This is a genomic window from Curtobacterium sp. MCLR17_054, from assembly GCF_003234335.2.
In the GTDB taxonomy this organism is placed as follows: Bacteria; Actinomycetota; Actinomycetes; order Actinomycetales; family Microbacteriaceae; genus Curtobacterium; species Curtobacterium flaccumfaciens.
The window spans coordinates 2731170-2839272 of record NZ_CP126263.1 but is presented as its reverse complement, the minus strand read 5'-3'; the positions used below and the strand labels follow the sequence as shown (position 1 = coordinate 2839272).

Sequence of the window (108103 nt, the reverse complement as noted above, 5' to 3'; positions counted from 1 at the left end):
CCAGGTGCTGGAAGGCGCCTTCGGCAGCACTGTTCCGGTGCTGTTCCTGCCCCGCGGCGTGACCGACGACCCGGTCGCCCACGCGGAAGCGCTCGACGTCCGGGCCGATCGCGACGACCGTGCCGGCGACGTCCGACCCGAGGACCGCGGGGAACCGCAGCTTCGGGAACACCAGGTGCCGGAAGAGCCCGCCGACGGCGTCGACCGGGTTGACGGCGACCGCCTCGGCGCGGACGACGAGTTCGCCGGGGCCGGGCTGGGGGACCGGTGCGGGCCCGACGGTGAACCGCCCGGTCGACGTGGTCCAGAGTGCTGCGTTGCCCGATGGCGACATGGTGTCCCGATCTCTTGCTCGAAGTGGGTCATGACACGACGTGTCATCGCCCAGTCAACCATGACACGACGTGTCATCACCACTACTGTGGACACATGCGTTGGTCTCCGGATGCCCGAGGGCGACTCGAGCGTGCGGCGTTCGAGCTCTTCGCCGAGCAGGGCTACCAGGCGACGACCGTGCCGCAGATCACCGCACGGGCCGGCCTGACGACCCGCACCTTCTTCCGGTACTTCGCCGACAAGCGCGAGGTGATCTTCGCCGGTGACGAGATCCCCGACCTCGCCCGGGCTGCCATCGAGGGCGCGCCGGCCGGGATCGACCCGCTCGACATCGTCGTGCACGGCCTCCGCACCGTCGCCGACGAGCGGTTCGAGGGGCGGCACGGCGAGGTCGGCTCGGTGCGGCGGCTGGTGCTGTCCGAGTCCTCGCTCCGGGAGCGCGACGCCCGGAAGCGTGCCGACCTGACGGACGCGGTGCGCGAGGCCTTCGTCCACCGCGGGCTCGATCCGTCCGAGGCGGCGGTGATCGCCGAGACGACCGTGATGCTGTTCCACCTGGCCCTCGAGGCCTGGCTCACCGGACCGTCCGAGCGCCGGATGGCCGACGTGGTCGACGAGCAGCTCAGTGCACTCCGTGGGGTGCTCGATCGGCGGCCCGCAGCGTCATGAACACGTCGACGCCGTCCTCGGTGTCGAGCACGAAGCCGTGTCGTTCGTAGAGTCGGCGAGCCGGGCTGCCCACCAGCACGTTGAGCCGCGTCGGGCCGTCGTGGGGCTCGTCGAGGACGGCGCGCAGCACGGTCGACCCGACTCCACGCCCCTGGACGTCGGGCGCGAGGTAGAAGTGTTCGACCCAGCGGACGTCGTCCTCGACCCGCACGGTGATCGACCCGACGTCGCGACCGTCGACCACGACGATGCGGGTCAGCTGCGGCTGGAACGCGTCGCGGAGGCGCTGTCGGACGCGCGTCTCGTTGAACACCCCGAGGCGCATCAGGTCGTCGCGCAGCACCACGGCCCGGAGCTCGACGAGCCACTCGAGGTCCTCGGTGGTGCTGTCCCGCAGTGCGACGTCCATCCGCTCAGCCTACGAACTCCGGTGCACCGTCATCGACCTCGTACGCTTGCCCGATGGACCGCGACGGCGTCATCGACCTTGTCGCGTCCCGCCGCGCCTCGGCCCGTGCACCGATCGTCGTCGGTGTCTCCGGCTACTGCGGATCCGGCAAGTCGACGCTGACGCGCACCCTCGTCGAGGGGCTCCCCGGCGCGGTCCGCATCCGCGGCGACGACTTCCTCGACCCCGTTCGGTCCCATCAGCGGTCGGCCGACTGGGACGGCGTCGATCGTCCCCGTCTGGTGTCGTCGGTGCTCGAACCGCACAGAGCCGGTCGGGCGAGCACGTTCCAGCGGTTCGACTGGTCGGTGCGAGCCCTCGGCCCGGCCGAGCCGCTGCCGCGGACGGACGTCCTGGTCGTCGACCTGATCGGACTCTTCCACCCCGAGGCGCTCCCGCACCTCGACGTCAGCATCTGGTGTGACGTCGACCTCGACACGGCGGTGCGTCGGGGCACGGCTCGTGATCGTGCGCTCGGGCGCAGGCACGATGCGCTCTGGCGAGATGTGTGGGGCCCCAACGAGCGTGACTTCGAGGATCGGTACGCACCGAAGGACGCCGCTTTGGCGCGCTACGCGCCCTGACGCCGCAGCGACGTCACCATGCTCCGCAGGATCTGACGGGCCTCGGTCTGCTGGTCCGCGCTCAGATCGGCGAGCATCCGCTGCTCAACCCCGCGGATCGCCGCACTCGCCTGCGCCAGGCTCCGTCGCCCGCTGTCGGTCAGCTGCGTGGGGAGTGCCTTGCCGACCGACGGTTCGGTGGCACGGGTGACGAAGCCGTCGCGCTCCAGGGTCTGCAGCAACACGTTCATCGACTGCCGGGTGACGAACGTGCCACGCGCGAGTTCGGAGTTCGACAGTCCGGGGCGCTGTGCGAGTAGTTCGAGGCAGGAGTAGTGCGTCACCGTCATGCCGAGCGGACGCAGCACGGCCTCCATCGACGCGCGGAGGGCGCTCGCAGTCTCCTTGAGCAGGTAGCCGATCGATGTCTCGAGGTGGATGCCGGTGTCGTCTTGACGCATGTCAGTAGTCTGACATAGCTTGTTCCGTGTCAGAAGACTGACACAAACCCGAGGAGCACTCCATGCCCGTCACCGGCCCCGACTTCATCTCCCTGCAGACCCGCGACCTCGATGCCTCGCAGGCGTTCTACGAGCGCTACCTCGGCCTCGTCCGCTCGCAGGCCGGTCCGCCGCACGCCGTCGTGTTCGAGACCACGCCGATCGCCTTCGCCCTGCGCGACCTGGTGCCCGGCACGGACCTCGACGCGGTGGCGCAGCCCGGCGTCGGCGCCGCGGTCTGGCTGCACGCAACGGACGTGCAGGCGATCCACGACGCGCTGGTCGCCGACGGCCACCGCATCGTCTCGGCGCCGATCGACGGTCCCTTCGGTCGGACGTTCACGTTCGCCGACCCCGACGGCTACCACGTCACGCTCCACGACCGCGCCTGAGCCCTGGAGCCGGCCACGCGCCCGGCGCGGGTGACGTGACGGACGCGGGGCGGGCCTCCAGGCCGGTGCCGGAGCCGACCGTCACGCTTCGTCACGATCCGTGACGGTCGCAGGTGTCCGACGTAGCGTCTCGACCCGTGACCACCAGCAGCGAGCACCGGCAGATCCGCTTCAACGCGTTCGACATGAACTGCGTCGCGCACCAGTCCTCCGGACTGTGGCGGCACCCCCGCGACCGGTCGCGGGACTACCGCGACCTGACCTACTGGACGGACCTGGCGAAGACGCTCGAGCGCGGCGCGTTCGACGGCATCTTCATCGCCGACGTCCTGGGCACCTACGACGTGTACGGCGGGTCGAACGAGGCCGCGCTCCGCACCGGGTCGCAGGTGCCGGTGAACGACCCGATCCTGCTCGTGTCGGCGATGGCGTCGGTGACCGAGCACCTGGGCTTCGGCATCACGGCCGGCACCGCGTACGAGCACCCGTACCCGTTCGCCCGACGCATGTCGACGCTCGACCACCTGACCAAGGGCCGGGTCGGCTGGAACGTCGTCACCGGGTACCTGCCGAGCGCCGCCCGGAACATGGGCCAGACCGACCAGCTGTCGCACGACGACCGGTACGACGTGGCGGACGAGTACCTCGAGGTCCTCTACAAGCTCTGGGAGGGCTCGTGGGAGGACGACGCCGTCGTCGCCGACCGCGAAGCCGGGGTCTTCACGGACCCGGCGAAGGTGCACCCGATCGAGCACCACGGCACGCACTTCGACGTGCCGGGCATCCACCTGTCCGAACCGTCCGTGCAGCGCACGCCCGTCATCTACCAGGCGGGCGCGTCGCCGCGCGGCATCCGCTTCGCCGCGGAGAACGCGGAAGCGGTCTTCGTGGGCGCACCGACCGTCGAGCAGCTCGCGTCGACCGTCGCGAAGGTCCGGGACGCCCTGGAGGCAGCTGGTCGCGACCGGTACGCCGCCCGCGTCTACACGTTGCTCACCGTGATCACGGACGCCACCGACGAGCTGGCCCAGGCGAAGTACGAGGACTACCTGTCGTACGCGTCGGAGCTCGGCGCGCTGGTGCTCAACTCCGGCTGGATGGGCGTCGACCTGTCGCAGTGGGACCCGGACCAGCCCCTCGGTGACGTCGAGTCGAACGCGATCCAGTCGGCGGCGGCGAACATCGCGGCGGCGACGGGGGAGGACGGATCGAAGTGGACGATCCGCGACCTGGCGCGGCAGACGGCGATCGGTGGACTCGGCCCGGTGGCGGTCGGCGGGGGAGCGACGATCGCCGACCGGCTGCAGGAGATCCAGGAGCTCACCGACATCGACGGCTTCAACCTGGCGTACGCGGTGACCCCGGGCACGTGGGAGGACGTCATCGAGTTCGTGATCCCGGAGCTCCGTGCCCGTGGGGCCTACCCGGAGGAGTACGAGCCGGGGTCGCTCCGCCAGAAGCTGCACGGCCGCGGAGACCGGCTGCCCGACGAGCACCGTGGGGCGTCGTTCAGGATCGGGAGCCGGGCGGTCGTAGGCTGATCGGGTGATCGAGTCGTCCGTGGTCGTGCGTCCTGCGACCCCGGACGAGACCGACACCTGCATCGACCTCTGGGCCGCGGCCGTGGCTGCCCGTGACGGTGCCGCAGAGGACCCGGCGGTGCGGGAGCGCGCGCGGCAGAAGTTCGCGGCGGAGCACGTCGCCTGGTTGGTGGCCCCCGGCCCCGACGGTGCGGTCGACGGCTTCGTGCTCGTGACGGCACCGGGCACCGGTCGGTCGACGGACCCGGCGGACGCCGCCTACCTGTCGTTGCTCGCGGTGCGCCCCGGGGTGCAGGCCCGCGGGGTCGGACGGTCGCTGCTGTCCGAGGCGGTGCACGACGCCCGGGCTGCCGGACACCCCCGCGTCGTGCTGCACGTGCTCGGCGACAACGACCGGGCGGTGCGGCTGTACGAGGCGGGCTGCTTCGTGGCGACGGGCGACGAGTTCGCGCACGCGCTGAGCGGGGTCACCACCCGCGTGTACGTCGCGGGCTGACCCGGCCGACGCTGGCTCCGCGGGCTGACGCTGGTTACGCGTCCTGACCGCGCACCGGCATCCACGTCGGGTAGGTCGCCGAGCGCCCGTCGCCCGACGACGTGCGGGTGATCCGGCGCTGCACCCACGGCAGGACGTACTCGCGGTAGTAGCGGAGTTCCTCGCCCAGGCGGGTCCGGGCGGCACCGGCGTCCGCGGGCTCGACCGGCGCGGGGCCGTCCAGGACCGCGTGCAGCGCCAGGTCCGCGACGCGCTGGTGCCCGGTGGCGTTCATGTGCAGCCGGTCGTCCGACCAGAACTCCGCACGGCGCAGGTGCGGGTCGCGGGAGACGTCGACGAACGGCAGACCACGGCGTCGGGCGAGGGTGCCGAGCGCCTCGGCCCAGGCGTCACCGCGGCGATTGATCAGGGACCCGAGGGGCAGGCGGGCGCTCGGGTCGGCCGGGCTGAGGAGCGCCAGGCGCGCCCCGGTGGCCTCGACGCGGTCGGCGGCGGCCTCGACCTGCCCGATCAGCGCGTCCACCTCGAAGCGCGGGCGCAGCAGGTCGTTGCCGCCGGCGCAGAAGGTGATGAGGGTCGGCGCCGGGTCGAGCGCGAGGGCGGCCTCGAGCTGGCCGTCGAGGACCCCGGCGAGCAGCCGGCCGCGCACCGCGAGGTTCGCGTACGAGACGTGGGCGTCCGAGGCTCCCGCCATCGCGCTCGCGAGTCGTCCGGTCCAGCCGGGGAACGGAGCGGGTCCGGCGTCGCCGATGCCCTCCGAGAAGCTGTCGCCGATCGCGACGTAGCGGATGGTGTCGTGCATGCGCCCATCATCGTGCACACGCCTGTGCAGGTTCCCGGCACGACCGTCGTACCGGGAACCCGCGTCAGCGAACCCTCACAGCACCGCCTTCGGCACCCGGTGCAGGGTGACCGCACCGACGGCGGCGAAGGGGTGCAAGGGGTCCGGGGCGGTGGAGCCGGTCGGCCCGCCGAGCTTCGAGTCACCGACCGCGCTGAGCACCGCGTAGGCGTCCTCGGGGGTCCAGCCGTGCTCGTCGACGAGGAACGCGAAGGCATCCTCGTACCCGCGCCGGACGCTCTCCTGCACGGGGTCGCCGAGGCCGACGAACAGCCAGTCGTCGGCGGTCTCGATGCGGGGCGCGCGGAGCACCGGGCCGCCCTTGACCAGGTCGACGGAGACGATCGCGGTGCCCTGGGCCTCGATGGCGACGAACGACGACTCGCCCTCGGCCATGAGCGCGTGGATGTCGCCGATCGACAGCAGCGCACCGGGGACCCGGACGGGCAGGGACACCGTCGAGCCGGGGCGGGCCTCGGTGACGTCCATGTTGCCGCCCTCCGGGTAGGCCGGCATGATCGTCGAGTTCTCGCCCTCGGCCGGGGCCGTCCCGATGCACCCGATCATCGGCCGGACGGGGAACCGGTGCCGGTCGGACACCTGCACCATGTCGTCCGAGATCGGGCAGCGGCGGGCGAAGACCCGGTCGCCCATCACGTGCTGCAGGGCCCCGGAGCCGGGCAGGGACACCGACCAGCCGTGCGTGGTCAGCTCGATGGCGTGGATGGTCACCACGAGGGTGTCGCCGGGTTCCGCACCCTCGACGAACACCGGGCCGGTCACCGGGTTGATCGGTGCCTGCAGCTGCGCCATGTCGTGGTGCTGGTCGAGTTCGGCGTAGACGGCGTCGGTGGTCTCGAAGCCGATGGTCTCGCCGGTGCCGGGACGGACCCGCAGCACGGGCTCCCGGTCGGCGGAGAACCCGGGGCGGCCGAGGGTGTTCGGCAGGAAGTGGTCCGGGGTCATCGGGCGTCCTCCGTCGTCGGTTCTGCTTCGGAGCCCACCTCGGTGGAACGGCCGGTGCGTCGGTAGTACAGGAACACGGCCGCGCCGACGATCAGCCAGATGATCCCGCCGACCTTCGCCTCGACCGCGGCGTTGAGCAGGACGTACCCGATGATCAGGAACCCGACCAGCGGCACGACCAGGTGCAGCAGCCAGTTGCGCGACTTGCCCTTCACGACGTGGTGCACGAAGACGGACACGTGCAGGAGCATGAAGCCGAACAGGGCGCCGAAGTTCACGAGCGACGAGATCGTGTCGATCTGCCCGACGAAGAACAGCACCAGGATCGCGGAGAGCACCGAGACGACGATGATCGCGTTCTGCGGCACCTGGCGCCCGTTGAGCTTGTGCAGGAACGCGGGCAGCTGACGGTCGCGGCTCATCGAGAAGAGCAGGCGGCTCGTCGCGGCCTGTGCGGCCATGGCGTTCGCGATGCCGACGGCGAGCACGTTGACGGCGAAGAACGCGGTCGCCCACCCGCTCGACGAAGCCTGCTCGACGATGGTGAAGAAGGCGTTGCCGGCCTCGCTGTCCGAGAACGAGTCCCGCCCCGCGGCCAGAGCGGATGCGAGCCAGGTCTGCAGGATGAACAGGAACGCCACGATCACGAGCGCCAGGATCATCGCCGTGCCGGCTCCGCCACGACGGCCGGTGGACTCCTCGGACAGCGTCGAGATGCCGTCGAAGCCCAGGAAGCTCAGCACCGCGATCGACAGGGCCGAGGCGATGAGCGGCGCCGACACCTTGGCCGGGTCCCAGATCTGCTCGGTGCCGAAGGACGCGTCGGGGATCGTGCCACCGGTCAGCGCGACGATGGCGATGACGACGAAGATCGCGACGAAGACGAGCTCGATGAGCAGGAAGATGCGGTTCGCGAGCTTGAGCGAGGACACCCCGGCCAGGTTGATGACGGTGTTGATCGCGACGAACACGAGTGCCCACAGCCAGCGGGGCGTGCCCGGGAAGATGCCGACCATGCTCTCCGCGGCGAACACGTAGAGCAGCGTCGGGACGAGCAGGTAGTCGAGCAGGATCGCCCAGCCGGCGAAGAACCCGGCGGTGGGGTGGATGCCGCGGCCGACGTAGGAGAACACGCTGCCGGCGAGGGGGATCGACTTCGCCATCTGCGCGTAGGCCAGGGCGGTGAAGATCATCGCGACGAGGCCGACGAGGTACACCAGCGGCACCATGCCGCTGGAGGCGTTGTAGACGGTCCCGAAGATCGCCCAGGGGGCGATCGGGACCATGAAGACCAGGCCGTAGATGAGCAGGTCGGTGGTGGAGACGGAGCGCTTGAGCTCCTGCTTGTAGCCGTAGGCCTCGAGCTGCTGCTGTGCGGAGAGCTCGCTGTGCTGCTGCGACATGTCGGGTTCCGTTTCGGGTGGAGGGAGGGACGGGTGCGGCGGTGGGGGTGGGGACTGCTTGCCTGGAGGCGCGGGGCGGGCCCGTCCCGCGCCTCCAGACCGAAGGTGGCCGGGTCAGGCGTGGTCGTGCGCGGCCAGGAAGGCCGCGACGACCCGGCGGAACTCCGCCGGCTGCTCCAGGTGCGAGCAGTGGCTCGCACCGGGGAAGACGTGCTGCTGGACGTCTGCGATCCGCTCGATGAACGGCGCCCACGTGGCGGGCGTGGCCTCGTCGTGCTCGCCGGCGACGACGAGCGTCGGCACGGCGACGCGGTCGAGCCGGTCGACGATGGTCCAGTCACGCATCGTGCCGATGACGTGGAACTCGTTCGGGCCGTTCATCGTGTGGTAGACCGTCGGCTCGCGCTCCATCTGCTCCTCGGAGTCGACGAAGTCCTGCGGCATCGGGACCACGCGGCAGACGTGCCGCTCGTAGAAGACCTGCGTCGCCGCCAGGTACTCGGAGTCGTCGACGGTACCGGCCGTCTCGTGCCGGGTCAGGGCGTCCTGCACGTCGGAGGGCAGCTGCGCGCGGAGCTCGGCGGCGCCGTCGACCCAGAGCTGCATCGACGCGGGGGAGTTGCAGATCGCCAGCGACCGGAGCCCCGCGGGCTGCTGCACCGCGATCTCGGCGCCGAGCATGCCGCCCCACGACTGCCCGAGCACGTGGTGGTCGCCGAGCCCGAGGTGCTCGACCAGGGCGGCGTACTCGTCGACGAACAGCTGCGGCTGCCAGGTGTCGACCGGCGCGTCCGGGCGGTGGCTGCTCCGGCCGCAGCCGAACTGGTCGTGGTGGACGACGGTCCGGCCGGTCTCGTCGGCCAGGGCCGCGAGGTTCCGGAGGTAGTCGTGGGCCATGCCGGGCCCGCCGTGCAGGACGACGAGGGGCAGCGCGCCCGCGACCGGGGTGTCGGGCGTGGTGACCCGGTACCAGGTCTCGCCGTCGCGGAACGGCATCGTGGATTCGGTGATGCTGGACATGGGGGTCAGCATGGAGCGGAAAAAGGTCCCACGCAATACCTTTTCTGCTGCCTTAACGTGGTCGTAACACCGCGAAGGGGGTCCGTGTGTCCGATCGTGCGACCGAGACGCGCGTCGACGAGGTCGAGGACCGCCTCGTGACCGCCGTCGCCGTGGGTGAGTACCTGCCCGGCGCGAACCTGCCGCCGGAACGCGAACTGGCCGGCCTGCTCGGCGTCGCCCGGGTCACCGTGCGCGGTGCGATCGCGCGGCTCGTCGAACGGGGGCTGCTCGAGACCCGTCGAGGCCGGGGCGGCGGCACGTTCGTCCGCACCGAGTGGCCGGACAGCTCATCGGACGCCGTCGGACGGGTGCTGCTCGCCCGGTGGGAGGCGATCCAGGACACCGCCGACGCCATCGCGCTGCTGCACGGGGCGCTCGCGACGGCCGCCGCGGAACGGGTCACCCCGGACGACGCCGCCCTGATCCGTGCACGGCTCGAGGTGTTCCGCGACGCCACCTCGGGGCTCGAGAAGCAGCAGGCCGACGCCGTGCTGCACCGGACGATCATCGACGCCGCGCGGAACGACGCCCTGCGGACGGTGCTCGCCGGGTTGGAGGCGCAGATCTCCATCGCCGCTCCGGCGCACCTGTGGGGCACGGCCGAGGGCATGGCGGAGATGGAGACCCGCGCGCTCCACGAGCACGAACTGCTGGTGGACGCGGTGTGTTCGGGGCGGGCGCCCGAGGCGGGCGTGGTCGCCCGGCAGCACGTCGGGATCGACGTCGAACTGCTCGAACGGGCCGTACGGCGGACGGGGCAGGTGCCCCGCCACTGAGAGGACGGTCTGTCGGTCGGTGTGTTGGTCGGTCGGTGCGGCGAACGGTCGTCAGTGCACGGCGGGCGCCGGCACCGGGTAGACGTCGTCGGGCATCGGCCACGGCGCCCACTTCGGCCGCGGCGCGTACACCAGGTACGGCTGCGGCGTCGGGTAGCTGACGAGCTCGAGCGTCGACCCCCACGGCGTGCGCGTGTAGACGAACCGGTTGCCGGCCCCCGCCTCGTCACCACGCAGGTCGCGCGGGTCGGAGTTCCGGGTGCCGCCGGCCGCCTCGACCCGGGCGAGCGTCTCGTCCAGGTCGTCGGCGTACATCGCCAGGTGCTGCCACCCCAGGTCGGACGGGTGTGCGGCGTTCCGCTGCTCGGGCCCCAGGTACTCGAACAGCTCGAGCCCCGGCCCCTCCGGCAGCGCGAGCATCCGCATGGCCCCCTGCGCCATGGTGCTCGGGATGCCGAGGTAGCCGTGCGCCTCGGAACTGCTGTTCGGCGTCTCGTCACGACGCCGCATGTCGTACAGGACGACGGCGTCGAACGCCGCCTCGAAGAACTGCGTGGCTGCGTCGATGTCCGGCACCGTGACGCCCACGTGGTCGATCCTGATTCCCCTGCTCATGGTCGATTCGTACCACCGGCGGTCCCCGCGGCTCGGGTCGGGGCGGGGTCCGTGCGGGGTCGGTGCCCATCGATGCGGCAAGCCGCACCGCGGCTCCTGGCGCGGTCGGCGCCGGTCTCGGCGACCGTCCCGGAACGGTCGTTCCAGGACGGGGTGCGGGACACACGACCGTTACACGAGGGAAACGGCGGGGGCGAAGTCGCTCCGTAGCTTCGTGCTCAAGCACGCACCGCCCCGCTTCCCACTCCCTCGGAGGACGCCATGGCTACCGACATCGCGACACCAGTCGCCGCGCCCCACGCCCCCACCACGACCGCCGCTCCCGCCCCAGCGGGTGCCGGTGTCGTCAAGCCCGGGTACGACCCGGCGCTCACGAACGAGGACCTCGCCCCGCTGCGCGAGCAGCGCTGGACGAGCTACAACTTCTTCGCCTTCTGGATGTCCGACGTGCACTCGGTCGGCGGCTACGTCACCGCCGGGTCGCTCTTCGCCCTCGGCATCGCGAGCTGGCAGGTGCTCATCGCCCTGGTGGTCGGCATCCTCATCGTGCAGGTCTTCGCCAACCTGGTCGCGAAGCCGTCGCAGCGCACCGGCGTGCCGTACCCGGTGATCAACCGCGCGGTGTTCGGGGTGCTCGGCGCGAACGTCCCCGCCATCATCCGCGGCCTCATCGCGATGGCCTGGTACGGCGTGCAGACCTTCCTCGCCGCCCAGTCGCTGAACATCATCTTCCTCAAGTTCATCCCGGCGTCGGCGGGGCTGCTCGACCACTCGTTCCTCGGGCTGTCGGCCCTGGGCTGGATCTCGTACGCGATCCTCTGGGTGGCACAGGGCGCGCTGTTCTGGATGGGCATGGAGGCGATCAAGCGGTTCATCGACTGGGCCGGACCGGCGGTCTACGTGGTGATGATCGTGCTCGCGGTCTACCTGGTCAGCCAGGCGGGCATCGGCAACATCTCGTTCACCCTGTCCGTCGGCGAGCCGCTGTCGTTCGGGGCGTCGATCCCGGTGATGCTGTCCGCGGTCGCCCTGGTGGTCAGCTACTTCTCCGGCCCGATGCTGAACTTCGGTGACTTCTCGCGCTACGGCCGGTCGTTCCGTGCGGTCAAGCGCGGCAACTTCTGGGGTCTGCCGATCAACTTCCTGTTCTTCTCGGTCCTGACGGTCCTCTGCGCCAGCGCGACGGTGCCGGTGTTCGGCAAGCTCATCACCGACCCGATCGAGACCGTGCAGGCCATCGGAGCACCCTTCGCGATCCTGCTCGGCGGCCTGACCTTCGTCACCGCGACCGTCGGCATCAACATCGTGGCGAACTTCATCAGCCCCGCGTTCGACTTCTCGAACGTGGCACCCCGGAAGATCTCGTGGCGGGCCGGGGGCATGATCGCCGCGGTCGGCTCCGTGCTCCTCACCCCGTGGAACTGGTACGGCAACGACCAGGCGATCCTGTACACGCTCGGGGTGCTCGGTGCGCTGATCGGCCCGCTGTTCGGCATCCTCATCGCGGGCTACTACATCGTCGGCAAGCAGCGCATCGCGATCGACGACATGTACTCCACGAGCCGCACCGCCCGGTACTGGTACCGCGGCGGGTTCAACCCGAACGCCATCTGGACCCTCGTGGTCACCGGCGCGATCTCGGTGGCGAGCGCGGTCCTGCCCCCGGCACTCGGCGTGCTGCCGTGGCTGGCGAGCTACAGCTGGTTCATCGGGTGCGGCCTGGGCCTCGTCGTCTTCTGGGCGCTCGAGCGTGCCCGGCCGAGCATGCCCGTGCTCGACGCGGACGACCCCTCGGTCGACGACGGCGCAGCCGTCGGTCGCGCCTGACCCCCGGCGTCGCGGCCCGTCCTCCACAGGGCGGGTCGCGGCGCTCGGTCGTCCACAGATCCACACCACGGCCGGGAGGCCCGCCCCGCCCCCGCCACGATGGTCACCACCCAGCACCACCGGTTCCACCGCTCCACTCGCTCCACCGGAAGGACCCCGATGCGCATCCGCGTCGTCAACCCCAACACCACCGCGTCGATGACACGGGCGATCGGCGTCGCGGCCCAGGCCGCCGCCGCTCCCGGCACGCTGGTCGAAGCGGTCGAACCCTCGATGGGGCCGGCATCGATCGAGAGCCACTACGAAGAGGCCCTGGCCGTGCCCGGGTTGCTCGAGCAGATCGCCCGCGGGGAGCAGGACGGGGTGGACGCCTTCGTCGTCGCCTGCTTCGGGGACCCGGGGCTCGACGCCGCGCGGGAGCTCGCGACGGTGCCGGTGATCGGGATCGCCGAGGCCGGGTTCCACGCCGCCGCGCTGCTCGGCCGGCGGTTCGGCGTCGTCACCACCCTGGCGCGGACGACCGGCCGCGCCCACGAGCTCGCCCAGCGCTACGGCTTCGCCCCGCTCGTCACCGAGATCCGGGCGTGCGAGGTCCCGGTGCTCGAGCTCGACGACCCCGAGTCCGGTGCACGGGCGCTCGTGATCGAGGAGTGCCGAGCGGTCATCGACGGGGGAGCCGACGCCGTCGTGCTCGGGTGCGCGGGCATGGCCGACTTCTGCGCCGAGGTCTCGCAGGCCATCGGAGCGCCGGTCGTCGACGGCGTCGCGGCGGCCACGGTCCTGGCGGAGTCGCTCGTCCGGCTCGGGTTGTCCACGGGCAAGCGCGGCGAGTACGCCCTGCCGCCGGTGAAGGCGATGTCGGGGCTGCTGGCGGGCTTCGAACGCCACCCCGCGGCGGTCGCGACGGCCGGGGCGGGCGCGTGACGGGCCTCCCGGCGGGCGACACGGCAGACCTGGTCGTCCGCGCGCAGCGAGCCTGGGTCGACGGGGCGTTCCGCCCGGCTGCGGTCGTCGTCCACGACGGCCGGGTCACCGGCGTCCTGCCCGTCGACGCGGTCGTCGACGCCGTGCAGGACCACACCGTGCCGGACGGGCAGGTGCTGCTCCCCGGACTCGTCGACACGCACGTGCACGTCAACGAGCCCGGCCGCACCGAGTGGGAGGGCTTCGCGTCCGCGACCCGGGCCGCTGCGATGGGCGGCGTCACCACGATCGTGGACATGCCGCTCAACTCCATCCCCGCGACGACCACGGTCGAGGCGCTCGCCGTCAAACGTGCGAGTGCCGAGGGCCGGGTGGCGGTCGACGTCGGGTTCTGGGGTGGCGCGGTCCCCGCGAGTCTCGGGTCGCTCGACGCCCTGCACGACGCCGGCGTCTTCGGGTTCAAGTGCTTCACGGCGCCGAGCGGTGTCGACGAGTTCCCGCACCTCGATCCCGAGCAGATCCGCGCCGCGATCGCCGAGGTCGCCCGGATCGACGCCCTGCTGATCGTGCACGCCGAGGACCCGGAACACCTCGTGCCGCACCGGGCGCTCGGTGGTCGGTACGCCGACTTCCTGGCCACCCGGCCCGGCGCCGCCGAACGGTCCGCGATCGCGCAGGTCATCGACGGCGCGCGGGCGACCGGTGCGCGGGTGCACGTGCTGCACCTGTCCGACGCGGGCGCGCTGCCGATGCTCCGTGCTGCGAAGGACGACGGCGTGCGGATCACGGTCGAGACCTGTCCGCACTACCTGTCGTTCGAGGCGGGCACGATCCCGGACGGCGCGACCGCCTACAAGTGCTGCCCACCGATCCGCGACGACGCCAACCGCGACGCGCTGTGGGCCGGTGTGCTCGACGGCACGATCGACCTCGTCGTGTCGGACCACTCGCCCTCCACCGCGGACCTGAAGACCGACGACTGGGGCCTCGCCTGGGGCGGGGTCGCCGGCCTGCAGGTCGGGTTCCGGGCGGTGTGGACCGAGGCCGAGCGTCGCGGGATCCCGCTCGAGGCGCTGCTCCCGCTGTTCACGACCGGTCCGGCCGCCCTGGTCGGGCTGCGCGACCGCGGGGTGATCGCTCCCGGTGCCCTGGCGCACTTCGCCGTGTTCGACCCGTCCGCCGAGTCCGTCGTCGACGTCGCCGGGCTCGAGCACCGCAACCCGGTGTCCGCGTTCGACGGGCTCCGCGTGCGCGGCAGCGTCACCGAGACCTGGCTCCGCGGCCGTCGCATCGCCACGGCGGACGGCGGCGTGGTCGGCGCCGAGGGGCAGCTGGCCGGACGACCCGTGCTCGCGGCGGAAACACCCCTGTAACGATCGTTCCGGTATCGTCGGATCAGGAACGGAAGGAACCACCATGCTCCCAGTGAACCCACCCGCCCGTCTCCTCATGGGGCCCGGCCCGATCGACGCCGACCCGCGCGTGCTCCGTGCCCTGTCGACGCCGCTCGTCGGCCAGTACGACCCCTGGATGACCTCGACGATGAACGAGACGCAGGCGCTCTACCGCCGCGTGTTCGGCACCAGCAACGACGCGACGCTGCTCGTGGACGGCACCTCGCGTGCGGGGATCGAAGCGGTGCTGGTGTCACTGCTCGCCCCGGGTGACCGCGTGCTCGTGCCGGTGTTCGGTCGGTTCGGGCACCTGCTCGCCGAGATCGCCGGCCGTGCCGGTGCCGAGGTCCACACCATCGAGACCGACTGGGGCCAGGTCTTCACGCCGTCCGCGATCGAGTCGGCGATCGCCCGTGTCCGTCCGAAGGTGCTGGCGGTCGTGCAGGGCGACACCTCGACCACGATGAACCAGCCGCTCGACGAGCTCGGTGCGATCTGCGAGCGGTACGGCGTGCTGCTCTACACCGACGCCACGGCGACGGTGGGCGGCAACCCGCTCGAGGTCGACGCCTGGGGGATCGACGCCGTGAGCGCCGGGCTGCAGAAGTGCCTCGGCGGCCCGTCCGGCAGCGCACCCGTCACGCTGTCGCCCAAGGCCGTGGCCGTGCTCGACGAGCGGCGGAGCGTCGAGGCCGGCATCCGCGAACCCGGTGACGACGTCGCCGACGAACCGATCCGCTCGAACTACCTCGACCTCGCGATGATCCTCGACTACTGGGGCCCCCGCCGCCTGAACCACCACACCGAGGCCGCTTCGATGCTCTACGCGGCCCACGAGTGCGCCCGCATCCTGCTCGAGGAAGGCCGCGACGCCGTCGTCGCCCGCCACGAGACCGCCGGGCGGGCGATGCTCGCCGGGGTGCAGGCCCTCGGGCTCCCGGTCTTCGGCGACGTCGCCCACAAGATGCACAACGTCGTCGCCGTCGAGATCCCGTCCGACGTCGTCGGCGACCAGGTGCGCGGTGCGATGCTCGACGACCACGGGATCGAGATCGGCACCTCGTTCGGGCCGCTGCACGGTCGGGTCTGGCGCATCGGCACGATGGGCTACAACGCCCGGAAGGACACCGTCGTCACGACCCTGGCCGCGCTCGAGCACACCCTGCGCCGGGCCGGGCACGCGGTCCCGCACGGCGGTGGTGTCGATGCCGCCCTCGACGTCTTCCGCGACGACACCGCAGCGGTCGCTCCCGCCGGGGCCGAGGTGCTCGCGTGAGCGCCGTGCCCGTCCTGAACGCCACCGCCGTGGGCACCGCCGACGCCGAACTCGTCGCCCGCTGGTGCGACGAGCTCGCCGCCCTCAGTGCCGAACCGGGCCGGATCACCCGCGTCTACCTGTCGCCCGAGCACGCCCGGGCGAACGCCCTCGTCGCGGGCTGGATGCAGGACGCCGGACTGTCCACCTGGCAGGACGCCGCCGGCAACCTGCACGGCCGGGCCGCGGGCGCGACGCCCGACGCCCCCGTGCTGCTCCTCGGCTCGCACCTGGACACCGTGGTGGACGCCGGACGGTACGACGGCGTCGTCGGGGTGCTCATGGCCATCCGCACCGCCGCCCGGCTCACCGCGGACGGTCCGCTGCCCGTCGCGCTCGAGGTCATCGCGTTCTCCGACGAAGAGGGCACGCGCTTCGGCAAGGCCCTGCTCGGGTCGTCCGCGGTGGCCGGCGTCTGGGACGACGCCTGGTGGGACCTGGCCGACGGTGACGGCGTCACGCTCCGGCAGGCCTTCACCGACTTCGGCCTCGACCCGGAGCGCGTCGGCGACGCCGCGGTCGACCCGGCGTCGGTGGTCGGCTACCTCGAGGCGCACATCGAGCAGGGGCCGTACCTCGAGCAGGCCGGGCAGGCCCTCGGGGTCGTCACGAGCATCGCGAGTGCCCGCCGGTTCTCGGTCGAGGCCGTGGGAGAGGCCCGGCACGCCGGCGGCACCCCCTACGAGCGCCGGCACGACGCGCTGCTCGCCGCCGCCGAGGCCGCGCTCGCGGTGGAACGGATCTGCCGGGCATCGCACCAGGTCGGCACCGTCGGCACGATGACCGTCGAACCCGGAGCCGTCAACGTCGTCCCCGGGCTCGCACGGTTCTCCGTCGACCTGCGCGGCGAGTTCGACGACGAGCGCGACGAGGTCTGGGACGAACTCACCAAGGCCTTCACGCTCATCGGTGAACGGCGCGGGGTGAGTGTCACCCCGACCGAGGTGCACCGTGCGCCCGCGGTGTTCTGCTCGCCCCGGCTGATGGACGCCGTCCGCGCCGGGATCGTGTCGACGGGCGAGACCGCGCCGATGGAGCTGTTCTCACGAGCCGGCCACGACGCGATGTCGCTCGGACTCGTGACCGACGTCGCGATGCTGTTCCTCCGCAACCCCGACGGCATCAGTCACCACCCGGACGAGTTCGTGTCGACGCCGGACATCGCCCTCGGCCTCGATGCCCTGGCCGTCGCCGTCGACCGGGTGGCCCGCGCATGAGCACCGCCGGCCCCGACGTCCGCGCCCGGATCGACTCCGTCTGGGAACAGCTCTCGCCCGCCGAACGTCGGGTCGCCGCGATGGTCCGCCACGACCCGGAACTCCTGCTCGTCGGCACCTCCGCCGAACTCGCGGCCGAGTCGGGCACCTCGAAGGCGACGGTCTCGCGACTCGTGCGGTCGCTGGGGTTCCAGGACGCCGCCGAGGTCCGGCAGAACCTGATGTCCGCACGGGGTTCGGGCCTGCCGTGGGTCGCCGAGGACGCCGCCCACGTCGACCAGCGCGCGGTCGAGGCGCGCAACCTCGACGCGGCCTTCGCGTCCCTCGGCCGAGCGGATCGCCCGCGCCTGGCCCGTCGGATCGTCCGTGCCCGCCGCGTGCTCGTCCTCGGTGAACGCGGCGCGTACCCGATCGCGCTGCAACTGCGGTCCCAGCTGGCGCAGGTGCGGTCCGACGTCCGGGTCGGTCCGTCGCCCGGGCAGCGACTCGGCGAAGAGGTCGCCGACCTCGACCGGCACGACCTCGTGATCCTGGTGACCGTGCGTCGGCACACCGCCGGGGTCGAACGGATCGTCCGGCACTGCGTCGACTCCGGGGCAGACGTCATCGTCCTCGGCGACCCGACGGCCGCGGTCATCGCCGCTCCCGCCGCCACCGCGATCCTCTGCCCGGTCGACTCACCGTCGGCGTTCGACTCGATGGCCGCGTTGTTCGCCGTCGTCGCCGCGATCACGAACGACGTCTACGACGCCTCGGGCCCGGGTGGCCGGGTACGGGTCGACGCCGTCGCCGCCGCCTACGGCGCGCTGGGGGAGCTCGCTGCGCCCTGATCGCCGTCCGATCCGGCGCGCAGCTCGGCACGCAGTTCGGCGGCGAGCGATGCGTTGCGGTCGGCGATGAGCCGCGGCATGTACCGGGCCAGCGCGAGCACCTCGGCCAGGCGGCCCAGCGGGCCGAGCGGTGCGCGGAACGTGATGGTGTCGACCATGCGCGTGCCGCCGGCCGACGGCTCGAAGCGGTGCTCGTGGTGGAACCGGGCGAACGGCCCACGCACCTGTTCGTCGACGAACCGGTGGGGCGCCTCCAGGGCGGTGATCCTGCTCGTCATCCGCCAGACGATCCCGAAGTGCCGCGCACGCCAGGTGACGGTCTCGCCCAGGCCGATCGTGCCGGTTGTCGTGCCGGCGACGGCGCGTTCGTCGGTCGCGGCCATCGATCGCTCGTGCGCGCCGATGTCGAGCGACAGCGCGAAGGCGCGCTCCGGCGGAACCGGCAGCTCCGTCACGACCCGGAACGAGACGGTCACGACGCCGGCCAGACCGTCGGGGCGGACCGGTCGTCGTCGGCGTCGCCGAGCTCGGGGGCCGAGAGCACCAGTCGCTCGGTGCGGAGGGTGACGGGCTGCACGGTTCGAGCCTAGCCACGACGGCGTGGGCGGTAGCGTCGGGGGATGACGTTCGACGCGCTCCCGTTCCCGGTCATCGACGGCCACAACGACCTGCCCTGGGAGCGCCGTGACAGCCACGACTCCGGTGTCGAGGGCATCGACACCGAGACCGACTCGCTGCACACCGACATCCCGAAGCTCCGTGCCGGCGGCGTCGTCGGGCAGTTCTGGTCGGTGTTCGTGCCCGCGGACGACCCGGACCCCGTGACGACGACGCTGCAGCAGGTCGACCTCGCACACCGGATCATCGCGCGCTACCCCGACGACCTCGCGCTCGCCCGCACCGCCGCCGAGGTCCGTGCCGCCGTCGACTCCGGCCGGATCGCGTCGCTGCTCGGCGCCGAGGGCGGGCACTCGATCGGTGACGACCTCGCGGTCCTCCGCACCCTCGCGCGGCTCGGCGTCCGCTACATGACGCTCACCCACAACGACGACACCCCCTGGGCCGACTCCGCGACCGGGGAGCGGGCGCACGGCGGCCTGACCGACCGCGGGCGGCAGATCGTCGCCGAGATGGAGCGGATCGGCATGCTCGTCGACCTGTCCCACACCGCCCCGGCCACCATGCGGGACACCCTCGACGTGGCGACCCGGCCCGTCGTGTTCAGCCACTCGTCGACCGTCGCGATCGACGACCACCCGCGGAACGTGCCCGACGACGTGCTCGCCCGGTTGGCCGACAACGGTGGCGTCGTGATGATCACCTTCGTGCCGAAGTTCGTGTCGCGAGCATGGGCGGACTGGGAGGAGTCGGGCATGTCCGGCGAACCGCCCCTGGTCACGGTGTCGGACGTCGCCGACCACGTCGAGCACGCCCGCGACGTCGCCGGTGTGGCGCACCTGGGCCTCGGCGGCGACTACGACGGCACCCCGGTGCTGCCGCCGGACCTGCGGGACGTGTCGCGGTACCCGGTGCTCGCGGCGGAGCTCGTCCGACGCGGGTGGGGCGAGTCGGACCTGCGGGCGCTGGCCGGTGGCAACGTGCTGCGGGTGCTCGAGGCGACCGACGAGCGGTTCGCCCGGACGGCGTTCGTGCGCTGACGCGGTGGGGCGAGCCGCGAAAGCGACTCTCCTCGGCGCTGGTCGTGCTCACTCCCGCGAAAGCGACAGGTGTCCGCAAACCTTCCGCGGGCATCTGTCGCTCTCGCGGTGGTGCTCGGAGGCATGGCCCGAGGAAGCGTCAATTGGTCAACGGGCCGTTGACCAATTGCCGCGCGCACGCGCCGTCACGGACAGGACCGCCTGGGGTCCGGTCGCTAGGATCGGGCGCACACCGCGCCTCCAGGAAGAGCGATGCGCGACCTGAGCTGCGAAGGACGGACCGGATGAGCGGCACCATCTACGAGAACATCTCCCAGGCGTTCGGCAACACCCCCCTCGTCAAGCTGAACCGGCTGCCGAAGTCGGGCGGGGCCGAGGTGCTCGCCAAGCTCGAGTTCTACAACCCGGGCGCCAGCGTGAAGGACCGTCTGGGCGTCGCGATCATCGACGCCGCTGAGGCCTCCGGCGCGCTGCAGCCCGGTGGCACCATCGTCGAGGGCTCGTCCGGCAACACCGGCATCGCCCTCGCGCTGGTCGGCGCTGCTCGCGGGTACCGGGTCGTCATCACGATGCCCGAGACGATGAGCGTCGAGCGCCGTGCGGTCATCCGTGCGTACGGGGCCGAGATCGTCCTGACCCCCGGGCCCGAGGGCATGAAGGGCGCGGTCGCGAAGGCCGAGTCGATCGTCGCGGAGACGCCCGGCGCGATCCTCGCCCACCAGTTCGAGACGGCCGCGAACGCCGAGATCCACCGGAAGACCACGGCGGAGGAGATCCTCCGCGACACCGAGGAGCACGTCGACGTGTTCGTCGCGGGTGTCGGCACCGGCGGCACGATCACCGGTGTCGGGCAGGTGCTCAAGGAGCGCGTGCCCGGCGTGCAGATCGTCGCCGTGGAGCCGAAGGACTCGCCCCTGCTCACCGAAGGCAAGGCCGGTCCGCACAAGATCCAGGGCATCGGCGCGAACTTCGTGCCCGAGGTCCTCGACCAGAGCGTCATCGACGAGGTGTTCGACGTCGAGCTCGACGACGCGCTCCGGGTCGCCCGTGCCCTGGCGACGCAGGAGGGCATCCTGTCCGGCATCTCGTCCGGCGCGATCATCCACGCGGCCCTCGAGATCGCCGCACGCCCCGAGAACGCCGGCAAGCGGATCGTCGCCATCGTGTGCGACACCGGAGAGCGCTACCTGTCGACGGTGCTCTTCGAGGGGCTCACTGCGTGAGTCGTCCTCTTCGACGAGGCGTGCTGCGGACCATCCGGGAGGACCTGTCCGCAGCACGCCGCGGTGACCCCGCTGCCCGGGGTGACCTGGAGAACGCGATCGTCTACTCCGGGTTGCACGCCATCTGGACGTACCGGGTGACCCACCGTCTCTGGAACGCGCAGGGGCTGCCCGGGTCCCGGTTCGCGGCCCGCCTGCTCGGGCAGATCGCACGGTCGGTCACCGGCATCGAGATCCACCCCGGCGCGCGCATCGGCCGTCGGTTCTTCATCGACCACGGCATGGGCGTCGTGATCGGCGAGACCTCGGTCATCGGTGACGACGTGCTCGTGTTCCACGGCGTCACACTCGGCGGACGCGGCGGAGACCACGGGCCGGGAGCCCGACGCCACCCGGTGGTGGGGGACCGCGTGGTGCTCGGCGCCGGGTCGTCGCTGATCGGGGCGATCACGATCGGTCCGGACTCCGTCGTCGGTGCCAACACGGTGGTCACGAAGGACGTGCCGGCGGGGTCGGTCGTCACGGGTGTCGCCGGGACTCCGCGTCCCCGTTCCGGGCACGAGGGCGTCCCGACGCTCTGAGCGCGTCGCACCGCCCCGCCGGGGCACGCCGGGCACGCAAAACACCGGTGTTCGCGCATCGCACCCCGGCGTGCGGGTGTTCAGGACGCGAACACCGGTGTCTTGCCGGCGTCACCGAGCGAGTGGGAGCGTCAGCTCTTCTCGCAGGCGATGCCGTCCTTGTCGCGGTCGAGCTTGGTGTTCGCCTTGTACAGGGCGTCGTCCTTCTTCACCGTGCCCTTGAGCGCACGGTAGGTGGTCTTGCCGCCGGAGACGACCTTGTTCTTCGTGACGGACTTCTTGGCGATGCCGCCGGAGTACACCTTGTGCACCGCGGTGCAGTTGGCGTAGGACTTCGGCGCGGCCTGCGCGGTCGAGGTCCCGCCGACGACGACGGTGGTCGCGAGGACGGCGGTGGCGGCGGCGATGCCGAGGGTACGGATGATGCGCACGGGTTCCCCCTGGAACTGGTGGTGATCGCGCGAGCGACCGCCGCGTCGGGTGCGCGGCGTGGTGATCCTACGACGTGATCGACACTCATGACCTGCCCCCGAACGGGGTGCGCTGTCGGCGGCCTGCGGCATCCTGGTCACATGGACGGCGAGCAGCTGCACGACATCGCGAGCCGCACGGCGCTGGCGTTGCCGGCGGCCGTCGAGACCCAGCCGTTCGGCGAGGGCTCGGTGGTCTACAAGGTCGTCGGCAAGATGTTCGTGATGGTGACCGAGGTGCGTGGGACCCCGATCGTGAACCTCAAGTGCGCGCCGCCGCACGGGGCAGCGCTCGTGCGGGACCACGACGAGATCACGCCCGGGTGGCACATGAACAAGCGGCACTGGATCACGCTGACGCCGGGCGACGGCATCGACGAGACCCTGGTCGAGGACCTCGTGGCGAACGCCTACGACCTGGTCGTCGCCGGGCTGCCCGTGGCGAAGCGTCCGATCGACCCCTCGCGCGGCGTGCTGCCGAGCTGATCGGACCCGACGGGCTCGACGGGCCCGACTGGCTCGACCGGCTCAGGCTCGCGCGGCGACCTTCGACAGGTCGTGGGCGACCTTCGGCGCCAGCCGTTCCCCCGACTCGAGCACGGCCCGCGCACGATCGGGCGCCAGGTCGCCGAAGATCTCGCCGATGGTCACCCCGTGTTCCGGCCGGTGGATCACCTCGACGGGGTCACCGGCGGCGACCGAACCGGACTTGACCACGCGGAAGTACGCCCCCGGCCGCCCCTCGTCGGCGAACCGCTTCACCCACCCGTCGATCCCCATGCGCCGGGCGAAGGTGCCGCAGGGTGTGCGGGGGACCGTCACCTCGAGCACGAGGGTGTCGCCGATCCGCCAGCGTTCCCCGGTCACGGCCCCGGTGACGTCGATGCCGCTGGTGCGGAGGTTCTCGCCGAACAGGCCGGGCGGGACCTCGCGCTCGAGCAGGTCGGCGAAGTACGCGGCGTCCTCGTCGGCGTAGGCGTACACGGCCTGGTCCACACCGCCGTGGTACTTGCGGTTCGCCTGCACGTCGGCGCGCAGGCCGAGCGGGCGGACACGGACGCTGCCGGTGACCGGACGCTTGTCGATGGCGGTGACGCCGATGATGCCGGAGTCCGGCAGCAGACGGTCGACGCGGCAGACGGCGGTGACGAGCGACATGGGATCAACTCTGGTGCACACACGCCCCCGCACCAAGCCGTGCCCGGCCCGGCCGGATCGGGATGAATGACCCAAGCGGTCGCCGGAGCGCCGGTCCTACGGTGAAGGGGCTTCGGTCTCCCGCCGAACGGGAGGCAGCGGCCAGTCCGCGTCACATGTGGAGCAGAAACTCACGGAGGTTCACGATGGCGTTCGTCACCACGAGCGATGGTGCAGAGATCTTCTACAAGGACTGGGGGCCGCGCGACGCGCAGCCGATCGTCTTCCACCACGGATGGCCCCTGTCGTCGGACGACTGGGACGCACAGATGCTGTTCTTCCTGGGCAAGGGCTACCGGGTGATCGCGCACGACCGCCGCGGGCACGGGCGTTCGTCGCAGATCGGCACCGGTCACGACATGGACCACTACGCGAGCGACACGGATGCGGTCGTGCAGCACCTCGACCTGCAGAACGCGGTCCACATCGGGCACTCCACCGGTGGTGGCCAGGTCGCACGGTACGTCGCGCAGTACGGCGAGCCCCAGGGCCGGGTCGCCAAGGCCGTCCTGGTCTCGTCGGTGCCCCCGATCATGCTGCAGAGCGACACCAACCCGGAGGGCACGCCGATCTCGGTGCTCGACGGGTTCCGGAGCGCCCTCGCCGCGAACCGCGCCGAGTTCTTCCAGGCCGTCGCCGAGGGCCCGTTCTACGGGTTCAACCGACCCGGCGTGGAGGTCTCCGCCCCGGTGGTCGCGAACTGGTGGCGACAGGGCATGACGGGCAGCGCCCTGGCCCACTACGAGGGCATCAAGGCGTTCTCGGAGACGGACCAGACCGAGGACCTCAAGGCGATCTCCGTCCCGGTCCTCGTCACGCAGGGCGACGACGACCAGGTCGTGCCGTACAAGGCGGCCTCGCTCAAGCAGGCCGAGCTGCTCAGCAACGCCACGCTCAAGATCTACGAGGGGTACCCGCACGGGATGCTGACCACCCACGCGGACGTCATCAACCCCGACCTGCTCGCCTTCATCCAGCAGTAGGGCGAGCCGACCAGCAGTAGGCGAGCCGACCAGCAGGAGGGCGAGCCGACACGCACGGCGTCAGGGGCGCGCACCGGAACCGTCCGGTGTGCGCCCCTTCGGTGTGTGACGAACGCGGTGCGTGATGCGTCTCACCAGTACCCGTCCGACGACGGTGGACGGACGCACCCAGCCGTTCACCATCCACCACCAGTAGAAGGAACGCGTGCACCACCAGTCCCTCGCCGAGCTCGACGACGCGGTCCTCGCCGGCCGGTCGTCCGACGGTGACGTCCGGGCCTTCGAGGTCCTGATCCGTCGCCACACCCCGCTGCTCCGCGCCTACGCCCGTCGGACCCTCGGTTCCACCGACGAACTCGACGACGTCGTGCAGGAGACCTTCATCACCGCGTGGGACCGCCTCGACTCCCTCGAGGACCTGGCACGCGTGAAGTCGTGGTTGATGCGCATCCTCAGCCGGAAGTGCCTCGACCGGATCCGCGCGCGGCGCGTCCACGACGACGTCACCGAGCTCGAGGTCGCCGCGCCGGCCGACGACGCACCCGACCGGGTCGCCGAGGCGCGCTCGCGCGAGGACGCGGTCGAACGTGCGCTGGCCGAACTGCCCGAAGCCCAACGACGGTGCTGGATCATGAAGGAGGTGCTCGAGTACCGGTACGACGAGATCGCCGCCGAACTCGACCTGCCACCCTCGACGGTCCGGGGACTGCTGTCCCGAGCGAGGAAGAACATGATCCGACTCATGGAGGGATGGCGATGACCGACCACGACGGCATCCGGCCGGACCTGCCCGACAGCCCCGAAGCACTCGACGCCCTCGAACCCGGTGACCTCGACGGCCACTCGATCGACGAACTCGCCGACTACCTCGACGCCGGCATGCAGCCGGCGGACCCGAGCATCGACGACTCGCCCGCCTGCCAGAACGCCCTGGCCGCGATCATCCGCGTCCGCCACGCGTCGCTCCGCTCGCTCGAGGCGGCCGCCCGCGACGAGGCCCCGGCCGACGAGTCCTGGATCAGCGGCGTCCTGGCGAACATCTCGATCGAGTCCCGCTCCGGTCGCGACGTCCCGCTCCGCCCCCTGTCCGAGACCGAGCGCCCGGTGATGACCGAGGGGGCCATCCGGTCCCTCATCCGCCGCACCGGCGACGAGGTCCCCGGCGTGCTCGTGGCTCGCTGCCACCTCGACGGCGACGTCACCGAACTCGCGTCCCCGATCAGGGTCGTCGTCGAGATCGCGATCGCGTCGGGGCCGTCGATCCCCGCGACCGCCGAGTTGGTCCGCGCCGCCGTGGCCGGCGCCCTGGCCGAGCAGACCGACCTGCTCGTCGAGGCGATCGACGTCGTCGTCCGTGACCTGCTGCCGGACCCCGAGCCCGGCACCGACGAAACAGGCCCCGACGAGCCCGGCACCGACCCGGAGGAGGCCCGATGAGCACCATCGACGAGACCCTCGCCGCGATCGAGGCCGCCGTCCTCGAGGTCCCCGGGGTCACCGACCTGTACCGCTCCCGCCCGACGGTCGCGAGCGCCGTGCAGGCGGTCCGCAGCATCGCCACGAGCACCGGACCGCTCCGGATCGTCGTCGACGACGACGCCCTGCGCGTCGTCATCGGCACCGACGGCTTCCGCCCGGCCCCCGAGGTCGCCCGCGCCGTCCACGACGTCGCCCTGGCGACCGCCGCGGCGCACGGCCTGGCGCTCAGCCGCGTCGACGTGCGCGTCGCGCGGGTGGGCTGACCGCGACCACAGACCGGACGGGAGGCCCGTGGCGACGCCGCCACGGGCCTCCCGTCCGCCGTGGGGGCAGCTGATCCCGCCCGACGCGACCCGACGACGCCTCCGGTGCCGAAGGAGACCCTCGCAGGACCACGTGCAGCGCGCCGGCAGTCCGTAGCGTGCTCGTGAGGGAGCGGCAGCAGTTCCGCACCGATCGTCGTCGCACGGACCGGAGGAACCATGGAGACCGACGCCGCCGTGGTCCCGTCACGTCGCGTCCGCGTGTACGGACGGCCGTTCGACGCGGACTCCTACGCCCTGCGGGACTTCCTGTCGCGCTCCGTGGTGCAGTTCGACTGGTTCCCGGTCGACGTCGGTTGGGCGGTACCCGACGACCAGGTCGCGGCCGCCGTCCGGATCGATCCGTCGCGGCTCCCGCTCGTGGTGTTCCCCGACGGCACGGAACTGGTCGCACCAACCCTGCGCGAGGTCGCCGACCGGCTCGGGTGGATCCACGCACCCCGCCGCCAGGAGTACGACCTGTCGATCTACGGCGCCGGTCCCGCCGGGCTGTCAGCGGCCGTGTACGCCGCCTCCGAAGGGCTCGACGTCGTCCTGCTCGAGCGGGACGCCGTGGGCGGGCAGGCCGGTTCGAGCAGCCTCATCGAGAACTACCTGGGGTTCCCCGAGGGCATCGCCGGGGCGGACCTCGCCGAGCGTGCCCGGGAACAGGCGGTCCGGTTCGGCGCCGAACTCCTGGTGATGCGCGAGGGCGTGCGCGGGGTCTTCCACGACGGCCGCATCCACGCCGACCTCGCCGACGGCGGCCACGTCGTCGCCCGTGCGAACATCTGCGCGACCGGTGTCGAGTGGCGTCGGCTCGGGCTGCAGCGCGAGCAGGAGCTGCTCGGCTGCGGTGTCTACTACGGTGCCGGGACGAGCGAGGCCGACGGCTGCGCCGGCGAGCAGGTCTTCGTGGTCGGCGGGGCGAACTCGGCGGGCCAGGCGGCCATGAACCTGTCCCGCTCCGCGGCGCACGTCACGATGCTCGTGCGGGGCGCGTCGCTGTCGGCCACGATGTCGGAGTACCTGAGCGCCAGGATCGCGGCCGCACCGAACGTGACGGTCCGGACGGGCTGCCAGGTCTCGGCGCTGCACGGGGACACCCGACTCGAGTCGATCGAGGTGACCGACGGCGACGGTGCCACGGTGTCGCTGCCGGCCACGCGGTTGTTCATCTGCATCGGCGGACGACCGGACACGAGCTGGGCCGAACAGACACCCATGGTCCGCGACCGCCTCGGGTACCTGGTCACCGGCCCGGACCTCGACACCGTCAACGGCTCGCTCGAGCACTGGCCGCTCGAGCGGCGTCCCTTCTGGCTCGAGACGAACGTGCCGGGGTCCTTCGCTGCCGGGGACGTCCGCGCCGGGTCCGTCAAGCGCGTCGCCGCAGCGGTCGGCGAGGGCGCCATGGCCGTGACCTTCGTCCACCGCCACCTGGCGACGAGCGATTGACCGAGGAGTCCCGTGATGCCCGACGAACCCGACACGACACTGCCGACCGCCGCCGAGTCGATCACCTCCCTGGACCGGCCGACCGCCTTCTTCAACGCCCTGATGACCGAGCACTTCGTCCTCGAGAGCGCGCGGAGCATCACGGTCAGCGAGTCGAGCAGCCGCTCCTCGCTGTACCTCACCACGCTCTCCAGCTCGCTCGTCGCCTTCGGGTTCCTCGCGCACACGCCCTTCGCGCTCGGGTTCCTCGGCGCGATCATCCCGGTGATCGTCCTGCTCGGCGCGTTCACCTACGAACGCCTCGTCGAGACCTCGCTCGAGGACGTCGCCGCGCTCGCCGCGATGCAACGGATCCGTCGCTACTACGGCCGGCTGCTGCCCGAGGCCGACACGTACTTCCCGATGCCCCGGGGGCGGCACGCGGCGAACGAGCTGCTCGACATCGGGCGGGCCCCGTCGTGGTACCGGCTGCTGTTCACGATGTCGTCCGCGATCGCGGTGGTGAACTCGATCGTCGCCGGCGCCGGGGTCGCCATCCTGGTCGACCAGCTCGGCGTCGACGACCCGGGTTCGATCGCGTGGGGCGTCGGATCGGCGGTGGTGCTGGCCGTGGCGCACCTGTCGTACCAGGTGCGGTCGCACACCACGATGCACGAGGTGATCGCCCGGTCGGAGGCGCTCGACACCGACCGCAGGCTGCCCTGACCGGTCGCGGGAGGCCGCGACCGCCCGCGACCGGCCGCGACCGGTGTCAGCGTCGCTCGGCCAGCTGCTCCGACCAGTCGCGGGGGAGTCGGTCGGCCGGACCCGGGACCGACTGGGTCGTCGGGTGCGCCTGCGGGTCGGCGAGGCGAGGTCCGTCCACGAAGTCCTGCGTGACGAAGTCCCAGAACCACCCCTCGCCCGGCTCGAACGACTGCATGACCTCGTGCCCGGTGACCGCGAAGTGCGCGGTGGCGTGCCGGTTCAGGGAGTCGTCGCAGCACCCGACGTGCCCGCAGGCGGCGCACCGACGCAGGTGCACCCACCACGAGCCCGTCGCGTCGCACTCCACGCACCCCGTGCCGGACGGGGGGACGGACGGGGAGACCATGGTCGCGCGTGCAGTCATGGTCCAACCGTGCGCCGCGCACCCACCGGAGCGCTTGAGTCAAACGGCGCTGGTCCCGCGCGGGCGGACTTCCTACGGTCGAACCGAGGCCGGACGAGGAGTGCGTGGTGCGGGAGACGACGGATGACAGGACCACGTCCTTGACGACCCTCGCCACGTGGGCGCGGCAGGTCGTCGACGATCCTCGGCACCGACGACCGGCCGTCCACGTCCCGGTCGCCGTGGCGGACCTCGGTCGGCACGGCACCCTCGGGCTCGGTGCGCTCGCCGGCACCGGCACCGCCGATGGGCTGGTCGTGTTCGACCGCCGGTGCTTCCGGATGCTGCCGGACGGCGCCGCAGCGGTCGCGGACGCGGCCGACCCGGTCGCGTTCGCGGTCGTCTCGACGTTCTCGCCCGACCTGGTGGTGACGGTCGCGTCGGTCGCCTCCGTTGCCGACCTGGAGGCCCGGATCGCCGCCGTCCTGCCGCCGCGCGACTTCGCGGTGGCGGTCTCGGTCGACGGCGTCTTCGACGAGGTCCGGACCGAGGACGGCACGACCGGGACGACGGTGCACCGCGCGGTGGCGGGTCGTCTCGTCGGCTTCCGGACGTCGGGCCCGGGCGGGGTCCGTGCCGACCTGCACCTCGGGTTCCTCGACGCCACCCGCACCCGCGCCGGAGCGCTCGCCGGGTTCGCGGGGTTCTCCGGGCGGATCGAGCTCGGCTTCTCCACCGCGCCGCACCTGGCGGTTCGTGCGCTCGGTGCCGGGTTCGACGACGACCGCGATGTGACCCGATGTGACCCGGAGTGACCCGATGTGACCCGATGTGACCCGGAGTGACCCGGTGCGGCCCGGCGCTGCCCGACCGGAGGTCAGCCGGAGCGGTGCTGCCGGAACCGCGCCGCGAGCTCCCGGCGGGAGGCCACGCCCCACTTCGCGTAGACGTGGCGGACGTGGCTCGTCACCGTGTGGGTCGAGATGAACAGGTCGGACGCGATCTGCTGCGTCGTCAGGCCGGCGGCGACCCGTTCGACGACCTGGGCCTCGCGAGCGGTGAGCCCCGGGAGTCCCGAGGCGCCCGACGCAGCGGGGTCGGCGGTGGCCGCCCGGACGGTCACGCCGACGCCCCGCAGGTGCCGCCGCGCCCGTTCGGCCTCGCGCAGGGCACCGGCGTCGTCGAACATCGTGGTCGCCTCCCGCCACACCTCGACGGCCGCGGGCACGGAGCGCCGCCGCAGGGCGCTCCCGAGGTCCTCGAGCGCCGCGGCGAGCACGAGCCGGCGATCGACCCGGCGCAGCCGCTCCACCGCCGCGCCGAGGTGCTCCACGGAGTCGTGGACGAGTCCGTGCACGTGCAGCCAGGTCCCGTCGCACAGGTCGTTGTCCGGGTTCGCCGCGGCCCGGAGTCGCGCCACCCGTTCGATCCGCTCGAGTCGGTCCCGTCGGCCCCCACGGATCGCGATGCGCGCGAGGTGGACGTCGTCGGCGAAGTCGGCCGGGCTCGACATCGACGCGATCGGCTCCTCCAGGCTCCGCCACGCCACCTCGCTGCGGTCGACGGCGGCCCGGGCATCGCCGTGTGCGTCCGCTTCGAGCGCCAGCAGCCACGAGCCGGAGCGTGCGAAGGCCGGATCGGCGTGCAGGGCCTCGGCGAAGTGCCGCGTCCTGTCGGCCGCTGAGCGGTCGCCCTGCAGCAGCGCCGTGCGGAAGAGGACCGTCCCGGCCGTGAGCGCGGCGAACTGACCGAGCTCCAGGTCCTCGGCCAGGTCGAGGACCGACTCGGCCGACGTCTTGGCGTCCTCCAGACGGCCCTGGTCGAAGAGCACCCGCGTGCGCAGCATCATCCAGGCGGCGGTCGGGCGGGCCAGGTGGTTGCGACGGGTCTCGATGGCGTTCGCCTCGGCGATGCGTCCTGCCCGTTCGGTGTCGCCGAGTGCACCCGCGAGGAACGCCACCCAGAGCCCCTCGGGCAACCAGGTGCTCGACGAGCCCCCGGTGGCAGCGATCCGGCTCATCGCCGACGTGATCGCCTGCGTCGCGTCCGCGAACCGGCCCTCGTTGAAGGCGAGCACGGACGCGCTGGCCTCGAAGGTGGCGACGGCGACCGGGTCCGCGTCACCGTCGCCCGTCGCGCGGGCCTCCCGCAGCGCGGTCGCGAGGTCCGCGTGCCGCCCCGCCTGGGCGAGGTTCAGCGCGCGGACGGCGAGCAGACGCGACCGCACGCCGGCGCTCACGCCGGGCAGGGCCAGCGCGGACTCGACCGTCCGCAGCGCTTCCGGCGTCGAGCCCTCGGTCTGCAGCCGCGCCAGGGTGAGGTGCAGGCGTGCGTCGTCCTCCGGGGCGAGGCGGCCCTGCAGGGCGTCGAGCAGCGCACGGGCCTCGGCCGTCCGACCGCTGTGCCAGAGCAGCGGCAGGACGTCGACGACGACGCCGGGCAACGCCGGGGTGCCGTGCGCGAGGTCGGCGGCGCGGAGGGCGAGCGCGCCGGCCTCGGTGGGATCCGTGCTCGCGAGGTCGATCGCCACCGTGCGCAGGACCTCGGCGGCCCGGACGTCCCCGCGCTGCGCCACGGTGGCGATGCGCGCGGCGATCGAGACCGGTGGGACACCCTGCCGCAGGAGTTCGTCCATCGCTTGCCGGAGCAGGTCGTCGCGGACGGCCGCGGGGATCATCGACTCCGCCGCCTCGCGGAGGACGTCGTGGCGGAACGACAGGTCCGTCCCGTCGTCGACGAGCACCCCCGCCTCGATCGCCTCCTGCAGCCCGGGGAGCAGTCGCTGCACCGGCTGGTCGAGCATCGCCGACAACGACCGCACCGAGAACGAGCGTCCCAGGGTCGCTCCGACCTGCACGAGCTGCTGCGTGGGCTTCGACAGGCGTCGGAGGCCCTCGCGGATCGACGCACCGAACCTCGCCGGCAGCGCGGCGCCCGGCATCGTGGCGACACCGTCCACGATCGCCAGCAGGCCCTCGTCGACGAGCCCGCGGACGAGTTCGGCGACGAGGATCGGGATGTGCTCCGTCCGTTGGGCAACATGCAGGACCGAGCTGTCGGGCGTCGCGCCGACCAGGTCGGCGACCATCGCGGCCGTGGCCTGTTCGTCCAGCGGGTCGAGGTCGACGAGCCGTCCCGTCGCGGCGAGCTCGTCGACGGTCGCCGTCACCGGTGGGTCCTGGTGCTCGGTCCGGACCGCGACGACCCAGAGCACGGGGACGTCGGCGAGCCGGCGCGACAGCGATCGGAGCACCGCCAGGGTCGTCGTGTCGCACCACTGCAGGTCATCGACGACGACCACGACGCCGTCCGACGCCGCGGCCCGCTCCAGGTCGTCCTGGAGCTGCTGGAGGAGCCAGTACCGCGCCTCCGGGTCCAGCGTCACCGCGCTGAGCCGGACGCGGTCGGAGATCGGCCGGGTCCCGGCGCCGAGCGCGTCCATGATCGGTGCGAGCGGGATCAGACGTGCGTCGCGGTCCGTGCGACCGACGGCCACTCGGAGGCCGGCCGCGGTCGCCTGGTCGACGACGTCCTCGAGCAGACGCGACTTGCCGACGCCCGCATCGCCGCGGACGACGAGCACGTCACCTGCGCCCCGTGCCAGACCGGCCAGGGCATCGGCGGCGACTGCCTGCTCGACGCTCCGGCCACGGATCGGCAGCCCGCTTCTGGGCACGGCGGACACCGGCGCGGAGAACTCGTCTCCGCGGGGGAGCAACTCCTCGTCCGTCAACACGGTGGCCACCAGTCCTCGTCGGTGGCTGGAGTCTACGAACGGACCGCGGGCTCGCGACGGGCCCTGCCGTTACCCCGGCGACGGGTTCCGGTGACGCTCCCGGGTCGTCCGCCCGGGGTGTCGCGGGTGGTGGCCGGGGCATCCGGGGCCCGCGGGGCGAGCGGCCGGCGAGGGTGTCCCTGACAGGGTCACGTCCGGACGTAGCCCGTCGCATCGCCTCCCAGTCGCAGGAGCGCATCCCGGAGTCCGGCCCGTGTCGTCACGCCGAGCTTCGGGAACAGCCGGTACAGGTGCCCGCTCACGGTGCGCGGCGAGAGGTACAGCTGCCCGGCGATCTGCTTGTTGGTCAGCCCGGCCGCAGCGAGGGACGCCACACGGCGTTCCTGTTCGCTCAGGTCGACCGCCTCCAGCGCCGTCGGCACCGGACGGGCGGCACCGGCTGCCCGCAGCTCGCGTTCCGCGCGGGCCTGCCAGTCACCGGCACCGAGCACCTCGAAGGCGCGCGCCGCCATCCGGAACTGGCCCCGGGCCTCCAGGGCGTGCATCCCACGACGCAACCACTCGCCGTAGGCCAGGCGGACGCGGGCCACCTCGAACGGTGAGACGTCGCCGTCGACGCTGGCCAGCGCGTCCTCGAAGAGGGCGCGGGCACCGTGCGTCTCGTCGACGACCGCTCGGCAGGCGAGCAGCACCAGGGAGCGGCGCGGGGTCGGCTGGTCGGTGAACGCCCGTTCTGCCCGGGCCACCAGCGCGGCACCGTGGTCGGCCAGGCGGAGCCGCGCAGCCGACTCCACCGCGTCGAGCAGCTCGATCGGTCCGTAGCTGCTCTCGAGCCACCGCCCTGCCCTGCCCGGTCGCGTCGCCGAGCGGCTGTAGGCCTCCTCGAATCGTCCCGTCGCGACGTCGAGGGCGGAGCGGGCGTGCTCCGCAGCCCGGGCGACCAGCGGCGTGCCGTGCTGCGCCGCCCACCGTGCGGCGCGGTCGGCCTTCCGTGCCGCCTGCTCCGGCTCGCCCTGCACGGAGAGCACCAGTGCCTGCAGCGCCTCGGTCAGCGCGACGAGCGTCCCGGCCTGCCAGCGCTCGGCCGCTCGGTGCACGTGGTCGAACGCCGCCCGCGCCGCGTCGAGCCGCCCCGCCTGGTAGTGCGTCACGGCGGCACGGCACGAGCTGAAGTAGCCGAGGAGCCCGGCGTCGCCCGCTCGTCGGAGCACGGTCTCCACGTGGTCCCGGCGCGGATCCGTCGAGTCGAGCAGCGTCCACGCGATGTGCAGTGCCACAGCCTTCCACGGTTGCGTGTCGGCAGCGGATGCCTGCACCTCGCGGTACAGCGCGGCACGCTCGTGCTCGGTCCGGCCGGATCCGTCCACACAGTCCTCGACGAGCCGCAGCACCGGGTCGAGGTCACGGTCGGCGGTCAGCGCCAGCGCCTCGCCCCACCAGGAGTCGTGCCCGCCGAGGTAGCAGAGCACGTGCAGCGTCGCGACCAGGACGTCGTCGGTGCCCGCCCGGTCGGACTCCCGGAGCGCGGTCAGGACGGTCCGCCTGCCGGCGTGCACGTCACCGGACCGGACCGCCCGGACGAACTCGACCGCCGCCACCAGCGACGGATCGGGTCGGGTGCCCCGGCGGACGGCCCGTTCGGCCTCGGTGTCGACGAGACCGAAGTCTCCGGTGAAGGCGGCCGTGACGGTGACGGAGACGTCGGCCGACGGCAGCCGGTTGCCCGATCCGGCCAGGGCCCGGCCCTCTCGCACCGCGACCACCACGACCGTCCCGAGGTCCCGCGCCAGTGCGGCGAGCAGGTCGTGCAGCACGGTCCTGGCGTCCTCGTCGAGCGCGTCGAAGTCCTCGACGAGCACGACGCTGCGGGTGGGCCCCGGTGCCCCGGCGTCGTGCGCCCGGACGAGGGCGAGCCACGGGGCCAGCGACGCGGCCTCGATGACGGGGTCACCGCCCACCGCACGCCACCGGACGACCGTGTTCCCGTCCGCCCGGGCAGCGTCGGCGACGTCCGCGAGCGCCCGCGCCCGGGCGGACGCGTCCGGTCCGGTGACGACCACGAAGGGCTCGGTGCCGCCGGACGGCGATCGCAGCGCCCGCCCCGTGCCGTCGTCGTGCGCCGGTCGTGCGTCCGAGATGCTGATCGTCATCGTCGCTCCTGGATCGTCGGTCGACTGCGCCGCCCGGGAGGCCCGTGGCGGCTGCTCCGGACGCTAGCGACGACGACGCGGTCACCACATCACCCCGTGGGCGCCCGGGCATCCCCCCTTGCGGAGCGGGTCATCCGACTCAGGCGTGACGAGGTGCCGGGTGGCGATGCTCGACGGGAGACACCCCACGGCACCGAACCGCACCGTCAGGACGGCTGCGGAGGAAAGGCGGACACCATGGCCTCCGTCCACGGCGCACCCTGATGCCCGGCGCACCGGGCAGCCGCGTCCCCATCGACGCGCAGAGCGTCGACGCACCGCTGTCCCGTTCGGCGGTGTTCCTGACCCTCGACGTCGGGCCGGACGACGACGCCCTCGATGCCGTCCGCGACGTCCTCAGCGACCTCGACGGCCTGCTGAAGACGGTCGGGTTCCGCGACCTCGACGCGCACCTGTCCTGCGTCGTCGGCATCGGGGCGGTGGCGTGGGACCGGTTCTCGCCGCACGCCCGCCCGGACGCGCTGCACCCGTTCCCCGCCCTGACCGGGCCGGTCCACTCGGCGCCGTCCACCGGAGGAGACCTGCTCTTCCACATCCGGGGTGAACGCACCGACGTCTGCTTCGAGTTCGAACGCCTGCTGCTCGCCGCGCTCGGGGACCACGTCACCGTGGTCGACGAGGTCAGCGGCTTCCGGTACTTCGACACCCGCGACCTGCTCGGCTTCGTGGACGGCACGGCGAACCCGGTCGCGCAGGACCTGGCAGCCTCCGCACTCGTCGGCGCGGACGACCCGGACTGGGCCGGTGGCAGCTACGTCGTCGTCCAGAAGTACCTGCACGACCTGGCGGCGTGGAACGCCCTCGGGACGGACGCGCAGGAACGCATTATCGGCCGGTCGAAGTCGGACAACGTGGAGCGGGACAGCGCCACCGAGGTCCGGCCGTCGCACAAGTCGCTCGCGACCATCGTCGACGACGACGGGGTCGAGCACGACGTCCTCCGCGACAACATGCCCTTCGGACGACCCGGCAGCGGGGAGTACGGCACCTACTTCATCGGCTACAGCGGTGAGCTCTGGGTGCTCGAACGGATGCTGGAACGGATGTTCGTCGGCGATCCTCCCGGGACGTACGACCGGCTGCTCGACTTCTCACGTGCGATCACCGGAGAGACGTTCTTCGCACCCGCACGCGATCGTCTGGTGGACCTCGCCGCGCTCGCGGCACCACCGTCGCCGTCCGTGGTGGCGGCTCCCGACGCCACCGGTCCCGGTCTCGGCATCGGTTCGCTCCGCAGCACGGAAGGGCACACGCCATGAACCACCTCCTCCGCGAACTCGCGCCGTTCGGCGACGACACCTGGGCGGTGCTCGACGCCGAGGCCCGTGACCGGCTGGTCCCGGCGCTCGCCGCACGGCGCATCGTCGACTTCGACGGACCGCGCGGCTGGCAGTGGTCCTCGGTCGACCTCGGCCGCACCGACGCGGTGACCGGCGGGGTCGCCGACGGCATCACCGCACGGCGACGCCGGGTCCTGCCGCTCTGCGAGGTCCGTGCGACCTTCACCGTCGCGCTCGAAGAGCTCGTGGACTCCTCCCGCGGCGCCACCGACGTCGACCTGGGCGACCTCGACGCGGCCGTGCTGCGGCTCGCGGCCCACGAGAACCGGGCGACGCTGCGCGGGTGGCCGGAGGGCGGCATCACCGGGGCCGGCCACGCGTCGACCCAGCCCGCACAGTCGCACGACGGCTCGCCGGCGTCGTTCCGGGCGGCGGTCACCGCTGCGGTCGCCGCACTCCGCGACGTCGGGGTCGCCGGGCCGTACGCCCTGGCGTGCAGTCCCCGTGACTGGGCGGACATCGTCGAGACCGACGACGCCGGCACGCCCCTGCGTGAGCAGCTCGAGGGCATCACCGGCGGTCGGGTCGAGCGAGCGCCCGGCATCGACGAGTCGCTGCTGATCAGTCAGCGCGGCGGTGACTTCGTGTTCACCGTCGGCGAGGACCTGGCCCTCGGCTACCTGGGCCACGACGCCGTCGACGTCACGATGTACGTCGAGGAGACCTTCGCGTTCCGGGTGAACACCCCCGAGGCGTCCGTCGTCCTCCGCCGGTCACTCTGAGGAGCAGGCGCGACGAGCGGCGCGACGGGCGGGTCCGTTGCCCACCCGCGCCGACGTGCGCGTCGCGCGGGTGGGCTGACCGCGACCACGCAACGGACGGGAGGCCCGTGGCGGATCCGCCACGGGCCTCCCGTCCGTCTGCCGGTCGCCGTCGCGACCCGCGCCGATCAGTAGAAGTTGTTCGCCTGCGAGTGCCCCCACGCCGCGCACGGGGTGCCGTACGCCGAGCTGATGTACTGCAGGCCCCAGGTGATCTGGGTGGTGGCGTTGGTGCGCCAGTCCGCGGCGATCGTGGCCATCTTCGAGCCGGGGAGCGCCTGCGGGATGCCGGTCGCGCCGCCGTTCGCGTTGACGGCCTGGTAGTTCCAGCCGGACTCCTTGGTCCACAGGTTGTCCAGGCACTGGAACTGGTCGGCACCCCAGCCGTACTCCGACGACGCGAGCGAGCTCGCCGTGGCCTTGGCGCCGGCGACGGTGTTGCCGGCGGCGAGCTTCCGGGCGGCCTCCGCTGCCTCGGCGGCAGCCTTCCGCTCGGCTGCGGCCTTCGCTGCGGCCGCGGCCTTCGCATCGACGTCCCGCTTGTCCTGCGTGGCGCTGGCCTGCGCGACGTGCGTGGTCGACGCGACCGTCGTCGAGATGCGGTTCGTCAGCGCAGCGCCGGACAGGTCCGGGTAGTCGCTCAGCGCGTCGACGCGCTGTTCGAGCGCCGAGGTGTCGACCTTGTGGTTCGCGGTCTGCATGACGGTCTTCGCCGTGGTGATCGTGGCGGCGGCCTGGGCGCGGTCGAGCGCGGTGCCGCGCAGGGCGGGCTCCGCGGTCGCCGAGGCGCTCGGGGTGCCGGTCGGCATGCCGAGGGCCTCGCCGATGGCGGGCTGCGTGCCGACGGTCAGGGCGCCACCGGCGACGGCCAGGACCGCTGCACCGCTGGCGATCAGCGTCGCGCGGTGCCGCAGGGCCCGGCGCATCCGGCGGGTGGGGGTGTTCAGGGCTTCACGTCGGGTCGACGCCGTCGTGGTGGGGAGCTCAGGGGTGTGTCGCATCGGTTCCGCAGGTCGGCGGCTCGGTGGGGGAGGGACTCCTGCTCGCACGAACGAGGTCGTGCGGGCACGCCGGAGGCTGGCGGTGTCGGTGACACCGTCGACGACGACGAGGAGTCCTCGAGCCGGTGAGGACCGGACGGTGGTGTGGGGCCCGTCCGTCCGCCGGGAGCAGCCGTGGGGTGGCCGCGGTCAGGCGGAGCCGACACCATGACCGGTCAGACTGGGCAGCGCGTCCAGGAACGCTGGCAGAACGGTCCGTCCACCGCTTGGTAACGGTTCGGTAACGGTCGTGCGGGGCCTAGAAGGTGTGAGGTTCCTGGGCGTGCTCGCCCTGGGCGACACGCTCGAGCGCGGCCAGGGCACCGGCGATCGCCTGGACGTCCGATTCGTCGAGCTCGGCGATGAGCTCGGCGACGATCCCGGTGCGGTTCGCGCGGGCCTGCTCGACCGCCTCGATGCCCTCCGGCGTGGCCGTCACCATGAACGCCCGGCCGTCGCGCGGGTCGGCCTCGCGCTGGATGAAGCCGCGCTGCTCGAGCTCGGTCAGGATGCGGGTCATCGTCGGTTTCGTGACCACCTCGATCCGCGACAGGTCGCCGGGGCGCAGGGGTCCGTGCCGCTGGATCGACGCGAGCGCCGACACGATGCCGTACCCGAGCGAGGCCGAGTCGGTGCGGGCCCGTCGGTTGATCCGACCGACCGCGGCGGCCAGGCGTGCGGCGACCTCGGTACGGTCCGTCGGGCGGGGGTTCATGTGCTGCTCCGGGTGCCTGGTTCAGGTGGTCGCCAGCGATGCTATCGGTCCGCGCGGCCCCGGGACTGGGAGCGTCACGCGCGTGGCCGGGCCGCCGACCGGGAGGCCCGTGGAGCGTCGACAGCCCGCCTCGCGTGCGCGAGACGGTCGGTTCCTGTACGCCGGTACAGGTGGACTCAGTGCTTCTCGCCCGGCAGCTGGTGGATCGCCTCGGTCGCGAGCTCGGCCGCGACGTTGTCGCCGGACTCGGTCGCCGCCCGGAGACGCCGGAAGTCCTCGGTCATCCGGTCCCAGTCGACCAGTTCGTCGAGGTTCGGCAGTCGCAGCCGGAACGCCAGGCCGTCCATCGTGTCGCGGCAGACGCGCTGCAGGTTCTCGTTGCCGCACTCGGCGACGTACAGGGCGAAGACGTCGAGGGCGTCGTGGTTGACGGCGGCGACCTCGTGGGCCTCGAGCTCGGTGATCGTCTTGTCGAGCTGGGCCAGGATCTTCTTCCGGCTCGCCGAACCGAGGCGCGGGACCGCGAGCCGGACCACGCCGCCGAACAGCACGCCGAGGGTCTGCATCGCTTCGATGACCTCGGCGGGGTCCGGCGTGGTGACGCGGGTGTACCGGTTCGGGGCCATCTCGATCAGGCCGGCGCGGGACAGCTGGCTCAGGGCCTCGCGGATGGGTGTCCGGGAGACGCCGAGCCACGAGATGAGCTCGTCGTCGTTCAGCCGTTCCCCGGGCAGGAGCGTCCCGTCCATGATCGCGTCGTGGATCTTGTGGCGGACGGTGTCACGGAGCAGCTGGTGCTCGGTCGGGGCGCTGCGGGGGACCGGCATGCGTTCTCCTTCGGGGGCGGCGGCGTCGGGGCGCCGGGCGAACGGGCACGGTCGACATCGCACGTGCTCGCATCACCGTACCTGATATGACAACGGCGTTGCGGTCGGCTCAGCGCGTGTCAGTGTGGACGTTCAGATGCCGGTCACGCGCGTCGTGCGTCGCGTGCGTCGCGCGCGTCACTCGTGTTCCGGGCGCTCTCCGAGCAAGCGGAGCGTGGCCGGGTCCTCGGCGCCGTCGTACCAGCGGTCCAGCACGGCGACGAACGGCTGTGGGTCGGTCGCGACCCGGGCGAAGAGGGTCATCGACGACCGGAGCTTCACCGCGTCGATGCCCCCGAGCAGGGCGTCGGCGGAGCGGGCGGGGGCGTCGTGTGCGACGTCGGCCGCGGTGAGCAGACGGGGCCCGAGCACCGGGTGTGCCAGGTAGGCGCTGGCTTCGTCCGTCCCGGTGATCGCGTAGCGCACGGCCGTGGCGCTCCGCCCCAGGCCGGCCAGCTGCGGGAACACGAACCACATCCAGTGCGACGACTTCCGGCCCCGACGCAGTTCGTCGAGCGCGACGTCGTGAACACCCTGCTGGGCCCGGACGAAGCGGTCGAGGTCGAACGGGTCGTCGGCCTGAGCGTCGGAGCGTGCGCCCGTCACCGGACGACCCCGCCCCAGCCGTACCGGACGGTCGTGCCGTCGACCACGAGCAGGGAGTCCGGGGCCCGGTCGAACAACCCCGGCATGCCGACGGCGTCGGGCAGGTCGCCCTCGAGCCGGTCGAGCGTGGCCGAACGGGTGGTGAGCACCGGGTGCTGTCGCTGCCAGAACAGGGTCTGCGCCAGGTACCGCGCGTGGATGCCGGCGCGGGTGGTGAGCTCGGCGGCCAGCGGGGTGTCGACGACCTCGCCGGCGGTCACCCGCACCGAGGCCGCGTGCTTCGGGCGCACCGCACCGGTCGGGCGTTCCTGCCGGAGCGACCGCGCCCACCGCACCGGGTGCAGCGCGCGGGTCGGGTGCCGGACGGAGCGGTGCGCCACCGCGTCACCGCGGCGACGGGAACGTGCGTGCGCGAACGTGTACGGCACGCCGAGCAGTGCGTGCGCGGCCACGATGGCGGGCACGTTCGCGGTGTCGACCGTGCGGTAGGTCACCCCGCGCCGCCCCTGGTCGTCCACCGTGAGCACCTCGATCGTGACCTCGGTCATGGTGCCGAGCCGCCCGGCAGACGGGAACGGCGGCACCCGGGTCTCCCGGAACACGTACGCCGACAGCCCCACCCAGGCGCTGCCGTCGACCACGTCCGGACGGGTCCCGCGGGGGACGAGCCGCTGCAGCGACGCCGGGTCGTGCCGCCAGTGCGCGAACACGATGTCCTCCCAGGCGTGCTGGGTGACCGGGCGGTGCAGCAAGGGCACCGCCGCGCGGGTCCACGACGGCTGGGTCACGGCTTCGGTGCGTGCCGACCGACGCGCATGCTCCAGAGGACCAGCGGCAGCTGCAGGGGGAGCCGCAGGACCCCGATCAGCCGCATCGCTCGGCTCGAGCGGGGGTGGTCGAGCAGGTCGTTCGCCATCTTGACGTTGGCCGGGAACACCGCCGCGAACAGCGCCGCGGCGGCCCACCCCGAGGCACGGCGGGTGGCGGGGAACGCGAGCCCGGCGGCGATGCCCAGTTCGGCCACCCCGGAGGCCAGCGTGGTCAACCGCGGGGGCAGCGCGTCCGGCACGATCCGGTCGTAGTGGCGCGGGCGTAGGAAGTGGGTGATCCCGGCTCCGCCGAGGATCACAGCCAGGATGGTGGCCGTGCGGTTGGCACGTCGGATCCGCTCACGTCGTCGCATGCGCCCCATCGTGCTCGCCGGTCCTCGGAACCAGGTCAGTGCCCGTTCACGTCAGTGCCCGTTCACGTCAGTGCCCGTTCACGTCAGGGCGGTCGCGACGAGGTCGAGGACCGCCGTCGCCACCTCGGCCTTCGTGCCGGAGGTCTCGCGGACCACCTCGCCACCGGGCACCAGGACCTCGATCGCGTTCTCCTCGCGCTCGAAGCCGGCCGACCAGCCGACGTGGTTCACGACGAGCAGGTCCGCCGGCTTCCGGCTGATCTTGGCGCGCCCGAGCTCGATCCGCGCGTCGCGGTCGGGCTCGGTCTCGGCAGCGAACCCGACGATGATCTGCCCGGTCCGCCGTGCCGCCACGAGGTCGGCGAGCACGTCCGGGTTCCGCACCAGCTCGAGCGTCATGCGCTCGCCCTGGGAGTCCTTCTTGAGCTTCTCGGTGAGCACCTCGGCCGGACGGTAGTCGGCGACGGCGGCGGTCATCACGACGACGTCCGCTTCGGTGGCGGCGGCGTGCACGGCCTCGGCGAGTTCGAGCGCGGACCCGACGGGCACCACGGTCGCGTCCAGTCCGGCGGTCAGCGAGCCCTCGACGTTCGCGGCGACGAGGGTCACGGACGCGCCACGACGGACGGCGTCGGCGGCGATCGCGATGCCCTGGCGGCCGCTCGAACGGTTGCCGACGAACCGCACCGGGTCGAAGGGTTCGCGGGTGCCGCCCGCGCTGACGACGACACGGACGCCGGCCAGGTCGCCCTGCTCACCACGGGCCCCGGTGCTGGCCGCGGTGCCGGTGTCCGCACTGCGGCGGCCGGCCGGTGCGGGGTGCTGGTCGAGCACGGCGAGCGCTGCGGCGACGATGTCCTCGGGCTCCGCCATCCGACCGATGCCCGCATCGTCGCCGGTGAGCGCGCCGACGACCGGGCCGACCAGGTGGACGCCGCGGTCACGCAGCGTGGCGACGTTCGCACGGGTCGCGGGGTGCTCCCACATCTGCGGGTGCATCGCCGGAGCGACGACGACGGGCGCCTCGGTCGCGAGCAGCGTCGTGCCGAGCAGGTCGCTCGCCAGGCCGTGCGCCATCCGGGCGAGCGAGTCGGCGGTGGCCGGGGCGATGACGACCAGGTCGGCCCGGCGACCGAGCGCGACGTGGCGCACCTCGGCGACGTCGTCCCACACGCTCGTGGTGACGGGGTTGCGGCTGAGGGCCTCGAGCGTCGGCAGCCCGACGAAGCGCAGGGCGCCCTCGGTCGGGACGACGTGCACGTCGTGGCCGCGCTTGACCAGGTCGCGGACGACCCCGACGGCCTTGTAGGCGGCGATGCCCCCGGTGATCCCCACGATGACGGTCAGGGTGCGCTGTGCTGCTGCGTTCACCTGGCTCACGCTACCGGGGCCACGTGCGAGGATCGACGGCATGTGCACCGTCGTCGTCCGCGTCGACCCCGGGTCCGCGTGGCCCGTCACCGTGCTCGCCCTGCGGGACGAGTCGCCCGAGCGTCCGTGGGACCCGCCCGCTGCCTGGTGGCCGGACCGCGACCCGGACCTCCGTGGTGTCCGTGACCGCTCCGCCGGTGGTGCGTGGCTCGCCGCGTCCGACCGAGCCGGCCTGGCCGTGGTGCTCAACCGCGCCGAACCCGTGACGAGCGTCGACGGCACGTGGACGACCCGCGGCGTGGTGCCGGTGGACGCCGTCGCCGACGACCTGCTGCCCGGACACGACGGCACACTGCCGACCACGCGGGCCTTCAACCTGGTGCGCGCCACGGCCGAGGGCGCCTCGGTGCTGACCTGGGACGGCGAACAGGTCCGCACCACCGACCTCGGCCCCGGCGTCCACATGGTCACGCACGGTGCGGCCGACGACCCCGCAGCGCCACGCATCGGTCGGTGGCTCGAGGCCTTCCGTGCCGTCGACGCCCCGTCCGGTCCGCCGGTGCTCGGACCGTTCGACGAACTCCGCACCGTGGACTCCGGTGGTGACGCCGGGGACGGCTGGGGCGGCTGGTTCGGCGTGCTCGCGGAGTCCGCAGCGCTGCCGAGCGACCACCCCGACGCGATCCTCCGCGACGTGCACGAGGCCGAGGGGCACATGACGACCCTGTCGATCGTCGCCGCGGCGATCGCGCCGGGCCGCACCGTCCTGCAGCACGCCCGCCTGACCGAACCCGGTCGGCTGGACGGGTCGGTGGAGCTGCACCGCGCCTGACGCCGGCGGCGTGCCGGACCCGCCCCGGGCCTCCCGGCGGTGCCCCGTGCCCCGCGCCCGGCGCGAGACGCCGGTGTCTCGCCGAGACGCCGCCGAACACGGCGGCGTCTCGTGCGTTCCGGGGCGCCTCGGGATGACGCCGGCGTGCAGCATGCGCTCCCCACCACCGGACGGGAGGCCCGTGGTGGAGTGACCACGGGCCTCCCGTTCGCCTGTCCCCGGGTTCTCGAGCGCGCGAGACGCCGGCGTGCTCGTTCGACGCCGCCAGGTGCGCGAGACGCCCCCGGATTCGGCGGCGTCTCGTGGCGCTGGAGGCGTCCTGGCGAGACGCCGGCGTCTCGTCTAGAGCGGCGGGCGCGTCCCGGTGAGGTCCTCGGCGACGGCCCAGAGCGAGCGGGCGAGGTCGGCACTCCGCGCGGACCCGGGGATCGACACGGTGGTGGTCGGACCGGTCATGCCGAACGGACCCGAGGGGCCGTAGTACGCACCGCCCACGGCGTTCGGTCCGACCGCCGCGTACAGCAGCGGCTCGGTGCCCTGCTCGACGGCCTGGGTGAACGGCAGGGCGCGGTTGCTCGACCGCACCGGCTTCGACCGACCGAGCGAGCGTCCCGCGGCCTGCAGGTTCGTCCGGGTGTAGCCGGGGTGGGCGGCGGTGCTGACCAGTGGCACGTCGGCCTCGACGGTCAGGCGGTGCAGGTGCAGCGCGAGCAGCAGGTCGGCGAGCTTCGACTGCGCGTAGGCGCGCCAGCCGTTGTAGCCGCGCTCCCACTGCAGGTCGGCGAAGCGGATCCGTCCGGGGATCGCGGCGAGGCTCGACATTGTGACGACCCGGGGTGCCTCGGCCAGGGGGCCGTCGGCGAGGGGCGTGCGCGCGCGCAGCAGCGACGGGAGCAGCAGGTTCGTCAGGGCGAACGGGCCGAGGAAGTTCGTGCCGAACTGCAGCTCGAAGCCGTCGACGGTCTCGAAGCGCTCCGGCGGGGCCATCACACCGGCGTTGTTGACCAGGACGTCGATCGGACGTTCCTCGTCGACGATGCCGCTGGCGAAGCGGCGGACGCTCGCCAGGTCGGCGAGGTCGAGTTCGCGGACCTCCACGTCGGCTGCGGGGTGGGCGGCGCGGATGCCGGCGGCGGCGGTCTCGCCCTTCTCGGTGCTGCGGACGGCGAGCACGACACTGGCGCCGGCTCCGGCGAGGCGCAGGGCGGCCTCCTGTCCGGTGCCGCTGTTGGACCCGGTGACGACGATGCGGCGTCCGGTCTGGTCGGGGAGGTTCGGCATGCGGGTGACCGTACTCGTCCGGGCTGGCCGACCCCGGTCCGGGCCCGGTGCGGGCGGGGACCGACCCGGGCGCCGACCCGGCCGCCGACCCCGTGCGCGCACGCCGCGGTCGTGCTATGTTGATGCAAACGCATGGAAGTGCGACCAGGAGGACACCATGAGCAACGCATTCGGCACCGACCGTCCCTCGGACGTCCCGCCGCCCGCACCCGACCGGATCGGACCGCTGCAGCTCGGCCTCGACACCTTCGGTGACGTCACCGAGCGCGCCGACGGCAGCCTGCAGTCCGACGCGCAGAGCATCCGCGACGTCGTCGACCAGGCCGTCCTCGCCGACCAGGTCGGCGTCGACTTCATCGGCGTCGGGGAGCACCACCGGGCCGACTTCGTCGTGAGCGCCCCCGAGGTCGTCCTCGCCGCGATCGCCGCCAGCACCGAGCGCATCCGGATGGGCTCCGCGGTCACGGTGCTGTCCTCCGACGACCCCGTCCGCGTGTACGAGCGCTTCGCCACCGTCGACGCCCTGTCGAACGGCCGCGCCGAGGTCATCCTGGGCCGTGGCTCCTTCACCGAGTCGTTCCCGCTGTTCGGCTACGAGCTGAGCGACTACGAGGTCCTGTTCGAGGAGAAGCTCCAGCTCTGGGCAGCGCTGCGCGGCGGCGACGCCGTCACCTGGTCCGGCACGAAGCGTGCGGGCCTGGTCGACCAGGACGTCTTCCCGAAGCTCGAGCACGGTGCCATCCCGACCTGGATCGGTGTCGGCGGCTCCCCGCAGTCGGTCATCCGTGCCGCGTCGTACGGCCTGCCGCTGTTCCTCGCCATCATCGGCGGGCAGCCGGCCCAGTTCGCCCCGTTCTCGCGCCTGTACCGCCAGGCCCTCGCGCAGCTCGACCTGCCGCAGCAGCCCATCGCGATGCACTCGCCGGGCTTCGTGGCCGCCACCGACGAAGAGGCGGCCGAGCGTTACTGGCCGTACCACAAGGCCGTCACCGACCAGCTCGGCCGGGAGCGCGGCTGGCCGCCCCTCGACGTCGCCGGGTACCGCGCGAGCCTGTCGGCCGGCGGTTCGCTCTACGTCGGCTCCCCGGAGACCGTCGCCCGGAAGGTCGCGCGCAACATGCGGATCCTCGGCGCCTCGCGCTTCGACATGCGGTACGCCACGGGTCGCCTGCCGCACGCCGACATGATGCGCTCGATCGAGCTCTACGGCACCGAGGTCGCGCCCCGCGTGCGCGAGCTGCTGGCGCAGCCCGTCCCCGTCGCCTGACGGTCGCGGGCCCGTCCGGGTCCGGTCCGGTTCGGTCCGCAAAACACCGGTGTTCGCGCTCCGCACCCCCCTTCGCGGGTGTTCGGAGCGTGGACACCGGTGTTTTGCGTTCAGGTTCCGGTCCGTGCGGCGCGCGGGTGACGGCCGGGAGGCCCGGGCCGGCCGCCGAGATCGGCTCACGGGGGCCGCGGGTACGGTCCAGGGCATGTCGTCACGCCCCGACCACGCCTCCGGTCCCGCTGCTGGTCACGCCGCAGGCTCCGCCGTCGAACGCCGGTTCCGCGGCCGGATCATGGGCGTCGGCACCACCTCGGGCGTCCGGATCGTCGTCGGCATGTGGGACCGCTCGCCGTTCGGGCCGTTCACGGACGTGTTCCTCGAGCTCCCCGACGGCACCAGCGTGCTGCTCGCACCCGACGAGATCGTCGCCGCGTACGTCTCCGGCACCTACCGCTTCGACACCGTCTCGGTCGTCGACGTCCGCGCCCGCCGCACCGCGCGCGGGCTCGAACTGTCCGCCGGGGCGCTGCAGGCCTCGATCGACGTCGGCGGCATCTCGCCGCTCGGCCGGATCCTGCGCATCGTCCCGAAGCCGATCGCCCGCGACCCGCGCTGGCTCGCCGCGATCGACCCCGTGGCACGGCTGCTCGCGCCCGGGTCCGGGACCGCGGGCTCGGCGGGCAACGGCCGGCGCGAGTACTACGGCGTCACCGGGGCGCACGACGTCACCGGCGTGCGCGGGACCTGGGCGGGGGAGCCCCTCGGGGACCTGGCGCCGCTCGACCCGCCCGTGGCGTTCGGCTTCGCCTCGATGCCGAAGATCCCGCAGGTCGTCGACGTCGAGACCACGATCCGCGAACCCGCCTGACCTCGGCTGGCCCGGCGTCGGTTCCGTGCGTGCGCATGTTCCGACGATCCGCGCGTCGATCGACTCGTGTCCGGTCGCTCGATGCACACGCATCCGGTGCGTGTGCATGCAACGACGTTCCACCTGTCGATCGACGCGTGTGGTGTCGCTTCCTGCACACGCATGCACGGCTCGGAGGCCGGCGCGCGCCGGGCGGTGGCGGCGTGACGGGCGTGCACCGGGCCTCCAGGCCGACCGCGACCGGACCACGTCGACGCGCCGGGCTGACGCGTCCAGCGCCGGAGGGGCACACTGGTCGGAACGGTACGGCCCCGTGCATCGACGGTCGCACGTCGGCGGAGCGGGGCGCATGACGCAAAGGAGCACCATGACCGACACACAGACGGACCAGCGCGCCGCCATCTCGGACATCGTCCACGGCGCCCACACGGCCTTGCTCACCACGGTGAGCGAGGACGGGAACCTGCACGCCAGGCCCCTCGCGGTGCAGGACAAGACGTTCCACGGGACCCTGCGGTTCCTGGTGCAGGACGGCAGCGAGAAGGTCGAGGACATCGCGCGGAACCCGCACGTCAACGTCTCGATCGAGTCGCAGGGCGGGTACCTCTCCATCGCCGGGACCGCGACCGTGACCCAGGACGACTCGGTCGTCGACGAGCTGTGGTCCCCGTTCGCCGAGGCCTGGTTCCCCGAGGGCCGTCAGGACCCGTCGATCCGGCTGCTGACGGTCGAGGGGGTCTCGGTCGAGTACTGGACCCAGGACACCGGGCCGGTCGGCAGTCTGGTGCAGATGTTCAAGGCGGCGCTCGGTAAGCAGAGCCAGCCGGACACCGGCGACCACGGCACGGTCGAGCTCTGAGGCGCGACGCCTGACGCGTAGCGCGCGACGTCGTCGTCCTGTCCGGACGGCGGCGTCGTGCCGCGTCGGGGGCGCCGCGCACGGTGCTTGTGCGTCGTGTGCGGTGCCTGCGCCTCAGCCGCTCACGGAGGGCCGAGCAGCCACAGCACCGCGACCAGCACCGGCTGCCCGGCCAACGCGGCCGTCACGAAGGTCCACCGCATCCAGGGCTTTGCGACCAGCTCGGGCGACCCGAACAGCGGCGCGAGCGGCATGAGCAGCCGCGGGGTCGAGGCCATCGGCAGCGACACCGCGAAGATGTACAGCGCGTACGCGGCCGAGTACAGCACCGTCGTGGGCCCGAGCCGCAGCGTCGAGCGGCGGAGCAGCCAGATCGGGTACGTGACGAGCAGGAACACCACGATCAGGATCCCGCCCACGCCGAGCCAGCGGCCCGCGATGAGGAACCACGGCGTCAGCGGGACGAAATCCACCCGGCCGATGAAGTTCACCCACCAGGACATCTCGGTCTCCAGGTAGGCGTTCGGTGTCCCGGTGGCGTGCGAGGCGATCACCGGCCAGGCGAGCCCGGCGAGGACCATGGTCAACCCCGCGGCGACGACCCGGACCTGCTCGCGGAGCGGGAAGCCCTCGAACACCCGGCCGGTCTCGCGCCGTGCACGGACCCACCGCACGAGTGCGACGACGCCGAGCACGAGCGGGATCGCCAGGGCACCGGGGCGGGTGAACGCCGCGGCGACGCCGAGTGCCGTCAGGAGCCCGTAGCGCCGACGCTCCAGGGCGAGCAGCGCCCCGAACGACAGCGCGAGGAACATGCTCTCCGCGTACCCGACCTGCAGCAGGAACGACAGCGGACCGCAGCTGAAGAAGAAGACCGCCCACATCGCGGCGGCGTGCCCGGCGCGGTCCCGCACCAGGCGGTGCAGCAGGTAGGTGGCGAGCAGTCCGGCGACGATCGCGACGAGCGGTGCACCGAGTTCGAACGGCACCCCGGTCGAGGCGGTCAGCGCCCGGATCGTGAAGGGGAACGCCGGCAGGAAGGCCCAGGCGTTCTGCGCGACGTTGCCGGCGGCGTCGAGCGGCAGCGCGTCGGGGTACCCGTGCAGCGAGATCTGCTCGTAGTACTGCCCGTCCCAGGCCACCAGGAACGCGCCGAACCCGTGCTCGTTGCCCCAGATCGCGTTGCCCGGGAGCGCACGACCGATGAGCGGGTACGCGAGCGCGAGCCACAGGGTCGACAGGACCCGGCCGCCCGTCCAGACGAGCAGGACCGCCGCCCACGCCGGCAGCGAGGCAACGGTGTCCAGGACACGTCGTCGACCGCTGGCCGTGCCCGCGGCGACCACGCCGGCACTGTCGGTGCGGCTCACGCGCGAGTTCCTCGGCGTTCGTGTGGTCGGGTCGGCACCCGGACAGGCTAGTCGGCCCGAGCGTGAGGATCGCCCGGAACTGCGCCTGGAGGCCCGTCCCGCGTCGTGTGCGCTGCGTCGCGTCCGGTGGGTGGCGGGTGCGGCGTCCGGCGGGTGGTCGGTGCCGCGCCCGGTGTCCCGTCCGGTGTCCCGTCCGGTGTCCCGTCCGGTGTCCCGTCCGGTGGGCGGCCCGTCCGTGACAGCGCGGACGTCCGCGGGCATAGTCTCGGTGGGCGATGACGACGACGGCGACGACACCCAGACGACGGACGCGCAGCACGGCGGTCGCCGTGCTGGTGGCCGGGACCTTCTTCATGGAGCTCCTGGACGGCACGATCCTGGCGACCGCCGCCCCGGCCATGGGGCGTGACCTCGGGGTCGACTCCGCCGCGGTGGGCGTCACGATCACCGCGTACCTCGTGACCCTCGCGGTGTTCATCCCGGTGTCCGGCTGGCTCACCGACCGGATCGGTTCGCGGACCGTCTTCGCCGGGGCCATCGCGCTGTTCACGATCGCGTCCGCCCTGTGCGCGCTGTCCACGGGGCTGGTCGAGCTGACGCTGTGGCGCATCCTGCAGGGCCTCGGTGGAGCGCTCATGGTGCCCGTCGGCCGGCTCGTCGTGCTCCGGAGCGCCGGGCGCGAACAACTCGTCACCGCCATCGCCATCCTGACCTGGCCGGCCCTCGCCGCACCGATCATCGCGCCGTTCATCGGCGGCGTGCTCGTCGAGACGCTGACGTGGCACTGGATCTTCCTCATCAACATCCCGCTCGGCGTCATCGCCTTCGTCGCCGCCCTGGTGCTCGTGCCGCAGGAGCGTGCGGCGCAGCGGGTGCCGTTCGACTGGTTCGGGTCGCTGCTCGCCTGCGTCGGGCTCGGCTCGCTCGTGGTCATGGCGTCCTTGCTCGCGCTCGACGTCGTGCCGGTCACCGCGGTCGTCGTCTCCGGCATCCTCGGCGCGGTGTGCTGCTGGCTCGCGATCCGGCACTTCCGCCGGGCTCCGCACCCGATCATGGGGCTCGACGCGTTCCGGCTCGAGACCTTCCGGGTGTCGCACGCCGGCGGCGGCCTGTTCCGCCTGGCGGTGTCCGCGGTGCCGTTCGTGCTCCCGCTGCTGTTCCAGGACGCCTGGGGTTGGAGCGCCGTGCTCGCCGGGTCCGCCGTGCTGTGGGTGTTCGTCGGCAACCTCGGCATCAAGCCGATGACGACGCCGTTCCTCCGCTGGTTCGGCTACCGCCCGGTGATCATCGTGTCGTCGGCCGTCGCCGCGCTGACCGTGGTCGCGATGGCGTTCATGACCGAGGACACCCCGTTCTGGCTGCTCGCCGTGCTGCTCGTCGTCAGCGGTGCCGCCCGCTCCGTGGGCTTCACGGCGTACAACACCATCGCCTTCGCCGACGTCGAGCAGGCCGACATGACCCCCGCGAACACGCTGTCGTCGACGCTGCAGCAGACCGCCGCGGGCTTCGGTGTCGCCGTCGCCGCCGTGGTCATCCGGGCGGCCTCCGGGCTGGGCGGCGACGGGCCGTACGCAGCCGCGTTCTGGGTCATCGCCGCCCTGCTCGTGATCGCCTGCGTGGAGGGCATCCTGATGAGTCGCACAGCGGGCGACACCGTCCGCCCGGTCCGCCGTGTCCGCGCCTGATCCCGCCGCTGTCCGTTTCCGTCACGGTCACACGGACGAAACCCGGCAGGCGTTACAGTCTCAGCAACCGTCCGCGGTACCCGAGTACGGTGACCGCGGCAGGGTGACCGGAACACCCGGACAGGAAGGCAGCATGGCCGCGCCAGAGCAGCAGAGCACGATCGCATCAGAGCAGACCGTGCAGCCCACGCAGCTCCGTGTCGTCAGTTACAACCTCCGCGAGCACACCGCGAACAGCGAGCTCGCCGCACTGGCCGAGGCGTCCGACGCCGACGTCCTGTGCGTCCAGGAGTGCGACAGCAACGACCTCGCACCGTCGATCGGCGGCCTCTCGCTCGCCGCGTCGACCCGCACCAACCGACTCGGACTCGCGATCTACAAGCGCGACGACCGCTTCGAGGTGCAGGACTTCAGCATCCACTCGCTGCAGAAGTCGCTGCACGACCGGGTCCTCGCACCCGCGCACGAACGGCTCATCGCGATGCACCTGCGCGACACCGAGGCCGATGCCGAGGTCGTCGTCGCGTCGTTCCACGCCTCGCCCCTGACCGCGACGAACTCCCTGCGTCGCAAGCAGATCGAGGCCGCGCACCAGTTCCTGCGCGAGCTGGCGAAGGACGTCCCCGCGGTCATGGTCGGCGACTTCAACTACCCGTGGTTCCAGACGAACCTGCGCCGCAAGATCGAGCAGGGCGGCTTCGCGCTGTCGCTGTCCGACCAGCCGACGTACCTGCGCTACCGCAAGTTCACCGGCCACTTCGACTTCGCGACGAGTGTCGGCCTGCACATCGCGGGCGTCGAGACCCTGCCGGCCGGCATCTCCGACCACCGCCCGATCCTGGTCCGTGCCCACTACGAGCACCCCGGCGAGACCGGCGCCGTCACCACCGTCGAGGCTCCCGCCGCCTGACCCGCGTCGGCGGCCGCTCGTGCCGGCCGCCGAGGTCGCACGACATGCCGCGTGCGCATCGCCGAGTGGTCGCAAACTGTCGGTTGCGGAGACGCCAGCCGACACTTCGTGCGACCTCGGCGGAGGTGAGCGGGGAGTCGTGACCGTCCGGCGGTGGCCCGTCGGGCGCGGCGGCGGGCTCGTGCCGAGGTCGCACGACATGCCGCGTGCGCGGCGCCGAGTGGTCGGGAACTGTCGGTTGCGGGGGCGCCCGGCGACGGTTCGTGCGACCTCCGCGGACGTGAGCGGGGAGTCGTGACCGCTCGGCAGCCCGTGCCGAGGTCGCACGACATGCCGCGTGCGCGGCGCCGAGTGGTCGGGAACTGTCGGTTGCGGGCCCGGTAAACGACGGTTCGTGCGACCTCGGCAGATGCGCGGGGAGTCGTGACCGCTCGGCGCACGACGCTGGGCGCGTCCGTCCGGGCGGCGACGCACCGGAGGCCCGGTGCCGGTCTCGTGGACCGGCACCGGGCCTCCAGGCGGTTGCCCTCGGAACCCGCCCGCGTCAGCGACGCAGCGTCGCCCGCGCCAAGCGGTTGCCGATGAACTGGCCGAGCTGCACGATGACGACGATCGCCGCCACCGAGACGTAGACCACCCACCAGTCGTAGCGCTGCGAGCCGTAGGTGATCGCGTACTCGCCGAGCCCGCCGCCACCGATCAGCGCACCCTGCGCCGTCATGTCGACGATGCCGATGTAGATGAACGTGTAGCCGAGGATCAGGGGGCCGAGGCCCTCGGGGATGAGCACGGTCAGCAGGATCGAGACCGGGTGCGCACCCGAGGCCCGAGCCGCCTCGACGACGCCCGGGTCGACCGACAGCAGGTTCTGCTCGACGATCCGGGACACCGCGAAGGCCGCGGCCAACGAGATCGCGAAGGTCACCGCGGGGACACCGATCGTGGTCTGCACGACGACCCGCGACAGCGGCGCGATCGCGGCGAGGAAGATCACGAACGGGATCGGGCGGATCAGGTTCACGAACACGTTGAGCACCGTGTACGCGGTGCGGTTGCCGAGGACGTTGCCCGGCCGGGTCGCGTAGAGCAGCAGGCCGAGCGCGAGGCCGATGACCCCGGCGATGACCAGCGAGATCAGCGACATCACGATGGTGTCGCGGATGGCGGCGAGGAAGACGTCGAACGTGTCGATCACGCTCTGGAACGAGTTGTTGTTCACGCGGCGGCCTCCTCGTCGGTCGTGACGCCGTCGGCGCGGAGTGCGGCGATCGCGCGATCGATGGCGTCGGGCTCGGCGCCGGGCGCGCTCAGCTCGTAGGTGAGCGACCCGATCCGACGCTCCCGGATCTCGCCGACCCCGCCGTAGACGAGCTCGGCGGTGACCCCGGCGGCGCGGAACGCGGCGTCGATGCGGTTCTGCAGCCCGGCCTCGTCGGTGATCTGCACCGTGACGAGCCGACCCGGGTGGCGGTCCCGCAGGCGCCGGAGCGTCTCGGGGGAGGGCCGGTCGTGCAGCGCGGTGCGGACGAAGCGCTGCGCGGCACCGGTCTTCGGGGTCGAGAACACGTCGTAGACGTCCCCGACCTCGACGACCCGCCCCTGCTCCATCACAGCGACCCGGTCGGCGATCTGCCGGACGGCGTCCATCTCGTGCGTGATGACGATGATGGTGACGCCGAGCTCCCGGTTGACCCGGCGGAGCAGCGCGAGCACCTCGGACGTGGTCTCCGGGTCGAGGGCGCTGGTCGCCTCGTCGGCGAGCAGCAGGTCGGGCGACGCGGCGAGGGCGCGGGCGATGCCGACGCGCTGCTTCTGCCCGCCGGACAGCTGCTCCGGGTAGGCGTGGGCGCGCTCGAGCAGGCCCACGAAGTCGAGCAGCTCGGCGACGCGACGGTTCCGCTCGGCCTTCGGCACGCCGGCGACCTTGAGCGGGTACGCGACGTTGCCGGCGATCGTGCGGGACCGGAACAGGTTGAACTGCTGGAAGATCATCCCGATGTTGCGACGCGCCAGACGGCGGTCCCGCTCGGGGATCGCCGTCAGCTCGCGGCCCGCGACGGTCACCGTGCCGGAGCTCGGCAGCTCCAGCGCGTTGACCAGGCGGACCAGGGTGGACTTGCCGGCACCGGAGTACCCGATGACGCCGAGGACCTCTCCCTGGTGCACGTCCAGGGAGACGTCCTCGACGGCCACCACGGTCTCGCCGGTGTCGGCGCGGCGGTAGTGCCTCGAGACGCCGCGGAGTTCGACGAGGACCGGCACTACTGCTTGGCCGCCTTCGCGTCCTGCTCGACCTGGGTGAGCTCGTCCTGCAGCTTCGAGGCGCTCTCGTCGCGGGCGACGGCCTCGGGCAGGTCCTTCGCGAAGGCCTTCTGCACGGCGTCGTCCTGGAACAGCTCCGCGAGGTCGAGGTAGGTCTTGTTGCCCTTGTCCTCGTCGCGGACGGCGAAGACGTTCACGTACGGGGCGGCGCTCGCGCTCGAGGGATCGTCCTGGTAGATCGCGTCCGAGATCGGCAGACCGGCGGCGGTGGCGAAGTTGTTGTTCACGACGGCGGCGGCGACGGAGCCCTGCTGCAGCGCGTTCGCGGTCTGCGAGGCGTCGAGGGGCTGGACGTCGACCTTCTTCGTCTCGATGTCGTCCGCGGTGGAGAACGCCGAGCCGCCGTCCTTCAGCGTGATCAGGTCGGCCGCCTGCAGGATCAGGAGCGCACGGGCCTGGTTGATCGAGTCGTTCGGGATCGCGACCTTCGCGTTCGCGGGCAGCTCGGACGGCTTGTCGTACTTCGTCGCGTAGAGCGGCAGCGGGTACACGGCGGTCGAGCCGATCGGCTGCAGGTCGTCGTTCGACGTGACGTTGTAGTCCGCCAGGTACTGGATGTGCTGGAACTGGTTGATGTCCAGCTGGCCGTCCTTGAGGGCGGGGTTCGGCAGCGAGTAGTCCGAGAAGTTCGTCAGCTTGACGGTGACGTTGAGCTTGTCCTTCGCGAGCTTCGTGTACGTGCTCCAGTAGCCGAGCGACTTGTCCGCGACACCGATCGTGACGGTCTTCGGGGCGGCGTCGCCGGCGGCACCGGCGTCGTTGCTCCCGGATCGGAGGGCGCCGACGACGACGGCGACGACGATCGCCACGACGACGATCGCGGCCGCGACGATCCAGCCGATCGGGCGCTTGCCCTTCGGCTTCTCGGGCAGTGCGGGGGCTGCGGACATGCTGGTGCTCCTCGTGGGCCGTGCGTGTGGGGGAGCCGCGGTGGTCCGCGGCGTGGAGACGAGTGTGACGTGCGGTCCACCCCCGGTGCGAGTTCCGTTCCGTCGTGTTACGCAGCACTCGATCCGTGCCGCCTGCGTCGGAGCACGCGTCCCGACACGACTTGGTTGACTCTGATCGTGCGCAGCATCGAACTCGTCCTCGGCCCGGAGTCGGACGCCGCCGTGCGGTCCGCCTGGCAGGCCCTGATCGACGCCGACCTGCCGAGCCTCGGTCGGCACCCGTCGCCGTCGAACGCCCCGCACGTCACCCTGGCCGCCGGGGACACCCTGCCCGTGCCGGCCGGGTTCCGGACGTCGGTCCCGACCGCGATCCGGCTCGGCGGGCTGCTGCTCTTCCCCGCGGGTGCCGGTCGGTCGGTGCTCGTGCGCGCGGTGGTCCTCGACGCGGCGCTCACGACCTTCCACGGCGAGGTGCACGCGGTCGCCCCCGGCGGCGTCGAGACGTCGGTGCCCGGGCACTGGTCGCCGCACGTCACGCTGGCCCGTCGGGTGCGCGACGAGGACCTGCCGCGCGCCGTCGCTGCGCTGCGCGCCGTGCCGCTGCCGGAGACGCTCGACGTCGGCGGCGTCCGGCACTGGGACGGCGAGACGCGGACGATCACGCCGCTCGCGTTCACGACCGACTAGCGGGGCACGGCCTGGAGGCCCGGCTCAGGTCCCGAGCACCCGCTCGCCGAACGCGGATGCGAACGTCCGCTCCGGGTCGGCCCGGGCGACGAGGTCGCGGAAGTCCGCCAGCCGCGGGTACAGCCCGGCGATCGCCGCGTGGTCGAGCGAGCTCATCTTGCCCCAGTGTGGTCGGCCGTCGAAGGCCGCGAGCCGGGACTCCAGGTCGGGCAGGAGCGCGGCGACCTCTGCCGGGTGCTTCTTCCAGGTGAACGCGATGCAGAGGACGTCCTCGCCCTGGGTCGGGCTGAGCCAGAGGTCGTCCGCGGCCATCGTCCGGAGTTCGCAGACGTGCAGGTGCGGTTGGATCCGGTCGGCGAGCCCCCGGAGCGCGTCGAGGGCGGCCGCCGCGTGCCGGAGCGGGACGAAGTGCTCGCTCTGCACCTCGGACCCGTGGCTCGGGACGGACCCGATCGGGAAGTGCGGCAGGCGGTCCCACCACGGGCCGACCGAGCCGTCGCGCGCGGTCCGGTGGTCGTCGCCGGGGGTGCCGGGCAGGCGCCGTGCGCCGGCCAGGGTCTCCGGGACCGGCACGTCCTCGGCGCCCTCGGGGACGCGCGATTTCACCAGGACCTCGGTGATCGCATCGCCGAACACGGTGTAGGCGCACACCGAGTACGCGGCGGCGTGCACGTCAGCGACGTTCGCCGTGAAGGTGTCCCAGGGGATCGCGCCGTAGACGTCCTGACGCATCCGGTAGGACGGTTCGACGTCGAGGGTCACCCGGGTCACGATGCCGAGCAGTCCGAGGTGCAGCACGGCACCGTCGAACGCGGGGTCCGTCCGGTCGATCGTCCGGGCGGAGCCGTCCGGACCGAGCACCTCGAACGCGCGCACCGCGGTGGCGAGCGAGCCCAGTGCCGTACCGGAACCGTGGGTGCCGGTCGCGACCGCACCCCCGACGGAGATGTGCGGCAGGGACCCCGTGTTGTGCAGGGCGAACCCGGCACGGTCGATGTCGGCCGCGACGTCGCCGTACCGGGTGCCTGCTCCGAGGGTCACGGTGCGGTGCTCGGCGTCGACGACCAGGTCGGTGGGGACGCCGGTCAGGTCGAGCAGGATGCCTGCGGTGTCGGCGACGTCGTTGAACGAGTGCCGGGTGCCGAGGCCGTGGACCCGATCGGCGTCGGCCACGATCTGGGCGGCCTCGTCGATCGACGACGGGCGGACGACCCGTTCGGCCGTGTACGTGACCGTGCCGGACCAGTTGAGCTCGCTCGTCGTCGACCGCATGGCGCCCACCCTGCCACGCGGTCCGGAGACGGGCGCGGGCCGGCGCCGGTCCCGTCACGGGTTCGGCGTCGGCCCGGCTCGTCGGTCAGTGCGAGAGGCTCGTCGGTCAGTGCACGGGCGGGGGCGTCGGCGCGCCTTCGGGCACCTCGGGCCGGCGGACGAACACCGACGCCAGGATGCCGAACAGCGAGATGATCGCGCCGACCATGAAGGCGGTGCCGACGCCCGACGCGGTGGCCACCTGGACCCCACGGGCACCGGAGCCCTCGACGGCGGTGGCCGCACCGATCGTCAGCAGCGTGACGAACAGGGCGGTGCCCGCCGCACCGGCGAGCTGCTGCGCCGTGCCGAGCACCGCGCTGCCGTGCGAGTACAGCTTCGGGGGCAGCCCGCCGAGCGCCGCGGTGAACAGCGGCGTGAAGGTCAGGGCCAGGCCGATGCTCAGCACCACGTGCGCACCGAGGACGAACCACACGCTGGTGTCGACGCCCACGGTGGAGAGCGCCCAGAGCACGGCGCTGACGATGATCGATCCGGGGATCAGCAGCACGCGCGGGCCACGGCGGTCGTAGATGCGCCCGACGATGGGGGAGAGCAGGCCCATCAGCAGCCCACCGGGGAGCAGCAGCAGGCCGACCTGCAGGACCTCGAGGCCGAGGACGCGCTCCAGGTAGATCGGCAGCAGGATGAGCGTGCCGAACATCGCCATGAAGCTCAGGCCCATCGCGACGATCGGCACCGTGAAGCCACGGGTGCGGAAGGTGCGCAGGTCGAGCAGGGCGCTGTCGGTGCGCTGCAGGCGCGTCTGCCGGACGATGAACACCGCGAGGGCCACGGCACCGACGACCAGGGCGGTCACCGGGACGAGCGGGCCGGTCGTGCCGGCTTCACCGATGCTGGACAGGCCGTAGACGATGCCGCCGAACGCGAAGGCGGAGAGGATGACCGAGACGACGTCGATCGGTGCCTTGCGCGGCGTCGAGACGTTCTGCACCTTGACCATGCCGAGGATGAGCGCCGCGATCGCGATGGGCAGCACGAAGCCGAACAGCCAGCGCCACGAGAACGCGTTGAGGATCAGGCCGGAGATCGTCGGGCCGATGGCCGGAGCGACCGAGATGACGATCGAGATGTTGCCCATGATGCGGCCACGGTGCGCGGGGTCGACGAGGGTCAGGACCGTCGTCATGAGCAGCGGCATCATGATCGCGGTGCCGCTGGCCTGCACGATGCGGCCGACGAGCAGGACGGTGAAGCCCGGCGCGAGCAGGGCGATCAGCGTGCCGACCGAGAACAGGCCCATCGCCCAGACGAACACCGGTCGGGTGTTGAAGCGCTGCAGCAGGAACCCGGTGATCGGGATGACGACCGCCATGGTGAGCAGGAAGCCGGTGGTCAGCCACTGGCCGGTCGCGGCGCTGATGTCCAGGTCGTCCATGAGCCGGGGCAGGGCCACGCCCATGATGGTCTCGTTGAGGATGACGACGAACGCGGAGACGAGCAGCAGCCCGATCACGAGTCGGGTCTCGGCAGCGGACGGCTGCGAGACGCTTCCCGTGCGGGGGGCGGAATCGACGGCCTGGGTCATGCGGGTGCTCCTGGTGGGTCACGACGGGTGGAACGGGTGTGGCGCAGGACGCGCAGACAGGCCAACTCCCTGAGTGGATGCGATTATTCCGCTTCGCTCCGACATCCGCAGGTGAACGATCGGTGCCGAGCATGCCGGTCGTCGGCGCAGCTCCCACGCACGTCGGCTCAGTGCAGGATCGCAAACCCGTCGGCGTCGCCGTGCGGTACCACCGACCGCAGGCTGACGTCGGTCACGGTCGCCGACGGTGGCCCGGTGCGCAGGCACTCGACCAACGAGTCGACGGCGACCGAGGGTCCCTCTGCCTCGACCTCCACCGTGCCGTCCCAGAGGTTCCTCGCGTAGCCGACGAGGTCGAGCCCGTCCGCCTTCCGAGCGGTCCAGTACCGGAAGCCGACCCCCTGGACCGTCCCCGACACCACGGCATGCACCCTCGTCACCGTCGTCATGTCCTCCACGCTAACCGCGGCGGCCCCTCGGGAGTTTTCGGCCCCGTGACGATCTGTTTCCGGCTCGTGACGAGCTCGCGACCTCGGCAGTGATAGTGTCATCCTAACCCGAACACTTCGAGTCAGATTGACACTATCTCCACCATGGACGAAGCAGGCATCCGCGTCGCGGTCTCCACCGTGATCGTCGCACTGCGCCCGCACCCCGACACCGGGGCCCCGGCGCTGTGGATGCCGCTCGTCCGTCGCGTCGCCGAACCGTTCGAGGGTTCCTGGGCGCTCCCCGGCGGCTGGGTCGGCGACGACGAGGGCCTCGAGGACTCCGCGGCCGCCCGACTGCGCGAGACGACGAACGTCCAGCCGCGGTACCTCGAGCAGCTCTACGCGTTCGGTGACGTCGGACGCTCCCCGAGCCGCGTGGTGTCGATCGTGTACTGGGCACTCGTGCACCCGGACGAGGCGAACGTCGTGCCCGACGACTGGAACGTCCGGTGGTTCCTGGCCGACGAGCACCCGCCGCTCGCCTTCGACCACGACCGCATCGTCGAGTACGCCCTGTGGCGGCTGCGCAACAAGATGTCGTACTCGCGGATCGCGCAGGCGTTCCTCGGCGACCGCTTCACCCTCGCCGAACTCCGCGGCGTGTACGAGGCGGTGCTCGGCCGTGCACTCGACCCCGCGAACTTCCGTCGGCAGGTCGAGAAGACCGACGCGGTCCTGCCGACCGACGAGACCACGAGCGGGGGCCGGCACCGTCCGGCCCGCCTGTACCGCTCGAACCCCGACCTGGCCTACGCGGACAACGGCCCGCTGCAGACCGGGGCCGATCAGCACCAGCAGCGGAACCGATAGGAAGCCCCGTGTCCATCGCCACGACGATCGAACTCATCTCCAACGGCAAGGCCGGCGGCAGCACCTGCACGCCAGACCTCGCGATGCCGACGTGGGACTTCGACTCCCGCCCCGGGTACGGCCCGGGGTCGTCGATGTCCGACGTCATCCCGACGAGCGCCCCGCGCCAGGGCGTCCTGCCCGACGAGTACAAGACGGCTCCGACCGACGAGCTCCACGAGCGCATCGAGCGGGCGAAGGCCACCCTCGGCGACCGGGTCGTCGTCCTCGGGCACTTCTACCAGCGCGACGAGGTCGTCCGGCACGCGGACTTCCTCGGCGACTCGTTCCAGCTCGCGAACGCCGCCCTGACGAAGCCCGACGCCGAGGCGATCGTGTTCTGCGGCGTGCACTTTATGGCCGAGACCGCCGACATCCTGGCGCGTGACGACCAGCGCGTGATCCTGCCGAACCTGGCCGCCGGCTGCTCGATGGCCGACATGGCCGACATCGACAGCGTCGAGGCCGCGTGGGCGGAGCTGACCGCGGTGTACGGCACCGAGCCCGACGCCGACGGCCGCGTGCCCGTGATCCCGGTCACCTACATGAACTCCGCCGCCGACCTCAAGGCCTTCTGCGGTCGCAACGGCGGCATCGTCTGCACCTCGTCGAACGCCGCGACCGTGCTCGAGTGGGCCTTCGAGCGTGGGCAGCGCGTCCTGTTCTTCCCCGACCAGCACCTCGGCCGCAACACCGCGAAGGCGATGGGCATCAGCACCGACCTGATGCCGATGTGGAACCCCCGGAAGCCCCTCGGCGGCAACGAGACGAGCGACCTCGAAGCGGCGAAGGTCATCCTCTGGCACGGCTTCTGCTCGGTGCACCGCCGCTTCACCGTCGAGCAGATCGACCAGGCCCGCCGCGAGCACCCGGGCGTGCAGGTCATCGTGCACCCGGAGTGCCCGATGGCCGTCGTCGACGCCGCTGACCACGCCGGCAGCACCGACCTGATCCGGAAGACCGTCGCCGCGGCCACCGAGCCGACGACGTTCGCGATCGGCACCGAGATCAACATGGTGAACCGGCTCGCCGCCGAGTACCCGCAGCACACGATCTTCTGCCTCGACCCGGTCGTCTGCCCCTGCTCGACGATGTACCGGATCCACCCGGGCTACCTCGCCTGGGTGCTCGAGGCCCTCGTCCGCGGCGAGGTCCTCAACGAGATCGTCGTCCCCACCGACGTGCAGGCCGACGCCAAGGTCGCGCTCGAGCGCATGCTCGCGGCCAAGCCGCGCGGCTGAGACGCGGACCCGACCGAACGAGGGAGACCACCGTGCACGTCGTCATCGTCGGCTCCGGCATCGCCGGCTTGACCGCAGCGATCCGCGCCAGTGCCCTGCACGACGTCACCCTGGTGACGAAGGGGGCGCTCGCCGACAGCGCCACCGCGTACGCCCAGGGCGGCATCGCGGTGGCGCTCGGTGCCGACGACTCCGCGGCGCTGCACCAGGCCGACACCCACGTCGCCGCGGCGGGCAGCGCCGACACCCGGGCCGTCGAGGTCCTGTGCACCGACGGCCCGGCCCGCGTCCGCGACCTGCTCGCCCTCGGGGTGCCCTTCGACCGGTCGTCGGACCCGGCGACCCTCGACCGGTACGGCGACGACCTCGCCCGCGGCCGTGAAGCCGCGCACGGCCGGTGGCGCGTCGTGCACGCCGACGGTGACGCGACCGGGGCCGCGATCGAACGCACCCTCATCGCGGCACTGCACCGACGGCACGTCACGATCCTCGAGCGCACGAGCCTGACCGACCTCGTCGTCCGCGGCGGCGTGGTCGTCGGCGTCGACGTCCTCGACCTGCTCGGGGAACCCCGCCGGCTCGACGCGGACGCCGTCGTCATCGCGTCCGGGGGAGCCGGACACCTGTACCGCGAGACGACGAACCCCCTGGTCGCCACCGGCGACGGGGTCGCCGCCGCGTGGCGCGCCGGTGCCGTCCTCGCCGACCTGGAGTTCGTCCAGTTCCACCCGACGCGGCTGGCGGTCCCCGGTGGCGGCCTGGTGTCCGAAGCCGTCCGCGGTGAGGGCGCCGTCCTCCGTGACGCCGCCGGGCACCGCTTCATGACCGACGTGCACCCGGACGCCGAGCTCGCCCCGCGTGACGTCGTCGCTCGGGGGATCGCCGCCGCGGTGCGCGACCAGGGCGGCGCGCCCGTGCTCCTCGACGCCACCGGCCTCGACGCCGGGTTCCTGGTCACGCGGTTCCCCGGACTCAGCCGGGCCACCCGCGCGGCCGGGTTCGACTGGACCCGCGAGGGCGTCCCCGTCGCACCGGCCGCGCACTACTCGATGGGCGGCATCGCCACCGACGCCGAGGGCCGCACCAGCCTGCCCGGACTCCTCGCCGTCGGTGAAGCCGCCTGCACCGGGGTCCACGGCGCCAACCGGCTCGCCTCGAACTCCCTGCTCGAGGGGCTCGTCTTCGCGGTCCGCGCAGCGGACGCGGTCGCCGCACCGCGACCCGGCCTGCTCCGCCTGCGCGGGGACGCGGGTCTCCACGTCACCAGCGTGCCCCGAGCGGCCGACGCGATCCGCGCCTCCCGTTCGACCCCGCCTGGAGGCGCGACCCACCTCGACGACGTCGGTGCCGTCCGACAGGTGGTCCAGTCCGTCATGACGGACCGCGTCGGGCTGCTCCGTGACGCCGTCGGGCTGGCCAGCGCGCGCCGCGAGCTCGACGCGCTGACCGCGCCGACCGGCGGCGGCGTGCGCGAGCACGAGGACCGTGCGCTCCTCGACCTGGCGCGACTCGTCGCGCTCGCCGCCGAGGCCCGCACCGAGTCCCGCGGGGCGCACGCCCGCACCGACCACCCCGGCACCGACCCCACCGCCCCGGCCTCGTACGCCTGGGTCGCCGACCACACCGACGCACACCCCGACGAGCACACGGACGAACGCGCCAACGGCTCCGCAGTCGTCCCGCAGGAGGTACCCGCATGACCACCGACCCCGGCACCATCCCGCCGCACGCGCTCCGTCGCGTGATCGAGACCGCGCTCGAGGAGGACGCGCCCTGGGGCGACGTCACCAGCGAGACCCTGATCCCCGCGGAGGCGACCGCGACCGCGACCCTCGGCGCGCGCGAGCCCGGCGTGCTGAGCGGCGGGGCGGTGTTCGTCGCCGTGATGCACGCCGTCGACCCGGCGATCCACGCCGTCGTGCACGTCGCCGACGGCACGCGCTTCGTCGCGGGCGACGTCCTCGCGACCGTGACTGGGTCGGCGCGGGCCGTGCTCCGGGCCGAGCGGGTCGCCCTCAACCTGGTGCAGCGGATGTCGGGCATCGCGACGACCACCGCGGCGCACGTCGCGGCCGCCGCTGGCACCTCGGCGCGGATCGTCGACACCCGGAAGACGACGCCGGGCCTCCGAGCACTCGAGCGGTACGCCGTCCGGTGCGGCGGCGGACACAACCACCGCACCTCACTGTCCGACGCCGTGCTCGCCAAGGACAACCACCTGGCGGTGCTCCTGGCCGGCGGGATAGGCATCGGTGACGCGATCGCCCAGGCCCGCCAGCGGCTCGGGCACACCGTGCACGTGGAGGTCGAGGTGGACCGGATCGACCAGATCGAACCCGTCGTCGCGGCGGGGGTCGACACGATCATGCTCGACAACTTCACCCCGGATGAACTCGTGGCCGGGGTCGGCATCGTCGCCGGACGCGCGCTCGTCGAGGCCTCGGGAGGCGTGTCGCTCGACACCGTCGCGGCGATCGCGGCCACCGGCGTCGACGTCATCTCGGTCGGGGCGCTGACCCATTCGGCGCGGGCGCTCGACCTCGGGCTCGACATCGACATCGACGTCGCGGTGCCGGTGCGGGACTGACCGTGTTCTACCTGGACCGCGCCGCCACCACCCCGGTCCGCCGCGAGGTGCTCGAGGCGATGTGGCCGTACCTGACGGGGGTGTTCGGCAACCCCTCGTCGACGCACGGGGTCGGGGACGAGGCCGCGCGGGGACTCACCGCCGCACGGGCCGCCGTCGCCGGGGTGCTCGGGTGCCGGCCCGCCGAGGTCGTCTTCACCACCGGCGGCACCGAGGGGGCGAACACCGCGATCAAGGGGATCGCCCTCGCCGCGCCCCGCGGTCGGCACGTCGTCACGAGCGCCATCGAGCACGAGGCGGTGCTGGAGAGCTGCGCGTACCTCGCCCGCTTCCACGACTTCGACGTCACCGTGCTGCCCGTCGGGCCGGACGGCCGCGTGGACCCGGCGGTGCTGCGCGCGGCCCTCCGCCCGGACACCACGCTCGTCTCGATCGCGCACGCCGACAACGAGATCGGCACCGTGCAGGACGTCCCCGCGCTCGCGGCGGTGGCGCATCAGGTCGGGGCGCGGTTCCACACCGACGCCGTGCAGTCCGCGCCCTGGCTGCCGATCGGTCTCGGGGTCCTGGGCGTCGACGCGCTGTCGTTGTCCGGGCACAAGCTCGGCGCCCCGAAGGGCACCGGCGTGCTCGCCGTGCGCGCCGGCGTCCCGCTCGAGCCGCTGCTGCACGGCGGGGGACAGGAACGGGGGCGGCGGTCCGGCACCGAGGACGTGGCCGGTGCCGTGGCGGTGGCGACCGCCCTCGGGCTGGCGGCGGAGACGGTGCGGTCGGGGGAGGGCACCGCCAACACCGTGCGCGACGCGGTGCTCGACGGCGTGCTCGCCGCGGTCCCCGGCGCGTTCGTCACCGGGTCGCGGGAGCACCGGCTGCCCGGGCACGCGTCGTTCTGCTTCCCGGGCGTCAACGGCGAGACCGTCCTGCTCGAGCTCGAGCAGCGCGACGTGGTGTCGTCGTCGGGCAGTGCCTGTGCCGCGGGCAGCACCGAGGCCTCCCACGTGCTCACGGCGCTCGGGATCCCCGAGGACGTGGCGCGCACCGCGCTCCGCCTGACGTTCGACGCAGCACTCACGGCCGACGACGTCCCGGTCGTCGTGGGGGCCGTGGCCGACGCCGTGGCGACCGTCCGCGCCCTCGGCTGAGGTGTACTAGACGTTCTACTCCATCTCTGGGTACGTGTCCCCCCTTCTGCGGACAACCGATCTGCGTCAGAGTGTCGTCATGGCAAACGCGATGATGACCCGGACACGACGGGACGACCGCTTCCGAGCGGTGCAGCTCCTGCCGGCGCCGGCCACCCTCGTCGCGCTCGCCCTGGCAGCGCAGCACGACCTCGGCACGGCCCCGCTCGGGATCATCGCCGTGGTCGGAGCGCTCGCGACCGCCGGGAGTGCCCTGCTCCCGATGGTCCGGCCACCCGCCGCCCACCGGTCGATGCCCGCACCGGCCGAGACGGACCGGTACCGAGAGGACACCGAACACCCTTGAGGTCCACCACCGTGCGGTTCCCCTGAACCGAGCCGCGCGGTGGACCCAGACCGGATGTCGACCCCCTGATCGACGTCCGGCGCGGGGCGCGACGTTCCCCCTGTCGTCGTGTCCCGCCGTACACCGCGATCCCGCCGTGGGTCGACGTCCGCACCCCTGAGCGGCGTCGGTTCCCCTGCAGCCCACGGCGGGATCCGGTTCCCCGGTAGCGTCGTCGCATGCCTTCGTACCGTGCGACCCTGGCGATCGGTGCCCTCGCACCCGGCACCGCCCCGGACGCCGTCCTGCCCGCCGCGGCCGCCCTGGTGCGCGAACACGCCGTGGTCGAGGCCGAGGACGTCCGGCTGCTCCGTGGTGTCCCCTGTGCCGTCGTGCGCTTCGAGGCCGAGGACGACCGTGCCGCCGCGGCCGTCCGCGACGCCGCAGTCGACGGGCTGCGGGACGTGGTCGAGATCCGCTCCGACGTCGTCACCCGGCGCGAGGGCGGTCGCTGGATCCCGGTCGCCTGACGGTCAGGCGGTGTGCGTCGCCGGTTCGGGTGTCCCCGGCCAGACGTAGTCCAGGTCGTCCGGCACGTCCGGGAACAGCTCCCGGTAGTGCTCCGGCGCCTTCTGCACGAGCTTCGAGCGGTGCGAGACGTGCAGGGCCTCGTCGTCGTTCCACGGCGGGACCGGCACGTCGCCGCGCTCGTACGCCGCCAGGTCCTCCGGCACACGGCCCAGGTCGAGCAGGGTCTTCTCGAGACACGTGTCGGCGTACCCGCGCTCGGCCCAGACGCGGCACGTGGCCTCCTGGTACGCCATCAGCGCCGGACGGTAGCCACGCCACATCGCCGTCACCGGGTGGTGCTGCCAGCCGTAGTCGGGGAGCGTCAGTGCGCGCATCACCTGCAGGGTCTCGACGCGCTGCTTGCCGAGCCGCCGGTCGTCGAGGACCTCGGCGGATGCCCGGAAGTCGGCGTACGGCAGGAAGGTCTGCATGGCGCGGACGCTACCCCGACCGACTGGCACCCGACACATGTCGTCACGAACGTGCCGCCCGCCCCGGCAGCGTGTGAGCATCGACCGCATGAGCGGAGAACTGGTCGTCGGCGTCAGTGGCAGCCCATCGGACCCCTCGCGGACCTCGACCCTGGTCGCGGCGACGGTGGCCCGGTTGGCCGAGGAGATCGACGGTGCCCGGACCGAGACGATCGAGATCGGCCCGCTGCTGGCCGACCTCGGAGCGGCCTCGGGTCGCGAGACGATGTCCGACCGCACCCGCCGGGCCCTCGAGACGGTGGAGGCCGCGGACGTGCTCGTCGTGGGCAGCCCGGCCTTCCGGGCGGCCTACTCCGGCGCCTTCAAGCTCTTCTTCGACTGGGTCGGGCAGTACGACCTCGTCGACACCCCGGTGCTCCTGACCGCCACCGGTGGCAGTGACCGGCACGCCCTGCTCGTCGAGCACCAGATGCGCCCGCTGTTCGGGTTCTTCCAGTCCACGACCCTGCCGCTCGGGGTGTTCGGCAACGAGCGCGACTTCACCAAGCGCGAGGGTGGCTACGACATCGCGAGCGTCGACCTGGAGCTCCGCATCGACCAGGCCGTGCGCCGGGCCGTGCCGCTCATCCGCGGCGGCTTCGCCACCGCCGGCCTGACCGACGTGCGGCGCCCCGCCGAGTTCTGATCCTCGTGCGCGCGCCCGGCTCTTCCGGGCGTCCCTGGTGGTTCCGGGCGTCCCTGGTCGAAAGTTCTCACCAGGTATGCCCGGAACCACCAGGCATCGCGCGTGCCATGGGAAGGAACGGGCGCGACCAAGCGTGACCGGCAGGCGGACTGGAGGCCCGTGGCGACGCCGCCACGGGCCTCTCCCCACCGGCACGGCCGGTCGGCCGCTGGCGCGTCCGCCCGGTACCGGCGGCGTGGGCCCAGTCCGTCGGTGGCTCAGCCGAGCAGGGACGCGACGTGCGCGACCGCCAGGCGGTAGCCATCGGCGCCCGCGCCGGCGATGACCGCCGTCGCGGCGGTGGCGACGTGGTCGACGTGGCGGAACGGCTCGCGCTTCCACGTGTTCGACAGGTGCACCTCGACGACGGGGACCCACAGGGCCTCCACCGCGTCGTGCAGCGCGACCGACGTGTGCGCGTAGGCGGCGGGGTTGATGACGACCGCGGCGAAGTCGTCGAGGGCCTCGTGCAGCCACTCGACCAGCTCGCCCTCGCGGTTCGTCTGGCGGAAGTCGGCCTCGAGCCCGTGCACGGCCGCCTCGGTGTGCACGATCGCCTCGATCTCGGCGAGCGTCACGGTGCCGTACTGCTCCGGGTCGCGGCGCCCGAGGATGTCGAGGTTCGGGCCGTTGAGGACGAGGATGCGCGACGCGTCGGTCATGGGCCGAGCGTAGCGAACCGGGGGAGCGCTGCGCCGCTCGGACGATGCATGCGCTGGCTATGTGAACGGTCACAAATCGGTGTAACGTCTCCGTCCGGGTCGGCAGAGTTGTCGACTGCAACACACTGACGTGGAGATGTGAATGGTTCTCGCTGCAGCGAACGAAGGGATCCGGCTCGACTTGGGCTGGGTCGACTACCTGATGATCATCGTGTACTTCGCGGTCGTCATCGGGATCGGGTTCACCGCCCGCAAGCAGGTCCGGACGAGCATGGACTTCTTCCTGTCCGGCCGCTCGATGCCGGCGTGGATCACGGGCCTGGCGTTCGTGTCCGCGAACCTCGGCGCCACCGAGATCCTCGGCATGGCGGCCAACGGTGCCCAGATCGGCATGGCCACCCTGCACTACTACCTCGTCGGCGCCGTGCCCGCGATGGTGTTCCTCGGCCTCGTGATGATGCCGTTCTACTACGGCTCGAAGGTCCGCTCCGTGCCGGAGTTCATGCTGCGCCGCTTCGGCAAGGCGCCGCACCTGGTGAACGCGATCGCGTTCGCGGTGTCGAACGTGCTCATCGCGGGCATCAACCTGTACGCGATGGCCATCGTCATCGAGGCCATGCTCGGCTGGCCGGAGTGGCTGGCGATCATCGTCTCCGCCGGCTTCGTGCTCGTCTACATCACCCTCGGCGGGCTCTCGAGCGCGATCTACAACGAGGTCATGCAGTTCTTCGTGATCATCGCCGGGCTCATCCCGCTGACGATCGTCGGTCTGCACCGCGTCGGCGGCTGGGACGGCCTGTCGAAGGCCATCACCGAGACCCAGGGCGTGCAGCACCTGCAGGCCTGGGCCGGCACCGGCTTCGGTGACGTCACCAACCCGATCGGCGCCAACTGGCTCGCCATCGTGCTCGGCCTGGGCTTCGTGCTCGGCTTCGGCTACTGGACCACGAACTTCACCGAGGTGCAGCGCGCGTTCTCGGCGAAGAACATGTCCGCGGCCCGCCGCACCCCGCTCATCGCCGCGATACCGAAGCTCTTCATCCCCGCCATCGTCGTGATCCCGGGCCTCATCGCCGCGGCCGTCGTGGGCAACCAGTTCGCCGACGGCACGCTGACCTACAACGACGCGATCCCGAAGCTCATCCAGATGTACCTGCCGACCGGTGTGCTCGGCATCGCGGTGACCGGCCTGCTGGCGTCCTTCATGGCCGGCATGGCGGCGAACGTCTCGTCGTTCAACACCGTCTTCACCTACGACATCTGGCAGCGCTACATCCGCCCGAACATGCCCGACCTGCACTACCTGAAGACCGGCCGCTGGGTCACCGTCGTCGGCGTCGTGGTCGGCATCGCAACCGCGTTCATCGCGGCCCAGGCGTCGAACATCATGACGTACATGCAGACGCTGTTCTCGTTCTTCAACGCACCGCTGTTCGCCGTGTTCATCCTCGGCCTGCTGTGGAAGCGCATGACGACGCAGGGTGCGCTCTGGGGCTACGTCCTCGGCATCGTGACCCCGACGATCACCTGGATCGCCTACCTGGTCAACCCGGACCTGTTCGCCACCGCCACCGCGGAGACCCTGTACGGCGCGATCATCTCGTTCGTCACCGTGCTGGTCGTCGGCTTCGTCGTCTCGATGCTCACCAAGCCGAAGGACGAGAAGGAGCTCGGTGGACTCGTCTACGGCGTGGGCAAGATCGACCTGCACGGCGACTCGGTCGCGACGGACACCGCCTGGTACCGCTCGCCCGCACTGCTCGGCACCGTCGCGCTCGTCCTGTGCGTCGTCCTGTACCTCCCGTTCCTCTGATCCGCGAAGGAGACCACTTCTCATGAGTGACACCACCACCCCCGGCGCGATGACCGAGGAGCAGAAGGCAGCTCTCGTCCGCTCCACCCGCCGACTCGACCTGCGCCGTATCCTCGGCGGCCTGTTCGTGCTCTACGGCGTGATCACGACCATCGTCGGGATCGTGCACTGGAACACCGACCCCGAGAAGACCGGCGGGATCCACATCAACCTGTGGGTCGGGATCTCGCTGCTCGTCGGCGGCGGCCTGTTCTTCCTCTGGGACCGCCTGAACCCGGTGCCCGCCGAGGACATCATCGGCCAGGCCGAGGCCGAGTCGCACCAGCGTGCCGCGGGCGAGGGGCGCGAGCTGGCCTGAAGCTGCTCGGGTCGGGCGTCCCTGGCCAGACGCGGAACGACGAAGTCGCTGTCGGACGACAGCGGCTTCGTCGCTTCCGGCCGCGGCGGCCGGCGCCTTGACCGGGGCCGAGCGTTGCGGGTAGCATTGATATGTCGATCGGGTGCTGCTCGGTCGAAAGTGATCCTCGGATGTCCTGCAGCCAGCGCGGGCCCGAGGATTTGCGCTTTCGGGGGCTTCCGTCAGGAGACCAGGATCGGGCTCGACAGTCCGTGATCTCCGGCGAGGCCGGCAACATGAGCCCCGCAGGCGATGTCAGCCAACGCGAGGAGCGGCTCCTCGGACGGGTTGAGGTGCTCGAACCGCACTCCGTGACCGACTCCACGATCGCGGAGCGCATCGAACATCGCTCGGTCATCCTTGTCCCGAGCGGGTCCGCGTGTCTCGAGGACCACGTGCCCGACCTTTCGCAGCTCCAGTTCGTGCACGAGGCGTTCGATGCACCGTCTTCGCCGACGTTCCGTCCGTGCCACGGTGCCGTCGTACCGGACCACGATGACGGCCACCGCATGCCGGAGGAGATCGAGCCACGAGATGCGCTGGCTCGGCAGCGCCTCGTACCAGTGCAGCTTCCGCATCCGCCTCGGAGTCGCCGCTCGGACGTCAGCACGCGCGGCGTCGCTGATCGAGACTGAGATGATCACCGCAGCGAGGACGTACGCGGTGTGGTCCCGTCCACCACCGGGTTCTGACTCGTCCACGTACACCTGCATCCGACCAGCATATTGTGTACCGGTTGGTTCCCCCACGAAACGGTTGCGCGCTGGACCGGGTGGGTCCAGGTTGAGCGTGACGAAAGGAACCGCCATGGACACGATGGTCTTCATCAACCTGCCCGTCACGGACCTCGAGCGCTCGAAGGCGTTCTACGAGGCGCTCGGGTACTCGATCAACCCGGCGTTCAGCGACGACACCGCGGCGTGCGTGGTGGTGTCCGACACGATCTACGTCATGATCCTGACGACAGCGAAGTTCGCCGAGTTCACGGACAAGACGATCGCCGACGCCGACACGATCGAGGTCATCAACTCACTCAGCGCCCCGTCGAAGGAGGACGTCCACCGCATCGTCGACGCTGCGGTCGCTGCCGGCGGCATCGAAGACCGCCCGGAGATGGACCTCGGCTTCATGTACCAGCGGAGCTTCACCGACCCGGACGGACACCGCTGGGAGTACGTGTGGATGGACGAGCAGGCGACGCAGGACGGCCCGCCTGCCGAGTGAGTGATCGGCTGTCGGCGGCGCCCGCCAGGATGGTCGCATGAGCACCGAGCCCGTCGACGCCCCGCCCGTGCCCGACCTCGTCACCGGCGACGACGGCCTCGCCCGGCCGGTCTGGGCGTCGTCGGACGAGCTCCTGCGCGAGTACTACGACACCGAATGGGGCATGCCCGTCCGTGACGAACGCGGGGTGTTCGAGCGGCTCTCGCTCGAGGCGTTCCAGTCCGGTCTGTCGTGGCGCACGATCCTCGCGAAACGACCGGCGTTCCGGGCCGCCTTCGCGGACTTCGACGCCGACACTGTCGCAGCCTTCGGCGAGGACGACGTCGCACGGCTCATGGCCGACGCCGGGATCGTCCGGAACCGCGCGAAGATCCTCGCGACGGTCACCAACGCGAACGCCACCATCGCCCTGCGGCAGGACGGCGGGCTCGCCGACTTCGTGTGGTCGTTCCGGCCGGCGACCACGCCCGAGCCACGGTCGTTCGCCGAGGTCCCGACGAAGTCGGATGAATCCCTCGCCCTGTCGAAGGCGCTGCGGAAGCGCGGCTTCGCCTTCGTCGGACCGACGACGATGTACGCCCTGATGGAAGCGCTCGGCATCGTCGACACCCACCTGATCGGCAGCCACCGGCGTGGGACCTCCGGCATCTGGGGCTGACAGGCGAGCCCAGTCCAGCCCAGGAGCACAAGCAAGCACGAGCCAGCCCGCCCATGACGCACGTCCTCGCCGGGACTATGGTCACGACATGGCCGACGACATCCGGATCGCGTTCCTGCTGTTCCCGCACCTGACCCAGCTCGACCTGACCGGTCCGGCGCAGGTCCTCAGCCGCGTGCCCGGCGCACGCGTCGAGTACGTCGCGGCGACACTCGACCCGGTGCCGAGCGACTGCGGCTTGGCGCTCGTCCCCACCGTGACGATCAGGGATGCAGGCCCCGCGGACGTGCTCGTGGTGCCCGGTGGTGACGGTGCCTTCGACGCGATGCTCGACCCGGATGTCGTGGCCTTCGTGCGACGTCAGGCCGAGCACGCGAGGTGGATCACCTCGGTGTGCACCGGCGCCTTCGTGCTCGGCGCCGCCGGGCTGCTCGCCGGCAGACGCGCGACCACCCACTGGGCCTCGAAGCCGATGCTCGAGGCCTTCGGCGCGCAGCCGGTGGACGCCCGGATCGTCCGGGACGGTGCCGTCGTCACCGCCGCCGGGGTGAGCGCGGGCATCGACATGGCGCTGTGGCTCGCCGCCGAGCTCGCTGGACAGTCCGCGGCCGAGGCGATCCAGTTGCAGATCGAGTACGACCCGCAACCGCCCTTCGACCACGGATCGGCTGAACGCGCAGACGCCGTCGTCGTCACCCGGGCCCGCGCAGCAGCCGAGGAATCGCGCGGCGCGAGGGTGACCCGCGCCGCCGCAGCCGTCCTGCGCTGACGCGGACCTTCGGACGGTCACGAATCCCCGCTGGTCTCCGCCGAGTGGTCACGACACGTCGTTCCGGGCGCGGCCAGTCGACACTTCGTGACCGCTCGGGGCCATGCACGCGGGGTGTTGTGACCGGGCAGCCGCAGCAGCAGCAGCCGCCGCCGCCCGGCCGCCGCGCGCTAGACCAGCGGCTTCCGCATCTGCGCCGACGTCACCTGGTACCCGAGCGCCGCGTAGAGCTCCTGCGCCCCGGTGTTGTAGCCGAACACGTTCAGCCCGATGCTCGTCGCGCCGTGTTCCGCAGCGGCGCGGTGCCCGAGCTCGAGCGCCCGCCGTGCGTGCCCACGGCGCCGGTGTGCCTCGTCGATCTCGACGTTGAACACCCACCAGTCGGTGCTTCCCGGCGTGAGCGGTCCGATCCACAGGTACCCGATGACGGTGTCGTCCTGGTCGGTGACGTCCCACACGAGGTGCCCGTCGGCGGGGGACCCGCCCGGGAACCAGCGGTCCCGCGACTGCTGCTCGTTCGCCTCGGCCTGCTCGCGGGTCTCGCCCGCCTGCATCCGCGACTCGACGTACTCGGCCATCGTGCGCTGGAGCCAGGCCGGGAGGCGCGTGGCCGGCATCAGTGCCAGCCGCGTGTCCGTCATCGGTTGCCCTTGGAACCCCGGCTCGGTTTCCCGCGCATCTTGCCGCGTCCGGGTGTCGGCCCCTTGCCGGTGTTCGACTTCTTGCCGGCGCCGGACTTGCCGCTGCCGGGCGACTTCGCCTTGGCCTTGCCGCCGGCGCCCGCGGAGCCGCCCTTGGAACCCGACGCACCCGACCCGCCGGACCCACCCGACCCGCTGGACGAACCCTTGGCACCCGACCCGGCCTTGGCGCTGCCACGAGCCGGACGCGAGTCGTCGTCGGCGTCGCGATCCGGGCCTCCTGGCTGGCGCGAACTGTTGGCGGTCCGCCCGCGCACCACGCCGATGAACTCCTCGGTGGTCTCGGTGGCGTCCTCGTCCCGCCAGACCAGCGCGATGCGCGTGCCCTCGGCGTCCATGAGCGGACGACCCACCAGGTCCTTGCGGCTGGCGGCGCGGAACAGCGACTGGGGGAGCACGACGACGCCGACGTTCGCCTCGACCAGGTCGAGCGATCCGTCGATGTCGGCCGGCACCGGGCCGGCGTCGATCACATGGACCTCGGCGTCGGCGAGGTCGACCTCGGCGAGTTCGGCGAGGGGGGAGTCCTTGGGCATCGCGACGACGGCCGTCTCGGTCCAGAGCGGGATGGCGTTGTGCTGCTCGGACACGGGCATGCGTGCGAAGACCATGTCGGCCTCGCCGGCCAGCGTGTCGTCGACGTCGTCGGCGCCGATCGGCCGCAGCCGGAGCTCGATGGAGGGGAAGCGTTCCCGCCAGACACGGGCCCACTTTGCGGGGGAGACCCCCGGCACGAAGGCGATGGTGAGAGCCGCGGTCATGCAGACGAGCATAGGGGCCGTACCCTTGTCCTCATGGCGCAGGAACAGACCATGAAGCCCGAGACGGCTGCGAAGAAGCTCGGCATCTTGCTGACGGCGGCTCCGGAGTCATTCCAGAGCGCTCCCCTCACGCGGACCGCCTTCGACGAGCTCCGCACCGAACCCCCGACCTGGCTCGAGGACCTCCGACGCGACGGCCCGCACCCGCGACCCGTCGTGGCGCAGAAGCTCGGCATCTCCATCTCCGGCCTGAGCCGTGCGGGGATCGACGACGCCCTGACGACGGCGGACATCAAGACGCTGCTCGAGCAGAAGCCCGAGTGGCTCGTCCGCGAGCGTGCGACGCAGGCCGCCGTGCACGCCGAGAACGCCCGCGTGAAGCAGGAGCGCGCCGCCAAGGCCGCTGCCCGCGCCGAGGACTGACCCCACCCCGCACCACTCCGCCGCACCGAGGACGCCCCACGTGCACGAGACCGTCGCCGACGCCATGCTCGTCGTGCCGCAGTTCGCGTCCGTGTGCTGCATCGTCGGTGACCGCTACCGACCGCGCCCGGGCGTGATCGTGCCGGCGGGCGTGATGCTCGTCGCGATGCTCATGCCCGTCGTCGACGCCGGAGCGGTGTGGACCCTGTTCGCCGCGACCCTCCTGCTCCTGCTCGCGCCGTTGCCCGTGATGCGTCGCCGCCGCGCCGACGGTCGCCGCGCGGAGCCGATGGACGTCCACCGCGCGCTGTCCGCCGTCGTGATGGCGGGGATGCTGCTGATGGGCCACGCCTCGGGCGTCGCCGGCGACCACGCTGGGCACGGCATCGCCCTGTCCGCGGTGCTCGGCGCCGGCGTGATCGGCTACTGCGCGTTCAGCGGCTGGCTGCTCCGGTACGAGTGGGGCCGCGAGGACCGGCGGGCCGTCCGCAGCGGCGAGGTCTTCGCGATGACCGTCGCCGTGGTGGGCATGACCCTGGCGATGTAGCGGAGCGCGCGCTGGCGGTCGCGGCCCCGCAGCCGGTCCGTCGGGTCCGTCAGTCGCGTGCGGCGCTGTCCGTCGGGGCGTCCGCCGCGTGCGTCACCCGCTGCTTCGCCGCCTGGATCGTGTCCTTCGGCACCGGCGGCACACCCCGCCGGATCCCGCGCAGGCCGACGACGAAAAGGATCGCGGTCACGATCGCGAACACGACGAAGGTGATCCCGGTCGCCGCCCACAGCGGCAGCGCGAGAGCGAGCAGCGCCACCGCGAAGCCGGCCAGCGCGACCAGGGTCGTCAGGGCGAACCCGACAGCGACCCCGGTGAGCACCAGCCCGGTCTTCGCACCGCTCGCGCGCTCGCCGATCTCGTGCCGCGCCGAGGCGACCTCCTCGCGGACGGCGCGCAGCACCGGCTCGAGGGCCTTCTGCACGAGTCCGGCGGTCACGGTGTCGCGGAACGACGGCCGTCCGGGAGCGGTGGTGTCGTCGTGGTCGGTGCTGCTCATGGGGTCTCCTGTCCGGGCGCGGCGGTCCGCGTCCCCTCACGGGACGCGACCGGTCCGATGATCGTCACGCTGACTCGCGTGCGCCCGGTGCGTTCCCAGGTTGCGCAACGGACGGGAGGCCCGCCCCGCGTCGTCGACGCTGGACGGGCCTCCCGGGTGGTCGGGCCCACGGCCCTACTCGGCGACCTCCTCGAGGTCGTCGATCCCACGGGCGGCGGCCGCTGCGCGGCGGGCACGCATGGACGGCGCGGCGACGGCGGCGAGCACGGCCACGACCGCCACACCGGTGCACGCCCAGAACCCGATGGTGAAGGCGTCGTCGGTGGGCAGTCCCTGCGGCGTGCTGTGCGAGGTGATCAGCGCGGCGATGACTGCGGTGCCGACGCTCGAGCCGATGGTCCGGACGACCGTGTTGGCGCTGATGGCCTCACCGGTCTGGTTCGCGGGGACGCTCTCGATGATCGCGTTCGAGCAGGCGGCGAGGGCCATGCCGATGCCGATGCCGGTCAGGACGCCGGAGGCCACCACCTGCCACAGCTCGGCGTGTGCGATCGCCGGCAGCACGAACGCGGCGACGATGGCGAACCCGCCGATGAGCATCGGCGGCTTCGGGCCGACCTTGCGCACCAGGATGCCCGCGATGGGCCCGGCGACGACCATCATCACGACGGTCGGCAGCAGGAAGAGACCGGCCTGGGTGACGTCCTTGCCGAAGCCGTAGCCGAGCGCCGTCGGGAGCTGCAGGAGCGTCGGCACGAGGACGAAGGTGCCGAACATCGCGAACCCGAAGACGAGTGCGACGACGTGGGCGGTCCAGACGCCACGGACCGCGAAGAGCCGGACGTCGATGAGCGGCTCGGCGACCCGGAGCTCGACCAGGACGAACACGACCAGTGCGACGGCGCCGAGGACCAGCAGACCGATGGTCTTGCCGTCACCCCAGCCCCAGGTCTCGCCCTCGCTGACGGCGAGCAGGATGGCGACGAGCGACACCGCGAGGACGAACGTGCCGGCCATGTCCAGGCGGCCGGGCTTCCGGACCGGGGACTCCGGCATCCCGAAGACCGCGCCGAGCAGTGCGATGACGACGAGCACGGCGGGGAGCCAGAACAGCCAGTGCCAGGACAGGTGCTCGACGATGGGCCCGGCCGCGACGATGCCGACACCGGCGCCGATGCCGAAGATCGCCGACAGCAGACCGATCGTGACACTGACCTTCTCCTTCGGCAGCTCGTCACGGACGATGCCGATCGACAGCGGCATCACGGCTCCGGCGGCACCCTGCAGCGCGCGCCCGACGATCAGGACGCCGAGGTTCGGTGCGAGGGCGGCGAGCACGGCGCCGACGAGCAGGATCGACAGCACGACGATCAGGACCTTGCGCTTGCCGATCATGTCGCCGAGGCGACCGAGGATCGGCGTGAGCACGGAGGCGGAGAGCAGATAAGCGGTGAGCACCCAGCTCGTTGCACTGGTGGAGGCGCCGAGGTCCTGCCCGATGGTCGAGAGCGCCGGGGCGACCAGCGACTGCAGGACCGCGAAGGACAGGCCGCCGAGGGACAGGTAGACGATGATCGCCGTGCTGTTCGGACGGCGTCCGTCGGTGGTGGGGTGCGAGCCGGTCCGTGGGCTCTGCATGGTGTCGGTCATCGTGCTCCGTGTCGTCGTGGTCGTCGATGTAAACAATTGCTGACATGACGAGCGTACGCGTTCGAGAGGGCATGTCAACGCTTGCTTACATCCCTGTGAGGACCGGTAGGCTGCGTTCCATGAGCAAGGACGCCGCGGCCACCCGACTCCTGCTCGTGCAGGCCGCCCGGCGTCGGTTCGCCTTCGACGGGTACCGCGCGACGACCGTCCGCGACATCGCCGGGGACGCCGGGGTGAACGTCGCCCTGATCAACCGGTACTTCGGTTCGAAGGAGGGGCTCTTCCGCGCCTGCCTCGACCGCGTCGTGCGCGACCTGGGAGCCGAGGAGACGAGCCAGCAGGGCCTCGAACGGGCGCTGACGGGCATCATCACGCACATCGTGCGCGCCCCGACCGACGACGACTCCCTGCAGCTCATGCTCCTGCTCCGGTCCTCCGGCGACGACGGCGCCGATGCCATCCGCCGTGAGACGCTGCGCCGGTACGCCGAACGGCTCGCGGGCACGGTCGGCGGCGCGGGGTCCGAGGAGCTGCTCGTCCGTGCCGAGATCGCGCTGGCGGTGGTGCTCGGGATGTCGATGCTCCGGCAGTCCACCGCGGTGGAACCGCTGGCATCCGCCGACGACGCCGTCGTGTCGGCCGCGCTCGAGGACGCCCTCCGCGCCCTGCTCGCGCCGTCGCGGTAGCGTCGAGGCGTGTCCGATCGTCCCGCACGTCGCCCCGACCCCGCTCCGCGCCTCGACGAGGTCGACGAGCGCATCCTCTGGACCCTGTCGGCCGACGCCCGGATCCCGAACAACCGGCTCGCGGCCGCCGTCGGCATCGCGCCGTCGACCTGCCTGGCACGGGTCCGTGCGCTCGAGGACGCCGGGGTGATCCGCGGCTACCGAGCCGAGGTGGACGTCGCCCGGCTCGGGTTCTCGATCGAGGCGATGGTGTCCGTCCGGGTGCACGCCGCGGCCCGCCACGAACTGCGGGACTTCGCCAAGCGCCTCCTGCGGGTGCCTGTCGTGCAGGACGTTTCGTTCCTGGCGGGGGACAAGGACTTCCTCGTGCACATCGCGTGCGAGTCGACCGAGCAGCTCCGGGACTTCGTGGCCGACGAGCTCAGCGGTGACCCCTCGGTGGCGACGACGCAGACGAACATCGTGTTCGAACGCCTCGTCGCCGACCGGGCCACCCAGGGCCGCTCGTTCGACGAACTGCGGCGCTGGCGGGCCTGACGCGCGGAACCCGGGTCAGCGCTTCCGGGTCATCGGGATGTGCGGGATGCGGTCCTCCAGGTACTCGTCCCCCGAGCGCACGAAGCCGAACCGGCCGTACCATTGCTCCAGGTGCGACTGGGCACCGAGGGCGATGCTCGGCGAGCGCGACTCGGCGATCGCAGCCTCCATGAGCTGCGCGCCGAGGCCCTGGCCGCGGGCGTGCTTCGCGGTGGCGACCCGGCCGATGCGCTCGGTGCCGTCGGGCTCGCGGAGCAGGCGGAGCGTCGCGTCCACCGAACCGTTGCCGGCCCAGAACTGCACCGTGCCCGGCTCGAGGTCACGGCCGTCGATGTCGCCGTACGCGGCTTCCTGCTCGACGACGAAGACGTCCTGGCGGAGCCGCAGGATCTCGTGCAGCGTGACGATGTCCAGGTTGCGGGTCGGAGCGTTGAAGATCGAGACCACGGACGGCCCTTCCTGAGAATTTCTTCCGAAACAGGGTGTGTTCCGGACCGGATCGGCGTACATTGCCGGTCAACCACTCTACGTGCGCAGCCGAGATCAGGAGGTGAGCGCATGCACCACCCGTTGCGTGCACCCTGGCGCGCCGCACTCCGCATCGTCCTGCTGGGCGTCGGGACCCTCGCCGCCCTCGTGCTGCTGTCCCTGCTCCTCGGCGCGCGACCGGCCTCAGCCGCGACGACCTCCGCCGCACCGACCGAGCAGCGCGGACTCGTCGGCAGCGTCGTCGACGGCGTCGGCGGCACCGTGCAGGGCGTGACCGGTGAGGTCGGCAAGGTCGTCGGCGGCGTGACGGATCCCGTCCGCAAGGCCGTGTCGCCTGCACCTGCACCTGCTGCGCCCGCTCCGGCCCCCGCGCCCGCACCTGCTCCGGTGCCCGCAGCGCCCGCACCGGCTCCAGCAGCACCCGCTCCAGCTCCCGCACCGGCACCCGCAGCCCCCGCGCCGTCGAGCCCCGCTCCGGTCGCGACCACCCCGGCTGCCCAGCCGACCACGACCGCCCCTGCGGCCCACCCGGCCACGCGCCCGGTGCGACAGGTCGTCGACCAGGTGACCAGTGCCTCCAGGCCGGCCACCGACACCGTCGCGAACGTCCTGCGCCCCGTCACCGGCACCGTGGAACGCGTCACCGACGCGCGCCCGGTGACCACCGTCGTCGACACCGTCGACGACGTGGTCGGCAGCGTCCCGGTGGTCGGCACGGTCCTCGGCGACGACACCCTCGGCAACGTCACCGGTCCGGTCACGGGCCTGGTCGACGACACGCTCGGCTCGGTCGGCACGACCGTCGGCACCGTCCCCGACGTGGTCGAGGGCGTCGTCCCGTCCGTCGGCGGCACCCTGCCAGGAGGCACGGACCCCGTCGTCGACGTCCCCGCGCTCCCGGTGGGCGGCGGCTCGAACCCGTCCGCCGGGCCCGTCCCGTCGGTGCCGGTCGCGAACGCACCCGTCCGGCCCGGAACCGTCGCCCCGCAGGGCGCCACGGTGCCCACCGCACCCACACCCGCATCCGCGCGCGTCGTCGCCGCCGATGCCGTGGGCGACCGCGCAGCCGGGGTCCGCCCGTCGGAGCCGGTCGCCGCAGCTGCCACGACGGCCACGGCCGGTCCGGTCGTCACGGCCGTCGATGTGCATGACGCGACCCTCGGCGGACACGCGCTGCTCGTCCCCGCGGACGGCGAGGGCCACGGGCTCCCGTTCGACGGAGCCGACGCCGGCGTGCTCGGTGGCAGTGCCTCCTCGACCTCCGGCGGCGCAGCAGCCGTCGGCATCGTCGGCTCGACCGACGACATCGTCTCCCTCGCCGCGGGGTCTCGCGGCACGCTCTCCGACGACGCGGTCCCCGCATCGGTCGTCGGCGAGCACGACGTCGCCCCTGACTGAGATCGGTGCGCCTGTCCGCCACGGCAGGCACGCACACATCCCGGCTGCGTCCGCGGTCGGTGACGATCTCGATCAGGGAGTACGACCATGAACAAGTACGTCTCCAGAGGGCTCTGGTTCGCCCTCTTCGTCGGCGGGCTCACGCTCGGCGGCACGGCTGCGGCGAACGCGGCCACGACATCCGGTGCCGACGGCACCGTCTCGGGCACCCAGGTGGCCCCTTCCGTGGAAGCCCCGGTGTCCCTCGGCGGAAACGCGATCGCCGTGCTCGGCGACGCGGTGTCGACGGCGACGGGGTCCACGCCCGCCGCTCCGGCGACTGCTCCGGCCACGACCGCTCCTGCCCCCAGCACCTCGGGCCAGGACGGCACGCTCTCGGGCACCCAGGTGGTGCCGGACGTCGCGGCACCGGTGACGGTCGGCGGCAACGCCGTGGCGGTCGCCGGTGACGCGGTCTCGGCCGCCGCACCCGCGGCTGCTCCGGCTCCGGCGCCTGCTGCCCCCGCTCCGGCTCCTGCCGCTCCTGCCGCTCCCGCTCCGAGCACCTCGGGCGAGGACGGCACGGCTTCCGGCACCCAGGTCGCCCCGACTGTGACCGTCCCCGTGACGGTGTCCGGCAACGGGATCGGCGTCCTCGGCGACGGCACCTCGACGTCGACCGCCCCGGCGGCGGCGACACCGGCGCCGGCTGCCGAAGCCCCGTCGGCGCCCACGACCTCGGGCACCGACGGACTGCTCTCCGGCACCCAGGTGACCGGTCTGGTCGACGTCCCGGTGACGATCGGTGGCAACGGCATCGGCGTCCTCGGTGACGGGACCGCGACGGGCACGGCGCCCGCTGCGGGCACGGGTACCGGGACCGCTCCGGCGGCCGGTGGTACGACCTCGGGTTCGGACGGCACGGCTTCGGGCACGCAGGTCTCCCCGGCCGTCTCGATCCCGGTCACGGTGGCGGACAACGGCATCGGGCTGCTCGGGACGGGCACCGCGACGGGCACGGCGCCCGCCGCGGGCACGGGTACCGGGACCGCTCCGTCGGCCGGTGGTTCGACCTCGGGTTCGGACAGCACGGCTTCGGGCACGCAGGTCTCCCCGATCGTCGACGTCCCGGTGACGATCGGTGGCAACGGCATCGGCGTCCTCGGTGATGGGACCGCGACGGGCACGGCGCCCGCTGCTGGCTCGGGCACCGGTACCGGGACCGCTCCGGCGGCCGGTGGTACCACCTCGGGTTCGGACGGAACGGCCTCGGGTACGCAGGTGTCCCCGGTCGTCGACGTCCCGGTGACGATCGGTGGCAACGGCATCGGTGTCCTCGGTGACGGGACGAGCACCGGCGGCACGACGGCTCCGGCCACCGGTACCACGACCCCGGCGGCCGGTGGTACGACCTCCGGCGACGGCGGCCTGCTCTCCGGCACCCAGGTCACCCCGGTGATCAGCCTGCCGATCACGATCGGTGGCAACGGGATCGGCATCGTCGGTGACGGCACCAGCACCACCCCCGGCACCGGCACGAACCCCGGGACCGACCCCGGGACGGACCCGGGCACGGACCCGGGCACGGATCCCGGTACGGACCCGGGCACGGATTCCGGTACGGACCCGGGCACGGATCCCGGTACCGACCCCGGTACGGACCCCGGTACCGACCCGGGCACCGTCCCCACCGACGGGACGGGCACCGACACCGGTAGCACGCCCGGCACGGCGACCATCCCGGTGGGCACGGTCGGCGTCGTCGAGCCGACCCGGGCCTCCACGGCGGGTGTGCTGACCACCACGACCGCTGCCACCAGCGGGGTCCGCACCAGCGCCGGGACCGTCGCGGCAGCAGCCGCGGCCGGTGACGGCCAGCCGGAGCTCGCCTACACGGGAGCCGGCTCGCCGGTCCTGCCCGCCGGGTTCGCGCTCCTGCTGCTCCTCGCCGGAGCGGGCACGCTCGTGCTCCGTCGCCGGCACTGACCGGCGGGTGATCGAGGGGCGTCACACCGTGGCGCCCTCGTCACCGTGCCCGGAGGAGCGTGCGCGTTCCACGACAGAACACCGGAGGATCGACGGATGTCCTGTCGGAACATGTGGGCGCATCGGATGCGTGTGCATGTTCCGACGGACCGCTCGTCGATCGACTCGTGCATCGTCGCAGTGCGGACGCCGGACGCGGACGCCGGACGCCGCGGGTGCCACGTGCTGACCGTGCCCGGGGGAGACGCCCGGTTACGGCGGCGCGGCCACCGTGGCGCGGCCGTCAGCGGCCTGGGGTATCGTTCCGACTACGCAAGCGCTCCGGGGTCGGTGTAATTCCGAGCCGGTGGTGACAGTCCACGAACTGATGACGGGTGCGAACCCGACAGAGGTTGACCCGGTGGGATTCCGGGACCGACGGTGAAAGTCCGGATGGGAGGCGCGCTGGGCGGACAGGACGACCCCACGACCCGTGGGGTGCGACCCGTCCGTCGATGCCGACGATCGTCGAACGCCCCCGGAGTCCCGTTGAGAGGACACCAGTGTTCACCGGCATCATCGAGGAACTCGGCACCGTCACCGCCGTCGAGCAGCAGGGCGACTCCGTCGCGCTCACCGTCCACGGCCCCGTCGTCGTGCAGGACGCTCGGCACGGCGACTCGATCGCGACGAGTGGTGTCTGCCTGACCGTCGTCGAGCAGACCCCCGAGACCTTCACCGCCTTCGTCATGAAGCAGACCCTCGACATGAGCGCCCACGGTGCACTCCGGGTGGGGGACCGCCTGAACCTCGAGCGCGCCGCCTCGGTGGGTGACCGCCTGGGCGGGCACATCGTGCAGGGCCACATCGACGGCACCGCCACGGTGCTCGAGACGGCCGACGGTGACGGCTGGCGACGCGTGCGGTTCTCGCTCGCGCCCGCACTCAGCCCGCTCGTGGTCGACAAGGGTTCCATCGCACTCGACGGCGTCTCGCTCACGGTCAGCGCGGTCTCACCCGAGGACACCGCGCCCGACGCGGCCTGGTTCGAGGTGAGCCTGATCCCCGAGACGCTCGAGGCCACGACGCTCGGGCTCCGCGTGCCGGGTGACCGGGTGAACGTCGAGACCGACGTCCTGGCACGGCACGTCCGCCGCATGCTGCGGCTCGACGCCGCGGCGCAGTCGCTCGAGACCGTCGGATCGGAGGCCCGGTGATGGTCGCCGAGGCCGGTGCCGTCCCGCAGGCACTCGGGTTGTCGAGCATCGAGGCCGCGATCGCGTCGATCGCCGCCGGTCGTCCGGTGATCGTCGTCGACGACGAGGACCGCGAGAACGAGGGGGACGTCATCCTGTCCGCCGAGCTCGCCTCGCCGGAGTGGATCGCGTGGACCGTCGCGCACTCGTCCGGGTTCATCTGCGCGCCGCTCAGCACCGAGATCGCCGACGCCCTCGACCTGCCGCCGATGGTGGCGCACAACGAGGACGTCCGCGGCACGGCCTACACGGTCACCGTCGACGCCGCCGTCGGTGTGACCACCGGCATCAGCGCTCATGACCGCGCCCGTACGCTGCGGGTCCTCGCCGACCCGACCTCGGTGCGCGACGACCTGCACCGCCCCGGACACGTGGTGCCCCTGCGCGCACGACCGGGCGGGGTCCGTGAGCGCGCCGGGCACACCGAAGCAGCGATCGAGCTCGTCACCGCAGCCGGGCTCCGGCCCGCTGCGGCGATCTGCGAGATCGTCGACGAGGACGGCAGCATGATGCGGCTGCCGGCGCTCGTCGGACTCGGGGCACGCGAGGGCGTGCCCGTCATCACCATCGCCGCGCTCGCCGAGTGGCTGGACGCGGCAGACCGGGCGGCGGCAGCGACCGCAGCGCCCACGGAAGGAACGACACGATGAGCGGAGCAGGCGCGGCGGACCGCGACCAGGTCGACGGCACCGGGATCCGGGTGGCCGTCATCGCCGGACAGTGGCACGACACCATCGCCGCGGGCCTGCTGGCCGGCGCACAGCGCGAGGTCGAGCGGCTCGGGGCGACGGCCGAGGTCATCCCCGTCCCCGGCAGCTTCGAGCTGCCCGTGGTCGCGAAGACCGCGCTCGAGGCCGGGTTCGACGCGGCGGTCGCGCTCGGCGTCATCATCCGCGGTGGCACCCCGCACTTCGAGTACGTCTCGGGTGCTGCGACGAGCGGCCTGACGCAGGTCGCGATCGACACCGGCAAGCCCGTCGGGTTCGGCGTGCTCACGCTGGACGACGAGCAGCAGGGACTCGACCGCGCCGGGCTGCCCGACTCCAAGGAGGACAAGGGCGCCGAGGCCGCACACGCGGCGATCAGCACCGCGGTGACGCTGCGGTCCCTGCGCCTCCCGGTCTGATCGGCTCGTGATCTGACGCTCCACGCAGAACGGCCCCGCACCGGTGAGGTGCGGGGCCGTTCTGTGCTTGCTGGTCCGCGCTTGCTGGCTCGCGGCAGTGCTTGCTGGCTAGCGCTTGCCGAACACGTGGATCGGCAGGAAGAAGGAGAGGCTCATCAGGAGCACGCCGGCCATGAAGACGAAGGCCTGGCCCGACTCGACCTGGAAGGCGAACCCGAACAGGTACATCGACAGCAGCAGCAGCAGGATCGAGAAAACAGCGGCGATGACGCGGCCCACGGGATACCTCCGGGTGTCGACGAGTGGATCGTTCCCCAGTCTATCCCCAGCCGGGGGTGTGCCGGTTCACGCTCCGGGTCGCGTCGCGATCAGACGGTCGACGACGGTGAGCAGGGTCTCCATGTCGACGCTGCCCCGCTTCGGTCGCACCTCGCTCGCGGCACCGAGCGAGGCCTGGTGGTACAGCCCGTCGCCGAGGAGCTTGACGGCCTGCGCGGTCGGCTCGTCGCCGAGGGCGTCGACGAGGGTCGCGAGCCAGGCGTTCTCGGTGTCGTCGAGGGTGCGTCCGGCCTCTTCGTAGCCGGCCTGCTGCAGGCGGCTCGCGGCGAGCAGGGCGAGGTCCAGCTCGCTGCCGACGAACAGGCAGTTGCGCACGAAGTAGCGCGCGGCACCGTCCTCGGCCTCCTGCATGCGCTCGACGTCGATCGCGGACAGGTCGGACAGGCGTTCGCAGAGCCCCTCGACCAGCGCGGCCTTGGACCCGAAGTGGTAGAGCAGGCCGCCCTTCGAGACACCGGCGCGCGCGGCGACGGCGTCGAGCGTGGCGGGACGCTCGCCTTCCTCGCACACGATGGCGACGAAGCTGTCGAGGACGCGGTCGCGGGCACTGGCCATGCCGAGAGTCTAGGAGCAGTTCCGGGGGTCGCGGACGCCAGCTCCTCCGTGGTCGCCGTGAACGCTCACGAAATACCGCGGGACCGTTGCTCATCGTTCCAGCACCGGCTAGCGTCGAGCCGACCGTGAAGGTTCACGAGACGACAAGGATCCGCATGTCAGCGCAGACGGCGAACACCGCCACCACCCCGACCTCGACCACCACCGACCGCCCCGGGTGGGCCGTCCTCGGCCCCGGCGGCATCGCCCGACGCTTCCTCTCGCAGCTGCCCGCCAGCGGGGGCGTCCTGGTCGCGGCCGGCAGTTCGTCCGCCGAGCGGGCGCAGGTCTTCGCCGACGAGGCCGCCGGGTTCGGGTTCACGGATGTGACCGCCGGGACCTACGACGAGGTCCTCGCCGACCCGCGGGTGGACGCCGTCTACGTGTCGACCGTGCACACCGGGCACGCCCGGCTCGTGATCGCCGCACTCGAGGCCGGCAAGGCCGTCCTGTGCGAGAAGCCCCTCGCCGTGAACCACGGGACCGCGATGGCGCTCACGGACGCCGCACGCCAGGCCGGTCTGCCGCTCGTCGAGGCGTTCATGTACCGCTTCCACCCTCAGACCGCGGCACTGCTCGACCTGATCCGCGACGGCGTGATCGGCGACGTGACCCACGTCGACGCCTCGTTCGCGTTCCGGACGGGCGAGCGCACCGGTCGACTGTTCGACGTCGGCACCGCCGGCGGCGGGATCCTCGACGTCGGCGGGTACCCGGTGACGATGGCCGCGGCGATCGTGCAGGCCGCGACCGGGGTCGCCGTCGCCGAGCCCGTGGACCTCACCGCCACGGGCACGCTCGGGCCGACCGGGGTCGACGAGTGGACGGTCGCGCAGCTCACCTACCGGGGCGGGATCACGGCGACGGTCCGGACCGGCGTCTTCGTGCAGGACGACAACGCCGTGTCGGTGTCCGGCTCGCGCGGTCGCATCGTGCTCACCGACCCGTGGACCCTGGGCGACGACCCCACCATCGAGATCCACACCGTCGACGAACCCCCTCGCTCGCTGTCGTTCGCGGGTGAGCACCCCTACGCCCGAGAAGCCGACGCCACCACCGACGCCCTGCGTGCCGGCGGGGTCGAAGCGGCGCAGATGACCATCGACGAGACCCTCGCCACCGCCCGCACGCTCGACAGGTGGCGCGCGGCGATCGGCCTGCGCTACCCCTTCGAGGCCGAGACCGCCGACATCCCGACGGTGTCCGGCCGGCCGCTCACCGTGCAGGACGGCAACCCGATGCGCTCCGGCGAGGTGCCGGGCGTCGGCAAGCGGATGTCCCGCCTGGTGATGGGCGTCGACAACCAGCCCGACCTGGCACACGCCAGCGCGATCTTCGACCTGTTCGTCGAGCAGGGCGGCAACGTGTTCGACACCGGCTACATCTACGGCGGCGGGGTGCTCGAAGGACGGCTCGGCAGGTGGATCCAGAACCGGGGGATCCGGGAGGACGTGGTGGTCATCACGAAGGGCGCCCACACCCCGCACTGTGACCCGGAGTCGATCACCCGGCAGCTGCTCGAGAGCCTCGAGCGCCAGGGCACCGACTACGCGGACATCTACATGATGCACCGCGACAACCCCGACATCCCGGTGGGGGAGTTCGTCGACGTGCTCGACGAACACCGCCGGGCCGGCCGCATCCGCGTCTACGGTGGCTCGAACTGGACCCCGGCACGGTTCGACGAGGCGAATGCCTACGCACGGGCCAACGGCAAGCACGGGTTCGAGGTGCTCAGCAACCACTTCGGTCTCGCCGAGGCGTACGACGTGCCGTGGGACGGCTGCGAACACGCGACCGATGCGGCATCGAAGGCCTGGCTCGAGGAACGCCAGGTCCCGCTGCTGCCGTGGTCGTCGCAGGCCCGCGGCTTCTTCACCGGCCGCGCGACGCCCGAGGACACCAGCGACGCCGAACTCGTCCGCTGCTACTACTCGGACGACAACTTCGAGCGGCTCCGGCGTGCGCGGGAACTCGGCACGCAGTTCGGCGTCCCCGCGACGGCGATCGCCCTGGCGTACGTGCTCAACCAGCCGTTCCCGACGTTCCCGCTCTTCGGACCCCGTACGATCGCGGAGGCCCGGTCGTCCATGACCGGCCTCTCCGTCGACCTCTCCCCGGAACAGGTGGCATGGCTGGACCTCCGCGCCTGACCCCGGGCGGCCGCGCGACGATCATCGACGTCGCCGCGGCCGCCGGGGTGTCCCGGCAGACCGTCACCCGCGCGATGAACGGCATGTCCGGCATCAGCGCGGCGACCAAGGACCGCGTGCTCCAGGCCGCGGCTGCGCTCGACTACCGTCCGTCACGGTTCGGCCGCGGGCTCGTCACGGGTGGCGACCACCAGCTCGGGCTCGTCGTCAACGACCTGCGGAACCCCTACGCACCGGCACTCGCCTCCGCGGTGCTCGGCCTGGCCGCCGCCCGCGGGTGGAACGTCATGCTCGCCGACGTCGGGCTCGCGAGCGACTCGGACCGGATGGTGGAGTCCCTCGGTGCCCAGACCGACGTCGTGATCGGCTACCTCGGGTCCCGTGCGCCGGAGTGGATCGAACGGCTCGGCTCGGTCCCGGTCGTCGAGCTCGACCCCTCGGGGCCGGTGACCCGCGCCGCGGTCCGGATCGACCCGACCGCCGCGATCGAGGACCTCGCCGACCACCTCGTCGACGTCGGGGTGAAGCACCCCGTCGTGCTCGACGCCGCCGCCGACGGCGCGCCGAGTCAGCGCGGGGAGCACATGGTCGCGGCACTCCGGCGTCGCGGGTACCTGCCCGACCTCGTCGTCGCGTCCGCGCCCACCGCAGAGGCCGGTGCCGAACGGACCGAACGGATCCTCGCCGAGCACCGCCGGGTCGATGCGGTCCTGGCGTTCAACGACGTGCTGGCGCTCGGCGTGCTGTCGGCCTGTCGTCGTGCCGGCGTCGACGTCCCCGCTGACGTCCGCGTGGTCGGCGTCGACGGCCTGCCGCTCGGGACGCTCGTCGCGCCGACGCTCACCACGCTGGCCGTCGACCTCGACGAGGTCGCCGGCCAGGCCCTCGACCTGGCGCTCGGCATGCTCGCGGGCGAGCTGCCGCGCTCGGGCGCGGCCGTCGAGCGCACGGTGCGACACCGGTTGCTGCTCCGCGAATCGGCGTAGGCCCGACGACGCGACCAGTGGACCGACGCAAGGCCCGTGGCGGGACCGGCACGGGCCTCCCGGCCGTCGTCAGTTGCATTTGCAACCAAAACCGTCCGGACGGTACACTAACGGAGTCCTGACGGGGCGCGTGTCCATCCCGCGTCCCGTCTCGTCTGCCCCACGTACCACCCGCCGTCGACCTGGTCCGGCTCGAAGTCCCAGGAGTCCGCCGTGTCCGCACTGCTCACCAGCCCCGTCGCCACCCGCGTCACCGGCAGCCGCGCCCGACGGTTCCTCGCGCTCGCCGTGCTCATGCTGCCGGTCCTGCTCATCTCGGTCGACAACACCATCCTGAGCTTCGCGCTGCCGTCGATCAGCCGCGCGCTGAACCCGGACGCGACCACGCAGCTCTGGATCGTGGACGCGTACCCGCTGGTGCTCGCCGGTCTACTCGTCGTGATGGGCAGCATCGGTGACCGCATCGGCCGTCGGCGGATCCTGGTGATCGGTGCGACCGGCTTCGCCCTGTTCTCGGTGGCCGCGGCGTTCGCGACCGACGCGTGGATGCTCGTCGCGGCCCGGATCGCGATGGGCGTGTTCGGCGCGATGCTCATGCCCGCGACGCTGTCGATCATCCGCAACGTGTTCGTGGACGCGGGGGAGCGGCGGATGGCGCTCGCCGTCTGGTCGACGATGTTCGCGGCCGGCAACGCGCTCGGCCCGCTCGTCGGCGGCGCGCTGCTCGCGCACTTCCACTGGGGCAGCGTGTTCCTGGTCGCGGTGCCGATCCTCGTGCTCATGCTCGTCGGCGTGCCGTTCTGCGTGCCGGAGTCCCGCGACCCGATGCCCGGGCCGGTCGACCTGCCGAGCATGTTCCTGTCCCTCGGCGCGCTCGCACCCATCGCCTGGGCCATCAAGTCGGTCGTGCACCCCGAGGAGCGCGGCCTCGCGATCGCCATGCTCGCGGTCGGTGTCGTGTGCGGCATCGCGTTCGTCCGTCGGCAGCTGCGGTCCCGCACGCCGATGCTCGACCTGCGCCTGTTCCGCAGCACGGCCTTCACCGGCAGCGTGCTGATGAACCTGGCGGCGATGTTCTCGCTCACCGGGTTCCTGTTCTTCATCGCCCAGCACCTGCAGCTCGTGGCCGGGCTCGACCCGTTCGCATCCGGCGTCGTCCTCATCCCGGGGTCGGTCCTGACCATCGTCGCCGGGCTCGCGGTCGTGCCGATCGTGGCGCGTGTCGCCCCGCGCTGGGTCGTGTCGGTCGCGCTGCTGTTCTCGGCGGCGGCGTACGCCCTCGTCGCGGTCCTCGGACACCACGCCTCCATCGCCGCCCTGGCGTTCGCGTTCGTGCTGCTCGGCATCGGGATCGGGGCGTCCGAGACGGTGACGAACGACCTCATCATCTCGACGGCACCGGCGGACAAGGCGGGTGCGGCGTCGGCGATGTCCGAGACGGCGTACGAGATCGGCGCCGTGCTCGGCACCGCGGTCCTCGGCACGATCCTGGCGACGACCTACCGGGCGCACGTCGTGGTGCCCGACGGGTTGTCCTCGGCGGCGCACGTCGCGGCGCAGGAGACCCTCGGCGGTGCGGTCGCCGCCGCGGGGCAGCTCGGCGGCAGCGCCGGGCAGGTGCTGCTCGAGTCGGCGCGGGCGGCCTTCGACTCCGGCGTGACGATCACGGCGGGTGTCGCCGCGGTGCTCATGGTCGTGGCGGCCGCGGGTGCGCTCGTCATGCTCAAGCGCCGCTGAGCGGCCGCGCGGCCGCGCGGGCGCGCGCTGCGCTTCGCGCGCGCCGCTGCGTCGCTGCGCTTCGCGCGCGCCGCTGCGCTTCGTGAGCAGGAATGGTCGGGTGGCCGTGCGGGACCCGACCATTCCTGCTCACGAAGTGACCGCCACGGCGCGCCCGGCCACGCCCGAACCTGTGAATCGTTGACCTCAACCAGGGTTCAGGTCATACGTTGGGTGGCAGCCGCCGAGTGACGGCAGCCCCTCCCGAAGGAACGACCACGATCACCATGCCCGACGAAGCACCGGCAACCATCGCCGACGCGTACAAGTCCGCCTTCCGCGGGCACCCTGCCGGCGTCGCCGTCATCACGGCCGAAGGCCCCGACGGACCGACCGGCCTCACCGCCTCGAGCGTCGCGAGCGTCGCCGTCGACCCGCCCGTGCTGGTCTTCTCGCTCTCGACGAACTCCGGCTCGGCCGGGGTCGTGCTCGGTGCGCCGCTGTTCGTCGTGCACCTGGTCGACTCCCTCGGGGTCGCACTGGCCAAGCGGTTCGCGTCGACCGGCAGCCCGGCCGCCGACGACCCGATCTGGGGCACGTTGCCGTCCGGCGACCGCTACCTGCCGAGTGCGGCGAGTGCGCTCCGCTGCCGACCACTGTCGACGACGCCCATCGGCAGCTCGACCGTCGTCGTGGCCGAGGTGCTCGACATCATCGTCGGCGCCGACCGCGGCGAGCCGCTGGTCTACCACAACCGGGAATTCCACTCCCTCACCGATCGTTCCCGGCTCTCGTGAGCCGCGGAGCCGCGTCCACAACCCACTGATCGAAAGGACCTCACATGGCTGAGTACACCCTGCCGGAACTGCCGTACGACTACGCCGCGCTCGAGCCGCACATCAGCGGCAAGATCATGCAGCTGCACCACGACAAGCACCACCAGGCCTACGTGACCGGTGCCAACACCGCGCTGCAGCAGCTCGGTGAGGCCCGTGAGTCCGGCAACTTCGGCGCGATCAACAAGCTCGAGAAGGACCTCGCGTTCCACCTCGGTGGTCACGTGAACCACTCGATCTTCTGGACCAACCTCGGCCCGGACACGAAGGTCCCCGAGGGCGAGCTCGCCGCGGCGATCGACGAGTTCTTCGGTTCGTTCGAGAAGTTCCAGGCGCAGTTCGCCGCCGTCGCGAACGGCATCCAGGGCTCCGGCTGGTCCGTGCTGGCATGGGACACCGTGGGCCAGAAGCTCACCACGTTCCAGCTCTTCGACCAGCAGGGAAACATCCCGTTCGGTCTCGTCCCGATCTTCATGCTCGACATGTGGGAGCACGCCTTCTACCTCGACTACCTGAACGTCAAGGCGGACTACGTCAAGGCCGTCTGGAACATCGTCGACTGGGAGAACGTCGCCGCTCGTTTCGAGAACGCGAAGTCGCAGCGGTTCGTCACGCTCTGATCCGCGTCGGCGGGTCACCACGGTGACCACCTGACGAACGGGAGGCACGGTGCCAGCTGGCACCGTGCCTCCCGTTCGTGGTCCGGGTCCCGTTCCGGGCCGTGCGCCGTCGCCGTGTCCCGTCGCCGGGTACGCGAGCGGTCCGCGATCGCGTGGGTGCGTGCGCTCAGCGCACGCGGTCTGCGGCGGCCGTGCTGGCTGCCAGGTCGTGGGCGATGCGACGCAGTGCAGCGTCGGCGTCGGTGTGCGCGCCGTCGACGAGCGCGCCCCACTGGGCTCCGCGGGCGGCCATGACCGTGTGCTGGGCCGCGCGTTCGGCGAGGACGGGGTCGGCGCCGTGTGCTCGGCACCAGGCCCGGACGGCGGCGACCTGGCAGCGGTGCGCGCGGCGCTGCCGGTCACGCCCGTCGAGGGACTCGACCGACCCGAGTTCGAAGGTGAGCCGTGCGGCCAGCGCACGGTGCGGGTCGTCGAGCCCGCCGAAGGTCGCGACCAGGTGGTCGGCGAGGGCGTCGGTGTCGGCGGCCGGGTCGAGTGCGGGCGCTCGGTGCGAGGTCGCGAGGTGTTCGACGACGGAGTCGATCAGGGCGTCGCGGGAGCCGAAGTGGTAGACGACCGGGTAGGCGCTCGTGCCGAGCACGCGGCCGAGGCCCCGGACCGTGACGTCCTCGATCTTGGTCTCGACGAAGTGGTCGACGACCTTCTCGAGGATCGCGGGTTTGCGGGTGGGGTCGGGCTTCCTGGGCATGGCATCTCCGTCGTCGGGGCGGTGGTCGCGCGACCGCCCACATACTAGCAGCCGGTATATCAGTGACACCATTGGTCGTTGTTTGCGATCTCTCCGCGAAACCTCCGTTTTCACCGATAGAAACGGAGAAAAACTCGGCTCCGGGTAGACTGTTGCGGATGTCCATGCCGTACGAGGGCGCTCTGCCGCCGTCACGGCCCGAGGGGACCCGCGCCGGACGGGTGGTCGCGGGCCGTCGTCGCGGCGCCGGAAAACGCTTCCTGGTCGTCGGCGACGTCCTGGACGGCGTCCTCGTGCACACCACCGCGCACCGGATCGGGGTGCACGACCCTGCCGCGGAGATCCGCCACCGGCCGACCGGTGCCGGTGGCAACACGGCCACGTGGCTGGGCTGGCTCGGGGCCGAGGTCGACGTCGTCGCCCGGGTCGGGGTCGACGACGTGTACCGCCACGAGCGCGCGCTCGAGGACGCCGGGGTCCGCGCCCACCTGCGGTACGACGCGATGACGTCCACCGGGGTCGTCGTCTCGGTCCGCAACGACCACGGTCGCACCGCGATGTCGGACCCCGCCGCGAGTGGGAAGATCAGTGCCGCCGACGTCCCGCCGTCGGTGGTCGCCCGCGCCGACATCGTGCACCTGACCGGGGCCGCCATGCTCGGCGGCGGTGCCGACCGGCTCGCCGACCTCGTGGCGTGCGCCCGGACCGGCCCGGCGCGCGTGGCGGTGGACCCCTCGTCGGTGGCGGTGATCGAGACGATCGGTGCCGACCGGTTCCTCGAGGCCCTGCGGGGCGTCGACGTGCTCTTCCCCGACCAGCACGAGGCGCTCGCCCTCGCCGGGGGTGACGACCTCGACGCCGCGGTTCGTCGGCTCACCGAGCACGTCCCACTGGTCGTCGTCACGGCCGGGGCCGACGGCGCGCTCATCGGGCGCCGGGGCCGCAGCGTCCACCGGGTCCCCGCGACACCGGCGACCGTCGTCGACACCATCGGGGCCGGGGACGCCTTCGTCGCCGGGTTCGTCCGTGCGTGGGCGACGGATCCGGTCCGCGTCGGTGCGGCAGCCCGCGAGGGCACCCGGGTCGCCGCGCGGGCACTCGGCTTCGTGGGCGGTCGACCGCCGGTCTGAGCTGACGGGTACCCGCGTGGTGCCGTCGGGTCAGCGCGCCGTCAGATCAGCGCTCGGACGGTTCAGCGCTCCGTCAGATCAACGCTCCGACGGTTCAGCGACGACGTTCAGGGTCTGGACGCGCCCCGCGGCGGCGGGCGCGAGCCGGATCTCGACGCGCAGCCGCCCGCAGGTGCCGGGGAGCCACCAGCGCAGGTGCGACGGCGCCGCCGAGTACTCGGACACCGGCGCGGCACCGAGGTCGGCACCGACGTCCGCGACGGCCTGCGCCACAGCCCGCCGCCGTCGGTCGTACGGCACGTCCATCGCCACGTTGGGTGTGCAGATCGCGTCCGCCAGGTCGTCCCGCCAGTCGGCCAGGAGGCGCGTCACGGCGGCTTGCGCGGCTCGCGTCGCGCGGGTGGTCGCCACCACCCCGGTGCTCGCTCCGGTCATGTCGGTGCTGGCTCCCGGCGCGTCGGGTGTGTGGGCCGTCAGCGCCGCGTCGAGCACGAGGTCGTGCGCCTGCTGGGCGACCGCGGAGACCTTGGCCTGCGTGGCGTTCTCGAACGCGACGACCCCCAGGCCGTCGCGCACGGACCACCGCATGTGCGCGGAGAAGCCCGGGTAGCCGCCGGAATGCGAGACGAGCTCGCCGAAGCGGTCGTCCTGCTCGACGAACAGCCCGAAACCGTACGCCGTCGCGCGGGCCGAACCCGGGACGACGGACGACGGGACGACCCGCATCGCCTGCTGCATGAGCCGGCGGTCAGCGGGGGAGACCGGGCCGGGTTCCGGCGCGGCGGAGAACGCCGAACCGAGGTGTGTCGCCCAGCGCGCCAGGTCACGCACGGTCGAGAAGAGCCCGCCGATCGACGAGAAGGCACCGGGGCCGGTCATCGGCAGGGGTTCCCAGTCGCCCTCGTGTCCGCGGACACCGGTGACCACGAAGCCGGTCGACTCGGCGGCGCTGAACACCGTGTCGGTGAGGCCGAGGGGGCGGAGCACGATCTCACTGGCGGCAGCGGTGAAGGGCTGCCCCGTCACGGCGGCGACGACCCGGCCGAGCAGCGCGTAGCCGAGGTTCGAGTAGGCGAAGCGGGTGCCCGGCAGCGAGTCGAACAGCAGGCCGCCGCGCAGGACCTCGTCGAGCTCGGCGTCCGAGATCGACTCCTGCCGGTCGGCCCAGGGATCGTCGGTGGGGAACCCGGCCGACATCGTCAGCAGCATCCGCACCGTGGGGACGGGGGAGTCCGGGGTCGGCAGGGTGACGGCGCAGAAGGCCGGCACGAAGTCGGTGATCGGCGCGTCGAGGTCGAGCGCACCCCGGGCGACGAGGGTCAGCAGGGTCGCGGCGGTGACGCTCTTGGTGCAGGAGGCGATGCGGTACACGGTGTCGGCGTCCGGTCGCCGGCCGTCCCCGCGGTCGCCGTGCCCGCCGGACGCGACGAGGCCGGAGCGGTCGAACACGCCCCACACGCTGCTCGGCGCGATGCCCTGTTCGACGCGAGCACGGAACAGCTCGTCGACCTGGTCGACGACCGCAGCGATCGCGGGGTGCGACCCGGTCACGAGCGCCGCATCCGTTCGTAGGCGTCGAGCGCCCGCTGCCGCGACGCCTTCAGGTCGACCATCGGCTCGGGCCGCAGCTCGTCGGCGGGGACCCAGCGGTGGACGTACTCGCGGTGCGGGTCGAAGCGCTCGAGTTGCCGATCGGGGTTGAAGACCCGGAAGTACGGGGCGGCGTCGAAGCCGGAGCCCGCGACCCACTGCCAGTTCGCCGCGTTGTTGGCGGGGTCGGCGTCGACCAGGGTGTCCCAGAACCACTGCTCCCCGACGCGCCAGTCGACGAGCAGGTTCTTCACGAGGAAGCTGCCGGCGGCCAGCCGCACCCGGTTGTGCATGGCGCCGCTGTGCCAGAGCTCGCGCATGCCCGCGTCCACCAGGTCGAAGCCGGTCAGGCCCTGCCGCCAGCGGTCGAGCTCGGCCGCTTCCGGATCACGCCACGGGAACGCGTCGAAGTTCCGTCGGACGTTGACGGTGGCGATGTCGTCGCAGTGGAAGTACTCGTTCCAGTTGAACTCGCGCCACGCCAGCTGCCGGAGGAACGCGGCGGCGTTCTGGCGCTGCGCAGGCTCGAGCCGCTCGTGCAGGCGGTGCCACACCTGGTACGGGCTGATCTCGCCCCACCGCAGGAACGGCGACAGGCTGCTGGTGGCCTCCATCGCGGGTTCGTCGCGCTGGTCGTAGTCCTCGAGCGCGTGCTCGACGAAGTGCTCGAGCTGCTGCTGCGCGCCGTGCTCGCCCGGGGTCCAGGCGTCACGGAGGCCGCCGGCCCAGTCGGGCTTCGTCGGCAGCAGTGCCCAGTCGGCCAGCGCATCACCCGTGACGTCGGCCGGAGCGGGCAGGTCGTCGGGGTCGGGCAGGGGATGGCGCGGTTCGGGCAGCGCCTGGACGGCGTTCCAGAACGGGGTGAAGACCTTGTACGGCTCGCCCTGCCCGGTGAGCACGGTCCACGGTTCCCAGAGCAGGTTCGCGGCGAAGCTGTGCGCCTCGACGCCACGGTCGTGCAGGGCCGTCTTGATGCCGGCGTCGATGTCCCGCTCGACGGCGCCGTACCGACGGTTCCAGTACACGGCGTCCGCCCCGGTGTCGGCGACGAGCTGGTCGATCGCCGTCGCCGCGGCACCGCGCCGGAGGACCAGCCGGGAACCCCGCTCGCGCAGGTCGGCATCGAGGGCGGTCAGGGACTGGTGCAGCCACCAGCGGCTCGCGGCACCGATCGGACGGAGCCCGGGGGACTGCTCGTCGAGGACGACCACCACCGTGACGTCGCCACCGTGGTCGATCGCCGCACGGAGCGCCGGGTTGTCCGACAGCCGCAGGTCGTCACGGAGCCAGACGATCGCGCCGGTCACACCGTTGCCGCATCCGCAGCGGCCACCGGGCGGGCCGTCGACCGCCGGCTCGGTGCCGTGCCGACCGCCAGCCGGAGCTTCGTGCAGAGTTCGGTGAGGGTGCGGAGTTCGGGGTCGGACAGTCCGGCGCCGACCTGTTGCGCGATGCTCGCCGCGTGCTGCACGGCGACCTGGCGGTAGACGTCGAAGCCGTGCGGGGTCAGTGCCACGATCACGCCGCGGGCGTCGGTGGGGTCCGGCTGCTTCTCGACGATGCCGCGGGCGAGCAGCCGGTCGACCAGGCGGCTGACGCTCGGCTGGGTGAGGAGCAGGTGCCCGGTGAGGTCGCGCATGCGGCAGCGGCGGCCGGGCTGGGTCGACAGGTTGAAGCAGACGTCGTACTCGTTGAACGAGATCTCGTCGCCGGGGAAGTCCGCGTTGAGACTCCGCATCACGGCGACCTGGGCGCGGAAGAGCGCTTCCCAGGCGGCGACCGCGGTCGCCTTCTCACTGCGGCGTGTCTCGCTCACGTTCGCGTTCCCTCCGGTCGTACGGTCTGACCACACTACCGACGGGGTCCGACAGGAGCCGGGCGACATGCACGAGGGCCGGCCGCCTGTCGGCGACCGGCCCTCTCCCTTGCACCAAGAGTTTCCTGCAATCACATTCCACAGGCGGTGCCACAGCAAACACCGTCTGCACCACCGACTGTATAACGAAGCGGTAACGGCGCGCCAGCCTCTCCGGGGCCGGTTCGCTGCGAGTTCACCAAGAGCAGCCGATCAGGCTCAGAAGAGGTCGGGCGACGGGGTCGACGCGTACCGCACGGCGACGTCCGCGTGCCGGTCGAAGCGGTAGCCGACGCCGCGCACGGTACGGACGATCTCCTCGAACGCGCCGAGCTTCGAGCGGAGCCGACGCACGTGCACGTCGATGGTGCGCTCGTTCGGTGTCTCGTCCTCGCCGTCCGACCAGAGGCCGTCGATGATCGCGGACCGGTCGACGGTCTGGCCCTCGCGGAGGACCAGGAACTGCAGGAGCTCGAACTCCTTGTAGGTCAGGGGTGCCGCTTCGCCGTCGAGGGTCACGCGCTTCCGCGAGATGTCGATGACGACACCGGTCTCCTCGGGCTCGGGCTTCTCAGCCTGCTTGCGGGCGGCCACCGCGGAGCGGTCCTGCAGGGCGAGCCGGACGACGTCGACGTCCCGGCCACCGGAGTGCTCGGCGGCGACGGCGACGGCTGCATACGTCTCGGAAGACGGGACGAGCTGCGCGGTGAGGGCCTTGAGCTGCTCGACCACCGCGGCCAGGGTCGTGCCGGCGGCGGCGGCCTTCGCTTCGTCGATGCCGACGTACAGGGCGAAGCCGCGGGCCTCGGTGCCCTCGGGGAGCGCGCGGTTCCGCTGCGGTGCGACCACGGGGCTCGTCGGCACGGTGGCCGGTCCGGTCGCCGCCGGGGAGGCCGGGCGCGGACGGATCGGGGTGACGGTGCCGAGGTCGGTCGGGGCCGGTGCGGAGCGGAGCGCGGTGCGGGGCTGGGCGATGGTGAGCGACATGGTGGTTCTCCGGGCGGTGTGGCCGGTGCGCGGGTGGCGCGGCGGCCGGTGTCGAATGCGTCATCCCGGGTACGGCGGTACGCCGATGTGCCCTGCGGTCCCGCTGCGGACCGGGGCCGACCCGGGGGAACGGGAGACAGACCTCGTGGCGTGGTGCGCGTCGCCGACGGTGTCCGTCACCCGGGGATCACGCGCTCGCGACGGGGGTGGTGTCGCGGGGGATCCGGCTGGAACGGGTGCCGATCAGGCACACATTCGACAACGCATGACCGGCATGGTCGGCATCATCACGCCGACGGTCCCCACTGCCCCTGCGGAGGAGCACGCCTCGGAGAGGACGCGGGTGGACACGGTTGCAGTCATGTGACGAGTATCTGCGGTATACCAACGCGGTGTCAACCGTCCGCGCGGACGGTGCGGTGGGCGCGACCGCACGGGCGTCGAGCGCCACGCCCGTTCTTTCCCATTACGCCTGCGATGGAAAGTCGAATCGGGCGTACCGGGTGGAAAGAACCGACCGGGTACGCCCGGAACGACCTGGTACGCCCGGTACGCCCGGAACGATCTGGTACGCCAGGAACGACCGGGTACGCCCGGAACGACCTGGTACGCCCGGAACGGGCGGGTGCGGTGGGCGCGACCGCACGGACGACAGGAGGCGCGGTGCCAGCTGGCACCGCGCCTCCTGTCCGTGACGTATCGGGTCTGCGCTACTCGGCCAGGCCGTAGAGCCGGTCGCCGGCGTCGCCGAGGCCCGGGACGATGTACCCGTTCTCGTCGAGCTTCTCGTCGAGCGCACCGAGGACGATCGAGACGTTGCGGTCGCCGACGGCCTGCTCGACCATGGCGAGCCCCTCGGGGGCGCCGAGGATGCACACGCACGTGATCTCCTGCGCACCGCGGGCGAACAGGAAGTCGATCGCGGCGGCGAGGGTGCCACCGGTGGCGAGCATCGGGTCGAGCACGAAGCACTGCCGCCCGGACAGGTCGTCGGGCAGGCGCTCGGCGTAGGTCTGCGGCTCGAGCGTCTCCTCGTTGCGGGCCATGCCGAGGAAGCCGACCTCGGCCGTCGGGACGAGCTTGACCATGCCCTCGAGCATGCCGAGCCCGGCGCGGAGGATCGGGACGACGAGCGGCCGCGGCTTGGCGATCGCGACGCCCATGGTGTGCGCCACCGGCGTGTCGATCGGCGTCGCCGTGACCCGGACGCCCCGCGTGGCCTCGTACGCGAGGAGCGTGACGAGCTCCTCGGTCAGGGCGCGGAACGTGGGGGAGGGCGTCGTACGGTCGCGGAGCACCGAGAGCTTGTGGGTGATGAGCGGGTGGTCGGCGACGTGGACTCGCATAGGGTCGAGCCTAGCGTGCCGTCGACCGTCAGGAGGTCCCGTGGAGGAGCCCGCAGCCCGCCCGTTCGTCCCGGCGATGGAGCGCGCGCTCGACGAGGCTCGACGGTGCCTGGAGACCGACGACGTCCCGGTCGGCGCGGTGGTGCTCGACCGTGACGGCGTGGTGGTCGCCACCGGCCGGAACGAGCGCGAGGCACGACAGGACCCGACGGCCCACGCCGAGGTCCTCGCGCTGCGTGCTGCAGCGGCGGTGACGGGGGACTGGCACCTCGAGGAGCACACGCTCGTGGTGACGCTCGAGCCCTGCCCGATGTGCGCCGGCGCCGTCATGGCCGCGCGGGTGCCCCGGGTCGTGTTCGGCGCGTGGGACCCGAAGGCGGGCGCCAGCGGCAGCGTCTACGACATCGCCAGGGACCGCCGGCTGCCGCACCGCTCCGAGGTCATCGGGGGCGTGCTCGAGCAGGCGTGTGCCGAGTTGCTCGACGGCTTCTTCAGTCCGCGGCGAGGATGACGATCGCCTCGGTGGGCGGCTGCGGCCCGGTGCGCAGGACGTCCGGTTCGACGTAGATCACCCGGGCGATCGGCACGGCGCTCCGGACCCGCTGCTCGACGGTGTCGATGCCGGCGGCGACGTCACCGAGTCGGCGGTCCCCGTCGACGGCGACCTTCACGCCGACCATCAGCTCGTCCGGTCCGAGGCACAGGGTCTTCAGGTGGATGATCGCGTCGACCTCGGGGCCGTCGAGCACCGCCTGCTTGATGCGCTCGACGTCGGCGGCGGTCGCGCCCTCGCCGACGAGCAGGCTCTTCGTCTCGATGCCGAGCACCACGGCGACCGCGATGAGCAGCGCCGCGATGAGCATGGTGCCGATCGCGTCGAACACCCCGTTGCCGGTGATCGCCGTCAGGCCGACGCCGAACAGGGCGAAGACCAGGCCGAGCAGGGCCGCGGTGTCCTCGAGCATCACGACCGGCAGCTCCGGGGCCTTCGCACGGCGGACGAACTGCACCCAGCTCTGCGAACCCTTCTGCGGTCGGGCCTCGTTCAGGGCGGTGCGGAGCGAGAAACCCTCGAGCCCGATGGCGATGACGAGCACCACCAGGGGGAGCCACCAGTTCTCGAGCGGGTGCGGGTGGGCGAGCTTCTCGATGCCCTCGTAGAGCGAGAACACACCGCCGACCGAGAACAGGATGATGGAGACGACGAACGCGTAGACGTAGCGTTCACGCCCGTAGCCGAACGGGTGCTCCTGGTCCGCCGCTCGCCGGGCCTTCCGGCCACCGAGCAGCAGGAGGAGCTGGTTCGCGGAGTCGGCCAGGGAGTGCACGCCCTCGGCCAGCATCGACGCCGATCCGCTGATCGCCGCCGCGATGAACTTCACGATCGCGATGCCGATGTTGGCACCGAGTGCGGCGAAGATCGCCTTCGTGCCTCCGGAAGCGCTCACAGCTGTCCCCTTCTCGTGGTCTGCGACACGATCCTAGGCGGGTGGCGTCGGTAGGGTCGGGAGCATGACGATCGACCTGCCCCGCACCGCCCTGCTCGGCGTCGGCTCCATGTCCGGCGCGGTCCTCGACGGCCTGCTCGCCGCGGGACTCGACCCGGCCACCGTGACCCTCACCACGAAGTCCGAGGCGTCCGCTGCTGCCCACCGGGAGCGCGGTCTCGACGCCACCGCGAGCGACACCGACCCCGACGCCAACCGGTCGGCCGTCCGTGGTGCGGCCATCGTCGTCGTCGGCGTGAAGCCGTACATGATCGCGGACCTGCTCGACGAGGTCGCCGACGACCTGGAACCCGGCGCCGTCCTGGTCAGCGTCGCCGTCGGCACCACCACCGCGAGCATGGAGGCACGGGTGCCCGCCGGCGTCCGCGTCGTCCGTGCCCTGCCGAACACCCCGATCGGCGTCGGCCAGGGCATCACCGGCATCAGCGCGGGCACCTCGGCCGACGCCGAGGCCGTCGCGCTGTCGGCGTCGGTGTTCACCGCCTCGGGCGAGGTCATCGAGGTGCCGGAGTCGCAGCTCGACGCGCTGTCCGCCGTGTCCGGTTCCGGTCCCGCCTACGTCTTCCTGCTGGTCGAGCAGTGGCAGCGTGCCGCCGAGGAGCTCGGGTTCACCCACGAGCAGGCGGCGACGATGGTGCAGGGCACCGTCCGCGGCGCGGTCGAGCTGCTCGAGCGGTCGGGCCGTGAGCCCGCCGACCTGCGCCGCGCGGTGACGAGCCCGAAGGGCACGACGGAGCGGGCCGTCGCGGTGCTGCAGGACGCGGACCTGGCGGACACGCTGCTGCGCGCGTCGCGTGCCGCGATCGCGCGTGCCGAGGAGATCGCCGCGTCGTAGACGCACACCGCGTCGTGGACGCAGCCACAGTGCGGACGGGAGGCCCGGGGCGACGCCGCCACGGGCCTCCCGTCCGTCCGGTGGTCGTTACTCGTACGCGGCGAAGCGCTCCAGGTCGGTCTCGGAACCCGAGACGATGATGACGTCGTCCTCACCGATGACGCTGTCCGGCGTCGCCGGCACGAACGGGCTGCCGGGCGGCTTGATGCCGAGCACGGTCAGGCCGAAGCGGGTGCGGATCACGGTGGTGGCGAGGTCCTTGCCGCGGACCGCGCGCGGCGGGAACATCTTGACCACGGCGAAGTCGTCGTCGAACTCGATGAAGTCGAGCATCCGGCCGGAGACCAGGTGTGCCGTGCGCTCGCCGGCCTCGCGCTCGGGGTAGACGACGTGGTTGGCGCCGATGCGGGACAGGATCGTGCCGTGCGAGCGGCTGATCGCCTTCGCCCAGATCTGCGGGACGCCGAGGTCGACCAGGTTCGCCGTGATCAGGACGCTCGACTCCAGGTCGCTGCCCGTGCCGACGACGGCGATGGCGAAGTCCTGCGCGCCGATCTGCCGGAGCGCGTCGATGTCGGTCGCGTCCGCCTGCACCGCGTGGGTGACCCGGTCGGACCACTTCTGCACCAGTCCGGCGTCGGTGTCGACGACGAGCACCTCGCGGTCCTGGCGCTCGAGCTGGCCGGCGGTGGCGGCCCCGAAGCGCCCGAGCCCGATGACCAGGACGGGGGCGTCGTGACTGATGGCACCGTGCTGGTGCGACGAACGGGTGCGGTCAGCCAACGATCGGCCTCTCCTCGGGACGGCGGAACAGTTGCCGGCTCTGGCTGGCGGCCAGGGCAGCGGCGATGGTCACTGTACCGACCCGGCCGAGGAACATGGTGGCGGCGAGCACGTACTTGCCCGGTTCCGGCAGGTCCGCGGACACGCCGGAGGACAGCCCACTGGTCGAGAACGCCGAGATCACCTCGAACAGCACCCGGTCGAGCGAGTCGTCGGTGATCTGCAGGAGCACCACGGTCGCGACGGCCACGATCGTCGCCCCCCAGAGCACGATGGCCACGGCGACCCGCAGGACGTCGCTCGGGATCCGGCGACCGAAGGCCTCCATGCTCTGGCGACCGCGGGCCTCGGCGACCGCGGCCAGGAACAGCACTGCGAGGGTCGTCACCTTGATGCCGCCGGCCGTCGAGGCGGATCCGCCACCGATGAACATGAGCATGTCGGTGACGAGCAGGCTCGAGCCGTTGAGCTGGTCGAAGTCGACGAGCGAGAAGCCTCCCGAGCGGGTCATCGTCGACAGGAAGAGTGCCTGGAACGCGGTGCGCCCGGCTCCTTCTTCGCCGAAGGTCGTCGGGTTCGACGCCTCGAGTGCGGTGTAGACGACCGCACCGCCGAGGAGCAGGATCGCGCTCGTCGCCAGGGTGAGCTTGACGTGGATCGGCCAGCGCCGCGGGGTGCGCAGCTGCTTCGTCAGGGCACGGATCACCGGGAACCCGATGGACCCCGCCACGACACCGATCATGAGCAGCGTCAGGAACCAGTAGTCGTGGGCGAACGGGTCGAGACCGTCGGCATTCGGTGAGAACCCGGTGTTCGTGAAGGCCATCGCCGCGTAGTAGAAGGAGTCGCCGACCGCGGTCCAGAACGGGATGCCGGCGATGAGCACCGACGGCAGGAGCAGCAGGCCGAGGACGATCTCGATCGACAGCGTGCTCACCGCCACGGTCGCGAGCAGGGTGCCGACCTCGCCGAGCCGGACGGCCTGCCCCTCGGGTACGGCGCCGTGGTGGGTGCGGAGCGGGTTCGAGTCGCCGGCTGCCATGAGCTTCGCGCGCAGGCCGAGCTTGCGGGTGACGAACAGGCCGAGGATCGACGCGAAGGTCAGGACACCGACGGCGCCGATCTGGGTGCCGATGACCACCAGGACCTTGCCGAACACCGACCAGTGCGTCGCCATGTCGACCGTGGACAGCCCGGTGACACAGACCACCGACGCCGCGGTGAACAGGGCGTCCGCGAAGTGGGTGCTGCTGCGGTCCGCGGTGGCCCACGGCGTCATGAAGAGCACCGTGAACAGGAAGATCAGCGCGATGAACACCACGATCGCCAGTCGAGACGGCGACGAGCGCAGCACCGTCGCGATCCGGCTCGCTCGCCGTCGGCCGACACTCACGTGGTGCGGGATCGGCTCGGTTCGGTCGAGCATGCGTATGCCTCCGAAGACATGGGCCGGGACGGTTCGTCATGGTACATCCGTGGTGCCCCGGCTAGCCTTGCCCCATGGCCGACATCTTCTCCGTCGTGGCGGACCCGACCCGGCGCGAGCTGCTCGGCACGCTGTTGTCCGCCTACGGTTCGGACGTCACCGGCGGGGAGCTCAGCGTCGGCCAGCTCGTCGAACGCCTCGGGGTCAGCCAGCCCACGGTGTCGAAGCACCTGCGTGTCCTGCGCGACATCGGGCTCGTCACCAGTCGCGAAGAAGGGCAGCACCGCTACTACCGGCTCGACCCGGAGCCGCTCGTGCACCTGGAGGACTGGGTCCTGCCGTTCACGGGCGCGGTCGACGCCGACGGCACCCCGGCCACCACCGCGTGGACGCCGGACGGCCAGCCGGTGTCGATCCGCCGGAACGGCACGGCCGGCAAAGCGACGGTGGAGGTGGGCACCGAGCTCGGTCGTGTGATGGCCGAGGCGTCGTACCGGGCGACCGCGGCGATCTCCGGCGCGCAGCAGGGCTGGGAGCGCGTCGTCGACCGCAGCCGCAAGCGCTTCACCCGCCGGGGCGACGAGGACTGAGCCCTGCCGCTCGGGCTTCCGAGCACGGGGCGGCGCCGGTGCACGCGGCGCGGACTGATCCTGGACACCGGGTCGCACACGCCTCTACAGTTGCCACTGACCACACAGGTCACACCACTCCCGTGCGCAGCGCGCGTGCGAGCCCCGAAGGCGGACCATGACCGGCAGTTTCGACGACGTGCGCTTCCTCACCGTCGCTGAGGTCGCCGAGATGATGCGCGTCTCGAAGATGACCGTGTACCGGATGGTGCACGCCGGTGAGCTCCCCGCCATCCGCTTCGGCCGTTCCTTCCGCGTCCCCGAGTCAGCCGTCGCCGACGTGCTGCGCGGTGGCGTGGCGGACGTCGGCTGAGCGCGCGTTCGACATCCCAGCGGGCAGCCGGTAGACTCGGGCAGGTTGATTTTCCGCGGTCTCTTCGGCCCGGTGTCCGTACATCAGCATCAGTCCGAGCGAGGTCCACATGGGTTCTGTCATCAAGAAGCGTCGTAAGCGCATGGCGAAGAAGAAGCACCGCAAGCTCCTTCGCAAGACGCGTCACCAGCGACGTAACAAGAAGTAGACCCTCACAGGTCTGCGCAGGTCGGAGGACCTGCACGAGAAGCCCCGGTTCGCCGGGGCTTTCGCGTTCCCGGACTACGCTGGGACCATGCCCGCAGTGACGTTCCTGACGAAGCCCGGATGCCACCTCTGCGACGACGCCCGACCCGTGGTCGAACGCGTCGTCGCCGACCACCCGGGGGTCACCCTGCAGGAACGCTCGATCCTCGACGACGACGCCCTCCGCCAGGAGTACGCGGAGGACATCCCCGTCGTGCTGATCGACGGGCGCGTCCACAGCAACTGGCACGTCGACGCCGACCGGCTCGCACGTGCGCTCGAGAAGGCCGAGGCCCGCGCATGATCTCCCACGTCGTCTCCTGGTCCCTGCGGACCGACCTCGACCGCACCGCGTCGATCGCCCGCATCCGCGAACTCCTGACCGGTCTGGTCGGCACCGTCGAGTCGATCCGGTCGCTCGAGGTCGTCGAGAACGTCGCCTACCCGGACAAGAACCACGACGTCGCCGTCGTCGCCAGCTTCGACGACCTCGCCGGGCTCGACGCGTACCAGGTGCACCCGGAGCACCAGGCCGCGGCAGCGGAGATCCGCGAACTGGTCACGGCGCGGGCCGCTATCGACTGGCAGAGCTGAGCCGAGCCTCCCGTCCCGCCCCCGGCGCTGCGTGCGCTGCGTGCGTCCAGTGAGCAGAAAAGGTCGCCTCCGATTTCCGGAGGCGACCTTTTCTGCTCACTCGCTGGTGACTACGGGGTCAGGCGCGTCGGGCCACGGAACAGGTAGGTGACCTCGCGGATCGACGGCTCACCGAGCATCAGCATCAGCACGCGTGCGAGGCCCATGCCGAAGCCGCCGTGCGGCGGGACGCCGTAGCGGAAGAAGTCGAGGTACCAGCCGAGCTCCTCCGGGTCGAGGCCCTTCTCGACGGCCTGCGCCTCGAGCACGTCGACGCGGTGCTCACGCTGGGCACCCGTGGAGATCTCGGCACCGTTGAAGATGAGGTCGTAGCTGTTGGTGACCGACGGGTCGCCCGGCTTCCGCATGTGGTAGTACGGCCGGATCGAGGCGTCGTACTCCGTGACGAACACGAACTCGGAGCCGTGGTGCTCCTTCGCCCAGGCGGCGACGCGGCGCTCGCCCTCGGGGTCCAGGTCACCGTCGGCGCGGACGACGTCGTAGCCGCTGTCGGCGACGATCTTGCGCGCGTCGGCCAGGGTCACGCGCGGGAACGGCGTCGCAGGGACCTGCAGCTCGAAGCCGAAGACCTCCGCGATGTCCTTGCCGTACTTCTCCTTGACGGCGGTGATGCCGGCGACCAGGACCTCTTCGTGCATCGCCATGACGTCCTCGTGGGACTCGATCCACGAGAACTCGGCGTCGACGCTGGTGAACTCGGTGGCGTGGCGGCTCGTGAAGGACGGGTCGGCGCGGAAGGCGTCCGCGATCTCGAACACGGCACCGAAGCCGGCCGGCTGCGCCATCTGCTTGAAGTTCTGCGGCGACTGGGCCAGGTAGGCGGTCGTCTCGAAGTACTCGAGCTGGAACAGCTCGGCGCGTGACTCGGACGCCGACGCCATGAGCTTCGGGGTGTGGATCTCGATGTAGTCGCGGTCGACCCAGTACGTGCGGAACGCGTGCTCCAGCGTCGTCTGGATCCGGAAGATCAGGTTCTGCTTGCGGTTGCGCAGGTCGAGGAAGCGCCAGTCGAGACGCTTGTCGAGCGACGAGTCGTCGGCGATCGGGGTCTCCGGGATCGCGGCGCTCACCACCTGCAGCGCACCGATCTTGACCTCGAGCCCGCCGAGCTTCACGCGCTCGTCGTGCTTCAGCGTGCCGGTGACGTGCACGAAGGTGCCGTGCGCCAGGCCGGAGATCTCGTTGGTGGTCGCGAGGGCGGACTGTGCGGCGTCGTCGCCGTCCTCGGCCTCACGCGTCGCCGGGTTCACGAGCTGGACGGCGCCGGTCTCGTCGCGCAGCACGACGAACTGCACCTTCTTCTGGTCTCGGACGGTCTCGACCCATCCGGCCACGGAGACGGGACCGTCGGGGAGGGCTGCCAGGTCGGCGATGCGGGTGCGTTCGATCACGGTGGTCGAGTCTAACCGCCTGCGTCCGGGGGCGTGGGCAGCAGGGTTCTTCCCTCCACAGGGCCGCCTGCGTCCGGCGTTCTCCACCGATGGCCGGGAGGCCCGTGGCGGCCTGCGTGGGATCCGTAGCGTTCTCGACGTGGCCGGGTCGCGGGACGAGAGGGGGACCGGGTGGGGACGGAGACGGGGAGCTCGCGGCCTGGCCGCCTGCGGCGGTCGCGGTGGTGGTGGCTGCGCTCTGCACGGCGGCGTTCACGCTGCTCGTGGCGGTCGTCGGTGGGCTGTGGGCGGTCATCCGGTGGCGGCGGGACGTCGCGCGGGAGCAACGGGACCGCTACTGGGCGCGGTTGACCGTGGTGTTCGACCTGATCACCGCGGCCGAGGTCGGGCGTCGCGAGATCGGCCGGAACCTGGCACAGGCGATGTACGACATGCAGAAAGTGCCTGCCGGAGAAGAACCCGCTGCAAGGGTGTTGGCGGAACTGTTCATCGAGAAGAGGAGACAGTGATGACGACTCGTCTGCGCCGTGCCTGGCGAGAGCTGGTGCGGAAGGAAGACGCGGTTCCCTCGGAGCGGCCGTACATCGGTCCTGCGCCCGGCGAGAGCATGTGGGACTGGGCGCAACGTGGGGCGATCGACTGGCAGCTCCACGTGGAAGAGGGGGAGCTCAAGCTCGAACTCGAGCGGCAGCGCATGCGCGCCAGGGTGCTCGCCGAGGACACCGCGTCATCAGGGGAGCGACGCGCGGAGTGACCCGAGCGTGCCGATGAACTCCTCGGCCATGCCGGCCCGCTCGACGAGCTTGGCGTGGCGGGCACGGGCGTCCTCGAGGTACGCGTCGAGGCGGGCTGCCAGTGCCGGCTCGTCCTCGGGGTCCTTCGTCGCGAGGGCGTCGACCACGCGGAGCAGCTCGGCCATCTCGTCGAGCGTGAACCCGAGCGGCTTCATCCGGCGGATCACGAGCAACCGTTCGAGGTCCTGCGCCGTGTAGACCCGGAACCCGCCGGTGGTGCGGCCGCTCGGCACGAGCAGCCCGACCTCGTCGTAGTGCCGGATCGTGCGCAGGGACATGCCGGCGCGGTCGGCGAGCTCGCCGATGTGCATCGTGTCGGGGGCGTCGCTGGTGCTCACGGCGTACGACTCTACCCTCACGTGAGGGTAGAGTTCCGATCGATGTCCGTGATCACACACGCGCCGACGGCCCCGAGCGTCCTCGCCGCCCTCCGCTCGCCCCGCATGCTCACCCGAGAGGTCCTGGCCGGCATCGTCACCGCGCTGGCCCTCATCCCCGAGGCGATCTCG

Annotated in this window: 120 protein-coding genes and 1 riboswitch (2 of these 121 only partly in view); of the genes, 70 read left to right on the top strand and 50 right to left on the bottom strand. The window is 72.1% G+C overall.

Annotated features, from left to right (window positions below; translation table 11 throughout):
- Positions 1-334: the 5' end (the start) of a zinc-binding alcohol dehydrogenase family protein gene (locus DEJ08_RS13470; RefSeq protein ID WP_111055300.1), read on the bottom strand. The gene continues 719 nt to the left of window position 1, outside the view; only the first 334 of its 1053 coding nucleotides appear in the window; it begins with the start codon at positions 332-334; its stop codon lies beyond the left edge, outside the window.
- 95 nt (positions 335-429) lie between these two features.
- Here DEJ08_RS13470 and DEJ08_RS13465 point away from each other — a divergent pair, with 95 nt between their 5' ends.
- Complete coding sequence (locus DEJ08_RS13465; protein ID WP_111055299.1) at positions 430-1005, top strand: TetR family transcriptional regulator; 576 nt, start codon at positions 430-432, stop codon at positions 1003-1005.
- Here the strand turns inward: DEJ08_RS13465 and DEJ08_RS13460 are convergent.
- Positions 959-1414, bottom strand: a complete 456-nt coding sequence (locus DEJ08_RS13460) for a GNAT family N-acetyltransferase (RefSeq protein ID WP_111055298.1) — start codon at positions 1412-1414, stop codon at positions 959-961. The two genes, DEJ08_RS13465 and DEJ08_RS13460, sit on opposite strands and share 47 nt — an antisense overlap.
- A gap of 53 nt (positions 1415-1467) precedes the next feature.
- Here DEJ08_RS13460 and DEJ08_RS13455 point away from each other — a divergent pair, with 53 nt between their 5' ends.
- Positions 1468-2037 (top strand): uridine kinase family protein, encoded by a 570-nt coding sequence (locus tag DEJ08_RS13455; protein ID WP_111055297.1) that lies wholly within the window; start codon positions 1468-1470, stop codon positions 2035-2037.
- Here the strand turns inward: DEJ08_RS13455 and DEJ08_RS13450 are convergent.
- The gene (locus DEJ08_RS13450) at positions 2025-2477 is read right to left on the bottom strand and encodes a MarR family winged helix-turn-helix transcriptional regulator (protein ID WP_111047250.1); all 453 of its coding nucleotides are present in this window, start codon (positions 2475-2477) and stop codon (positions 2025-2027) included. The genes DEJ08_RS13455 and DEJ08_RS13450 overlap by 13 nt on opposite strands.
- A gap of 62 nt (positions 2478-2539) precedes the next feature.
- On the opposite strand from DEJ08_RS13450, the gene DEJ08_RS13445 reads away from it, so the two are divergent.
- From DEJ08_RS13445 to DEJ08_RS13435, 3 genes are all read left to right on the top strand, one after another.
- Entirely contained in the window at positions 2540-2908 is a 369-nt protein-coding gene (locus DEJ08_RS13445; protein ID WP_111032077.1) for a VOC family protein, read from the top strand.
- Positions 2909-3045: 137 nt separating this feature from the next.
- On the top strand, positions 3046-4449 hold the full coding sequence (locus DEJ08_RS13440) for an LLM class flavin-dependent oxidoreductase (protein WP_220035468.1): 1404 nt from the start codon (positions 3046-3048) through the stop codon (positions 4447-4449).
- Positions 4450-4453: 4 nt separating this feature from the next.
- A complete protein-coding gene (locus DEJ08_RS13435; RefSeq protein ID WP_111055296.1) occupies positions 4454-4945 on the top strand; it encodes a GNAT family N-acetyltransferase in 492 nt (163 codons plus the stop codon).
- 34 nt (positions 4946-4979) lie between these two features.
- On the opposite strand, the gene DEJ08_RS13430 is transcribed toward DEJ08_RS13435, so the two are convergent.
- From DEJ08_RS13430 to DEJ08_RS13415, 4 genes are all read right to left on the bottom strand, one after another.
- Complete coding sequence (locus DEJ08_RS13430) at positions 4980-5747, bottom strand: SGNH/GDSL hydrolase family protein (RefSeq protein ID WP_258367245.1); 768 nt, start codon at positions 5745-5747, stop codon at positions 4980-4982.
- A 75-nt stretch (positions 5748-5822) separates the two neighbouring features.
- Positions 5823-6752: an acetamidase/formamidase family protein gene (locus DEJ08_RS13425; protein WP_111029990.1), complete on the bottom strand. Its 930-nt coding sequence runs from the start codon at positions 6750-6752 to the stop codon at positions 5823-5825.
- The gene (locus DEJ08_RS13420; protein ID WP_071405068.1) at positions 6749-8155 is read right to left on the bottom strand and encodes an APC family permease; all 1407 of its coding nucleotides are present in this window, start codon (positions 8153-8155) and stop codon (positions 6749-6751) included. Before DEJ08_RS13420 ends, DEJ08_RS13425 begins: the two co-directional genes overlap by 4 nt.
- Positions 8156-8269: 114 nt before the next feature.
- Positions 8270-9175 (bottom strand): proline iminopeptidase-family hydrolase, encoded by a 906-nt coding sequence (locus DEJ08_RS13415; RefSeq protein WP_258367040.1) that lies wholly within the window; start codon positions 9173-9175, stop codon positions 8270-8272.
- A gap of 86 nt (positions 9176-9261) precedes the next feature.
- On the opposite strand from DEJ08_RS13415, the gene DEJ08_RS13410 reads away from it, so the two are divergent.
- On the top strand, positions 9262-9993 hold the full coding sequence (locus tag DEJ08_RS13410) for a FadR/GntR family transcriptional regulator (RefSeq protein WP_111054415.1): 732 nt from the start codon (positions 9262-9264) through the stop codon (positions 9991-9993).
- A gap of 51 nt (positions 9994-10044) precedes the next feature.
- Here DEJ08_RS13410 and DEJ08_RS13405 read toward each other — a convergent pair whose 3' ends face one another.
- Positions 10045-10608, bottom strand: coding sequence for a VOC family protein (locus tag DEJ08_RS13405; protein WP_035808811.1), 564 nt, complete (start codon positions 10606-10608; stop codon positions 10045-10047).
- A gap of 261 nt (positions 10609-10869) precedes the next feature.
- On the opposite strand from DEJ08_RS13405, the gene DEJ08_RS13400 reads away from it, so the two are divergent.
- The 6 genes from DEJ08_RS13400 (at position 10870) to DEJ08_RS13375 (ending at position 18115) form a co-directional block, all read left to right on the top strand.
- Positions 10870-12435, top strand: coding sequence for an NCS1 family nucleobase:cation symporter-1 (locus tag DEJ08_RS13400; protein ID WP_111054414.1), 1566 nt, complete (start codon positions 10870-10872; stop codon positions 12433-12435).
- Positions 12436-12594: 159 nt separating this feature from the next.
- Positions 12595-13359, top strand: a complete 765-nt coding sequence (locus DEJ08_RS13395; protein WP_111054413.1) for an aspartate/glutamate racemase family protein — start codon at positions 12595-12597, stop codon at positions 13357-13359.
- Entirely contained in the window at positions 13356-14732 is a 1377-nt protein-coding gene (gene allB, locus DEJ08_RS13390) for an allantoinase AllB (protein WP_181438976.1), read from the top strand. The genes DEJ08_RS13395 and allB overlap by 4 nt, the downstream gene beginning before the upstream one ends.
- 43 nt (positions 14733-14775) lie before the next feature.
- Positions 14776-16029, top strand: coding sequence for a pyridoxal-phosphate-dependent aminotransferase family protein (locus tag DEJ08_RS13385; protein ID WP_111054412.1), 1254 nt, complete (start codon positions 14776-14778; stop codon positions 16027-16029).
- Positions 16026-17285, top strand: a complete 1260-nt coding sequence (locus DEJ08_RS13380) for an allantoate amidohydrolase (protein WP_111054411.1) — start codon at positions 16026-16028, stop codon at positions 17283-17285. The genes DEJ08_RS13385 and DEJ08_RS13380 overlap by 4 nt, the downstream gene beginning before the upstream one ends.
- Complete coding sequence (locus DEJ08_RS13375; RefSeq protein WP_111054410.1) at positions 17282-18115, top strand: MurR/RpiR family transcriptional regulator; 834 nt, start codon at positions 17282-17284, stop codon at positions 18113-18115. Before DEJ08_RS13380 ends, DEJ08_RS13375 begins: the two co-directional genes overlap by 4 nt.
- Here DEJ08_RS13375 and DEJ08_RS13370 read toward each other — a convergent pair.
- Positions 18082-18591: an SRPBCC family protein gene (locus DEJ08_RS13370; RefSeq protein ID WP_111054409.1), complete on the bottom strand. Its 510-nt coding sequence runs from the start codon at positions 18589-18591 to the stop codon at positions 18082-18084. The two genes, DEJ08_RS13375 and DEJ08_RS13370, sit on opposite strands and share 34 nt — an antisense overlap.
- A gap of 144 nt (positions 18592-18735) precedes the next feature.
- On the opposite strand from DEJ08_RS13370, the gene DEJ08_RS13365 reads away from it, so the two are divergent.
- The 3 genes from DEJ08_RS13365 to epsC all read left to right on the top strand — a co-directional run bounded on the left by DEJ08_RS13365 (position 18736) and on the right by epsC (position 21577).
- Positions 18736-19773: a dipeptidase gene (locus DEJ08_RS13365; RefSeq protein WP_111054408.1), complete on the top strand. Its 1038-nt coding sequence runs from the start codon at positions 18736-18738 to the stop codon at positions 19771-19773.
- Between the two features lie 284 nt (positions 19774-20057).
- Entirely contained in the window at positions 20058-20996 is a 939-nt protein-coding gene (gene cysK / locus DEJ08_RS13360) for a cysteine synthase A (protein WP_111054407.1), read from the top strand.
- A gap of 20 nt (positions 20997-21016) precedes the next feature.
- The gene (gene epsC, locus DEJ08_RS13355) at positions 21017-21577 is read left to right on the top strand and encodes a serine O-acetyltransferase EpsC (RefSeq protein ID WP_111032065.1); all 561 of its coding nucleotides are present in this window, start codon (positions 21017-21019) and stop codon (positions 21575-21577) included.
- Positions 21578-21708: 131 nt separating this feature from the next.
- Here the strand turns inward: epsC and DEJ08_RS13350 are convergent, their stop codons facing one another.
- Positions 21709-22008: an excalibur calcium-binding domain-containing protein gene (locus DEJ08_RS13350; RefSeq protein ID WP_209049853.1), complete on the bottom strand. Its 300-nt coding sequence runs from the start codon at positions 22006-22008 to the stop codon at positions 21709-21711.
- A gap of 141 nt (positions 22009-22149) precedes the next feature.
- On the opposite strand from DEJ08_RS13350, the gene DEJ08_RS13345 reads away from it, so the two are divergent.
- Positions 22150-22533 carry an MmcQ/YjbR family DNA-binding protein gene (locus DEJ08_RS13345; protein ID WP_110863470.1) on the top strand — a complete coding sequence of 128 codons (384 nt, stop codon included), beginning with the start codon at positions 22150-22152 and terminating at the stop codon, positions 22531-22533.
- A gap of 42 nt (positions 22534-22575) precedes the next feature.
- On the opposite strand, the gene DEJ08_RS13340 is transcribed toward DEJ08_RS13345, so the two are convergent.
- Positions 22576-23205, bottom strand: coding sequence for an MOSC domain-containing protein (locus DEJ08_RS13340; RefSeq protein WP_111054406.1), 630 nt, complete (start codon positions 23203-23205; stop codon positions 22576-22578).
- 185 nt (positions 23206-23390) lie between these two features.
- Here DEJ08_RS13340 and DEJ08_RS13335 point away from each other — a divergent pair, with 185 nt between their 5' ends.
- From DEJ08_RS13335 to DEJ08_RS13310, 6 genes are all read left to right on the top strand, one after another.
- The gene (locus DEJ08_RS13335; protein ID WP_111046741.1) at positions 23391-24227 is read left to right on the top strand and encodes an alpha/beta fold hydrolase; all 837 of its coding nucleotides are present in this window, start codon (positions 23391-23393) and stop codon (positions 24225-24227) included.
- A 205-nt stretch (positions 24228-24432) separates the two neighbouring features.
- Entirely contained in the window at positions 24433-24987 is a 555-nt protein-coding gene (locus DEJ08_RS13330) for an RNA polymerase sigma factor (protein WP_027466268.1), read from the top strand.
- A complete protein-coding gene (locus tag DEJ08_RS13325) occupies positions 24984-25664 on the top strand; it encodes an Asp23/Gls24 family envelope stress response protein (RefSeq protein WP_146248479.1) in 681 nt (226 codons plus the stop codon). Before DEJ08_RS13330 ends, DEJ08_RS13325 begins: the two co-directional genes overlap by 4 nt.
- Positions 25661-25969: a hypothetical protein gene (locus DEJ08_RS13320; protein ID WP_111054404.1), complete on the top strand. Its 309-nt coding sequence runs from the start codon at positions 25661-25663 to the stop codon at positions 25967-25969. The genes DEJ08_RS13325 and DEJ08_RS13320 overlap by 4 nt, the downstream gene beginning before the upstream one ends.
- Positions 25970-26188: 219 nt before the next feature.
- The gene (locus tag DEJ08_RS13315) at positions 26189-27466 is read left to right on the top strand and encodes an NAD(P)/FAD-dependent oxidoreductase (protein ID WP_111054403.1); all 1278 of its coding nucleotides are present in this window, start codon (positions 26189-26191) and stop codon (positions 27464-27466) included.
- Between the two features lie 15 nt (positions 27467-27481).
- Complete coding sequence (locus DEJ08_RS13310; RefSeq protein WP_110863464.1) at positions 27482-28171, top strand: hypothetical protein; 690 nt, start codon at positions 27482-27484, stop codon at positions 28169-28171.
- A gap of 46 nt (positions 28172-28217) precedes the next feature.
- Here DEJ08_RS13310 and DEJ08_RS13305 read toward each other — a convergent pair whose 3' ends face one another.
- Positions 28218-28577 (bottom strand): UBP-type zinc finger domain-containing protein, encoded by a 360-nt coding sequence (locus tag DEJ08_RS13305; RefSeq protein ID WP_111054402.1) that lies wholly within the window; start codon positions 28575-28577, stop codon positions 28218-28220.
- Positions 28578-28717: 140 nt separating this feature from the next.
- Between DEJ08_RS13305 and DEJ08_RS13300 the strand changes: the two genes are divergently transcribed.
- Positions 28718-29371 (top strand): acetolactate decarboxylase, encoded by a 654-nt coding sequence (locus tag DEJ08_RS13300; protein ID WP_181438975.1) that lies wholly within the window; start codon positions 28718-28720, stop codon positions 29369-29371.
- A 62-nt stretch (positions 29372-29433) separates the two neighbouring features.
- Here DEJ08_RS13300 and DEJ08_RS13295 read toward each other — a convergent pair whose 3' ends face one another.
- Positions 29434-32301: an ATP-binding protein gene (locus tag DEJ08_RS13295; RefSeq protein ID WP_111054400.1), complete on the bottom strand. Its 2868-nt coding sequence runs from the start codon at positions 32299-32301 to the stop codon at positions 29434-29436.
- Positions 32302-32480: 179 nt separating this feature from the next.
- Positions 32481-34442: a LuxR family transcriptional regulator gene (locus DEJ08_RS13290; RefSeq protein ID WP_111054399.1), complete on the bottom strand. Its 1962-nt coding sequence runs from the start codon at positions 34440-34442 to the stop codon at positions 32481-32483.
- A gap of 263 nt (positions 34443-34705) precedes the next feature.
- Here DEJ08_RS13290 and DEJ08_RS13285 point away from each other — a divergent pair, with 263 nt between their 5' ends.
- A complete protein-coding gene (locus DEJ08_RS13285; protein WP_111054398.1) occupies positions 34706-35761 on the top strand; it encodes a Dyp-type peroxidase in 1056 nt (351 codons plus the stop codon).
- Positions 35758-36564: a family 1 encapsulin nanocompartment shell protein gene (locus DEJ08_RS13280; RefSeq protein WP_111054397.1), complete on the top strand. Its 807-nt coding sequence runs from the start codon at positions 35758-35760 to the stop codon at positions 36562-36564. Before DEJ08_RS13285 ends, DEJ08_RS13280 begins: the two co-directional genes overlap by 4 nt.
- Before the next feature lie 167 nt (positions 36565-36731).
- On the opposite strand, the gene DEJ08_RS13275 is transcribed toward DEJ08_RS13280, so the two are convergent.
- The 7 genes from DEJ08_RS13275 to DEJ08_RS13245 form a co-directional block, all read right to left on the bottom strand.
- Positions 36732-37604, bottom strand: coding sequence for an aggregation-promoting factor C-terminal-like domain-containing protein (locus DEJ08_RS13275; protein ID WP_258367039.1), 873 nt, complete (start codon positions 37602-37604; stop codon positions 36732-36734).
- 298 nt (positions 37605-37902) lie between these two features.
- Positions 37903-38358: a MarR family winged helix-turn-helix transcriptional regulator gene (locus DEJ08_RS13270; protein WP_027466277.1), complete on the bottom strand. Its 456-nt coding sequence runs from the start codon at positions 38356-38358 to the stop codon at positions 37903-37905.
- A 176-nt stretch (positions 38359-38534) separates the two neighbouring features.
- Positions 38535-39185: a GntR family transcriptional regulator gene (locus DEJ08_RS13265; protein WP_071405086.1), complete on the bottom strand. Its 651-nt coding sequence runs from the start codon at positions 39183-39185 to the stop codon at positions 38535-38537.
- A gap of 177 nt (positions 39186-39362) precedes the next feature.
- Positions 39363-39830, bottom strand: a complete 468-nt coding sequence (locus DEJ08_RS13260) for a DUF1810 domain-containing protein (RefSeq protein ID WP_071405087.1) — start codon at positions 39828-39830, stop codon at positions 39363-39365.
- Positions 39827-40618, bottom strand: coding sequence for a YqjF family protein (locus DEJ08_RS13255; RefSeq protein WP_163342685.1), 792 nt, complete (start codon positions 40616-40618; stop codon positions 39827-39829). Before DEJ08_RS13255 ends, DEJ08_RS13260 begins: the two co-directional genes overlap by 4 nt.
- On the bottom strand, positions 40615-41013 hold the full coding sequence (locus DEJ08_RS13250) for a DoxX family protein (protein WP_071405089.1): 399 nt from the start codon (positions 41011-41013) through the stop codon (positions 40615-40617). Before DEJ08_RS13250 ends, DEJ08_RS13255 begins: the two co-directional genes overlap by 4 nt.
- A 78-nt stretch (positions 41014-41091) precedes the next feature.
- The gene (locus DEJ08_RS13245; protein ID WP_111054422.1) at positions 41092-42360 is read right to left on the bottom strand and encodes a bifunctional phosphopantothenoylcysteine decarboxylase/phosphopantothenate synthase; all 1269 of its coding nucleotides are present in this window, start codon (positions 42358-42360) and stop codon (positions 41092-41094) included.
- 64 nt (positions 42361-42424) lie between these two features.
- Here DEJ08_RS13245 and DEJ08_RS13240 point away from each other — a divergent pair, with 64 nt between their 5' ends.
- Positions 42425-43216 (top strand): NRDE family protein, encoded by a 792-nt coding sequence (locus DEJ08_RS13240; RefSeq protein ID WP_181438974.1) that lies wholly within the window; start codon positions 42425-42427, stop codon positions 43214-43216.
- A 342-nt stretch (positions 43217-43558) separates the two neighbouring features.
- On the opposite strand, the gene DEJ08_RS13235 is transcribed toward DEJ08_RS13240, so the two are convergent.
- The gene (locus DEJ08_RS13235; RefSeq protein ID WP_027466280.1) at positions 43559-44497 is read right to left on the bottom strand and encodes an SDR family oxidoreductase; all 939 of its coding nucleotides are present in this window, start codon (positions 44495-44497) and stop codon (positions 43559-43561) included.
- Positions 44498-44654: 157 nt separating this feature from the next.
- Between DEJ08_RS13235 and DEJ08_RS13230 the strand changes: the two genes are divergently transcribed.
- The 3 genes from DEJ08_RS13230 to DEJ08_RS13220 all read left to right on the top strand — a co-directional run bounded on the left by DEJ08_RS13230 (position 44655) and on the right by DEJ08_RS13220 (position 47491).
- The gene (locus DEJ08_RS13230; RefSeq protein WP_111233255.1) at positions 44655-45764 is read left to right on the top strand and encodes an LLM class flavin-dependent oxidoreductase; all 1110 of its coding nucleotides are present in this window, start codon (positions 44655-44657) and stop codon (positions 45762-45764) included.
- Between the two features lie 205 nt (positions 45765-45969).
- A complete protein-coding gene (locus DEJ08_RS13225; protein ID WP_111046751.1) occupies positions 45970-46632 on the top strand; it encodes a hypothetical protein in 663 nt (220 codons plus the stop codon).
- Positions 46633-46999: 367 nt separating this feature from the next.
- A complete protein-coding gene (locus DEJ08_RS13220) occupies positions 47000-47491 on the top strand; it encodes a pyridoxamine 5'-phosphate oxidase family protein (RefSeq protein WP_071405093.1) in 492 nt (163 codons plus the stop codon).
- 122 nt (positions 47492-47613) lie between these two features.
- Here DEJ08_RS13220 and DEJ08_RS13215 read toward each other — a convergent pair whose 3' ends face one another.
- Positions 47614-48861 carry a putative hexosyltransferase gene (locus DEJ08_RS13215; RefSeq protein WP_111038148.1) on the bottom strand — a complete coding sequence of 416 codons (1248 nt, stop codon included), beginning with the start codon at positions 48859-48861 and terminating at the stop codon, positions 47614-47616.
- 275 nt (positions 48862-49136) lie between these two features.
- Here DEJ08_RS13215 and DEJ08_RS13210 point away from each other — a divergent pair, with 275 nt between their 5' ends.
- Positions 49137-50546 carry an MFS transporter gene (locus DEJ08_RS13210; protein ID WP_111054395.1) on the top strand — a complete coding sequence of 470 codons (1410 nt, stop codon included), beginning with the start codon at positions 49137-49139 and terminating at the stop codon, positions 50544-50546.
- Positions 50547-50679: 133 nt separating this feature from the next.
- A complete protein-coding gene (locus DEJ08_RS13205) occupies positions 50680-51456 on the top strand; it encodes an endonuclease/exonuclease/phosphatase family protein (protein WP_071405095.1) in 777 nt (258 codons plus the stop codon).
- A 544-nt stretch (positions 51457-52000) separates the two neighbouring features.
- Here DEJ08_RS13205 and DEJ08_RS13200 read toward each other — a convergent pair.
- Genes DEJ08_RS13200 through DEJ08_RS13190 form a run of 3 tightly spaced genes read right to left on the bottom strand, consistent with a single transcriptional unit; the run spans position 52001 to position 54668 of the window.
- Entirely contained in the window at positions 52001-52675 is a 675-nt protein-coding gene (locus tag DEJ08_RS13200) for a methionine ABC transporter permease (RefSeq protein WP_017888525.1), read from the bottom strand.
- Positions 52672-53718, bottom strand: a complete 1047-nt coding sequence (locus DEJ08_RS13195) for a methionine ABC transporter ATP-binding protein (RefSeq protein WP_111054394.1) — start codon at positions 53716-53718, stop codon at positions 52672-52674. The genes DEJ08_RS13200 and DEJ08_RS13195 overlap by 4 nt, the downstream gene beginning before the upstream one ends.
- Positions 53718-54668 carry a MetQ/NlpA family ABC transporter substrate-binding protein gene (locus DEJ08_RS13190; protein ID WP_111054393.1) on the bottom strand — a complete coding sequence of 317 codons (951 nt, stop codon included), beginning with the start codon at positions 54666-54668 and terminating at the stop codon, positions 53718-53720. Before DEJ08_RS13190 ends, DEJ08_RS13195 begins: the two co-directional genes overlap by 1 nt.
- 177 nt (positions 54669-54845) lie before the next feature.
- On the opposite strand from DEJ08_RS13190, the gene DEJ08_RS13185 reads away from it, so the two are divergent.
- Entirely contained in the window at positions 54846-55355 is a 510-nt protein-coding gene (locus DEJ08_RS13185; protein WP_111054392.1) for a 2'-5' RNA ligase family protein, read from the top strand.
- A gap of 24 nt (positions 55356-55379) precedes the next feature.
- Here DEJ08_RS13185 and DEJ08_RS13180 read toward each other — a convergent pair whose 3' ends face one another.
- The 3 genes from DEJ08_RS13180 to DEJ08_RS13170 all read right to left on the bottom strand — a co-directional run bounded on the left by DEJ08_RS13180 (position 55380) and on the right by DEJ08_RS13170 (position 58664).
- Positions 55380-56627 carry a D-arabinono-1,4-lactone oxidase gene (locus DEJ08_RS13180; protein ID WP_111054391.1) on the bottom strand — a complete coding sequence of 416 codons (1248 nt, stop codon included), beginning with the start codon at positions 56625-56627 and terminating at the stop codon, positions 55380-55382.
- A gap of 106 nt (positions 56628-56733) precedes the next feature.
- Positions 56734-58215 carry an MDR family MFS transporter gene (locus tag DEJ08_RS13175; RefSeq protein WP_110863444.1) on the bottom strand — a complete coding sequence of 494 codons (1482 nt, stop codon included), beginning with the start codon at positions 58213-58215 and terminating at the stop codon, positions 56734-56736.
- A 167-nt stretch (positions 58216-58382) separates the two neighbouring features.
- Positions 58383-58664: an acylphosphatase gene (locus DEJ08_RS13170; protein ID WP_071247546.1), complete on the bottom strand. Its 282-nt coding sequence runs from the start codon at positions 58662-58664 to the stop codon at positions 58383-58385.
- 144 nt (positions 58665-58808) lie between these two features.
- Here DEJ08_RS13170 and DEJ08_RS13165 point away from each other — a divergent pair, with 144 nt between their 5' ends.
- The 7 genes from DEJ08_RS13165 to DEJ08_RS13135 all read left to right on the top strand — a co-directional run bounded on the left by DEJ08_RS13165 (position 58809) and on the right by DEJ08_RS13135 (position 65380).
- Positions 58809-59516 carry an NUDIX hydrolase gene (locus tag DEJ08_RS13165; RefSeq protein WP_035808830.1) on the top strand — a complete coding sequence of 236 codons (708 nt, stop codon included), beginning with the start codon at positions 58809-58811 and terminating at the stop codon, positions 59514-59516.
- Between the two features lie 8 nt (positions 59517-59524).
- Positions 59525-60796, top strand: coding sequence for a quinolinate synthase NadA (gene nadA / locus DEJ08_RS13160; protein ID WP_111054390.1), 1272 nt, complete (start codon positions 59525-59527; stop codon positions 60794-60796).
- Positions 60797-60828: 32 nt separating this feature from the next.
- Entirely contained in the window at positions 60829-62496 is a 1668-nt protein-coding gene (nadB, locus tag DEJ08_RS13155) for an L-aspartate oxidase (protein ID WP_111054389.1), read from the top strand.
- Positions 62493-63383, top strand: a complete 891-nt coding sequence (gene nadC / locus DEJ08_RS13150; protein WP_111054388.1) for a carboxylating nicotinate-nucleotide diphosphorylase — start codon at positions 62493-62495, stop codon at positions 63381-63383. Before nadB ends, nadC begins: the two co-directional genes overlap by 4 nt.
- A 2-nt stretch (positions 63384-63385) precedes the next feature.
- A complete protein-coding gene (locus tag DEJ08_RS13145; protein WP_111054387.1) occupies positions 63386-64525 on the top strand; it encodes a cysteine desulfurase family protein in 1140 nt (379 codons plus the stop codon).
- 79 nt (positions 64526-64604) lie between these two features.
- Positions 64605-64871, top strand: coding sequence for a hypothetical protein (locus DEJ08_RS13140; RefSeq protein WP_146248478.1), 267 nt, complete (start codon positions 64605-64607; stop codon positions 64869-64871).
- 218 nt (positions 64872-65089) lie between these two features.
- Entirely contained in the window at positions 65090-65380 is a 291-nt protein-coding gene (locus DEJ08_RS13135; protein ID WP_110863438.1) for a hypothetical protein, read from the top strand.
- Positions 65381-65383: 3 nt separating this feature from the next.
- Here the strand turns inward: DEJ08_RS13135 and DEJ08_RS13130 are convergent, their stop codons facing one another.
- Entirely contained in the window at positions 65384-65851 is a 468-nt protein-coding gene (locus tag DEJ08_RS13130; RefSeq protein WP_111029349.1) for an MSMEG_6728 family protein, read from the bottom strand.
- Between the two features lie 88 nt (positions 65852-65939).
- On the opposite strand from DEJ08_RS13130, the gene DEJ08_RS13125 reads away from it, so the two are divergent.
- A complete protein-coding gene (locus DEJ08_RS13125; protein ID WP_027466300.1) occupies positions 65940-66536 on the top strand; it encodes an NAD(P)H-dependent oxidoreductase in 597 nt (198 codons plus the stop codon).
- A gap of 257 nt (positions 66537-66793) precedes the next feature.
- Here the strand turns inward: DEJ08_RS13125 and aroQ are convergent, their stop codons facing one another.
- Positions 66794-67237 carry a type II 3-dehydroquinate dehydratase gene (gene aroQ / locus DEJ08_RS13120; RefSeq protein ID WP_027466301.1) on the bottom strand — a complete coding sequence of 148 codons (444 nt, stop codon included), beginning with the start codon at positions 67235-67237 and terminating at the stop codon, positions 66794-66796.
- A 142-nt stretch (positions 67238-67379) separates the two neighbouring features.
- On the opposite strand from aroQ, the gene DEJ08_RS13115 reads away from it, so the two are divergent.
- Positions 67380-69050 (top strand): sodium:solute symporter family protein, encoded by a 1671-nt coding sequence (locus DEJ08_RS13115; RefSeq protein WP_071405106.1) that lies wholly within the window; start codon positions 67380-67382, stop codon positions 69048-69050.
- 22 nt (positions 69051-69072) lie between these two features.
- On the top strand, positions 69073-69408 hold the full coding sequence (locus DEJ08_RS13110; protein WP_027466303.1) for a hypothetical protein: 336 nt from the start codon (positions 69073-69075) through the stop codon (positions 69406-69408).
- A gap of 221 nt (positions 69409-69629) precedes the next feature.
- Here DEJ08_RS13110 and DEJ08_RS13105 read toward each other — a convergent pair whose 3' ends face one another.
- Complete coding sequence (locus tag DEJ08_RS13105) at positions 69630-70160, bottom strand: DUF3800 domain-containing protein (protein ID WP_111054385.1); 531 nt, start codon at positions 70158-70160, stop codon at positions 69630-69632.
- 94 nt (positions 70161-70254) lie between these two features.
- Here DEJ08_RS13105 and DEJ08_RS13100 point away from each other — a divergent pair, with 94 nt between their 5' ends.
- The 3 genes from DEJ08_RS13100 (at position 70255) to DEJ08_RS13090 (ending at position 72098) form a co-directional block, all read left to right on the top strand.
- Positions 70255-70671 carry a VOC family protein gene (locus tag DEJ08_RS13100; protein ID WP_111054384.1) on the top strand — a complete coding sequence of 139 codons (417 nt, stop codon included), beginning with the start codon at positions 70255-70257 and terminating at the stop codon, positions 70669-70671.
- A gap of 37 nt (positions 70672-70708) precedes the next feature.
- Positions 70709-71329, top strand: coding sequence for a DNA-3-methyladenine glycosylase I (locus DEJ08_RS13095; protein ID WP_111054383.1), 621 nt, complete (start codon positions 70709-70711; stop codon positions 71327-71329).
- Between the two features lie 88 nt (positions 71330-71417).
- Complete coding sequence (locus DEJ08_RS13090) at positions 71418-72098, top strand: DJ-1/PfpI family protein (protein ID WP_111054382.1); 681 nt, start codon at positions 71418-71420, stop codon at positions 72096-72098.
- Between the two features lie 170 nt (positions 72099-72268).
- Here DEJ08_RS13090 and DEJ08_RS13085 read toward each other — a convergent pair whose 3' ends face one another.
- Positions 72269-72739 (bottom strand): GNAT family N-acetyltransferase, encoded by a 471-nt coding sequence (locus DEJ08_RS13085; RefSeq protein WP_111038132.1) that lies wholly within the window; start codon positions 72737-72739, stop codon positions 72269-72271.
- Positions 72736-73560 (bottom strand): LysR family transcriptional regulator substrate-binding protein, encoded by an 825-nt coding sequence (locus DEJ08_RS13080; RefSeq protein ID WP_284180470.1) that lies wholly within the window; start codon positions 73558-73560, stop codon positions 72736-72738. The genes DEJ08_RS13085 and DEJ08_RS13080 overlap by 4 nt, the downstream gene beginning before the upstream one ends.
- A 33-nt stretch (positions 73561-73593) precedes the next feature.
- On the opposite strand from DEJ08_RS13080, the gene DEJ08_RS13075 reads away from it, so the two are divergent.
- Positions 73594-73983, top strand: a complete 390-nt coding sequence (locus DEJ08_RS13075; protein WP_017888549.1) for a DUF5997 family protein — start codon at positions 73594-73596, stop codon at positions 73981-73983.
- A gap of 40 nt (positions 73984-74023) precedes the next feature.
- Positions 74024-74530 (top strand): hypothetical protein, encoded by a 507-nt coding sequence (locus DEJ08_RS13070; protein ID WP_017888550.1) that lies wholly within the window; start codon positions 74024-74026, stop codon positions 74528-74530.
- Positions 74531-74579: 49 nt separating this feature from the next.
- Here DEJ08_RS13070 and DEJ08_RS13065 read toward each other — a convergent pair whose 3' ends face one another.
- Positions 74580-75029, bottom strand: a complete 450-nt coding sequence (locus DEJ08_RS13065) for a phage holin family protein (RefSeq protein ID WP_111054380.1) — start codon at positions 75027-75029, stop codon at positions 74580-74582.
- Positions 75030-75203: 174 nt separating this feature from the next.
- Entirely contained in the window at positions 75204-76679 is a 1476-nt protein-coding gene (locus DEJ08_RS13060) for an MFS transporter (protein WP_111054379.1), read from the bottom strand.
- Positions 76680-76798: 119 nt separating this feature from the next.
- Here DEJ08_RS13060 and DEJ08_RS13055 point away from each other — a divergent pair, with 119 nt between their 5' ends.
- Positions 76799-77365 carry a TetR/AcrR family transcriptional regulator gene (locus DEJ08_RS13055; protein ID WP_071405114.1) on the top strand — a complete coding sequence of 189 codons (567 nt, stop codon included), beginning with the start codon at positions 76799-76801 and terminating at the stop codon, positions 77363-77365.
- 9 nt (positions 77366-77374) lie between these two features.
- Complete coding sequence (locus DEJ08_RS13050) at positions 77375-77902, top strand: Lrp/AsnC family transcriptional regulator (RefSeq protein ID WP_027466312.1); 528 nt, start codon at positions 77375-77377, stop codon at positions 77900-77902.
- 15 nt (positions 77903-77917) lie between these two features.
- On the opposite strand, the gene DEJ08_RS13045 is transcribed toward DEJ08_RS13050, so the two are convergent.
- The gene (locus DEJ08_RS13045; protein WP_027466313.1) at positions 77918-78349 is read right to left on the bottom strand and encodes a GNAT family N-acetyltransferase; all 432 of its coding nucleotides are present in this window, start codon (positions 78347-78349) and stop codon (positions 77918-77920) included.
- A gap of 111 nt (positions 78350-78460) precedes the next feature.
- Between DEJ08_RS13045 and DEJ08_RS13040 the strand changes: the two genes are divergently transcribed.
- The 5 genes from DEJ08_RS13040 to ribH all read left to right on the top strand — a co-directional run bounded on the left by DEJ08_RS13040 (position 78461) and on the right by ribH (position 84115).
- Positions 78461-79789: a hypothetical protein gene (locus DEJ08_RS13040; protein ID WP_181438973.1), complete on the top strand. Its 1329-nt coding sequence runs from the start codon at positions 78461-78463 to the stop codon at positions 79787-79789.
- A gap of 87 nt (positions 79790-79876) precedes the next feature.
- Complete coding sequence (locus tag DEJ08_RS13035; protein ID WP_111054378.1) at positions 79877-81754, top strand: beta strand repeat-containing protein; 1878 nt, start codon at positions 79877-79879, stop codon at positions 81752-81754.
- A gap of 313 nt (positions 81755-82067) precedes the next feature.
- Positions 82068-82202, top strand: a riboswitch (FMN riboswitch).
- Between the two features lie 94 nt (positions 82203-82296).
- A complete protein-coding gene (locus DEJ08_RS13030) occupies positions 82297-82950 on the top strand; it encodes a riboflavin synthase (RefSeq protein WP_071247477.1) in 654 nt (217 codons plus the stop codon).
- Entirely contained in the window at positions 82950-83639 is a 690-nt protein-coding gene (gene ribB, locus DEJ08_RS13025) for a 3,4-dihydroxy-2-butanone-4-phosphate synthase (protein ID WP_111029361.1), read from the top strand. The genes DEJ08_RS13030 and ribB overlap by 1 nt, the downstream gene beginning before the upstream one ends.
- A complete protein-coding gene (gene ribH, locus DEJ08_RS13020) occupies positions 83636-84115 on the top strand; it encodes a 6,7-dimethyl-8-ribityllumazine synthase (RefSeq protein WP_071406282.1) in 480 nt (159 codons plus the stop codon). The genes ribB and ribH overlap by 4 nt, the downstream gene beginning before the upstream one ends.
- Before the next feature lie 108 nt (positions 84116-84223).
- Here ribH and DEJ08_RS13015 read toward each other — a convergent pair whose 3' ends face one another.
- Both DEJ08_RS13015 and DEJ08_RS13010 read right to left on the bottom strand, forming a co-directional pair.
- Positions 84224-84394 (bottom strand): hypothetical protein, encoded by a 171-nt coding sequence (locus tag DEJ08_RS13015; protein WP_181438972.1) that lies wholly within the window; start codon positions 84392-84394, stop codon positions 84224-84226.
- A gap of 66 nt (positions 84395-84460) precedes the next feature.
- The gene (locus DEJ08_RS13010) at positions 84461-85009 is read right to left on the bottom strand and encodes a TetR/AcrR family transcriptional regulator (protein WP_027466318.1); all 549 of its coding nucleotides are present in this window, start codon (positions 85007-85009) and stop codon (positions 84461-84463) included.
- A gap of 155 nt (positions 85010-85164) precedes the next feature.
- On the opposite strand from DEJ08_RS13010, the gene DEJ08_RS13005 reads away from it, so the two are divergent.
- From DEJ08_RS13005 to DEJ08_RS12985, 5 genes are all read left to right on the top strand, one after another.
- Positions 85165-87201: an aldo/keto reductase gene (locus tag DEJ08_RS13005; RefSeq protein ID WP_111054377.1), complete on the top strand. Its 2037-nt coding sequence runs from the start codon at positions 85165-85167 to the stop codon at positions 87199-87201.
- Positions 87180-88187: a LacI family DNA-binding transcriptional regulator gene (locus DEJ08_RS13000; RefSeq protein WP_111029363.1), complete on the top strand. Its 1008-nt coding sequence runs from the start codon at positions 87180-87182 to the stop codon at positions 88185-88187. The genes DEJ08_RS13005 and DEJ08_RS13000 overlap by 22 nt, the downstream gene beginning before the upstream one ends.
- Positions 88188-88400: 213 nt before the next feature.
- Positions 88401-89924: an MFS transporter gene (locus DEJ08_RS12995; protein ID WP_027466321.1), complete on the top strand. Its 1524-nt coding sequence runs from the start codon at positions 88401-88403 to the stop codon at positions 89922-89924.
- 266 nt (positions 89925-90190) lie between these two features.
- On the top strand, positions 90191-90700 hold the full coding sequence (locus DEJ08_RS12990) for a flavin reductase family protein (protein WP_027466322.1): 510 nt from the start codon (positions 90191-90193) through the stop codon (positions 90698-90700).
- Between the two features lie 44 nt (positions 90701-90744).
- Entirely contained in the window at positions 90745-91359 is a 615-nt protein-coding gene (locus DEJ08_RS12985) for a superoxide dismutase (protein WP_027466323.1), read from the top strand.
- A gap of 166 nt (positions 91360-91525) precedes the next feature.
- Here DEJ08_RS12985 and DEJ08_RS12980 read toward each other — a convergent pair whose 3' ends face one another.
- On the bottom strand, positions 91526-92107 hold the full coding sequence (locus DEJ08_RS12980) for a TetR/AcrR family transcriptional regulator (RefSeq protein ID WP_071406286.1): 582 nt from the start codon (positions 92105-92107) through the stop codon (positions 91526-91528).
- Between the two features lie 158 nt (positions 92108-92265).
- On the opposite strand from DEJ08_RS12980, the gene DEJ08_RS12975 reads away from it, so the two are divergent.
- Complete coding sequence (locus tag DEJ08_RS12975; RefSeq protein ID WP_111032020.1) at positions 92266-93237, top strand: carbohydrate kinase family protein; 972 nt, start codon at positions 92266-92268, stop codon at positions 93235-93237.
- A 78-nt stretch (positions 93238-93315) separates the two neighbouring features.
- Here the strand turns inward: DEJ08_RS12975 and DEJ08_RS12970 are convergent, their stop codons facing one another.
- From DEJ08_RS12970 to upp, 5 genes are all read right to left on the bottom strand, one after another.
- Positions 93316-94788: a serine hydrolase domain-containing protein gene (locus DEJ08_RS12970; protein ID WP_181438971.1), complete on the bottom strand. Its 1473-nt coding sequence runs from the start codon at positions 94786-94788 to the stop codon at positions 93316-93318.
- Positions 94785-96134 carry a cryptochrome/photolyase family protein gene (locus DEJ08_RS12965; protein WP_111038123.1) on the bottom strand — a complete coding sequence of 450 codons (1350 nt, stop codon included), beginning with the start codon at positions 96132-96134 and terminating at the stop codon, positions 94785-94787. The genes DEJ08_RS12970 and DEJ08_RS12965 overlap by 4 nt, the downstream gene beginning before the upstream one ends.
- Positions 96131-96643 (bottom strand): MarR family winged helix-turn-helix transcriptional regulator, encoded by a 513-nt coding sequence (locus tag DEJ08_RS12960; RefSeq protein WP_171907864.1) that lies wholly within the window; start codon positions 96641-96643, stop codon positions 96131-96133. The genes DEJ08_RS12965 and DEJ08_RS12960 overlap by 4 nt, the downstream gene beginning before the upstream one ends.
- Before the next feature lie 258 nt (positions 96644-96901).
- On the bottom strand, positions 96902-97669 hold the full coding sequence (locus tag DEJ08_RS12955) for a winged helix-turn-helix domain-containing protein (protein ID WP_111029368.1): 768 nt from the start codon (positions 97667-97669) through the stop codon (positions 96902-96904).
- A 710-nt stretch (positions 97670-98379) separates the two neighbouring features.
- Complete coding sequence (gene upp / locus DEJ08_RS12950) at positions 98380-99015, bottom strand: uracil phosphoribosyltransferase (protein ID WP_071406290.1); 636 nt, start codon at positions 99013-99015, stop codon at positions 98380-98382.
- A 76-nt stretch (positions 99016-99091) separates the two neighbouring features.
- On the opposite strand from upp, the gene DEJ08_RS12945 reads away from it, so the two are divergent.
- Entirely contained in the window at positions 99092-99526 is a 435-nt protein-coding gene (locus DEJ08_RS12945; RefSeq protein ID WP_111054420.1) for a nucleoside deaminase, read from the top strand.
- On the opposite strand, the gene DEJ08_RS12940 is transcribed toward DEJ08_RS12945, so the two are convergent.
- Positions 99507-100463, bottom strand: coding sequence for a cation diffusion facilitator family transporter (locus tag DEJ08_RS12940; RefSeq protein WP_111054375.1), 957 nt, complete (start codon positions 100461-100463; stop codon positions 99507-99509). The genes DEJ08_RS12945 and DEJ08_RS12940 overlap by 20 nt on opposite strands.
- A gap of 64 nt (positions 100464-100527) precedes the next feature.
- Here DEJ08_RS12940 and proC point away from each other — a divergent pair, with 64 nt between their 5' ends.
- The gene (proC, locus tag DEJ08_RS12935) at positions 100528-101358 is read left to right on the top strand and encodes a pyrroline-5-carboxylate reductase (RefSeq protein WP_111054374.1); all 831 of its coding nucleotides are present in this window, start codon (positions 100528-100530) and stop codon (positions 101356-101358) included.
- A gap of 87 nt (positions 101359-101445) precedes the next feature.
- Here the strand turns inward: proC and DEJ08_RS12930 are convergent, their stop codons facing one another.
- Entirely contained in the window at positions 101446-102141 is a 696-nt protein-coding gene (locus DEJ08_RS12930) for a potassium channel family protein (protein ID WP_217499818.1), read from the bottom strand.
- Positions 102134-103567 carry a TrkH family potassium uptake protein gene (locus DEJ08_RS12925; RefSeq protein WP_071406293.1) on the bottom strand — a complete coding sequence of 478 codons (1434 nt, stop codon included), beginning with the start codon at positions 103565-103567 and terminating at the stop codon, positions 102134-102136. Before DEJ08_RS12925 ends, DEJ08_RS12930 begins: the two co-directional genes overlap by 8 nt.
- 74 nt (positions 103568-103641) lie before the next feature.
- On the opposite strand from DEJ08_RS12925, the gene DEJ08_RS12920 reads away from it, so the two are divergent.
- The 5 genes from DEJ08_RS12920 (at position 103642) to DEJ08_RS12900 (ending at position 105349) form a co-directional block, all read left to right on the top strand.
- Positions 103642-104157: an ArsR/SmtB family transcription factor gene (locus tag DEJ08_RS12920; protein ID WP_051596885.1), complete on the top strand. Its 516-nt coding sequence runs from the start codon at positions 103642-103644 to the stop codon at positions 104155-104157.
- Positions 104158-104314: 157 nt separating this feature from the next.
- Positions 104315-104509, top strand: coding sequence for a helix-turn-helix domain-containing protein (locus DEJ08_RS12915; RefSeq protein ID WP_017888579.1), 195 nt, complete (start codon positions 104315-104317; stop codon positions 104507-104509).
- Positions 104510-104618: 109 nt separating this feature from the next.
- Positions 104619-104717: a 30S ribosomal protein bS22 gene (locus DEJ08_RS12910; RefSeq protein WP_003792170.1), complete on the top strand. Its 99-nt coding sequence runs from the start codon at positions 104619-104621 to the stop codon at positions 104715-104717.
- An 87-nt stretch (positions 104718-104804) separates the two neighbouring features.
- Positions 104805-105059 (top strand): glutaredoxin family protein, encoded by a 255-nt coding sequence (locus tag DEJ08_RS12905; RefSeq protein WP_071247435.1) that lies wholly within the window; start codon positions 104805-104807, stop codon positions 105057-105059.
- Positions 105056-105349 carry a Dabb family protein gene (locus DEJ08_RS12900; protein ID WP_111038117.1) on the top strand — a complete coding sequence of 98 codons (294 nt, stop codon included), beginning with the start codon at positions 105056-105058 and terminating at the stop codon, positions 105347-105349. The genes DEJ08_RS12905 and DEJ08_RS12900 overlap by 4 nt, the downstream gene beginning before the upstream one ends.
- 110 nt (positions 105350-105459) lie before the next feature.
- Here DEJ08_RS12900 and aspS read toward each other — a convergent pair whose 3' ends face one another.
- A complete protein-coding gene (gene aspS, locus DEJ08_RS12895; protein ID WP_027466337.1) occupies positions 105460-106800 on the bottom strand; it encodes an aspartate--tRNA(Asn) ligase in 1341 nt (446 codons plus the stop codon).
- A 263-nt stretch (positions 106801-107063) separates the two neighbouring features.
- On the opposite strand from aspS, the gene DEJ08_RS12890 reads away from it, so the two are divergent.
- Positions 107064-107309, top strand: coding sequence for a hypothetical protein (locus tag DEJ08_RS12890; protein WP_259532172.1), 246 nt, complete (start codon positions 107064-107066; stop codon positions 107307-107309).
- Complete coding sequence (locus DEJ08_RS12885; RefSeq protein WP_111054373.1) at positions 107309-107554, top strand: hypothetical protein; 246 nt, start codon at positions 107309-107311, stop codon at positions 107552-107554. The genes DEJ08_RS12890 and DEJ08_RS12885 overlap by 1 nt, the downstream gene beginning before the upstream one ends.
- On the opposite strand, the gene DEJ08_RS12880 is transcribed toward DEJ08_RS12885, so the two are convergent.
- Positions 107531-107905 carry a MerR family transcriptional regulator gene (locus DEJ08_RS12880; protein ID WP_071247893.1) on the bottom strand — a complete coding sequence of 125 codons (375 nt, stop codon included), beginning with the start codon at positions 107903-107905 and terminating at the stop codon, positions 107531-107533. The genes DEJ08_RS12885 and DEJ08_RS12880 overlap by 24 nt on opposite strands.
- 69 nt (positions 107906-107974) lie before the next feature.
- On the opposite strand from DEJ08_RS12880, the gene DEJ08_RS12875 reads away from it, so the two are divergent.
- Positions 107975-108103: the beginning of a SulP family inorganic anion transporter gene (locus DEJ08_RS12875; RefSeq protein ID WP_111054372.1), read on the top strand. It continues 1365 nt past the right edge of the window; the window shows 129 of its 1494 coding nt (coding positions 1-129); it begins with the start codon at positions 107975-107977; its stop codon lies beyond the right edge, outside the window.

Coding starts and splice junctions, on each gene's coding strand:
- DEJ08_RS13415 (WP_258367040.1), bottom strand. CDS start 9,175: ATGTCCAGCATCACCGAATCCACGATGCCGTTCCGCGACGGCGAGACC.
- nadC (WP_111054388.1), top strand. CDS start 62,493: ATGACCACCGACCCCGGCACCATCCCGCCGCACGCGCTCCGTCGCGTG.
- DEJ08_RS12990 (WP_027466322.1), top strand. CDS start 90,191: ATGCCCGACGAAGCACCGGCAACCATCGCCGACGCGTACAAGTCCGCC.
- upp (WP_071406290.1), bottom strand. CDS start 99,015: ATGCGAGTCCACGTCGCCGACCACCCGCTCATCACCCACAAGCTCTCG.
- aroQ (WP_027466301.1), bottom strand. CDS start 67,237: ATGACCGACGCGTCGCGCATCCTCGTCCTCAACGGCCCGAACCTCGAC.
- DEJ08_RS13250 (WP_071405089.1), bottom strand. CDS start 41,013: ATGCGACGACGTGAGCGGATCCGACGTGCCAACCGCACGGCCACCATC.
- DEJ08_RS12915 (WP_017888579.1), top strand. CDS start 104,315: ATGACCGGCAGTTTCGACGACGTGCGCTTCCTCACCGTCGCTGAGGTC.
- DEJ08_RS13220 (WP_071405093.1), top strand. CDS start 47,000: ATGACCGACACACAGACGGACCAGCGCGCCGCCATCTCGGACATCGTC.
- DEJ08_RS13400 (WP_111054414.1), top strand. CDS start 10,870: ATGGCTACCGACATCGCGACACCAGTCGCCGCGCCCCACGCCCCCACC.
- DEJ08_RS13000 (WP_111029363.1), top strand. CDS start 87,180: ATGGCTGGACCTCCGCGCCTGACCCCGGGCGGCCGCGCGACGATCATC.
- DEJ08_RS13055 (WP_071405114.1), top strand. CDS start 76,799: ATGAGCAAGGACGCCGCGGCCACCCGACTCCTGCTCGTGCAGGCCGCC.
- DEJ08_RS13405 (WP_035808811.1), bottom strand. CDS start 10,608: ATGAGCAGGGGAATCAGGATCGACCACGTGGGCGTCACGGTGCCGGAC.
- DEJ08_RS13265 (WP_071405086.1), bottom strand. CDS start 39,185: ATGCCGGTCCCCCGCAGCGCCCCGACCGAGCACCAGCTGCTCCGTGAC.
- DEJ08_RS13085 (WP_111038132.1), bottom strand. CDS start 72,739: ATGACGGACACGCGGCTGGCACTGATGCCGGCCACGCGCCTCCCGGCC.
- DEJ08_RS13170 (WP_071247546.1), bottom strand. CDS start 58,664: ATGACGACGGTGACGAGGGTGCATGCCGTGGTGTCGGGGACGGTCCAG.
- ribB (WP_111029361.1), top strand. CDS start 82,950: ATGGTCGCCGAGGCCGGTGCCGTCCCGCAGGCACTCGGGTTGTCGAGC.
- DEJ08_RS13290 (WP_111054399.1), bottom strand. CDS start 34,442: ATGACGATCAGCATCTCGGACGCACGACCGGCGCACGACGACGGCACG.
- DEJ08_RS12925 (WP_071406293.1), bottom strand. CDS start 103,567: ATGCTCGACCGAACCGAGCCGATCCCGCACCACGTGAGTGTCGGCCGA.
- DEJ08_RS12880 (WP_071247893.1), bottom strand. CDS start 107,905: ATGCACATCGGCGAGCTCGCCGACCGCGCCGGCATGTCCCTGCGCACG.
- DEJ08_RS13240 (WP_181438974.1), top strand. CDS start 42,425: ATGTGCACCGTCGTCGTCCGCGTCGACCCCGGGTCCGCGTGGCCCGTC.
- DEJ08_RS13325 (WP_146248479.1), top strand. CDS start 24,984: ATGACCGACCACGACGGCATCCGGCCGGACCTGCCCGACAGCCCCGAA.
- DEJ08_RS13430 (WP_258367245.1), bottom strand. CDS start 5,747: ATGCACGACACCATCCGCTACGTCGCGATCGGCGACAGCTTCTCGGAG.
- DEJ08_RS13345 (WP_110863470.1), top strand. CDS start 22,150: ATGGACGGCGAGCAGCTGCACGACATCGCGAGCCGCACGGCGCTGGCG.
- DEJ08_RS13165 (WP_035808830.1), top strand. CDS start 58,809: ATGGACGAAGCAGGCATCCGCGTCGCGGTCTCCACCGTGATCGTCGCA.
- DEJ08_RS13210 (WP_111054395.1), top strand. CDS start 49,137: ATGACGACGACGGCGACGACACCCAGACGACGGACGCGCAGCACGGCG.
- DEJ08_RS13270 (WP_027466277.1), bottom strand. CDS start 38,358: ATGAACCCCCGCCCGACGGACCGTACCGAGGTCGCCGCACGCCTGGCC.
- DEJ08_RS13420 (WP_071405068.1), bottom strand. CDS start 8,155: ATGTCGCAGCAGCACAGCGAGCTCTCCGCACAGCAGCAGCTCGAGGCC.
- DEJ08_RS13395 (WP_111054413.1), top strand. CDS start 12,595: ATGCGCATCCGCGTCGTCAACCCCAACACCACCGCGTCGATGACACGG.
- DEJ08_RS13040 (WP_181438973.1), top strand. CDS start 78,461: ATGCACCACCCGTTGCGTGCACCCTGGCGCGCCGCACTCCGCATCGTC.
- DEJ08_RS13425 (WP_111029990.1), bottom strand. CDS start 6,752: ATGACCCCGGACCACTTCCTGCCGAACACCCTCGGCCGCCCCGGGTTC.
- DEJ08_RS13130 (WP_111029349.1), bottom strand. CDS start 65,851: ATGCAGACCTTCCTGCCGTACGCCGACTTCCGGGCATCCGCCGAGGTC.
- DEJ08_RS13275 (WP_258367039.1), bottom strand. CDS start 37,604: ATGCGACACACCCCTGAGCTCCCCACCACGACGGCGTCGACCCGACGT.
- DEJ08_RS12920 (WP_051596885.1), top strand. CDS start 103,642: ATGGCCGACATCTTCTCCGTCGTGGCGGACCCGACCCGGCGCGAGCTG.
- proC (WP_111054374.1), top strand. CDS start 100,528: ATGACGATCGACCTGCCCCGCACCGCCCTGCTCGGCGTCGGCTCCATG.
- DEJ08_RS13135 (WP_110863438.1), top strand. CDS start 65,090: ATGCCTTCGTACCGTGCGACCCTGGCGATCGGTGCCCTCGCACCCGGC.
- DEJ08_RS13080 (WP_284180470.1), bottom strand. CDS start 73,560: ATGACCGCGGCTCTCACCATCGCCTTCGTGCCGGGGGTCTCCCCCGCA.
- DEJ08_RS13455 (WP_111055297.1), top strand. CDS start 1,468: ATGGACCGCGACGGCGTCATCGACCTTGTCGCGTCCCGCCGCGCCTCG.
- DEJ08_RS13095 (WP_111054383.1), top strand. CDS start 70,709: ATGAGCACCGAGCCCGTCGACGCCCCGCCCGTGCCCGACCTCGTCACC.
- DEJ08_RS13465 (WP_111055299.1), top strand. CDS start 430: ATGCGTTGGTCTCCGGATGCCCGAGGGCGACTCGAGCGTGCGGCGTTC.
- DEJ08_RS13340 (WP_111054406.1), bottom strand. CDS start 23,205: ATGTCGCTCGTCACCGCCGTCTGCCGCGTCGACCGTCTGCTGCCGGAC.
- DEJ08_RS13460 (WP_111055298.1), bottom strand. CDS start 1,414: ATGGACGTCGCACTGCGGGACAGCACCACCGAGGACCTCGAGTGGCTC.
- DEJ08_RS12900 (WP_111038117.1), top strand. CDS start 105,056: ATGATCTCCCACGTCGTCTCCTGGTCCCTGCGGACCGACCTCGACCGC.
- DEJ08_RS13335 (WP_111046741.1), top strand. CDS start 23,391: ATGGCGTTCGTCACCACGAGCGATGGTGCAGAGATCTTCTACAAGGAC.
- DEJ08_RS13320 (WP_111054404.1), top strand. CDS start 25,661: ATGAGCACCATCGACGAGACCCTCGCCGCGATCGAGGCCGCCGTCCTC.
- DEJ08_RS13075 (WP_017888549.1), top strand. CDS start 73,594: ATGGCGCAGGAACAGACCATGAAGCCCGAGACGGCTGCGAAGAAGCTC.
- DEJ08_RS13060 (WP_111054379.1), bottom strand. CDS start 76,679: ATGACCGACACCATGCAGAGCCCACGGACCGGCTCGCACCCCACCACC.
- DEJ08_RS12945 (WP_111054420.1), top strand. CDS start 99,092: ATGGAGCGCGCGCTCGACGAGGCTCGACGGTGCCTGGAGACCGACGAC.
- DEJ08_RS13365 (WP_111054408.1), top strand. CDS start 18,736: ATGACGTTCGACGCGCTCCCGTTCCCGGTCATCGACGGCCACAACGAC.
- DEJ08_RS13035 (WP_111054378.1), top strand. CDS start 79,877: ATGAACAAGTACGTCTCCAGAGGGCTCTGGTTCGCCCTCTTCGTCGGC.
- DEJ08_RS13310 (WP_110863464.1), top strand. CDS start 27,482: ATGCCCGACGAACCCGACACGACACTGCCGACCGCCGCCGAGTCGATC.
- DEJ08_RS13005 (WP_111054377.1), top strand. CDS start 85,165: ATGTCAGCGCAGACGGCGAACACCGCCACCACCCCGACCTCGACCACC.
- DEJ08_RS13450 (WP_111047250.1), bottom strand. CDS start 2,477: ATGCGTCAAGACGACACCGGCATCCACCTCGAGACATCGATCGGCTAC.
- DEJ08_RS12905 (WP_071247435.1), top strand. CDS start 104,805: ATGCCCGCAGTGACGTTCCTGACGAAGCCCGGATGCCACCTCTGCGAC.
- DEJ08_RS13110 (WP_027466303.1), top strand. CDS start 69,073: ATGAGTGACACCACCACCCCCGGCGCGATGACCGAGGAGCAGAAGGCA.
- DEJ08_RS13230 (WP_111233255.1), top strand. CDS start 44,655: ATGAGCAACGCATTCGGCACCGACCGTCCCTCGGACGTCCCGCCGCCC.
- ribH (WP_071406282.1), top strand. CDS start 83,636: ATGAGCGGAGCAGGCGCGGCGGACCGCGACCAGGTCGACGGCACCGGG.
- DEJ08_RS13115 (WP_071405106.1), top strand. CDS start 67,380: ATGGTTCTCGCTGCAGCGAACGAAGGGATCCGGCTCGACTTGGGCTGG.
- DEJ08_RS13180 (WP_111054391.1), bottom strand. CDS start 56,627: ATGCGGTCGACGACGAGCGAGCTCAACTGGTCCGGCACGGTCACGTAC.
- DEJ08_RS12975 (WP_111032020.1), top strand. CDS start 92,266: ATGTCCATGCCGTACGAGGGCGCTCTGCCGCCGTCACGGCCCGAGGGG.
- DEJ08_RS13280 (WP_111054397.1), top strand. CDS start 35,758: ATGAACCACCTCCTCCGCGAACTCGCGCCGTTCGGCGACGACACCTGG.
- DEJ08_RS12955 (WP_111029368.1), bottom strand. CDS start 97,669: ATGTCGCTCACCATCGCCCAGCCCCGCACCGCGCTCCGCTCCGCACCG.
- DEJ08_RS13305 (WP_111054402.1), bottom strand. CDS start 28,577: ATGACTGCACGCGCGACCATGGTCTCCCCGTCCGTCCCCCCGTCCGGC.
- DEJ08_RS13105 (WP_111054385.1), bottom strand. CDS start 70,160: ATGCAGGTGTACGTGGACGAGTCAGAACCCGGTGGTGGACGGGACCAC.
- DEJ08_RS13235 (WP_027466280.1), bottom strand. CDS start 44,497: ATGCCGAACCTCCCCGACCAGACCGGACGCCGCATCGTCGTCACCGGG.
- DEJ08_RS13385 (WP_111054412.1), top strand. CDS start 14,776: ATGCTCCCAGTGAACCCACCCGCCCGTCTCCTCATGGGGCCCGGCCCG.
- DEJ08_RS13100 (WP_111054384.1), top strand. CDS start 70,255: ATGGACACGATGGTCTTCATCAACCTGCCCGTCACGGACCTCGAGCGC.
- DEJ08_RS12985 (WP_027466323.1), top strand. CDS start 90,745: ATGGCTGAGTACACCCTGCCGGAACTGCCGTACGACTACGCCGCGCTC.
- DEJ08_RS13065 (WP_111054380.1), bottom strand. CDS start 75,029: ATGAGCAGCACCGACCACGACGACACCACCGCTCCCGGACGGCCGTCG.
- DEJ08_RS13225 (WP_111046751.1), top strand. CDS start 45,970: ATGTCGTCACGCCCCGACCACGCCTCCGGTCCCGCTGCTGGTCACGCC.
- DEJ08_RS13010 (WP_027466318.1), bottom strand. CDS start 85,009: ATGGCCAGTGCCCGCGACCGCGTCCTCGACAGCTTCGTCGCCATCGTG.
- DEJ08_RS13445 (WP_111032077.1), top strand. CDS start 2,540: ATGCCCGTCACCGGCCCCGACTTCATCTCCCTGCAGACCCGCGACCTC.
- DEJ08_RS13315 (WP_111054403.1), top strand. CDS start 26,189: ATGGAGACCGACGCCGCCGTGGTCCCGTCACGTCGCGTCCGCGTGTAC.
- DEJ08_RS13205 (WP_071405095.1), top strand. CDS start 50,680: ATGGCCGCGCCAGAGCAGCAGAGCACGATCGCATCAGAGCAGACCGTG.
- DEJ08_RS13375 (WP_111054410.1), top strand. CDS start 17,282: ATGAGCACCGCCGGCCCCGACGTCCGCGCCCGGATCGACTCCGTCTGG.
- DEJ08_RS13125 (WP_027466300.1), top strand. CDS start 65,940: ATGAGCGGAGAACTGGTCGTCGGCGTCAGTGGCAGCCCATCGGACCCC.
- DEJ08_RS13090 (WP_111054382.1), top strand. CDS start 71,418: ATGGCCGACGACATCCGGATCGCGTTCCTGCTGTTCCCGCACCTGACC.
- DEJ08_RS13140 (WP_146248478.1), top strand. CDS start 64,605: ATGGCAAACGCGATGATGACCCGGACACGACGGGACGACCGCTTCCGA.
- DEJ08_RS13175 (WP_110863444.1), bottom strand. CDS start 58,215: ATGACCCAGGCCGTCGATTCCGCCCCCCGCACGGGAAGCGTCTCGCAG.
- cysK (WP_111054407.1), top strand. CDS start 20,058: ATGAGCGGCACCATCTACGAGAACATCTCCCAGGCGTTCGGCAACACC.
- DEJ08_RS12885 (WP_111054373.1), top strand. CDS start 107,309: ATGACGACTCGTCTGCGCCGTGCCTGGCGAGAGCTGGTGCGGAAGGAA.
- DEJ08_RS13190 (WP_111054393.1), bottom strand. CDS start 54,668: ATGTCCGCAGCCCCCGCACTGCCCGAGAAGCCGAAGGGCAAGCGCCCG.
- DEJ08_RS13285 (WP_111054398.1), top strand. CDS start 34,706: ATGCCCGGCGCACCGGGCAGCCGCGTCCCCATCGACGCGCAGAGCGTC.
- DEJ08_RS12980 (WP_071406286.1), bottom strand. CDS start 92,107: ATGCCCAGGAAGCCCGACCCCACCCGCAAACCCGCGATCCTCGAGAAG.
- DEJ08_RS12910 (WP_003792170.1), top strand. CDS start 104,619: ATGGGTTCTGTCATCAAGAAGCGTCGTAAGCGCATGGCGAAGAAGAAG.